Source organism: Candidatus Deferrimicrobiaceae bacterium (assembly GCA_036504035.1).
Classification (GTDB): domain Bacteria; phylum Desulfobacterota; class Deferrimicrobia; order Deferrimicrobiales; family Deferrimicrobiaceae; genus JANXPS01.
This window is the reverse complement of the sequence record DASXVV010000009.1, coordinates 1-115,343: the sequence shown is the minus strand read 5'-3', so window position 1 is coordinate 115,343 and position 115,343 is coordinate 1. Positions and strand designations below refer to the sequence as shown.

Annotated in this window: 91 protein-coding genes, 2 tRNA genes, 2 rRNA genes and 1 other RNA gene (1 of these 96 running past the window's edge); 85 read left to right on the top strand and 11 right to left on the bottom strand. The window is 61.2% G+C overall.

From position 1 onward, the window contains the following. The 30 genes from selA to VGK27_06165 all read left to right on the top strand — a co-directional run. A protein-coding gene (selA, locus tag VGK27_06310; protein ID HEY3489717.1) for an L-seryl-tRNA(Sec) selenium transferase crosses the window boundary here: on the top strand, positions 1 to 176 show its 3' end. Its footprint begins 1,258 nt before the window's first position; 176 of the gene's 1,434 nt are visible here — the last part of the coding sequence; its start codon lies beyond the left edge, outside the window; the stop codon is at positions 174 to 176. A gap of 7 nt (positions 177 to 183) precedes the next feature. After that, the gene (locus tag VGK27_06305) at positions 184 to 1,056 is read left to right on the top strand and encodes a shikimate dehydrogenase (GenBank protein ID HEY3489716.1); all 873 of its coding nucleotides are present in this window, start codon (positions 184 to 186) and stop codon (positions 1,054 to 1,056) included. Positions 1,057 to 1,092: 36 nt separating this feature from the next. After that, positions 1,093 to 2,790 carry a type IV-A pilus assembly ATPase PilB gene (pilB, locus tag VGK27_06300; GenBank protein ID HEY3489715.1) on the top strand — a complete coding sequence of 566 codons (1,698 nt, stop codon included), beginning with the start codon at positions 1,093 to 1,095 and terminating at the stop codon, positions 2,788 to 2,790. 25 nt (positions 2,791 to 2,815) lie between these two features. Then, positions 2,816 to 3,913 (top strand): type IV pilus twitching motility protein PilT, encoded by a 1,098-nt coding sequence (locus VGK27_06295; protein ID HEY3489714.1) that lies wholly within the window; start codon positions 2,816 to 2,818, stop codon positions 3,911 to 3,913. A gap of 23 nt (positions 3,914 to 3,936) precedes the next feature. Continuing rightward, positions 3,937 to 5,148: a type II secretion system F family protein gene (locus VGK27_06290; protein ID HEY3489713.1), complete on the top strand. Its 1,212-nt coding sequence runs from the start codon at positions 3,937 to 3,939 to the stop codon at positions 5,146 to 5,148. Positions 5,149 to 5,169: 21 nt separating this feature from the next. Then, on the top strand, positions 5,170 to 6,825 hold the full coding sequence (locus VGK27_06285; protein ID HEY3489712.1) for an ATP-binding protein: 1,656 nt from the start codon (positions 5,170 to 5,172) through the stop codon (positions 6,823 to 6,825). Beyond that, positions 6,818 to 8,152: a methylenetetrahydrofolate--tRNA-(uracil(54)-C(5))-methyltransferase (FADH(2)-oxidizing) TrmFO gene (gene trmFO / locus VGK27_06280; protein ID HEY3489711.1), complete on the top strand. Its 1,335-nt coding sequence runs from the start codon at positions 6,818 to 6,820 to the stop codon at positions 8,150 to 8,152. The genes VGK27_06285 and trmFO overlap by 8 nt, the downstream gene beginning before the upstream one ends. 31 nt (positions 8,153 to 8,183) lie before the next feature. Further along, on the top strand, positions 8,184 to 9,092 hold the full coding sequence (locus VGK27_06275) for a tyrosine recombinase XerC (protein HEY3489710.1): 909 nt from the start codon (positions 8,184 to 8,186) through the stop codon (positions 9,090 to 9,092). After that, positions 9,085 to 9,627 carry an ATP-dependent protease subunit HslV gene (hslV, locus tag VGK27_06270; protein HEY3489709.1) on the top strand — a complete coding sequence of 181 codons (543 nt, stop codon included), beginning with the start codon at positions 9,085 to 9,087 and terminating at the stop codon, positions 9,625 to 9,627. The genes VGK27_06275 and hslV overlap by 8 nt, the downstream gene beginning before the upstream one ends. A 14-nt stretch (positions 9,628 to 9,641) precedes the next feature. Beyond that, a complete protein-coding gene (gene hslU / locus VGK27_06265) occupies positions 9,642 to 11,006 on the top strand; it encodes an ATP-dependent protease ATPase subunit HslU (protein ID HEY3489708.1) in 1,365 nt (454 codons plus the stop codon). Between the two features lie 24 nt (positions 11,007 to 11,030). Continuing rightward, positions 11,031 to 11,900 carry an acetylglutamate kinase gene (gene argB / locus VGK27_06260; protein HEY3489707.1) on the top strand — a complete coding sequence of 290 codons (870 nt, stop codon included), beginning with the start codon at positions 11,031 to 11,033 and terminating at the stop codon, positions 11,898 to 11,900. Between the two features lie 20 nt (positions 11,901 to 11,920). Next, positions 11,921 to 13,117, top strand: coding sequence for an aspartate aminotransferase family protein (locus tag VGK27_06255; GenBank protein HEY3489706.1), 1,197 nt, complete (start codon positions 11,921 to 11,923; stop codon positions 13,115 to 13,117). Then, on the top strand, positions 13,114 to 14,028 hold the full coding sequence (gene argF, locus VGK27_06250; GenBank protein HEY3489705.1) for an ornithine carbamoyltransferase: 915 nt from the start codon (positions 13,114 to 13,116) through the stop codon (positions 14,026 to 14,028). The genes VGK27_06255 and argF overlap by 4 nt, the downstream gene beginning before the upstream one ends. Before the next feature lie 20 nt (positions 14,029 to 14,048). Further along, positions 14,049 to 15,257, top strand: coding sequence for an argininosuccinate synthase (locus tag VGK27_06245; GenBank protein HEY3489704.1), 1,209 nt, complete (start codon positions 14,049 to 14,051; stop codon positions 15,255 to 15,257). A 1-nt stretch (position 15,258) separates the two neighbouring features. Further along, positions 15,259 to 16,632 carry an argininosuccinate lyase gene (gene argH / locus VGK27_06240; GenBank protein HEY3489703.1) on the top strand — a complete coding sequence of 458 codons (1,374 nt, stop codon included), beginning with the start codon at positions 15,259 to 15,261 and terminating at the stop codon, positions 16,630 to 16,632. A 159-nt stretch (positions 16,633 to 16,791) separates the two neighbouring features. After that, positions 16,792 to 18,084: a diaminopimelate decarboxylase gene (lysA, locus tag VGK27_06235; protein ID HEY3489702.1), complete on the top strand. Its 1,293-nt coding sequence runs from the start codon at positions 16,792 to 16,794 to the stop codon at positions 18,082 to 18,084. A gap of 55 nt (positions 18,085 to 18,139) precedes the next feature. Beyond that, on the top strand, positions 18,140 to 18,967 hold the full coding sequence (gene dapF / locus VGK27_06230; protein HEY3489701.1) for a diaminopimelate epimerase: 828 nt from the start codon (positions 18,140 to 18,142) through the stop codon (positions 18,965 to 18,967). A gap of 16 nt (positions 18,968 to 18,983) precedes the next feature. Then, the gene (dapA, locus tag VGK27_06225) at positions 18,984 to 19,859 is read left to right on the top strand and encodes a 4-hydroxy-tetrahydrodipicolinate synthase (GenBank protein ID HEY3489700.1); all 876 of its coding nucleotides are present in this window, start codon (positions 18,984 to 18,986) and stop codon (positions 19,857 to 19,859) included. 4 nt (positions 19,860 to 19,863) lie between these two features. Further along, complete coding sequence (dapB, locus tag VGK27_06220) at positions 19,864 to 20,667, top strand: 4-hydroxy-tetrahydrodipicolinate reductase (GenBank protein HEY3489699.1); 804 nt, start codon at positions 19,864 to 19,866, stop codon at positions 20,665 to 20,667. 4 nt (positions 20,668 to 20,671) lie between these two features. After that, positions 20,672 to 21,436 carry a fumarylacetoacetate hydrolase family protein gene (locus VGK27_06215; GenBank protein ID HEY3489698.1) on the top strand — a complete coding sequence of 255 codons (765 nt, stop codon included), beginning with the start codon at positions 20,672 to 20,674 and terminating at the stop codon, positions 21,434 to 21,436. A 5-nt stretch (positions 21,437 to 21,441) separates the two neighbouring features. Continuing rightward, a complete protein-coding gene (gene folK, locus VGK27_06210) occupies positions 21,442 to 21,933 on the top strand; it encodes a 2-amino-4-hydroxy-6-hydroxymethyldihydropteridine diphosphokinase (protein HEY3489697.1) in 492 nt (163 codons plus the stop codon). After that, positions 21,930 to 22,505: a tetratricopeptide repeat protein gene (locus VGK27_06205; protein HEY3489696.1), complete on the top strand. Its 576-nt coding sequence runs from the start codon at positions 21,930 to 21,932 to the stop codon at positions 22,503 to 22,505. Before folK ends, VGK27_06205 begins: the two co-directional genes overlap by 4 nt. A gap of 210 nt (positions 22,506 to 22,715) precedes the next feature. Next, the gene (locus tag VGK27_06200) at positions 22,716 to 23,495 is read left to right on the top strand and encodes an IclR family transcriptional regulator (GenBank protein ID HEY3489695.1); all 780 of its coding nucleotides are present in this window, start codon (positions 22,716 to 22,718) and stop codon (positions 23,493 to 23,495) included. A gap of 237 nt (positions 23,496 to 23,732) precedes the next feature. Next, positions 23,733 to 25,232: a hypothetical protein gene (locus tag VGK27_06195; protein HEY3489694.1), complete on the top strand. Its 1,500-nt coding sequence runs from the start codon at positions 23,733 to 23,735 to the stop codon at positions 25,230 to 25,232. Continuing rightward, entirely contained in the window at positions 25,190 to 31,639 is a 6,450-nt protein-coding gene (locus VGK27_06190) for a PASTA domain-containing protein (GenBank protein ID HEY3489693.1), read from the top strand. Before VGK27_06195 ends, VGK27_06190 begins: the two co-directional genes overlap by 43 nt. A 7-nt stretch (positions 31,640 to 31,646) precedes the next feature. After that, entirely contained in the window at positions 31,647 to 32,099 is a 453-nt protein-coding gene (locus VGK27_06185; protein ID HEY3489692.1) for a DUF2007 domain-containing protein, read from the top strand. 77 nt (positions 32,100 to 32,176) lie between these two features. Further along, a complete protein-coding gene (locus VGK27_06180; protein ID HEY3489691.1) occupies positions 32,177 to 32,563 on the top strand; it encodes a hypothetical protein in 387 nt (128 codons plus the stop codon). 52 nt (positions 32,564 to 32,615) lie between these two features. Beyond that, positions 32,616 to 33,269 (top strand): type II CAAX endopeptidase family protein, encoded by a 654-nt coding sequence (locus VGK27_06175; GenBank protein ID HEY3489690.1) that lies wholly within the window; start codon positions 32,616 to 32,618, stop codon positions 33,267 to 33,269. 1,303 nt (positions 33,270 to 34,572) lie between these two features. After that, entirely contained in the window at positions 34,573 to 34,767 is a 195-nt protein-coding gene (locus VGK27_06170) for a hypothetical protein (GenBank protein HEY3489689.1), read from the top strand. 238 nt (positions 34,768 to 35,005) lie between these two features. Then, the gene (locus tag VGK27_06165) at positions 35,006 to 35,146 is read left to right on the top strand and encodes a hypothetical protein (GenBank protein ID HEY3489688.1); all 141 of its coding nucleotides are present in this window, start codon (positions 35,006 to 35,008) and stop codon (positions 35,144 to 35,146) included. A 119-nt stretch (positions 35,147 to 35,265) separates the two neighbouring features. Here the strand turns inward: VGK27_06165 and VGK27_06160 are convergent, their stop codons facing one another. Together VGK27_06160 and VGK27_06155 are read right to left on the bottom strand one after the other, a co-directional pair. Beyond that, positions 35,266 to 36,396 (bottom strand): ADP-ribosylglycohydrolase family protein, encoded by a 1,131-nt coding sequence (locus tag VGK27_06160; GenBank protein ID HEY3489687.1) that lies wholly within the window; start codon positions 36,394 to 36,396, stop codon positions 35,266 to 35,268. A gap of 509 nt (positions 36,397 to 36,905) precedes the next feature. Next, complete coding sequence (locus VGK27_06155; protein ID HEY3489686.1) at positions 36,906 to 38,960, bottom strand: (Fe-S)-binding protein; 2,055 nt, start codon at positions 38,958 to 38,960, stop codon at positions 36,906 to 36,908. A gap of 81 nt (positions 38,961 to 39,041) precedes the next feature. Here VGK27_06155 and VGK27_06150 point away from each other — a divergent pair, with 81 nt between their 5' ends. The 4 genes from VGK27_06150 (at position 39,042) to VGK27_06135 (ending at position 46,528) form a co-directional block, all read left to right on the top strand. Beyond that, positions 39,042 to 40,433: an FAD-linked oxidase C-terminal domain-containing protein gene (locus VGK27_06150; GenBank protein HEY3489685.1), complete on the top strand. Its 1,392-nt coding sequence runs from the start codon at positions 39,042 to 39,044 to the stop codon at positions 40,431 to 40,433. Next, positions 40,430 to 41,728: a (Fe-S)-binding protein gene (locus VGK27_06145; protein ID HEY3489684.1), complete on the top strand. Its 1,299-nt coding sequence runs from the start codon at positions 40,430 to 40,432 to the stop codon at positions 41,726 to 41,728. Before VGK27_06150 ends, VGK27_06145 begins: the two co-directional genes overlap by 4 nt. Positions 41,729 to 41,873: 145 nt before the next feature. Then, positions 41,874 to 43,592 (top strand): carboxyl transferase domain-containing protein, encoded by a 1,719-nt coding sequence (locus VGK27_06140; protein HEY3489683.1) that lies wholly within the window; start codon positions 41,874 to 41,876, stop codon positions 43,590 to 43,592. 47 nt (positions 43,593 to 43,639) lie between these two features. After that, complete coding sequence (locus VGK27_06135) at positions 43,640 to 46,528, top strand: biotin carboxylase N-terminal domain-containing protein (GenBank protein ID HEY3489682.1); 2,889 nt, start codon at positions 43,640 to 43,642, stop codon at positions 46,526 to 46,528. 99 nt (positions 46,529 to 46,627) lie between these two features. Here VGK27_06135 and VGK27_06130 read toward each other — a convergent pair whose 3' ends face one another. Further along, positions 46,628 to 46,846 carry a hypothetical protein gene (locus VGK27_06130; protein HEY3489681.1) on the bottom strand — a complete coding sequence of 73 codons (219 nt, stop codon included), beginning with the start codon at positions 46,844 to 46,846 and terminating at the stop codon, positions 46,628 to 46,630. Positions 46,847 to 46,984: 138 nt separating this feature from the next. Here VGK27_06130 and VGK27_06125 point away from each other — a divergent pair, with 138 nt between their 5' ends. The 10 genes from VGK27_06125 to VGK27_06080 all read left to right on the top strand — a co-directional run bounded on the left by VGK27_06125 (position 46,985) and on the right by VGK27_06080 (position 57,766). Then, positions 46,985 to 48,691, top strand: a complete 1,707-nt coding sequence (locus VGK27_06125) for a methylmalonyl-CoA mutase family protein (protein HEY3489680.1) — start codon at positions 46,985 to 46,987, stop codon at positions 48,689 to 48,691. Between the two features lie 250 nt (positions 48,692 to 48,941). Beyond that, on the top strand, positions 48,942 to 49,718 hold the full coding sequence (locus VGK27_06120; protein HEY3489679.1) for a choice-of-anchor N protein: 777 nt from the start codon (positions 48,942 to 48,944) through the stop codon (positions 49,716 to 49,718). Between the two features lie 177 nt (positions 49,719 to 49,895). Then, on the top strand, positions 49,896 to 50,873 hold the full coding sequence (locus VGK27_06115; protein HEY3489678.1) for a biotin--[acetyl-CoA-carboxylase] ligase: 978 nt from the start codon (positions 49,896 to 49,898) through the stop codon (positions 50,871 to 50,873). Between the two features lie 10 nt (positions 50,874 to 50,883). Continuing rightward, positions 50,884 to 51,651, top strand: coding sequence for a type III pantothenate kinase (locus VGK27_06110; protein ID HEY3489677.1), 768 nt, complete (start codon positions 50,884 to 50,886; stop codon positions 51,649 to 51,651). A gap of 54 nt (positions 51,652 to 51,705) precedes the next feature. After that, positions 51,706 to 53,787 carry an elongation factor G gene (fusA, locus tag VGK27_06105; GenBank protein HEY3489676.1) on the top strand — a complete coding sequence of 694 codons (2,082 nt, stop codon included), beginning with the start codon at positions 51,706 to 51,708 and terminating at the stop codon, positions 53,785 to 53,787. A 10-nt stretch (positions 53,788 to 53,797) separates the two neighbouring features. After that, positions 53,798 to 54,250 carry a hypothetical protein gene (locus tag VGK27_06100; protein ID HEY3489675.1) on the top strand — a complete coding sequence of 151 codons (453 nt, stop codon included), beginning with the start codon at positions 53,798 to 53,800 and terminating at the stop codon, positions 54,248 to 54,250. A gap of 24 nt (positions 54,251 to 54,274) precedes the next feature. Next, entirely contained in the window at positions 54,275 to 55,363 is a 1,089-nt protein-coding gene (locus VGK27_06095) for a GTPase domain-containing protein (GenBank protein ID HEY3489674.1), read from the top strand. Between the two features lie 5 nt (positions 55,364 to 55,368). Beyond that, complete coding sequence (locus VGK27_06090; protein HEY3489673.1) at positions 55,369 to 56,808, top strand: diguanylate cyclase; 1,440 nt, start codon at positions 55,369 to 55,371, stop codon at positions 56,806 to 56,808. Positions 56,809 to 56,813: 5 nt separating this feature from the next. Then, positions 56,814 to 57,263: an MOSC domain-containing protein gene (locus VGK27_06085; protein ID HEY3489672.1), complete on the top strand. Its 450-nt coding sequence runs from the start codon at positions 56,814 to 56,816 to the stop codon at positions 57,261 to 57,263. Beyond that, positions 57,260 to 57,766 (top strand): MogA/MoaB family molybdenum cofactor biosynthesis protein, encoded by a 507-nt coding sequence (locus VGK27_06080; protein HEY3489671.1) that lies wholly within the window; start codon positions 57,260 to 57,262, stop codon positions 57,764 to 57,766. Before VGK27_06085 ends, VGK27_06080 begins: the two co-directional genes overlap by 4 nt. Positions 57,767 to 57,797: 31 nt before the next feature. Here the strand turns inward: VGK27_06080 and larE are convergent, their stop codons facing one another. Genes larE through VGK27_06065 form a run of 3 tightly spaced genes read right to left on the bottom strand, consistent with a single transcriptional unit; the run spans position 57,798 to position 60,509 of the window. Further along, on the bottom strand, positions 57,798 to 58,652 hold the full coding sequence (larE, locus tag VGK27_06075) for an ATP-dependent sacrificial sulfur transferase LarE (protein ID HEY3489670.1): 855 nt from the start codon (positions 58,650 to 58,652) through the stop codon (positions 57,798 to 57,800). Next, entirely contained in the window at positions 58,633 to 59,700 is a 1,068-nt protein-coding gene (locus tag VGK27_06070) for a hypothetical protein (GenBank protein ID HEY3489669.1), read from the bottom strand. The genes larE and VGK27_06070 overlap by 20 nt, the downstream gene beginning before the upstream one ends. Next, positions 59,697 to 60,509 (bottom strand): HesA/MoeB/ThiF family protein, encoded by an 813-nt coding sequence (locus tag VGK27_06065; protein ID HEY3489668.1) that lies wholly within the window; start codon positions 60,507 to 60,509, stop codon positions 59,697 to 59,699. Before VGK27_06065 ends, VGK27_06070 begins: the two co-directional genes overlap by 4 nt. Positions 60,510 to 60,591: 82 nt before the next feature. Between VGK27_06065 and VGK27_06060 the strand changes: the two genes are divergently transcribed. Both VGK27_06060 and VGK27_06055 read left to right on the top strand, forming a co-directional pair. Continuing rightward, complete coding sequence (locus tag VGK27_06060) at positions 60,592 to 61,737, top strand: aminotransferase class V-fold PLP-dependent enzyme (GenBank protein HEY3489667.1); 1,146 nt, start codon at positions 60,592 to 60,594, stop codon at positions 61,735 to 61,737. Positions 61,738 to 61,762: 25 nt separating this feature from the next. Continuing rightward, positions 61,763 to 62,827: an HD domain-containing phosphohydrolase gene (locus VGK27_06055; GenBank protein ID HEY3489666.1), complete on the top strand. Its 1,065-nt coding sequence runs from the start codon at positions 61,763 to 61,765 to the stop codon at positions 62,825 to 62,827. A 13-nt stretch (positions 62,828 to 62,840) separates the two neighbouring features. Here VGK27_06055 and VGK27_06050 read toward each other — a convergent pair whose 3' ends face one another. Then, positions 62,841 to 63,638: an acyl-CoA dehydratase activase gene (locus tag VGK27_06050; protein HEY3489665.1), complete on the bottom strand. Its 798-nt coding sequence runs from the start codon at positions 63,636 to 63,638 to the stop codon at positions 62,841 to 62,843. Then, positions 63,638 to 64,705, bottom strand: a complete 1,068-nt coding sequence (locus VGK27_06045; protein ID HEY3489664.1) for a DUF362 domain-containing protein — start codon at positions 64,703 to 64,705, stop codon at positions 63,638 to 63,640. Before VGK27_06045 ends, VGK27_06050 begins: the two co-directional genes overlap by 1 nt. 108 nt (positions 64,706 to 64,813) lie before the next feature. Between VGK27_06045 and VGK27_06040 the strand changes: the two genes are divergently transcribed. The 3 genes from VGK27_06040 (at position 64,814) to cysS (ending at position 68,040) form a co-directional block, all read left to right on the top strand. Continuing rightward, a complete protein-coding gene (locus VGK27_06040) occupies positions 64,814 to 65,302 on the top strand; it encodes a CarD family transcriptional regulator (GenBank protein ID HEY3489663.1) in 489 nt (162 codons plus the stop codon). A gap of 96 nt (positions 65,303 to 65,398) precedes the next feature. Next, complete coding sequence (ispD, locus tag VGK27_06035; protein HEY3489662.1) at positions 65,399 to 66,568, top strand: 2-C-methyl-D-erythritol 4-phosphate cytidylyltransferase; 1,170 nt, start codon at positions 65,399 to 65,401, stop codon at positions 66,566 to 66,568. Positions 66,569 to 66,582: 14 nt separating this feature from the next. Continuing rightward, positions 66,583 to 68,040 (top strand): cysteine--tRNA ligase, encoded by a 1,458-nt coding sequence (gene cysS / locus VGK27_06030; protein HEY3489661.1) that lies wholly within the window; start codon positions 66,583 to 66,585, stop codon positions 68,038 to 68,040. A gap of 6 nt (positions 68,041 to 68,046) precedes the next feature. On the opposite strand, the gene VGK27_06025 is transcribed toward cysS, so the two are convergent. Continuing rightward, entirely contained in the window at positions 68,047 to 70,320 is a 2,274-nt protein-coding gene (locus VGK27_06025) for a hypothetical protein (protein ID HEY3489660.1), read from the bottom strand. Positions 70,321 to 70,433: 113 nt separating this feature from the next. Between VGK27_06025 and uvrB the strand changes: the two genes are divergently transcribed. The 6 genes from uvrB to aspS are packed head-to-tail and all read left to right on the top strand — an operon-like array spanning position 70,434 to position 80,990. After that, positions 70,434 to 72,425 carry an excinuclease ABC subunit UvrB gene (gene uvrB / locus VGK27_06020; GenBank protein ID HEY3489659.1) on the top strand — a complete coding sequence of 664 codons (1,992 nt, stop codon included), beginning with the start codon at positions 70,434 to 70,436 and terminating at the stop codon, positions 72,423 to 72,425. Further along, positions 72,391 to 74,085: an excinuclease ABC subunit UvrC gene (gene uvrC, locus VGK27_06015; GenBank protein HEY3489658.1), complete on the top strand. Its 1,695-nt coding sequence runs from the start codon at positions 72,391 to 72,393 to the stop codon at positions 74,083 to 74,085. The genes uvrB and uvrC overlap by 35 nt, the downstream gene beginning before the upstream one ends. 36 nt (positions 74,086 to 74,121) lie before the next feature. After that, positions 74,122 to 76,500, top strand: coding sequence for a ComEC/Rec2 family competence protein (locus VGK27_06010; GenBank protein HEY3489657.1), 2,379 nt, complete (start codon positions 74,122 to 74,124; stop codon positions 76,498 to 76,500). 46 nt (positions 76,501 to 76,546) lie between these two features. Then, on the top strand, positions 76,547 to 77,941 hold the full coding sequence (locus VGK27_06005; protein HEY3489656.1) for a GGDEF domain-containing protein: 1,395 nt from the start codon (positions 76,547 to 76,549) through the stop codon (positions 77,939 to 77,941). Continuing rightward, positions 77,938 to 79,197 carry a histidine--tRNA ligase gene (gene hisS / locus VGK27_06000; protein ID HEY3489655.1) on the top strand — a complete coding sequence of 420 codons (1,260 nt, stop codon included), beginning with the start codon at positions 77,938 to 77,940 and terminating at the stop codon, positions 79,195 to 79,197. Before VGK27_06005 ends, hisS begins: the two co-directional genes overlap by 4 nt. A gap of 2 nt (positions 79,198 to 79,199) precedes the next feature. After that, on the top strand, positions 79,200 to 80,990 hold the full coding sequence (gene aspS, locus VGK27_05995) for an aspartate--tRNA ligase (GenBank protein ID HEY3489654.1): 1,791 nt from the start codon (positions 79,200 to 79,202) through the stop codon (positions 80,988 to 80,990). A 109-nt stretch (positions 80,991 to 81,099) separates the two neighbouring features. On the opposite strand, the gene pal is transcribed toward aspS, so the two are convergent. Both pal and VGK27_05985 read right to left on the bottom strand, forming a co-directional pair. Continuing rightward, positions 81,100 to 81,951 carry a peptidoglycan-associated lipoprotein Pal gene (gene pal, locus VGK27_05990; GenBank protein HEY3489653.1) on the bottom strand — a complete coding sequence of 284 codons (852 nt, stop codon included), beginning with the start codon at positions 81,949 to 81,951 and terminating at the stop codon, positions 81,100 to 81,102. Continuing rightward, on the bottom strand, positions 81,951 to 82,241 hold the full coding sequence (locus VGK27_05985; protein HEY3489652.1) for a DUF4398 domain-containing protein: 291 nt from the start codon (positions 82,239 to 82,241) through the stop codon (positions 81,951 to 81,953). The genes pal and VGK27_05985 overlap by 1 nt, the downstream gene beginning before the upstream one ends. A gap of 296 nt (positions 82,242 to 82,537) precedes the next feature. Between VGK27_05985 and mdh the strand changes: the two genes are divergently transcribed. The 30 genes from mdh to VGK27_05835 form a co-directional block, all read left to right on the top strand. Then, entirely contained in the window at positions 82,538 to 83,503 is a 966-nt protein-coding gene (gene mdh, locus VGK27_05980; GenBank protein ID HEY3489651.1) for a malate dehydrogenase, read from the top strand. A 136-nt stretch (positions 83,504 to 83,639) separates the two neighbouring features. Further along, positions 83,640 to 84,806 carry an ADP-forming succinate--CoA ligase subunit beta gene (sucC, locus tag VGK27_05975; protein HEY3489650.1) on the top strand — a complete coding sequence of 389 codons (1,167 nt, stop codon included), beginning with the start codon at positions 83,640 to 83,642 and terminating at the stop codon, positions 84,804 to 84,806. Between the two features lie 10 nt (positions 84,807 to 84,816). Beyond that, complete coding sequence (gene sucD / locus VGK27_05970; protein ID HEY3489649.1) at positions 84,817 to 85,695, top strand: succinate--CoA ligase subunit alpha; 879 nt, start codon at positions 84,817 to 84,819, stop codon at positions 85,693 to 85,695. Positions 85,696 to 85,720: 25 nt separating this feature from the next. After that, on the top strand, positions 85,721 to 85,954 hold the full coding sequence (locus tag VGK27_05965) for a 4Fe-4S binding protein (protein ID HEY3489648.1): 234 nt from the start codon (positions 85,721 to 85,723) through the stop codon (positions 85,952 to 85,954). 32 nt (positions 85,955 to 85,986) lie between these two features. Next, positions 85,987 to 87,117: a 2-oxoacid:acceptor oxidoreductase subunit alpha gene (locus VGK27_05960; protein ID HEY3489647.1), complete on the top strand. Its 1,131-nt coding sequence runs from the start codon at positions 85,987 to 85,989 to the stop codon at positions 87,115 to 87,117. Next, positions 87,117 to 87,950 carry a 2-oxoacid:ferredoxin oxidoreductase subunit beta gene (locus VGK27_05955; GenBank protein ID HEY3489646.1) on the top strand — a complete coding sequence of 278 codons (834 nt, stop codon included), beginning with the start codon at positions 87,117 to 87,119 and terminating at the stop codon, positions 87,948 to 87,950. Before VGK27_05960 ends, VGK27_05955 begins: the two co-directional genes overlap by 1 nt. Positions 87,951 to 87,954: 4 nt before the next feature. Further along, positions 87,955 to 88,497, top strand: a complete 543-nt coding sequence (locus tag VGK27_05950) for a 2-oxoacid:acceptor oxidoreductase family protein (GenBank protein ID HEY3489645.1) — start codon at positions 87,955 to 87,957, stop codon at positions 88,495 to 88,497. A 2-nt stretch (positions 88,498 to 88,499) separates the two neighbouring features. Further along, positions 88,500 to 88,919, top strand: coding sequence for a nucleoside-diphosphate kinase (ndk, locus tag VGK27_05945; GenBank protein HEY3489644.1), 420 nt, complete (start codon positions 88,500 to 88,502; stop codon positions 88,917 to 88,919). Positions 88,920 to 89,004: 85 nt separating this feature from the next. Further along, positions 89,005 to 90,036 (top strand): 23S rRNA (adenine(2503)-C(2))-methyltransferase RlmN, encoded by a 1,032-nt coding sequence (rlmN, locus tag VGK27_05940; protein HEY3489643.1) that lies wholly within the window; start codon positions 89,005 to 89,007, stop codon positions 90,034 to 90,036. A gap of 52 nt (positions 90,037 to 90,088) precedes the next feature. After that, a complete protein-coding gene (gene mtnP / locus VGK27_05935) occupies positions 90,089 to 90,946 on the top strand; it encodes an S-methyl-5'-thioadenosine phosphorylase (GenBank protein HEY3489642.1) in 858 nt (285 codons plus the stop codon). After that, positions 90,943 to 91,704, top strand: a complete 762-nt coding sequence (locus VGK27_05930; GenBank protein HEY3489641.1) for a tetratricopeptide repeat protein — start codon at positions 90,943 to 90,945, stop codon at positions 91,702 to 91,704. The genes mtnP and VGK27_05930 overlap by 4 nt, the downstream gene beginning before the upstream one ends. Positions 91,705 to 91,714: 10 nt before the next feature. Further along, positions 91,715 to 92,533, top strand: a complete 819-nt coding sequence (locus VGK27_05925) for a RodZ domain-containing protein (GenBank protein HEY3489640.1) — start codon at positions 91,715 to 91,717, stop codon at positions 92,531 to 92,533. A gap of 8 nt (positions 92,534 to 92,541) precedes the next feature. Then, positions 92,542 to 93,294: a DNA repair protein RecO gene (recO, locus tag VGK27_05920; protein HEY3489639.1), complete on the top strand. Its 753-nt coding sequence runs from the start codon at positions 92,542 to 92,544 to the stop codon at positions 93,292 to 93,294. A gap of 115 nt (positions 93,295 to 93,409) precedes the next feature. Continuing rightward, positions 93,410 to 94,270: a glycine--tRNA ligase subunit alpha gene (locus tag VGK27_05915; GenBank protein ID HEY3489638.1), complete on the top strand. Its 861-nt coding sequence runs from the start codon at positions 93,410 to 93,412 to the stop codon at positions 94,268 to 94,270. Positions 94,271 to 94,296: 26 nt separating this feature from the next. After that, positions 94,297 to 96,378 carry a glycine--tRNA ligase subunit beta gene (gene glyS, locus VGK27_05910; protein ID HEY3489637.1) on the top strand — a complete coding sequence of 694 codons (2,082 nt, stop codon included), beginning with the start codon at positions 94,297 to 94,299 and terminating at the stop codon, positions 96,376 to 96,378. A gap of 35 nt (positions 96,379 to 96,413) precedes the next feature. Beyond that, positions 96,414 to 99,260 (top strand): pyruvate, phosphate dikinase, encoded by a 2,847-nt coding sequence (gene ppdK, locus VGK27_05905; GenBank protein ID HEY3489636.1) that lies wholly within the window; start codon positions 96,414 to 96,416, stop codon positions 99,258 to 99,260. A gap of 157 nt (positions 99,261 to 99,417) precedes the next feature. Next, a complete protein-coding gene (smc, locus tag VGK27_05900) occupies positions 99,418 to 103,005 on the top strand; it encodes a chromosome segregation protein SMC (GenBank protein HEY3489635.1) in 3,588 nt (1,195 codons plus the stop codon). Then, a complete protein-coding gene (gene ftsY / locus VGK27_05895; GenBank protein ID HEY3489634.1) occupies positions 103,002 to 103,931 on the top strand; it encodes a signal recognition particle-docking protein FtsY in 930 nt (309 codons plus the stop codon). Before smc ends, ftsY begins: the two co-directional genes overlap by 4 nt. Then, positions 103,932 to 105,548, top strand: a complete 1,617-nt coding sequence (locus tag VGK27_05890; protein HEY3489633.1) for a Na/Pi cotransporter family protein — start codon at positions 103,932 to 103,934, stop codon at positions 105,546 to 105,548. It begins immediately after the preceding gene. 99 nt (positions 105,549 to 105,647) lie between these two features. Next, positions 105,648 to 105,872, top strand: a complete 225-nt coding sequence (gene zapB / locus VGK27_05885) for a cell division protein ZapB (GenBank protein HEY3489632.1) — start codon at positions 105,648 to 105,650, stop codon at positions 105,870 to 105,872. 31 nt (positions 105,873 to 105,903) lie between these two features. After that, positions 105,904 to 106,188: a cell division protein ZapA gene (locus tag VGK27_05880; protein ID HEY3489631.1), complete on the top strand. Its 285-nt coding sequence runs from the start codon at positions 105,904 to 105,906 to the stop codon at positions 106,186 to 106,188. A 14-nt stretch (positions 106,189 to 106,202) separates the two neighbouring features. Continuing rightward, positions 106,203 to 106,384: non-coding RNA, 6S RNA (gene ssrS / locus VGK27_05875), on the top strand. A gap of 216 nt (positions 106,385 to 106,600) precedes the next feature. Further along, on the top strand, positions 106,601 to 107,209 hold the full coding sequence (locus VGK27_05870; GenBank protein HEY3489630.1) for a 5-formyltetrahydrofolate cyclo-ligase: 609 nt from the start codon (positions 106,601 to 106,603) through the stop codon (positions 107,207 to 107,209). 23 nt (positions 107,210 to 107,232) lie between these two features. Next, a complete protein-coding gene (gene rny / locus VGK27_05865) occupies positions 107,233 to 108,810 on the top strand; it encodes a ribonuclease Y (protein ID HEY3489629.1) in 1,578 nt (525 codons plus the stop codon). Between the two features lie 15 nt (positions 108,811 to 108,825). Beyond that, entirely contained in the window at positions 108,826 to 109,650 is an 825-nt protein-coding gene (locus tag VGK27_05860) for a TIGR00282 family metallophosphoesterase (GenBank protein HEY3489628.1), read from the top strand. Then, the gene (gene tyrS / locus VGK27_05855; GenBank protein ID HEY3489627.1) at positions 109,626 to 110,831 is read left to right on the top strand and encodes a tyrosine--tRNA ligase; all 1,206 of its coding nucleotides are present in this window, start codon (positions 109,626 to 109,628) and stop codon (positions 110,829 to 110,831) included. The genes VGK27_05860 and tyrS overlap by 25 nt, the downstream gene beginning before the upstream one ends. A gap of 353 nt (positions 110,832 to 111,184) precedes the next feature. Further along, positions 111,185 to 112,749: ribosomal RNA gene (locus tag VGK27_05850) — 16S ribosomal RNA — on the top strand. Between the two features lie 96 nt (positions 112,750 to 112,845). Continuing rightward, positions 112,846 to 112,922: transfer RNA gene (locus VGK27_05845), tRNA-Ile, on the top strand. Between the two features lie 59 nt (positions 112,923 to 112,981). Next, positions 112,982 to 113,057, top strand: a tRNA-Ala gene (locus VGK27_05840). A gap of 125 nt (positions 113,058 to 113,182) precedes the next feature. Further along, positions 113,183 to 115,343: ribosomal RNA gene (locus VGK27_05835) — 23S ribosomal RNA — on the top strand; the annotation flags it as partial.

Here is a 115,343-nt window from a genome sequence, read left to right as displayed (position 1 = left end):
TCTCCCACCCCACGCTTGCCCCGGACGCACTCGAATCCCGCCTGCGCAAGGGAGACCCCCCGGTGGTTGCGCGCATCGGCCGGGGGAAGCTGCTGATCGACCTTCGCACGGTTGCCGATTCCGAGATCGGTTCTTTGTCGGAGGCGATTGCGCGCGCCGCGTCCGGAGTGGTATGACATCGGCATGACCCCGTCGTTTCTCGAATCGCTTCTGTTCGTGGTCGGTCACCCGCTCTCCCACTCGCTGAGTCCAGCGATGCACGGATCGGTGATTCGCAGGCGGGGCCTTCCGCTCCGATACGTCGGCATCGACGTGCCGCCGGAACGGTTCGATGATTTCATCCGCGTGGTCCGTTCGGCCAACTTCCTGGGCGGGAACGTGACGATCCCCTACAAACGACAGGCGGCCGAGGCCGCCGACGTCCGGAGCGAAGCCGTCCTCGTCTGCGGCGCGGCCAACGTGTTGTCCGTCCGGGACGGACGCCTGGCCGCCGACAACACCGACGGCGATGGATTCCTCGACGCGGCGTCCGGGGCCGGATGGGGGCGGAAATTTCCGCGTGTGGTGATCCTCGGCGCCGGGGGCGCGGCGCGCGGGATCGCGCACGCTCTGCTGAAGGAGGGGACGCGCGAGTTGCTCATCCTGAACCGGGATCCCGGAAAGGCGGACCGGATGGCGTCCGATCTGGCCGGAGGTGCGGGGGAGGCCCGGATCAAGAACGGTGAGCTTGGCACGGCCTCGATGTTGCAGGGTTTTCCGGGGGCGGATCTGGTCGTCCAATGCACTTCGCTCGGGCTCGTGGGGGAATGGGACGACTTCCCCGTAAAAGCAATAGAGAAAACGACACGATTTGCCGATATAGTGTATGTCCCGGGAGGGACCGCCCTGGTCCGTGACCTCAGGCGGCGCGGCGTCGACACGATCGACGGCCTTCCGATGCTGGCCAATCAGGCAGCGCGCAGCTTTGCCATCTGGACCGGCATCGCCGTCCCCGGGAACGAATATCTGGCTGCGGCCAGGCGAGCGCTTCGACAAAAGCGACAGTCCAATTACTGAAATGTAATCAGACGAAAGGAATCCGAAGACCCCTCCATGTCCGTCATGGCCACCAAGATCGGCGAGATGCTCCTCAAGGGGAACCTCATCACCCCCGATCAACTTCGCAGCGCGCTCGAAAGCCAGAAGAGCAGCAAGGAGCGAATCGGCACCGTTCTCGTCAAGGCCGGTTTCGTCAAGGAGCCCGAGCTCCTCGCATTCCTCGGCCGGCAGTTCAACCTGCCCGTCGTCGATCTGGCCCAGTACGAGATCAATCCCGACGTCGTCCGGCTGCTGCCCGAGGACATGGTCCAGAAAAACCTCGCGTTGCCTATAAACCGCGTCGGCACCAAGCTGATCGTCGCGGTCGCCGATCCGTCCAACATGGCCATCATCGACGGCATCGGCTTCAAGACCGGCTACTCGGTCGAGCTCGTGCTCGCCTCCGAGAAGGCGATCACCGACGCCATCAACAAGTTTTTCGACCAGTCGATGGGCATCCAGGAATTCAACTTCGACCAGGACGAAGACCTCGAGATCGTCCGCGAGGAGGAGCTCGACACCACCGACCTCGAACGCGGCGTCGACGACGCCCCCGTCGTCAAGCTGGCCAACTTCCTGCTGACCGACGCCATCAAGCGGCGTGCCTCCGATATTCACATCGAGCCGTACGAGAAGGAGTTCCGCGTCCGCTTCCGGGTTGACGGCGTGCTTTACGAGGTCATGCGCCCGCCGCTCAAGCTGCGCACGCCGCTCGCGTCGCGACTCAAGATCATGGCCAGCCTCGATATCGCCGAGCGGCGGCTTCCGCAGGACGGCCGGATCAAGCTGAAGATGGGCAAGGGCCAGGAGATGGACTATCGCGTCTCCGTCCTGCCCACGATCTACGGCGAAAAAATCGTCATGCGGCTTCTCGACAAGAGCAACCTGCAGCTCGACATGACCAAGCTGGGCTTCGAGCCCGACCAGCTCAAGGACTTCATGGAGGCGATCCACAGGCCCTTCGGCATGGTGCTGGTCACCGGTCCTACGGGGTCCGGCAAGACGACGACGCTCTACTCCGCGCTTTCCGATCTCAACAAGACGGCCGACAACATCTGCACCGCCGAAGACCCGGTCGAATTCAACTTCGCGGGCATCAACCAGGTCCAGATGAAGGAAGAGATCGGGCTGACGTTCGCCGCGGCGCTCCGCTCCTTCCTGCGGCAGGACCCCGACATCATCATGGTCGGCGAAATCCGGGACTACGAGACGGCCGAGATCGGCGTCAAGGCCGCGCTCACCGGGCACCTGGTCCTTTCGACGCTTCACACGAACGATGCCCCCAGCACCGTCACGAGGCTTCTCAACATGGGCATCGAGCCGTTCCTTGTGGCGTCCTCCCTCAACTTGATCGTCGCCCAGCGGTTAGCCAGGCGCGTCTGCAAGGAGTGCGGGGAGCCGGTGACCGTCGTTCCCAAGGCGTTGGTCGAAGCGGGGATGAAGCCCGAAAGGATCAAGTTCGCGCACCCGATGAAGGGCAAGGGGTGTGACAATTGCCTTGGCAGTGGCTATCGTGGTCGTGTCGCGCTCTACGAAGTCATGCCCTGCAAGGAAGAGTTGAAGGAGCTTATCCTGCGCGGCGGATCCGCCATGGAGATCAAGCGCGAAGCCGCCCGGCTCGGCATGAAGACGCTCCGGCAGGCAGGACTTTCCAAGCTCGAGGAAGGCATGACGACGCTCGAAGAAGTGCTGCGCGTTTCCGCGGCGGATTGACCGCCGCGGCCAGGGAGGATCGACGATGATCACGATGCAGGATCTGCTCACGCAGATGTACGAAAAAGGGGCATCGGATCTGCACATCACGACCGGTGTCTCCCCGACCATCCGGGTCGACGGCCGGCTTCTTCCCACGAGTACCGAGACGCTGGGACCCGCCGACACCAAGCGCCTTTGCTACAGCATCCTCACCGAGGTACAGAAGCAGAGGTTCGAGGAAGAGTGGGAACTCGACCTGTCGTTCGGCATCAAGGGGCTGTCGCGATTCCGCGCCAACGTCTACATGCAGCGGGGCGCAGTGGCCGGGGCCTTCCGGACCATCCCGTTCCGGGTGCGCCCGTTCGAAGAACTCGGGCTGCCCCCGGCTCTCAAGGAACTCTGCAAGAAGCCGCGCGGGCTCGTGCTCGTCACAGGCCCGACCGGATCGGGAAAGTCCACGACGCTCGCCGCCATGATCGACAAGATCAACAACGAACGGCAGGAGCACATCGTCACCATCGAGGATCCGATCGAGTATCTGCACCCGCACAAGCACTGCCTGGTCAACCAGCGCGAGGTCAACGCCGACACCCAGAGCTTCAAGAAGGCGCTGAAGTACATCCTCCGGCAGGACCCCGACATCGTCCTGGTCGGAGAGATGCGCGACCTCGAGACGATCGAGGCGGCGTTGACCGTCGCCGAGACCGGCCACCTCGTGTTCGCGACGCTCCACACCAATTCCTGCGTCCAGACCATCAACCGCATCCTTGACGTGTTTCCTCCCTACCAGCAGCCCCAGGTCCGGGCCCAGCTTTCGTTCGTGCTCGAGGGAGTCGTGTCCCAGATACTCATCCCGAAAGCCAGCGGCTCGGGTCGCGCGCTGGCGCTCGAGGTGATGATCCCCAATCCCGCGATCCGCAATCTCATCCGCGAGGAAAAGGTCCACCAGGTCTATTCGCAGATGCAGGTCGGACAGTCCAAATTCGGAATGCAGACGATGAACCAGTCGTTGATCGCGCTTCTCCTGCGTCGGGAGATCACGCTCGACGATGCCATGGGGCGAAGCTCCGACCCCGACGAATTCCGCAATCTGCTGAGCGCCGCCCAGAACCGGGCGCCCGGTCCACCCCGCGGCATGTAGCACGATAAGAACCGGAGGATTCGATGGCCAAGTTTTCCTGGGAAGGGAAAAACAAGAACGGCAGCGTCGTGACGGGCGAGATGGAAGCTCCGAACGAGGCGTTTGTCCTGTCACAGTTGCGAAGGCAGCAGGTCGCGCCCATCAAGGTCAGGGCGAAAAGCAGGGAATTCAAATTCAATTTCGATTTCGGCGGCGGTAAAGTCACGCCAAAGGAACTGGCCATCTTCACCCGCCAGTTCGCCACGATGATCGATGCCGGTCTTCCGCTCGTCCAGTGCCTCGAGATCCTGGGAAACCAGCAGGAAAACTTGCCATTCAAGAAGGTCGTCCTCAGGGTCAAGGAAGATGTCGAAGGCGGCTCCACCTTCGCCGACGCGCTGGGCAAGCACCCCAGGTTCTTCGACGAGCTGTTCGTCAACCTCGTCTCGGCCGGGGAGGTTGGGGGTATCCTCGACACCATCCTCTCGCGTCTCGCCGCCTACATAGAAAAGGCGAACAACCTCCAGAAGAAGATCAAGAGCGCGATGGTCTACCCGGCGACCATCCTGGCCATCGCCCTGATAGTCACCATGGTCCTTCTCCTCAAGGTCATCCCGGTCTTCGGCGCCATGTTCAAGGATTTCGGCGCCGATCTCCCCGCCCCGACCGCCTTCGTCATGGGCCTCTCCGGGGCGGCCCAAAAATATTTCTTTGTGTTCGTGGCTTTCGTCATTGCGGTCGTTTGGCTGATCAAGTGGTACTACCGGCAGGAATCCGGCCGCCGGAACATCGACGGGCTCCTGCTCAAGCTGCCGGTCGTCGGAAGCCTGATCCAGCGGATAGCCGTCGCACGATTCTCCCGCACGCTCGGCACCATGGTCAGCTCGGGCGTACCGATCCTCGAAGCCATGGACATCGTCGCCAAGTCGGCCGGCAACAAGGTCATCGAGGAGGCGATCGCCAAGGCACGCCTCAGCATCAGCGAAGGCAAGACCATTGCCGACCCGCTTAGCGAGTCCGGGGTGTTTCCCTCGATGGTGACGCAGATGGTCGGCGTCGGCGAGGCTACCGGCGCGCTCGACACCATGCTCAACAAGATCGCCGATTTTTACGACGAGGAGGTCGACACGGCCGTCGATGCGCTCACCTCGCTGCTCGAACCGATGTTGATGGTTTTTCTCGGCGTGGTCGTCGGCGGGCTGGTCATCTCGATGTACCTTCCGATCTTCAAGCTGGCAGGCGCCGTCGGTGGCTGAGCGCGGCCCACGCCGCAACCGTTGAACCGGCCGGTCCGGGGCGCCGAGGAATTCGGCGTACGAAACCTGCTCCTTGTACGGACGGGGATCACCTTCGCGCTCCTGGCGTCGGTGGTCTCCGTTCATTTTCAGGAGCCCGAGCTGCTGCTGACCCCGGCGTTCCGGTTCCTCTACGCCGCGGTCGTCCTGTCCTACGGATGGCTCCTGGTTCGGTACGCGTTCTGGAGCCGCTGCTCGCTGCCGATTCCGGCTGCAATTGTCCAGGCGCTTGTAGACGTTGGCTTCGTCTCGATCATCGTCCTCGCGACAGGTCTTTACGACAGCGTCTTCACCTTCATGTTCGTCGTCGTGATCCTGTTCGGCTGCCTCGAATTCTACATGCAGGGCGCCGTTGCCTGGGCTCTGCTCTCCTCCGCCGCCTGGGCAGGCCTGCTCTACCTCCAGAAGGAAGGAGTCCTCTCTCCGCCGGGATGGGATCCCGTATCGATCGACTGGGACGCTTACGTCCGCTCCGTTTCGACCAACACCATCGGATTCATGCTGATCGGCCTGCTCGCGGGATTGCTCGGCCGCGACATCCGCAAGACGCGGGAGCGGGTCCAGGACAGGGAAGAGGATCTCGAGAAGCTCGACCGCTTCAACACTTGCGTGGTCGAGAACATCCCTTCGGGGATCATCACCTCGGATACGGACGGAAAGATCAGCCAGATCAACGACGCCGCGTGCGGGATTCTCGGTGTCACCCGGAACGAGGTCGCCGGCATGCCGATCGAGACGCTTTTTACCGAAGACGCCACCCCGATGCGCCGGGAGGATCTTCGCGTGTCTCGGCCGGAGATTTCCTTCCACCGGAAGGACGGGACCGAGATCTTCCTCGGCTTTTCCTCTTCTTTGCTCAAGGATTCGGGAAATGCGGTCATCGGGCATGTCGTCATCTTCCAGGATTTGACGCCGATCAAGCGCATGGAGGAACGGGTGCGCATCGCCGACCGCCTGGCGGGGGTGGGGGAGTTGTCCGCCGGCCTTGCACACGAGATCAGGAATCCGCTGGCCTCCATCGCGGGCGCATCCCAGATGCTGCACGAGGCGGGAGACTTGCCGGCGGAGTCCCACACGCTGCTCGACATCATCGACAAGGAAAGCACGCGGCTGAATGCCCTGATCACCGAGTTCCTCGAGTTTGCCGGGCCCCGGCCGAGGGATGTCAAGCCGGTCGACCTCGGGAAGCTGGTCGATGCCGTCATCGCCGCTGTCTGCGCCGGAGAAGGGCGCAAGAAAGGCGTGACGGTCGAGCGGAAGGGGCAGGGCGCGTTGTCCGTCGAGGGCGACCGGGAGCAGTTAAGCCAGGTGTTATGGAACCTGATCTGCAACGCGATCCAGGCGACGCCCCGGGGAGGGGCCGTTTCCGTCGTCCTGTTCCCGCAGGTTCGCCATGGCGAGCGTTTTGCGGTGCTGACCGTCTCCGACACGGGAACGGGCATCGCCCCCGGCGTTCTCGAAAAGATCTACAACCCTTTTTTCACGACCAAGGAAGGAGGGACCGGCCTCGGCCTGGCGATTTCCCAACGAATCGTGATCATGCACCGTGGATTTCTCGAGGCGCGTTCCGCGCCCGGGGAAGGCACGTGCTTTTCCGTCCTGATCCCCGAAAGTCCGGAAGCAACCCGCGATGAATAAGCCCGTTCCGGTCAAGGTAATCGGGGCCGGGCTCGCCGGTTCCGAGGCCGCCCTCGTCCTCTCCGCCGCCGGCATCCCGGTGGAGCTGGTCGAGATGCGACCGCTCCGGTCCTCGCCCGCCCATACCGGGTCGTCGTTCGCCGAGCTCGTCTGCAGCAATTCGCTCGGGTCCGAAAAGGTCGAAACCGGGAAGGGGCTGCTCAAGGCCGAGCTGCGGCACATGGGCTGCAACCTGCTCGCGATCGCCGAGACCGTGCGGGTACCCGCAGGGATGGCGCTGGCCGTCGACCGGGAACGTTTCGGCTCGCAGGTGACCAAGGCGATCCGGGATCGGCGCGGGATCCATGTGACCGGAGCCGAGCAGCAGTCCATTCCGGGTGATCCCCTGGTCATTGTGGCCTGCGGACCGCTTCCTTCCGAGGCGCTCGGGAAGTCGATCGAAGCGCTTCTCGGGGGCAAGGGCTTCTATTTCTACGACGCGATCTCGCCGATCGTCGACGCGACGACGATCGATCCCGCATGCAGCTTCATCGGCGACCGGTACGGGGACGGCGTCGGGGATTACCTGAACCTCCCGATGTCCAAGGACGAATTCGATGCGTTCTATGCCGAGCTGATGTCTGCCCGCACGGTCCCCGCCCGCACCTTCGAGGAGGAACGCCACTTCGAGGGCTGCATGCCGATCGAGGCGCTCGGGGCGAGGGGGGCCGAAACGCTTCTGTTCGGGCCGTTCAAGCCGGTCGGGCTTCGCGACCCCCGGACCGGCTTGCGCCCGCATGCGGTGGTCCAGCTCCGCAAGGAGAACGTGCAAGGCACCATGTTCAACCTCGTCGGGTTCCAGACGAAGCTCGCCTGGCCCGAGCAGGCGCGCGTATTCCGGATGATCCCCGCCCTCCGTAACGTTGAGTTCCTGCGGTACGGGTCCATGCACCGGAACAGCTACATCGACTCCCGCCATCACCTCCTTCCCACGCTCGAGAGCCGGGAAAGGCCGGGCCTGTATTTCGCCGGGCAGGTGACCGGGGTCGAGGGATATGTCGAGTCGATCGCATCGGGATTCGCGGCCGGGCTTTCGGTCGCCCGGCGGCTGCGTGGCGAAGACGCGCCGCCGTTCCCGTCCGAATCCATGACCGGCGCCCTGCTCCGGTTCGTGACGACCCCTGCCGAGGGATCGTTCCAGCCGATGAATGCCAATTTCGGCCTGCTTCCCGAGCCGCCCGCCGGAAAGAAAAAGGAACGCAGGGGCCGCCAGACTGCGCGGGCGCTGGAATCGATCGTCCGTTACCGCAGCGAATCCTTTTCCTTTGACCCGTTGTGTGTTAAATAAAACCTTTTAAAGGTCGTCCGGGGGGATCAGGTTGGAGTCCGCCATCGCCCGTTTCGGGCAGTTTCTCCATTCGGAGCGCAACGCTTCGGGGGAAACCTCGCGGGCTTACCTGCGTGAAGTCGAAGATTTCCGGTTGTTTCTTTGCGGCGGCGACGGCGTGCCGCTCGCGGGGGGCTGGGCGGGGGTCGGCGTCAACGACCTGCGCCGGTATATCGCCTCGCGTCACCCGGGACGTCAGGGGGCGACGCTGGCCCGCACCGTTTCGGCGCTTCGCACCTTTTTTGCGTTCCTGGCGGGCCAGGGAGACGTGGAAGCAAACCCGGCCACGGGGCTGCTCTCGCCGAAGCGGCGGATGTCCCTTCCCGAATTCCTGCCGGTCGACGAGATGCTGGCGCTGCTCCGTTCTCTCCCGACGTCGACCTCGATCGACAAGCGGAATGCGGCGATCCTCGAGCTGCTCTACGGTTCGGGAATCCGCGTGGGCGAGCTCGCATCGCTCCGCTGCGGCGACCTGTCGCTCGAGGCGTCTACCGTGCGCGTGCTGGGGAAAGGGCGAAAGGTTCGGGTGGTGCCGTTGGGATCCGTTGCGGCCGGCGCCATCCGGGATTATCTGGCGGCTCGGGACGCGCTTGAGGCCTCCGTCGATGCGCCCCTTTTCCTCAATGCGCGCGGCGGCAGGCTGACGACACGCAGCGTCGCCCGGATTCTCGACGCCGCCGTTTTCAGGGCGGGCCTCGGCAGGCACCTGTCTCCGCACGGGATGCGCCACTCGTTCGCGACCCATCTGCTCGAATCGGGGGCCGATCTTCGTGCCATCCAGGAAATGCTGGGGCACGCATCGCTTTCCACGACGCAGCGATATGCCCGGGTCAACGTGGGGCATCTGCTCAAGTCCTACGAGGCCGCGCATCCGATGGCAAAGGGGGAGGGGAATGGCTGACATCCGCGGTACCACCATCCTTGCCGTCGCGCGCGAGGGCGTCGTCGCCATTGCCGGCGACGGGCAGGTGACGCTCGGCAACACGGTGCTCAAGCATACCGCGCGCAAAATTCGCCGGCTGCACCAGGACAAGGTGCTCGCCGGATTCGCCGGGTCGACGGCCGACGCGTTCACGCTGTTCGAGAAGTTCGAGGCCAAGCTCGACGAGTTCCGGGGCAACCTCCGCCGGGCGGCGGTCGAGCTGGCGAAGGATTGGCGGACCGACCGGGTTCTCCGAAGGCTTGAGGCATTCCTCCTGGTCACGGACGGAACCGACATCATGCTGATCTCCGGCAGCGGCGACGTCGTCGAGCCGGACGACGGAGTGGCCGCGGTCGGCTCCGGCGGGCCGTATGCGCTTTCGGCCGCACGGGCGATGCTGGCGCACAGTTCGCTGGGGGCATCCGAGATCGCCCGCGAGGGGCTCCGGATCGCGTCCGAAATCTGCATCTACACCAACGGCCACATCGTGTGCGAAGAGATCGCGTCGAAGTGACAACCGAGCCGAAAATGCCTGTGCCGGCTCCGCTGTCCCCTCGCGAGATCGTGACCGAGCTCGACCGCTACATCGTCGGCCAGCGCAACGCCAAGCGCGCCGTGGCCATCGCCCTTCGGAACCGATGGCGGCGTCAGCAGGTACCCGAGCCGTTGCGCGACGAGATCGCGCCGAAGAACATCATCATGGTGGGGCCGACCGGCGTCGGGAAGACCGAGATCGCCCGCAGGCTCGCGCGGCTTGCCCAGGCGCCCTTCCTCAAGGTCGAGGCCTCCAAGTTCACCGAGGTCGGCTACGTCGGGCGCGACGTCGAGTCGATCATCCGCGACCTGGTCGAGATCGCTGTCCACATGGTCCGGGCCGAAGCGATGGAGGCCGTATCCGGCAAGGCGCACGAGCACGCCGAAGATCGATTGCTCGACCTGCTGCTGCCTCCGGGCCCGGCTGTCGTCACGCCCGGGGAAGCCGGGACGCCTCCCGTTCCTGCCCCTTCCGATTCCCGCGAACGCATGCGGGAAATGCTTCGAGCGGGGAAACTGTCCGAACGGATGGTCGAGGTCGATGTGCGCGAGGGCGCCGCGTCGACGATCGACATCATCGGCGTCACGGGCGGCGGGAGCGTCGAGGGGCTCGAAGGCAACATCCAGGAGATGCTGGGCAACCTCTTCCCCCGGAAGACGCACCGACGGAAGGTTCGTGTTCCGGAGGCTCTCTCGCTGCTCGAAGCCGAAGAGGCCGCTCGCATGGTCGACATGGACCAGGTCCGGAAGCGGGCGATCGAGCGTACCGAGCAGAGCGGCATCGTGTTCCTCGACGAGATCGACAAGATCGCCGGGCGCGAATCGGGGCAAGGTCCCGACGTTTCGCGCCAGGGGGTCCAGAGGGACCTGCTCCCGATCGTCGAGGGCAGCAACGTCAACACGAAGCACGGCATGGTCCGCACCGATCACATCCTCTTCGTGGCGGCCGGCGCATTCCACATGAGCAAACCGTCCGACCTGATCCCCGAGCTCCAGGGGCGTTTCCCGATCCGGGTCGAGCTCGACACGCTCGTTAAAGAAGATTTCATCCGCATCCTGACCGAGCCCGACGGAGCGCTGACGCGCCAGTACGAGGCGATGCTCGCGACCGAAGGGGTACGTCTGACCTTCACGCCCGAATCGATCGAGCGGATCGCCGACATGGCATGCGAGGTCAACGACCGGACCGAGAACATCGGCGCCCGGCGGCTCCACACGATCATGGAAAAGCTGCTCGAGGAACTGCTGTTCAGCGCGTCCGAAATCAAGGGGCAGGAGATCGTCATCCAGCGGCCCTATGTCGACGAGAAGCTTTCCGACATCGTCCGGGATGTCGACCTCAGCCGGTATATCCTTTAACCGGTGGGGGAGACTGGAGGAGAGTTGCGGGGATATATCCAGAAGGCCGAAACGCTGATCGAGGCGCTTCCGTACATTCGCGAGTTCGCGGGCAAGACCGTGGTGGTCAAGTACGGCGGGGCGGCGATGAAGGACGAGGCGCGCATCGCCTCGTTCGCCGAAGATATCGTGCTGCTTCAGTTCGTCGGAATCCGGCCCGTCATCGTCCACGGCGGCGGCCCCCAGATCGACCGGCTGCTCGAGCGCCTGTCAATCCCGACCGAACGCCGCGCGGGACTGCGCGTCACGACCCCCGAAGCCATGGAAGTGGTCGAGATGGTGCTCGGGGGCATCGTCAACAAGCAGATCACCGCGCTGATCAACCGGTTCGGCGGGCGCGCCGTCGGTCTTTCGGGGAAGGATGCCTCCCTGATCCGGGCATGCCGGTACGACCTGCCTGACGCCGAGGGAAAGCCGCTCGACCTGGGCGAAGTCGGGCTCGTCGAATCGGTCGACGTCTCGGTGATCTCCACGCTCGAGGGGGGCGGCTTCATGCCCGTCATCGCGCCCATCGGCGTGGGGCCGGAAGGGCAGGCCTACAACATCAACGGCGACACGGCGGCGGCCGGTATCGCCGGAGCACTCAAGGCCGAGAAGTTCATCCTGTTGACCGACGTCCCGGGTGTCCTCGACGGGAATAAAGAGCTGGTTTCCACGATGACCGAAAGCGCGGCGCGTGCGATGATTGCCGAAGGGATCATCCACGGCGGCATGATCCCCAAGGTCGAGTGCGGGCTCGATGCGCTGGCCGACGGCGTCAACAAGGTCCACATCATCGACGGGCGCGTCCCCCACAGCGTCCTGCTCGAAATCTTCACCGATGCCGGCATCGGCACCGAGATCACCCGTTCGTGAAAGGCACAGGAGCACCAAAGATGAGCAACGCGTCGATCGTCGAACTGACCGCCAGATACCAGATGTCCAACTATTCCCGCTTTCCCATTGCGATCATGCGGGGAGACGGCGTCCGTCTTTTCGACGCCGACGGCCGGGAATACCTCGATTTCCTCGGAGGCATCGCGGTCACGGTGCTGGGCCATGCCAACCCGGAGGTGGCGCGGGCGATCTCCACGCAAGCCGCCTCCCTGGTGCACGTGTCCAATCTGTTTCACGTCCCGGCCCAATCCGAGGCCGCCGCGCTGCTATCCAGGGCGACGACCGGCGGGAAGGTCTTCTTCTGCAACAGCGGAAGCGAGGCGAACGAGGCCGCGATCAAACTGTCGCGCAAATGGTCCGTCGACCGCGGCCGGACCGACGCCTTCGAGATCGTCGCCATCGACGGCTCTTTCCACGGGCGCACCTACGGCAGCCTTTCCGCCACCGGCCAGCCCAAGTTCCACGAGGGGTTCACCCCGATGCTGCCCGGCTTCCGCGTCGTCCCGTTTGGCGACCTGGCCGCGCTCGAGGCCGCGCTCACAGACAAGACGTGTGCCCTCATGGTCGAGCCGATGCAAGGCGAGATCGGCGTCCGGATGCATCCGGCGGGTTGGTACGAAGCCGCCGCGCGCCTTTGCCGCGAGCGGGGCATCCTGCTCATCGCCGACGAGATCCAGACGGGGATCGGGCGCACGGGTGATTTTCTCGCATCGAAGCACTTCGGAGTGACGCCCGACATCGTCACGCTGGCCAAGGGAATCGCCAACGGCCTTCCGCTCGGCGCCGTCGTCGCCCGCGACGAGGTCGCCGCGTCCTTCGGCCCCGGCAGCCACGGAAGCACGTTCGGCGGGAACCCGGTCTGCTGCTCGGCCGCAAAAGTCGTCCTCGAGACGGTTTGCGCCCCCGAATTCCTCGACGAGGTCCGGCGAAAGGGCGTGCGGCTATCCGACGGCCTCCGGTCGCTTGCCTCCCGCCGGACCGACATCGTCGAAGTCCGCGGGATGGGGCTCATGATCGCCGCCGTCATGACCGGCGAGGCGAAGCCGATCTCGAATCGCTGCCTCGAGAACGGCTTCATCGTCAACGCCACGGGCAACGTGCTCCGTTTCCTGCCGGCGCTGACCGTGACCGACGCCGAGATCGACCGGGCGCTGGTTCTGCTCGAGCAGTCGCTGCCCGGGGAGGGACGCCGTTGAAAAAGGATTTTCTCCGGATACTCGACCTGACCGACCGGGAGCTGCTGGGTCTGCTCGACCTTGCCGACGCATGGAAAAAGCGGGGCAGCGGTCGACGCGTCCCGACACCGCTCAAGGGAAAGACGCTGGTCATGGTCTTCCAGAAATCGTCCACCCGGACCCGGGTTTCCTTCGAAGTCGGGATGGCGCGGCTGGGAGGGCACGCGGTCTTCCTGTCCCCGAACGACAGCCAGATCGGGCGAGGGGAGCCGGTGAAGGACACCGCCCGGGTGCTGGCGCGCTACGCCGACGCCATCATGGTCCGGACCTTCGCGCACGTCGTCATCGAGGAGATCGCGGCCCATTCGCGCGTTCCGGTGATCAACGGCCTGACCGACGACCACCACCCTTGCCAGATACTCGCCGACCTCCAGACGGCCCGCGAGCGCGGCAAGGACATCCGGAAAATGACGGTCGCCTTCATCGGCGACGGGAACAACGTCGCCAACTCCTGGGTCGAGGCGGCGCACCTGCTCGGATTCAGGCTTCGGGTCGCCTGCCCCAAGGGATTCGAGCCCAACGCCGAGGTGATCGCCGAAGCCGAGACGATCGGGCGCGGCGACGTGCGTATCGTGCGCGATCCGGCCGAGGCGGCCATCGGGGCCGACCTGCTCTACACCGACGTGTGGACCAGCATGGGGCAGGAATCGGAGCAGAAGCGTCGCATCAAGGCCTTCAAGGGCTATTGCATCGATGCCGGCCTGCTTTTCGCTGCGAAGAAGAACGCGATCGTCATGCATTGCCTTCCCGCCCATCGCGGGGAGGAAATCACCGATGAGGTGATCGAGGGGCCGCAGTCCGCCGTGTTCGACGAGGCCGAAAACCGCCTCCACGCGCAGATGGCCATTCTCGACACGCTCATCGCACATTGAATTCACGGGAGGAACGCGCAATGAAGAAACTCGACAAGGTCGTGCTCGCCTATTCCGGAGGGCTCGACACCTCCGTCATCCTGCGTTGGCTGATCGAGACCTATGGCTGCGAAGTCATCGCATTCGTGGCGGATCTCGGGCAGGGCGACGAGCTTGCCCCCGTCAAGGTCAAGGCAAAGAAGACCGGGGCCTCCAAGGTTTACGTCGAGAACGTCCAGGATGAATTCGTCCGCGACTTCATCTTCCCGTCGCTGCAGGCCAACGCGGTCTACGAAGGCGCCTACCTTCTGGGGACATCCATTGCGCGGCCGCTGATCGCCAAGAAGCAGATCGAGATCGCCCGCAAGGAAAACTGCAAGGCGGTTTCCCACGGGGCCACCGGCAAGGGGAACGACCAGGTCCGCTTCGAGCTGACCTATTTCTCCCTGATGCCCGACGTCACCATCGTCGCGCCCTGGCGCGAGTGGGACATGCGTTCCCGCACCGACCTCGTCAACTACGCCAAGAAGTGGGGCATTCCCACGCCCGTCACGGTCGAGAAGCCGTATTCGAGCGACCGCAACCTGATGCACATCAGCTACGAAGGCGGCATCCTCGAGGACGTCTGGGCAGAGCCCCCCGAAAGCATGTTCACGCTGACCGTTTCGCCCCAGAAGGCGCCCGACAAGCCGACCTACGTCGAGGTCTCCTTCGTCGACGGCATCCCCACCGCCGTCAACGGCAAGAAGATGGGGCCAGCGAAGCTGCTTTCCGCGCTCAACGCGCTGGGCGGCGCCAACGGCATCGGCCGCCTCGACCTGGTAGAAAACCGCTACGTAGGCATGAAGTCTCGCGGCGTGTACGAGACCCCCGGCGGCACGATCCTCCATGCGGCGCATCGCGGCATTGAGTCGATTACGCTCGACCGCGAGGTCATGCATTTCCGGGATTCGCTCATCCCCAAGTTCGCCGAGCTCGTCTACAACGGCTACTGGTACACGCCCGAGATGGATCTGCTCAAGACCATGATCGTCAAGAGCCAGGAAAACGTCACCGGCACGGTCCGCCTCAAGCTCTACAAGGGCAACTGCTCGGTCGCAGGGCGCAAGAGCCCGCTGTCGCTCTATCGCGCCGACTTCGCCACTTTCGAGAAGGAGTCGGTCTACAACCAGGCCGACGCCACCGGCTTCATCAAGATCAACGCGCTGCGTCTCCGCATCCGTTCGATGCTGGCGGCCAAGAAGGGCTGACATGGCTAAGAAAAAAGCGTGGGGCGGTCGGTTCGAAGGGGGAACCGACCGCTTCGTCGAATCGTTCACGGCATCCATCCAGTACGATCTCCAGCTCTATCGGCAGGATATCGCCGGCAGCATCGCCCATGTCCGGATGCTGGCGAAGCAGAAGATCATCCCGGCCGAAGAGGCCGTCGCGATCGAAAAAGGGCTGCTGGCCGTGCTCGAGGAGATCGCCAGGGGCAAGGTGACGTTCGACCTGGCCGACGAGGACATCCACATGGCGGTCGAGAGCCGGATGACCCAGAAGGTAGGGCCGGCCGGAGGCAAGCTGCACACGGGCCGCAGCCGGAACGACCAGGTGGCGCTCGACCTGCGGCTCTTCCTGCGCGACGCGATCGACGAAACGCTGACGCTGCTCGGGACGCTGCGCGGGAAGCTGGCCGAGGCGGCGGAAAAGTATTTCGGTATCGTGATGCCCGGGTACACCCACGTCCAGCGGGCGCAGCCGATCCTGTTTTCACATCACCTCCTGGCATATTACGAGATGTTCACGCGCGATTCGGACCGGTTCCGTGACGCGCGCCGCCGCACCAACGTGTCTCCGCTCGGCGCAGGCGCGCTGGCGGGCACCACGTTTCCCCTCGACCGCGACTTCACGGCCCGATCCCTCGGGATGGACGGGGTCTGCGAAAACAGCATCGACGCGGTGTCCGACCGCGACTTCGCGCTCGATTTCCTTCACGCCGCGGCCGTGACCATGATGCACCTGTCGCGCTTCGCCGAGGAGATGGTCTACTGGTCCTCGACCGAGTTCGGCTTCCTGTCGCTCCCCGATGCGCTCTGCACCGGGAGCAGCATCATGCCCCAGAAGAAGAATCCAGATGTGGCCGAACTGATCCGGGGAAAGGCCGGCCGCGCCTACGGGAACCTGTTCAACCTGATGACCACCATGAAGGGACTCCCGCTCGCCTACAACCGCGACATGCAGGAAGACAAGGAACCGGTCTTCGATTCCGCAAAAACGGTCAAGGATTGCCTGATCGGCGCGACGATGCTGGTCGAGGGAATGACGCCGAACGAGGAGCGCATGCGTTCGGCCTGCGACGACGGCTTCCTGACCGCGACCGACCTGGCCGATTACCTTGCGAAAAAGGGAATCCCTTTCCGGAAGGCGCACGAGATCACGGGGAAGGTCGTCCGCTACTGCGAAGCCGAGGGCAAGCGGCTCAAGGACCTGACGCTCGCCGAGCTGAAGAAGTTCTCCCCGAAGGTCGCGGAAGACGTCAGGGACGCGATCTCGCTGACCCATTCCATCAAGCAGCGAAACACCCGTGGGGGGACGGGCCCCGATGCCGTCCGGAAGCGTCTCGAGACGTTGAAACGCAAGTGACAAGGGAATCATCCAACTCCACCCGGCGGGGGCTTGCGGCGCTTTGCCTGGCGGTCGCCCTGCTGATGTCCTGCGCAGGATGCGGCCGGAAGGCGCCCCCCGAGCCCCGGTCCGGCGCGAACGGAATTGTCAATACCACAACCTGAACGAGGTGATCCGATGCACCATTTCAGCCAGCGTAAAGGCGAGCTCTATTGCGAGGGCGTTCCCCTGACGCGCATCGCCAAGGCCGTCGGCACGCCGGTCTACGTTTACAGCCACGAGACGCTTGCCCACCATTATCGCGTCTTCGACGATGCGTTCGCTGCCGTGCCCCACATCATCTGCTACTCGATGAAGGCCAACTCCAACGGTTCGGTCATCAAGACCTTCACCAACCTCGGAAGCGGTGTCGACATCGTCTCCGGGGGCGAGCTGATGCGGGCGCTGGCGGCAGGCGCCCCTCCCTCGAAGATCGTCTATTCCGGCGTCGGCAAGCAGCCATGGGAGATCGAAGAGGCGCTTCGGCGCAACATTCTCATGTTCAACATCGAGTCGCGGGAAGAGCTCGAGCTGATCGACGCCATCGCCGCCAAGATGAAAAAACGGGCGCCCATCTCCATCCGCATCAATCCCGACGTCGATCCCAAGACCCACCCGTATATCTCGACGGGACTCAAGAAAAACAAGTTCGGGATCCGGATCGAGCAGGCGCTCAAGGATTACGAATGGGCAGCGAAGCGCAAGCACATCGAGGTCGTGGGCGTCGATTGCCACATCGGGTCCCAGCTGACCGAGGTCTCGCCCTTCGTCGATGCCGCCGCGCGCGTCCGTGTGCTCGTCGAGAAGCTGCTCAAGAAGGGGATGGACATCCGCTACGTCGACGTCGGCGGCGGGCTGGGGATCACCTACAACGACGAGCTCCCCCCCGAGCCGAAGATCTACGCCGACGCGATCGTCCGGGCGTTTTCAGGACTCGACGTCACGCTGGTGCTCGAGCCCGGGCGCGTCATGGTAGGCAATGCCGGCGTCCTCGTCACCCAGGTGCGCTACACCAAGGAGATTCCGTCGCCCAAGGGGAAGGGGAGCAAGAAGTTCTTCATCGTCGATGCGGGAATGAACGACCTGGCCCGGCCTTCGCTCTACGGCTCCTACCACGCCATCGTGCCGGTCGGGAAAGCGCCGCGCGGGAAGGTCGAGGCCGACGTCGTCGGTCCCATCTGCGAGTCGGGCGATTTCCTCGCGAAGGACCGGACGATGCCCGCGTTCAAGTCGGGCGATTACATCGCCGCGATGAGCGCCGGCGCCTACGGATACTCGATGTCGTCGAACTACAATTCCAGGCCGCGCGCATCCGAGGTCATGGTCTCCGGAGCCCGCTACGAGATCGTACGCGAGCGGGAGACGCTGAAGGACCTGGTCCGCGGCGAAAAAACGGCGTCGTTCCTTCGCAAATCCGGGGGCCGGAAGTAAACACGGTCCCGATTATTTGTTACGATGTAGAGATAATTTAAGGCTGAGGTTCCGGATGAAAAAGGCGATCCCGTTCTCCAAGCTCAACGGCAGCGGCAACGATTTCCTGCTGATCGACAATCGCCAGGACGCGCTCGGAGAGGTCGACCGGCCCGCCTTCGTGAGCAAGGTCTGCGACCGCGCGCGCTCGATCGGCGCCGATGGTGTGATCCTCATCGAGCCGTCGAAGAAGGTCGATTTCAAGTGGGATTTCTATAATGCCGACGGCTCCCGGGCCGAGATGTGCGGCAACGGGGGGCGTTGCGCCGCGCGATTCGTCGCCGAGCGGAAGATCGCCGGGAAGTCGCTCGCCTTCGAGACGGCGGCCGGGGTCATACGGGCCGAGGTCGACAAGCGGCGCGTCAAGCTCCAGATGACCAAGCCGCACGGGCTCATCGAAAACGCCACGCTGACGTTGGGCGGCAAGAAGATTCCCTACTCGTTCCTCAACACCGGCGTTCCGCACGCGGTGCTGTTCGTCCGCGACCTCGACGGCGTCGACATCCAGGCGATGGGCAGCGGCATCCGCTTCCACAAGGCGTTCGCACCAAAGGGGACCAACGTCAACTTCGCCAAGCCGGACGGGGACGTGATCAGGTTGCGCACTTACGAGCGCGGCGTCGAAGGCGAGACGCTCGCCTGTGGCACGGGCGCCGTCGCCACCGGCATCCTGGCGTCGCTGCAAGGGATGGTCAAGCCGCCCGTGTCGGTCGTCACGACGGGCGGTGAGACGCTTACGATCCATTTCGATCCGTCCAAGAAAGACTTCGGCCGCGTCTATCTCGAGGGTGACACCTCGTGGGTGTGCGACGGCAAGATCTATCCCGAAGCGTACCGCTATTAACAGGGGGGAAACACCGATGTTCGAGGGGACTATCGTCGCGCTCGTCACGCCGTTCAAGAACGGAAAGCTCGACAAGAAAGCGCTCAAGAAACTGGTCGAATTCCAGATCGGGAACGGCACGAAAGCGATCGTCCCGTGCGGGACGACCGGCGAGGCGTCCACGCTTTCCTACGAAGAGCACGAGGCGGTCATCGACATTGTCATCGAGACGGCCAAGGGGCGCATTCCCGTCATCGCCGGCACCGGTTCCAACAACACGAGCGAGGCGATCGAGCTCACGAAATATGCGAAGAAGGCAGGCGCCGACGCCGCGCTGGTCGTCACGCCCTACTACAACAAGCCCACCCAGGACGGGCTGTTTCGCCATTACAAGGCCTTGACCGATGCGGTCGACCTTCCGTTGATCCTTTACAACGTACCCGGCCGGACCGGCGTCAACCTGCTTCCCGGCACGGTCGCCCGGCTTGCGGCTATCAAGAATATCGTTGCCGTCAAGGAAGCTTCCGGCAACCTGGGGCAGGTTTGCGAGATCATCCGCTCCGTCCCCCGGGATTTTACCGTGCTTTCCGGGGATGACGGGCTCTTCTTCCCGATGATGGCGCTCGGCGCCAAGGGGGTCATCTCCGTCGCTTCGAACGTTGCCCCTCGCCTGATGAGCGACCTGTACGATGCATGGGTCGCCGGCGACGTCGAGAAGGCACGCGCGATCCATTACAAACTGTGGCCCCTTTTCGACGTCCTGTTCGTCGAAACCAATCCGATCCCGGTGAAGACCGCCGTGGCCCTCATGGGGATGGTGGCCGAAGAGTTCCGGCTGCCGCTTTCCCCGATGGGCGCCGACAACCGGAAGAAACTTGCCAAGGTCCTCGCCGGACTCAAGCTGGTCAAGTAGCGTCATGGCAAAAGTCGTTGTCTGCGGGGCGATGGGGCGGATGGGCCGTGCCATCCTGACCATCCTCAAGGAACAGCCATACGGACTCGTGCTGTCGGGCGCCGTCGAGACGCCGGGCAATCCCCTGATCGGGATCGATGCGTTCGAGGCGGCCGGAATCGGAAGGGCAGGAGTGCCCGTGACATCCGATTTCGCTTCGGCTATTTCCTTTGCCGATGTCGCGATCGATTTCACCGCTGCTGCGTCGTCCGTCGTCCATGCCCGGATCGCGGGGGCTGCCGGGAAGTCGATCGTCATCGGCAGCACCGGCTTCTCCGACGAGCAAAAGGCCGCCGTTGGCGAGGTCGCCCGGCAGATTCCGGTCGTCCTTTCGCCCAACATGAGCGTTGGCGTCAACCTGATGTTCAAGGTGGCGGCCGATGTGGCTCGCGTCCTCGGCGACGATTACGACGTCGAGATCGTCGAGGTGCACCACCGCTTCAAGAAAGACGCGCCTTCGGGCACCGCAGTCCGGCTTGCGGAGGCGGTGGCATCCGCGCTGGGACGCGACATGAAGGAAGTCGGCGTCTACGGCCGGGAAGGCATCGTCGGCGAGCGCCCGCGGAAAGAGATCGGCGTCTTCGCGGTGCGGGCCGGCGACGTCGTCGGCGAGCACACGCTGACGTTCGGCGGCATCGGCGAGCGCCTCGAGATCACCCATCGGGCCCACAGCCGCGACACCTTTGCCCGTGGAGCTGTCCGGGCCGCCGGGTGGCTGGTTACGAAACCGGCCGGGCTATACGATATGCAAGCCGTCCTGGGGGTTTGAAAACTTGAAAATCTGTCGTTACGAATATGCAGGGAACATCCGATATGGGGTGGCCGACCCGGTCCACGGCGTCGTCCGGGAGATCGAGGGGAATCCCTTCGACGGCGTCATCCTGACCGGACGGGAATTCACGCGCACCGGGGTGACCATCTTGCCTCCCGTCTCGCCGAGCAAGATCGTCGCCATCGGGCTCAACTACAAGGACCACGCTTTCGAAATGGGGAAGAAGATTCCCGAAGAGCCGATGATGTTCATCAAGCCCTCGTCCGCGGTCCTCGCGCCGGACGGCGAGATCGTCTATCCCGAGGCATCGCGTCGGGTCGATCACGAGGCTGAGCTGGGCGTGGTCATCGGCCGCGAGACGTGCCGGGTAAAGGCCGCCGATGCGCGCTCTCATATTCTCGGATATACCTGCATCAACGATGTGACCGCACGCGATCTTCAGGCAAAGGATGTCCAGTACACCCGTGCGAAGGGGTTCGACACTTTCGCGCCGATCGGGCCGTGGGTCGAGACCGACCTCGACACCTCCTCGCTCTTCATCCGGTGCCGGGTAAACGGAGTCGTGAAACAGGACGGCAACACGCGCGAGATGGGAGCCAACCCGTTCACCCTCGTCGAGTTCATCTCGCACGTCATGACACTTTATCCGGGCGACGTCATCGCAACCGGCACGCCGCCCGGCGTCGGGCCGCTTCACCCCGGCGATACCGTCGAAGTCGAAATCGAGGGGATCGGAGTGCTGCGAAACCGCGTGGTGGCGCAGTAAACCGCTTGGTATCTCCCTCTGCCGGCATCGTCCTGCTGCTCGGCAGCAACCTGGGCGACCGGGAACGCCACCTCCGGAACGGCATCGAGTCGCTGTCCGCCCGGATTTCCGTGGAGTCCGTCTCCCGGATCTATGCAAGCGCGCCTCACGGGGTTACGGATCAGCCTTGGTTCCTTAACGTCGCCGTTCGTGGCGAGACGGGATTCGGTCCGGTCGAGCTCCTGCATTGCGTCAAGGCCATCGAGAAGTCCGAGGGACGCGATGATGCGGGCGTCCGCTGGGGACCCAGGCCGCTGGATATCGACATCATCCTGGTGGGCTCGCTGGTCATGCGAAGCGCCGAGCTGACGATCCCGCACGCATCGATGTCCCAACGGCGTTTTTGCCTGTTGCCGGTGTCCGAGATCGCACCGGATATGATCGTTCCACCCGATGGTTTGACCGTTTCCGAGCTGCTCGAACGATGCAAAGACAATCTCGAGGTGTTTCCGATATGAAAACGAACCGTGCCCGAAAGATCGTACCCGTTGCCGTGCTGCTGCTTTCCGTCTGTGCGACCTCTGCCTGTCGCAAAACCGAGCCTCCCATCTCGGCTCCGCAGGGCGGCGATGCCGTTCGCCTGAGCGACATGACCGAGATCAACAGCTACAAGGAGATCCTCAAGAAGGATCCGAACAACCTCCAGGCCCTCATCAATATCGGGAATCTCTACTTCGATTCCGGACAGGACCGCCTGGCCGTCGAGGCCTACAAACATGCGCTTTCCATCGATTCGGCCAACGCCAACGTCCGGGTCGACATGGCCGTGTCGCTGCGTCGCATGAACGACCCGGATGGCGCCATCGAAGAGCTCAAGAAGGCGATCTCCGTCAATCCTCGCCATGCCCAGGCACGCTATAACCTGGGGGTCATCCTGATCAACGACAAGAAGGACGTCGCGGGCGGCATCAAGGCGTGGGAGGGGCTGCTCGAAAACGTCCCCGACTTCCCCGACCGCGAACGCCTCAAAGCCGACATCGATCGGCTCAAGTCGTCCGGGGGGGCCTCAGGGCAGGGACAGCAGAAATAAACCTTGTTTATTATTTGATATAATCGTATCATTCTGTCGCGATACATCGTCGGGCCCAATACGCCGCCCGTGCGACCGTTATCGCTATCTTTAACAATAATCCTCTTGCTAATCATGGCGTTGCACGGTGTTGGGCGAAGAGGTCACAACTGATTTTGCTGGAACGTTGTTCTGTTATCATCAGGCCCCGAAGTCGGGACGGAGGAAAAGATGGTTCGGCGAGACAAGTCCAATTACATCATCCAGTCGGTGGCGCATGCCCTCGACGTGCTTGAAGAATTTCACGGCGAGGTCGACGAGCTCGGCGTCACCGAGCTCAGCAAGAAGCTGAAGCTTCACAAAAACAACGTGTTCCGGGTCCTTGCCACGTTACAGTCCCGCAACTACATCGAGCAGAACAAGTCCAACGACAACTATCGTCTCGGGATCAAGTGCCTCGAGCTCGGCCAGATATTCATCCGTCAGCGCGGATTGCTGCAGCAGGCAAACCCCGTTCTCCACGAGCTTGCCGAACAGACCGGCGAGACCAGCTATCTCTCCATCCTTCGAGGCAACGAGGTCGTCTACCTCGATGCCGTCGAGGCGTCCTCCACGGTCCGCGTCGTTTCCCGCGTCGGCCTCCACATGCCGCTGCATGCAACGGCGGCGGGCAAGGCTCTGGTGGCCCACGAGTCCGAAGAAGAGCTGCGCAGGCGCTTCGAAGGACCCTTGGCCAAGTTTACGAAGTACACCTTGACGACCGCAGACAAGTTCGTCGCCGACATGGCCGTCGTTCGTGAGCGGGGCTGGGCCGCCGACCTCGAGGAATTCGAGGAGGGGTTACGGTGCGTCGCCGCTCCCATCCGCGACTACACAAGGAAGGTGGTCGGGTCGCTCAGCGTCTCGGGCCCCGAGAACCGCCTGAGTGACGAAAAGATCGAGAATTTGATCGGGCCCGCAGTGGTCGCGGCTGCCCAAGGACTTTCGAACCGGCTCGGCTACCACGACTAGGACTGGCTGTCCTCGACCGGGTTTGATCTATTGTCCTGACGGGTCGCACTCAATAATCCCGCCCACCGGCACCGATTAGCTGAAAACAGGATCCATTCCTTGGTGGTCGAGTGCGATCGACAAGGAATGGTGACATTAATCTGCATCCCGTGTATAGTCCTCCGTTATTGGCGGCTATGATGCAACCATCGAGTCTCTTCCTTTCGCCGCTTACAGGTACCTTTCGAAAGGACGCCGATGCATCTCGCCTCCAGGGTCCTCAACCGTTTTTCCTGCACCCTCCTCCTGCTCTCGCTCCTTCTTCCTATTCCAGACGCATCCTATGCCGGGAGCACGATCACCGAGAAGCTTTACGGTCCCGAGCGTTTCAACTACTTGTCCAGTACCTACACTCGGACCTTTTCCTGCCCGTCCACGCAAGGCAGCTTCACGCTGACGGTCATTGATGGGGACGGCAACGGCAACAATACCGTCTCTTCGGCGGTCATCAAGATCAACACCACGCAGATCGTGGGAACCAACGATTTCAACACCCACACGACTCAAATCAACAAGACGGTTGGCAACCTTGTCCAGGGCAGCAACACGTTTACGGTCAAGATCAACACGAGTTCTCCGTCGAGCTGCCTCACCGTCAGCATCTCCGGCGTCTATACGCTTGACGTCCACATCTCGTCGCCTCTGGCCGGTGCCCAGATCCACACGCCCTCCACGAATGTTTCCGGGAACTACGTTTCTTATTCCGGCAACAACACGGTCAAAGTCAACAATACGGCCGCGACCGCATCCAGCGGAACCTTTACGGCAGCAAACGTCCCGCTGGTTTCCGGAAGCAACACGCTCCTGGCAACGATCACCACATCCGACAACCTGGTGGACCTGGACAACGTCACGATCAACGACAATCAGCCCCCGATCGCTCGGGCCGGTTCGCCCCAATCCGCCCGGACGGGCGATACGGTCGTGCTGGATGGGAGGGCAAGTTCCGACCCGGAAAATGTGCAGATGACATGGCGTTGGTCGCTTTCCACGCAGCCGGCCGAAAGCCTTTCCATTTTGCACGACAACACCACGGTTAGTCCGTGGTTCATCCCGGACATTCTCGGCAGCTACCTTGCCCAGTTGGTCGTCAACGACGGCGTCCAGGACAGCACGCCCGACAACGTGACGGTGACGGCATCTCATCCCAATTCTCCGCCAACAGCGATCGCCGGTAACGGCATAAGCGTGAATACCGGGGCGCGCGTTACGCTGGACGGGTCCACCAGTTACGATGCCGACGGCGATTCGATCACCTTCTCTTGGGTCTTTATTGCGATACCCCAGGGCAGCCTTGTGGTGCTGGACAACGCCACGACATCGCATCCGTCGTTTCTTCCCGACATCGACGGCGCCTACATAGCTTCCCTGACAGTCAACGACGGATTGGTCGATTCGACGCCGGATAAAGTCCAAGTCACGGCAATCACGCCGAACGCGCCGCCGACTGCGAATGCCGGTTCGGACCAGACAGTTCCGAGAAACACCCTCATCCATTTCTACGGACCGGTTCTTTCGACCCCGAGTATCATGCGCTTTGGTTTAGGTGGAGTTTCGTATCTCGACCAGCATCCAGCACGACCAATCTCGACAATGCGACATCTCCCACGCCTAGCCTTCTGGCCGACAAGCTCGGGGATTACGTCCTGCGTCTCGTGGTCAACGACGGCGTCCAGGACAGCCCGCCCGATACGGTGATCGCAACAGCGGTCAATACCATGCCGGTCGCTGTCGCGACTGCGGCCTCGATCGATGTGCCAAGATCCACGATTGTCTCCCTGGATGGCTCGGGCAGCTATGACATCAACGGGGATCCGCTGACCTATCAGTGGAGCGTCGTATCGGCACCCGCAGGAAGCGCCGCAACCGTGAGCAATGCCACTTCAACCCACGCGATGATCACGCTGGATGTCGCGGGAAGCTACACGGTCTCCTTGGTGGTCAATGACAACGCGCTCAATAGCGCTCCGTCGACGATCAACCTGATGGCCTACATCCCGGCGACGACGGTTCCGAGCGTGACCGGGATGTCTCAATCGGTAGCCCAGTCCGGGATTGCCGGTGCAGGCCTCGTTACCGGGACCATCACGCAGGCAAGCAGCGCTTCCGTACCCCCAGGGAACGTCATCGGCCAATTCCCGGTCGCAGGCACGGTCTTGCCGGAAGGGGCGGCGGTCGATCTGACCGTGTCGACAGGACCCGCGATGATCAGCGCACCCGTGATTCTCGGGATGACTCAGCCCGAGGCACAAAGCGCGCTCGTCGCCCTGCAGCTATCGTCGGGAACGGTAACGAACGCATATTCCGGGCGGGTGGCATCGGGCCGGATCATTACCCAGGATCCGACCCCGGGGACCCAACTGCTGCAAGGGGCTCAGATCTCGTATGTGCTGTCCCAAGGCCCGGAGTCAATAACGATCCCGCCGGATCCGGCGACGATAGCGCCACCACCGGAACCGACGATTGCCACCAACATCGCTTCCTCGACCCGATACATCTATTCGGGAGACAACCCGATTCAGACCGGGGTGAGCCCGGGAACGATCGAGACCCGGCGGGCTGCTGTGATTCGTGGAAAAGTTCTCACGCGCGACGGACTTCCACTTTCCGGAGTCACCATCACGGTCGATTCGCATCCAGAGCTTGGACAGACCGTCAGCCGTCTCGACGGGATCTTCGATATGATTGTCAACGGCGGGGGCCGGACTGTGCTGAGTTATTCCCGGACGGGTTATTTGCCGGCCAAGCGCCATGCGGACACGATGTGGCAGGAGTACGGGGTCGTTCCCGACGTCGCGATGATCCCGCTCGACAATGCAGTGACGACCGTCGACCTCATTGCGCCATCGCAACCGGTTCAAGTTGCTCGAGGTAACGTCGTGACCGATGATGCCGGGACCCGGCAAGCGACACTTATCGTCGTGGCCGGCACGACGGCGGAAATGGTTTTCCCGGATGGCAGTTCCCGGTCGCTGCCGTCCCTAAGCATTCGGGCAACCGAATACACGGTAGGTCCCAACGGCCCGAAAGCCATGCCCGCCCCGCTTCCGCCCACAACCGGGTACACCTACTGTGCCGAGTTGACCGCGGACGAGGCACTCGCAGCCGGGGCGGAGAGTGTGCGATTAGATCGTCCGCTCTTTCATTATGTGGAAAATTTCCTGGGATTTCCGGTCGGCACCCCGGTTCCCGTCGGGTTCTATAACAAGAAGGCGAAGCAGTGGGTTCCGGCGAAAAATGGCAGGGTCATCCGGATATTAAGCGTTAACGGAGGCATTGCCGTGATCGATTCGACCGGCAGCGGAACGCCGGACAACAATGCCCGGTTGGAATGGCTCGGTATCACGGACGACGAACGGCGGCAGTTGGCAACGCTATATTCCGCCGGCAGTTCCCTTTGGCGGGCTCCGATTCCCCATTTCTCGACCGTCGACATGAACTTCACCATAGGGCCTCCGACGGGGGCCGAACCATCGACGGGGGTTCCAACGACGCCCGACGGACCGGAACCACCCCCTTGCACATCCACAACCGACTCGGGGCGGTCTACCATCGAGTGCCAGCAACAGATCCTTGGGGAGAGCATTCCAATTATCGGCACGCCTTTTTCCCTGAACTACCGCAGCAATCGGGTCCCCGGCCGGAAGGATGCCAGCAAGCTGAGCATCCCGATCACAGGTGAATCCATCCATCCGGATTTGATCCGGGCTGTTGTGGATATTATCATCGCGGGGCGCCATATCCATCTGAACTATGACCCTCCGACTCCCAACCTGAAATATGAGTTCGATTGGGACGGCCTGCGATTCGACAACGTATTGATGAACACGCCCCAGAAGGCGCTGGTCCGGATCGGATACGTCTTTCCGGGGTATTACCAGATTCCCATGGAACAGGAACTTGCGTTTGCGAACTCCTCGACTGACAACGTCAATCTAGTTCTTGCCCCGGACAGGACCGTGATCCTGGAATCCAATTGGGAAACGACTGTCGGAACGTTCGATGCGCGAGCGGTAAATCTTGGGGGATGGACTCTAAGCCCCCACCATGTCTTCGACCCGTCCAACCGAGCTATGTATCTGGGCGATGGTGCCACGCTCGCCGCGATCGGAGGAATGGAAAACATCGTCACGACGATTGCCGGCGCGGGGACTAGCTACAATACGCCATGGCTGGAAGATGGGATGCCGGGTGCCAGCGGAAGAATCGGTGGGGCATCGGGGGTTGCCGCCGATAGTGACGGGAATGTCTATTTTTCGGAAGGGACGAAGGTCAGAAAAATCGACAAGGATGGCATCGCCTCCACCCTGATTCGCTACCAGCCACCGGGCGATTCCGAGGGAGACGGAGGCCCGGCAAGCCAGGGATCTGTTCGGTGGGTGAGAGACATCGCGATCGCAAGTGATGACAGCATCTATCTGGCCGACTATTCCGATTATCGAATTCGAAAAATCGATCCGAGCGGCATCATCTCGACGGTAGTGGGAACCGGAGCGCAGTTGTACGGTTCCTACCGGAACAACGTCAACGGGACTCAGTTCCCATTATTTGCACCGACCTATCTGGCGATCGGCCCCGATGACTCTCTCTATTTCATCGACGGGAATGTGGTCTTCAGGATGGGAGCCGACAACATCGTCCGGCGTTGGGCGGGCGGAGGAGGAACTTACGGGGAGAATATCCCGGCGATCAATGCTTATCTGTCGCCCCAAGGGTTGGCGGTCGGAATGTCCGGTGCGGTCTATTTTTACGATGTAATTAAGCGTACCGTACGATCCGTCGAGAATGGTTTGATCCGCACAATCGCCGGTGGCGCCCCGGGAAGTTATCCGGGAAACGGGGATGGTGGCCCAGCCCTGAATGCGTATATCGGAGCCGTGGAAGGTCTGGCGATGGGGAAGGGGAAAGGCGACACGATCTATCTCAGCGATGCTTGGTACGGCCGGGTTCGCGTCATCCGACCCGACGGGACCATCAACCTGTTTGTCGGAAATGGCTTGTTCGGATATGGAGGAGACGGGGGGCCCGCAACCGGCGCCACGTTCCAGGAGATATCGTCGATCGGATTCGGTCCGGATGGAAGCGGTTACATGGCCGATGGATCTGACCGGCGCATCCGGAAGGTGAGCGCCCGTTTCCCCGGATTGGGGGATGGTGAGGTTGCCATTGGTTCGGACGACGGAGATTTAGTCCACGTCTTCAGCGGGGCGGGTCGCCATTTGCAAACCCGGAATGCCCTGACAGGTGATCTCTTGATCGAATTTGATTACGATCAGGATGGATACCTTGCTTCGATTCGGGACTCCGACAACAACTCGGTTCAGATCGAGCGCCCATCGGGTGGAATCCCGCGGGTGATCAGCGGCACAGGCGGGCAGAGGACGGTCTTTGGTCCCTTGATGAATGGATACCTCCAATCCCTGGTTCGACCTGGCGGCGACAATGTCTCGATGACCTATGAGCCGAATGGGTTGCTTCGAAAGTATTGGGACTTCCGGGGCTTCCCGCACGAATTCATCTATGATGATCAAGGCCGCATAAAGCGGGATACTGATCCGGCCGGCGGGTTTCTGAATCTGGAACGAACCTTGACGACCACTGACAACAGTTCATTCCTGGACATCACCAAGTCGACCGCCCGGGGGCGTGTCACCCATCACACAGTGGAACAACTTTCGACGCGAAATTCGATCGTCGTGGGCAAATACCCCTCGGGTTCGGTCCGCCGTCAGGAAGTCTTTCCTTACGGAACACGAAATGCGTCGCTGCCGGATGGTACCTTTACCACGGTGAAAGAATTGCCCGATCCGCGGTTCGGTATGCAGTCCCCCTTTATCGGCAAGACGACGATCGGGACGCCTGAAGGGTTGAGCTACGTCTCGAGCACCAACAAATCCGTCTCGCTTGATCTCCTGGGAGACCCTTGGAGCGTGCGGAGCACTCTGCAAACGACCAAGATCAACAATCGCACGTATTCAAAATCATACGACAAAGCGACGCACCAGATTCTCACGGTTTCCCCTGCGCAGCGCCAGTCCGCAACCTGGCTGGACGCGAGAGGAAGAGTCTCCTCCTACAAGGGGGACCTGACATTTCCGGAACTTCTTTCGACCTGGCTCGCCTACGACAATCACGGGCGTCTTTGGAAAACCGGCTACGATAATGAATTTATCAACGCATGGGTTTACGCCTACGACAACCTGAACCGGCTTTGGACCGTAACCGATCCGTATCAGCGTGTGATCGAATACGGGTACGACGATGTCGATCGGGTGAAATCGGTGAAATTGCCATCGACGCGAATTTACGGATTCGAGTACGACGGCGAGGGCAACAGGAAGAAGATCGTCATGCCGAAATTAATGTCGCACATCAGCGACTATTCCCCGGTCAATATGGATAACAGTTATTCCCCGCCTGGCAATCCGTACTACACGCACGGATATTCGCTCGACAGGGAATGGGAGTCCACGCGCCTGCCGGGCGGCCGGACGATCACGGCGGAGTACGAACCGACGAAGGGCAGATTGTCTTCCGTTTCCTACCCTGAGGCGTCGATTTCCTTTGGGTATCTGGACAACGACGACCGGGTCGACTCGGTTTCCAGAAGCGATATGGGCGGCACCCAATCAAATGCTTTTGCATACGATGCCTTCCTCGTCAGGCGGGCCTCGGCCTCCGGTGCATCGGTTGGGGAATACCGCTACGCATATGACAACAACTTCTTCGTCACGAGAATCGCCCTGGACAACGTCTGGAATCTGCTTTCTATGGACCCCGACGGATTGCTGACCGGAACCGGGCCGTTCACGATTTCACGCGGGGGACCAGGTGGGGCACCCGACAATGTGTCCGACCTTGCAACCCGGGAATGCGGATTGGATCAAACGGAACAGCCAATCAATTGCCTTCCTGGATGGCTGATTGTTTCGTACGGATATGACAACGTCGGCCGAATGAACCGGAAAACCGTTTCGGATAACCATGCTACGATTTTCTACGAAGAAACCATGGAGCGGGACCTTCCTGGAAGAATCAGCAGGAAAACCGAGCGGAAACTCGGGGTTGCTCCAATTATTTTCAAGTATTCCTACGATCTCGATGGTCAATTGGACAACGTCATCCGGGATGGTTCGACGCTCTATGAAAAATACGTTTACGACCTGAATGGGAATCGGACCCATGCGAACAGTCCAATCGGGGTTCGCGGGCCGGTTGCCTACGATGACCAGGACCGCGAGACGGGGTCGGCCGTGTTCGATGTTGATGGTTTCCTGGGCCGGAGAGGTATGCGGAATTATCGATACAGTAGCCGCGGGGAACTGCTTGAAGTCATCGACAATACGACCGGCTTGACGTTGATCCGTTACGCGTATGACGGGATGAATCGGCGCGTCGCAAGTACGGTTGGCAATGAGACCACCCAGTACTTGTACGGGAATCCGAGTCAACCGTTCCAGGTAACAGCTTCCCGGGCGACGGACAATACGTTTTCAACCTACTATTACGATGTATTTGGGGCGTTGTTTGCCATTGAACGAGGAGGCGAAAGGTTCTATGTCGCATCCGACTGTTTGGGATCGCCGAGGATGGTTATAGATACTTCTGGAGCCATACGAAAGTCGATGGAGTACGACGCCTGGGGGATCAAGATAAATGAGATGGGTTCAGGATTTAATTTACCTATTGGATTTGCCGGCGGGCTGGTTGATAACGTCTCAACCATGGTCCGATTCGGATTTAGGGACTACGAACCAGAGTCAGGAAGATGGGCCGCAAAGGACCCGATATTCCACGAGGGAGGGTTGAACCTGTATAGTTACGTTTGGAATGATCCCGTGAACTATACAGATATTTCTGGTGAATGTCCGATTTGGGTAATTTGGGTTGCAAGAATTCTTATCCCAATAATTACTGCCCAAGAGATTGCCCCATTCTGGTTACACGATCCTCAAGTTCCGAGATTGCCCCCAGGTTCTCCTCCAGGAACTACACGACCAGGTTCCCCCGGTCCACTGTCACCTCCAAAATTTCCTCCAGGGGGGGATAGGCCTCCCATAAGCAGGCCTCCTCCAGGTGTTCCTCCCGGGATGCCGGGGAGGTGAATGCTAAATGAAAGATAAATCAATAGTTCTATCCGTTGCTATCGTAGTTGCTAGTTTTTATCTAACAATTAGATTGTATTTCGAAGCAAAATATCACTCATCTGTCGGGTGGGCTATTATTACTTCGTGCTTGATATTCTTTTTATTGTGGGAAATTTTATCAAAAGGAAACCATAAAAAAGAATTAGTATATAAATATACGGATGCCGTGATATTCCATGAACGTATAAAGCACGGTGCAAACAAAAATGAATATGTAACGGTTCTATCGCTAAAGGACAGTATTAAAGTCAAAGCGATAGTAGATGCACTTAAGCAGAATAATGTGGATAGTGTTGTTCTAGACCGAAATTCTGCGCAAATGTTACAATTTCTTCCAGGTGTTGAGATGAGAATAATGACCCCTGCAAAGGATTATGATGAAAGTGTAAGGATTATCAAGGGCTTACTCGGCCAATAAATGCGATGTACAGGTACGACCATGGCCAATGTTTTGTGGTTTGAGCCGCAAAGGACCCGATTTTTCACAGGGGAGGGTTGAATCTTTACCAGTACGTTGGGAATGATCCGGTTAACCTTATCGATCATTATGGCTTAGCAGTAATTCAGATACCGAATAGTTCTCCTGTTACTCCACAACAAAGAGTCGCAGCACAAATAAGCGTGGGCACAATCGGTGCGGGATCGGCTGTTGCCGCGGCGGCTGAAATAATTACGCCCTATGTTTATGCATATGCTCCAGAACTTGCTGTGGGTGCAAAATATGTTTATGACGTCGTTCAAGGGCTTATCACTGGGCCTCCGGATCCTACGAATAACGTTCAGGTTGGAGTTAATCTGTTTGGCGCAACAATGGATGCCCTGAGTGATCTTGAAGACACACTGATCCAGGCCTGTAAGGTAAACAGAAAAAGGAAAAAATAGAATAACTGATTATACACAGATGTTTCGAATGTCATTTTATTGAGGGCTAATTGTGAGTGGCGATAGACTTGGTTTACGCGAATTAATAATATCATTTTTCGTACTGGTGTTCTCGTTTGCTATATTTCACTTTCTGTATAGGCTTGGATTGGAAATCCTTAATTTATATGTGCCAAAAGTATTGAAAGAATATTATTTGCTGGCAGGCTCACTCGCGCTTTCGATAGTATATCTTTCCAGTAATAAAATAATTAAACCTGAAGAATATGGATTTACTAAGGAAAAGAAATTAAAAATGCTTCTGTACGGATTGGCGGGTGGGCTATTGTTATCCTTTTTGAATTTGCCTTTAGGCGCCATTATTCGTGGGGGGGAATGGGGAAAACCTACTGGGTTTATTGGTTTAGATAACAAACAAATATTTTACATTCCATACATATTGCTTATCTGTATTATTTTCCCAATTATTGAAGAAGTGTTTTATCGGGGATATGCGTTTAATATTATAAAGAATAGATACGGTTTTCTTGTTTCTATTGCTGTTGTTTCTTTATGTTACGGGCTTATTCATTTGAGTCCAGCCGCCATTATATATTCTGTTGCCTTGACTATTATTTATGAACACTCAGGATGTCTCGGGGCAAGTATAGTTTCTCATGCGGTTATGAATATTACGTTCTATATAACCAATTCGGTGTTTGGGTGATGGGCCGCAAAGGACCCCATCTTCCACCGGGGTGGGTTGAATCTTTACCAGTACGTCGCTAACGACCCAATAAACTACAAAGACCCTACGGGTGAATGTACCATACAGGTTATAATAGCGGCTGCTGTAATAGCGGCATTAATATACGAGGCATGGGAATCAGCTAGGCATGGAGAAGAACAGCAGCCTCATATTGAAGGAGAACCAATCGAACCATTTAATCCTAGAAACGCCCCCCCTGTTGGGAGGTTTCCACCCCCACCCAGGACGCTTCCAGGCCGTATGCCACCCGTAAGGTAGTGAGAATAGCTTATGACATTCCATGATATATACTTCGATAATATAAATAGCATCGTTGTGGCACGGGAATTATTGGTAGCGATACTGGTTGTGTATAATTATAAAAACAGACACAGGCCATACTATGCCTATTTCTGGAAAGGCTTTTTGTTGATTCTGGTTGGAACAACTTTTATATCGTTGCAGGTTTTATTTTCCCTTTTTAGAATTAACAAATTATGCGTTTATTTGTTGGGAATACCAATTGCTATAGTGGGTTTTTTAGTAATAATTTGGGCTGAGATGCTTAAAATCATCAATAAAAGAAACTTGAGGAAGAATTTGGATAATAAACGCTGATACTTGCCGCAAAGGACCCGATTTTTCACAAGGGCGGGCTGAATCTCTACGTTTACGTTGGGAACGACCCTATAAACTATATAGATCAAAATGGCCTATATTCATTTCGTGATTTTGGTCGTGACGTTGGAAAAGGACTTACGTCTGTTGGCAATTTCGTTAAAAGCGTGGGGGAAAACCTGATAGGCACTACATTTAAAAGTGGATTTGCGGGATCGTTTGCCGGTACTGTTGTTGGAACAGCCTACTCATTAGCAAGTCCAGACATTGCTAAAGGGGAATATGATGTATTTATTAAGAGTTATAATTTGAAACAACTTGCTAACGACAATGTCGATAACATGATAGATGCACAATGGGCGCATGATCATCCAGGAGAGGCCTACCGACTTTTAATAAAGAGGAGATTTCCGTGTAAATAGTAATTTGCGGTGCGGATTGTTGTTGGTGAATTGTTTTGTTGTTAAGAGGAGTTTTTCGCGAGGCGAGGTGCATAACTTTGAACAAAATATATGTAAGATTATGTTGTGTGGCTATTATTGCGGTTTCGGTAGGTGTCGGTTATAGGTGGGGGGGCAGGACCCTTTATATTCATAGTGACTCATCTCAAATTGAATTAGTAGGATTGTCATCAAGTCTACTCGCAGTACATACGAAGGCTTTAATGGAATTGCGCGCTGACAATACTGCCAAAGGTATTGAGTTAATTGAAAATTTAGGAGATTTGGAGCTGTCCGACATGGGGGTGCATAGGGATATATTTATGCTGGGCAATGATGCAGAAGTGTATTCAAATATTAGGTCAGCAAAGGAGTACAGGAATAAGTTTGTGGCGCACAAAGTTAATAAGTCATTGTAAAATTCTGTTGCTTTGGGTGTGGGGCTTGTAAGATAGGTTTATGTAATGCTCGACGGCATTATGAGTTGAGCGGGACCTTGCCTTCTAATAACCGCAATTTGTCTATCTCATCTGTTCCTGCCTGTACTGATTGACGAACGCTGACACGAGCTCGGCGATCTTCTCCTGCTGCCTGCGGGGGAGGGTCGCCGTTTCTTCGAAAATCTTCTGAAGCTTCCCTTTCGGCCCGCCACTTCCCTTGAGCGGCTACGACAGCCTGTATCTTGCCGTGGCCATGGTCGAGAAGGCGTGCATGGTAACGGACGACCGGAAGTCCTTCGATGCTCTGGCCGGGACACCGGCGGCAGGGCACCTCCTCTGGATCGAGAATGTGACCTAACGCCGCTTCGCTCCGACCTGAAACCCTCCGCCTCTCGTTCCCCGAATATCCTTGCGCTTGTTCAGTTCCACTGTGCTTTATATGTTCCGCTTAACTGCGGTTGTTTAAGTGGAGTGGCACTAATTTCGGGCCTGGCGTGCCAGGCGCAGCAGGCCTTCCGCGGCGGATTCGAGCCTCTGGCGGGCAGGAAGACGTGAAATCCAACCCTCGGGGATCGACGACGCCCCAAGCAGCGCTCCGGCGAGCGCGCCCGCCATCGCACCGGTCCTGATCGCATCCTGGCCGGCGTTGACCGCCGCCAAAACCCCCTCACGAAAATCGGTCGGATACGACAAGACGCAGCCGAGCGCGAACGGGATCCCTTCGGTCGGGAGTTCTCCGTTACCGACCGATTTCGCGATCTCGTCGATCGGCGCCCGTCTCAATAAAAGGGCCGGAAGTTCCGTACCGACCCGACGAACGAAGGTGGAAAGGGTACGGTTGCGACCACCGGACCTATCGGTCTCGATCCCGCCGATGAACGGCGCGGCCGTGCGTAAAAACGGGATGGCGTCCAGGGAACCGGGAACGGTGTGGAGAAGGCGGGCAATCGATCCGGCCAGCAGGATTGCGCCGGCGATGGCAGCTGGGTGGGGATGCGTGGTTGCGGCACCCAGGCCGCATTCGAGCTTCAACCGACGGAAATCGCCTCCGTGTCGCAAGGCCAGCGGGATGCAACGCGCGGCGGCCGCACTTTCCGGGAACGGCTCTCCCGATTCGAACCACGGATAGCGACGGTCCAACAGGTTTTCGGAATACGCGGCCTCCCACTCGCTCGCTTCCTGCAGGCGGATTTCTGTGGCCACGACCGTGGCGTACGCTTCCTGGGACGATTGCTTCTCCTCCACGAGATATTCGGCGATCGCGAGATTATAGGGGGGGGCATTCCCGGTGGGGATGGGGGGCATGAGCACGCGGCCGTAAAGCCCCTCGATGTCCTTGGCGGATAATCCTTGGGTAATGCGTCCCATTGCGGCGCCGATCGCCTGTCCGAGCAACACCCCTCGATAGCGATCTTCATAATCGATTTCCCGACAGAATTCCAGGTGGCAATCCTCACCCCTGGACATGAAGGGAACGGCCTTCCCGCATCGAACCAGGAACTGGTAGATCGATTCAGGCTCTTCCCCGAAAAGAGAGGGCTGGTCGATGCGACCCCTTGCCCGATCCCGAACCTTGCGCTCGGCGATCTCGGCCAGGCGAGTCGTCATCTCCCAAAGATCTTCGTTTCCCCGCACGGGAATCCGGCGCAACGCATCGAACAGCCTGCGAGGGAGGTCGGATTCCGGGGATTCGGCAGTTTCAGGCAAGAGGGAACCGGAAAATTCCGTTAAATCCGTAGACGCTGCCGAAAGGGAGGATCGTGTGCCGCGATAATGCGGGTAGAGTCGGGAGAGCAGGGAATCCGTGGCGACCTGGGACAGGTTGACGGCCCGGAGGATGGGAACGAGCGATTCGATTCGTGGGATCCGGCCCGACCGCATGATTTGCCGGAGCAACTCGTAACTGACCCCGATGGATTCCTTGTGTGCAAGATGGAATTTCCGAAGCGAGTCGAACCCGAGTTCTCGAATCTTTTTATCGAGGATATTCGAAAGGATAGACTCTATATGCTCAGACAATGGGTCCCCCGATCGGTGTTCCTGGATCCATTGTTGCGTGAGTAGTTGTAATAATGCAAGCATTATCGCAATTATTACAACTATGCCATGCGGTAATGCTACGGCATTTGTAATATGGCTCCGAGTCCGTTTCTTTCCGATGCCGGGATCATGGATTCCGCCAGGTATTCCGAAATGTCCCGAACATCGAACGTTTTCTCCAGGGCGTGAAAACTGACCGCATCCTCCAGCATGGTCAGGCAGTAGGGGCAGGCCGTGGCGAATGCCCGGGCCCCGGTCGCCCGAAGCTGGTCGAATCTCAGGTGATTGATTCGCCGTCCCGGAAGGTCGAGCCACATCGCCCCGCCGCCGGCCCCGCAGCAAAAGGAACGTTCCCGCCGTTTTTCGGTTTCGGCGACCGAAAGTCCTGGAATGGAGGCCAGCGACGTCCGCGGTTCATCGAACAGGCCGTTGCAGCGTCCGAGGTAGCAGCTGTCGTGGAACGCGACCGTGCCCGGCTGCGGGAGCCGGGGGGCGAGTCTCCCCGATGCCAGGAGGGTCGCGAGAAGCTGCGAATGGTGGACGACCTCGACCTGGACGCCGAGCGCCGGGTATTCGTTACGAAACGTGTTGAAGCAATGGGGGCATCCGGTAACGATCTTGCGAACCCCGTACTTCGCGAAGACCTCCCGGACAGCCTCGACGGTCCCGAGTTGGAAGAGCCCCTCATCACCCAAGCGTCGCGCTGCCTCGCCGCAACAGGTTTCTTCGGTCCCGAGAACGGCAAAATCGACGCCTGCGCGTGCCAGCAGGGTGGCGATCGAGCGGGCAACCTTCCTGTTCCGCGGATCGTAGGCCGCCGCGCATCCGACCCAGTAAAGGAATTCGAACGGTTTTCCGTCGGAAGCCAGCCGCACGTCAAGCCCGTCGGCCCAGGCCATACGGTCGGCCTGGGGCAACCCCCAGGGGTTTCCGCTGTCCGTTGTCTTTCGCAGGGCGACACGGACGCTGTCGGGAATCTTCGATTCGGAGACGAATCCGCGGCGGACATCGACGATCATATCGACATGCTCGATCGAGACCGGGCAGGCGCGGACGCAGGCACGGCAGGTGGTGCAGGACCAGATCGTCGGGGGAGTAAGCACGTCATGGGCGAAAGCGTTGCCCCCGGACACGGGGACACCCGATTCGGGAAGCGGGGATGCGAACCGGCCGCCGTGCAGGGAGGCGGCGGTCTTCAGCACGACATCGCGCGGGGACAGGGGCATGTCTGCGGCGAATGCCGGACATTCGTCCTGGCAACGCCCGCAGCGCGTGCAGGCATCGGCGGAAAGCAGCTGCTTCCAGGAGAAATCCCGGACTGCCAGCACGCCGGGCCTTTCTTCCTCCTCGATCTTCGGAACGGACTGGAGTGCGCCGGCCGGACGCGCGGTGCGCAGGAAGATCGAAAAGGGGCCCGTGGCCACGTGCGTCATTTTCGAAAACGGGAGAGAGGCCAGGAAGGCGAATGCCAGCAGGAGATGCGCCCACCAGGCGGCATTGTGCGCGGCAGTCTGCATTTCGAAGTCGCCGAGAAAGGACAGGAGAGGGGAGACCCGGCAGGCAACGAAGGATGCGCCGGCATACGCCGGCTGCGTCGCGGAAAGACGGAGTCCCTCGACCAGAAACCCTGTGGCGCCGACCGCGATCAGGAAGACCAGTGGAGCATACTCGCCGACTCCGTGAAGCTGTCCGGGAGATGGTGCGAAAATGCGCCTGGAAAGCGCCGCGCCGCAGCCGAGCAGCATCAGAAGGCCGAAGCCGTCCGCGAAGATCTTGAACCCGACATAGAACGGCCCGTCCAGGATCCGATAGCCCAGGTCGTGCTGGACCGCAACCAGGAGCGTAGCGATCGTCAACACCAGGAAGCCGGCGTAGATCAGGAAATGAAACAGGCCGCCGGGAAATCGCTCGAGCGTCCTCGCCTGGCAGAAGGCGTCCCGGAAAAGCGAAAGCAGCCTTCCGGGAATGTCGTCGAAGCGGTTCTCCCGTTCGGGGCGCCCGGAGCGCCAGGCACGGCCGCGCCGCGTCATCCCCCATCCGGACAGAAGCAGGACGATCCCGAACAGGGCATACATGACGCCTGGCGCCCAAGCGGATACGCCCCAGAAAATCTCGCGTCCGATTCCCGTCATGTCCGCACCGCCTCTCGAGGAATCCGGCGTACCGATCGCCATTATATCCGGACCCGCACGGCATGCTAAAATCGTAGGACGATGGAAGCAACGTCACGTACCTGCCTGAAAGACATTTTCGGCGATCGTTTCAAGGATTCCCCCGAAGACCGGTTGTGCTACGCCTATGACGCCACGGGGAAAGAGTTCCTTCCCGACGCCGTCGCATATCCCGTCGATGCGGAAGAGGTCCGGCAGGCGATCCTCCTGGCCAACGAGCGCCGTTTTCCCGTGATCCCGCGGGGCGCCGGGTCCGGCTTCTCCGGCGGCTGCCTCCCGGTCCGGGGCGGGCTGGTGCTCTCGACCGAACGGATGAACCGCGTCCTGTCGATCGATCCCGCAAACCTGCTCGCGGTCGTGGAACCGGGCGTCGTGACAGAAACGCTCAAGGAAGAAGCACGCCGGTTCTCCCTGTTCTACCCACCCGACCCCGCTTCCATGAAATTCGGCACGATCGGCGGCAACATCGCCGAGTGCGCGGGCGGGATGTCTGCCGTCAAATACGGGGTGACGCGCGATTACGTTCTCGGGCTCGAAGCCGTCCTCGGCAGCGGCGAGATGATCCGCACGGGCGTGTCCACCGCCAAGGGCGTCGTCGGGTACGACCTGACCCGCATGCTCGTGGGCTCCGAAGGGACGCTCGGCTTCGTCACGCGGGCAACGCTCCGGCTTTTGCCGCTTCCGGAATCGACCGGCACGCTGCTTGCCCTGTTCCGGGACAACGGCGAGGCCTCCCGCGCGGTCGCCGGCATCGTCGAAGCACGCATCACCCCAAGCGCCATGGAGCTGATGGACCGCTCGGCGATCGACTGCGTCCGCCGCGTCGTTGCACTCGATCTTCCCGAGGAAACCGGGTGCGCGCTGCTCGTCGAAGTCGACGGCGCCCCCCCATCGGTCGCATCGGAGCTCGAGGGAGTCGAAATGGCGCTTCGCGCCTACGGCGCCATAGAAGTGCGTCGCGCAACCGACGGGCCGGGTCGGGAACGTCTCTGGAAGCTGCGGCGGTCGATCTCGCCGGCCCTCCGGAAGATCGCACCGGTCAAGCTCAACGAGGACATCGTCGTCCCGCGCAGCGCCCTTCCCGAGATGATGGCGTTTCTGTCGGAGCTGGCCGCCCGCGAGCGACTCACGATCGTCAACTTCGGCCACGCGGGCGACGGCAACATCCACGTCAACGTGATGATCTCCGGGACCGATTCCGACGAGCGCCGCCGGGCCGATGCGGCGGTCGAGACGATCTTCCGCAAGACGGTTGACCTGGGGGGGACCATTTCAGGCGAGCATGGCGTCGGGATCTCGAAAGCGCCATTTTTCGAGATGGAAGTCGGCCCACTGGGGGTTTCCGTCATGAAGCGGCTGAAGGCGGCGTTCGACCCCAACGGCATCCTGAATCCGGGGAAGATCTGGCTGGAAGAAAGCGCGGTTACCCGATGATCGACCGGGAGCTTGCCGAGAAGATCGCGGCGTGCGTGAAGTGCGGCAGCTGTCGCGCGGTCTGCACCCTCTATCCCGAGCGCCGGACCGAGGTCAACGTGGCGCGCGGCAAGATCGCGCTGCTAGAATCCGCGATGGCGGGGGAGGTTGGATTGCCGGCATGCGGCGCCATCCCGCTGGGCGAAGAACGGGATGCCGCGGTGCGGGAAGCGCTCGCCGACTGCCTGCTTTGCGGCCGGTGCGAGCGGAACTGCCCGAACCAGGTCGCGGTCGAGGAGATCCTCGTCGCCGGCCGCACCCGATTCGCCGACAAGCTCGGGCTGCCGGTCTGGAAGCGCATCCTGTTCGACGAGGTACTTCCTTCGGCGAGGGCACTGAACGCTGTCCGCGCCGCCGGAAACGCCGCCCAGCACCTGTTGCGGAAGATGCCTACCGAGAGCGGCCTGCACTACCGCTTTCCCGACGTCGCCGGTCTTCACGGCCGGACGTTGCCGGCGCTTCCGCCCATTGGTTTCGTCGCTTCGCTCGGCAAGGACGAGGCCCGGGCCGGCGAGGTCATGTTGTTCCCCGGGTGCGTCTTCGACCTCGTCATGCCCGAAATCGGCCGGGATTCCTACGAGACGCTGAAAGCCGCATGGGGGGAGGTCACGGTATCGCGCGATGCCGCCTGCTGCGGCCTGCCGGCGCTCGCCTCCGGCGATCGCGCCGGGGCCATGAAGGCGATCTCGAAAAATCTCGTCGCGATGCGCGCAGCGGCTCCGCGGTCGATCGTCTTTCCGTGCGGCTCCTGCCTAAAGATGTTCCGGCGCGACCTCCTGAACGTGATCCCCACGGACCATCCCCTCCGGGATGCGGCCGAGTGGGTCGCCGAACGTTGCGTGGACTACGCGACCTCCATCCTCGATTCTCCGCTCGTGCGAATCCTCGTGCCTGCTCCCGCCGCATTCGGCGCGGGCAGCGTCGGCTGGCACGACCCCTGTCACCTGTCCGGGACGCTCGGCCGCGGGGAAGCCGGCCGCGAGCTGCTCGAACGCGCTGTAGGCAGGGGCTTCGGCGAAATGAAGGGAACCGACCGTTGCTGCGGCTACGGCGGAACCTTCAACGCCCGGGATTATCCGACTTCGGCACGCATCGGTGAAAACAAGATCTCCCTTGCCATCCAGGGCGGCACCTCGACTATCGTGACCGCATGCTCCGGCTGCATCCTCCAGTTGCGCGACATGGCCGCACGCGTCTCCCGTCAAACACGGGTTCGACACCTTGCGCAAGTCGTCCGCGGCTTGTTGCCTGCTTGATCGTTAAACCCCTCTTTCGGGGGGTGCTGCGCCCTCATGACAAATTATAGATTGCTGTTTGAAACACGGAACCGGGGTTCACTGTGCCCCGAAACTATGTTATACATTCGTGTTCCACCAACCCCGATGGATGACGGAGAGTTTCATGAAAGCCACCAAGCCCTTGCTGACCAATCCGTTCGACCCGATCGAGAAAGTCGAATTCAATATTCCCGGCGAGATCTCGCGCAAAACCGGCGGCTACGAAGAGGCGATGAAGGAAGGGCACGACCTGATCCGTCGCCCGGTCCGGTCGGTCAGCATCGACCAGGTCGAGAAGCAGCACTTCAAGAAGCGCATGACCGTCTGGGAGCGCCTCCGCGTCCTGACCGACAAGGAACCCAATGTCCTTTACCAGAACTGGGGGAAGAACCTCGACGGGGCTTCGCTCGTAACCGCCGTCGTCGACATCGGCGGACGCGACGTGGCGGTCTACGGCCACGACTTCACCGTCCGCGCCGGTTCCATCGACGCGACCAACGGGACCAAGCTGGCCAACATCTTCAAGCTGGCGGGCGAGAAGGGGATCCCCCTGATCGGGATGAACGACAGCGCGGGCGCTTTCGTCCCCGCGGGCGTCGGGGGCCTCGACGGCTATGCGGAGGCCTTCACGGCGCTTCGGAAGATCAGCGGCGTCGTCCCGACCATCATGTGCATGTTCGGATTCAATGCGGGCGGCGGAAGCTATCTTCCGCGCCAGGGCAGCTTCGTCATCCAGCCCAGCGACACCTTCTTCGGTCTCACCGGCCCCGGCGTCGTCAAGTCGGTCCTGGGCGAGGACATCACCCCCGAGGAGCTGGGCGGGCCCAAGGTGCACAGCCGCACCGGCGTCGCAGACCTGACCGTCGAGGACGAAGTCACGGCGCTCCGCACCGCGGTGCGGTTGCTGGGATATGTGCCCGACAACAACAGCGCCAGCCCCCCGTTCCAGACCACGAGCGACCCGATCACCCGCAAGACGTGGGAGATCAACACGCTCCTCAAGAAGGCCTTCAACTCGCCGACCGGGTTCAACACGCCCTTCGACGTTTCGATCATCATCCAGCAGGTCTGCGACCACGGCGACTACTTCGAGATCCAGCCCAAGCGCGCCAGGGAAGTCGTCACGGCGTTCGGCCGGCTCGGTGGGCACGTCGTCGGCTTCGTCGCGAACAACAGCGCGGTGTCCTCGGGACAAATCGATTGCGATTCCGCCGTCAAGATCGCCCGCTTCGTCCGCTTCTGCAACATCTATAACATCCCGATCATCTTCATGGAGGACACGACCGGTTTCCTTCCCGGCCGCGAGCAGGAATCGCGCGGCATCGTCCAGGCGGGCCGGTCGATGCTCGACTCGATCGTCGACGTTCGCACCCCCCGGATCCTTCTGATCCTCCGCAACGCCTACGGCGGCGCCTATGCCTCCTACAACAACTATCCCACCGGCGCCGATCTCGTCCTGGCGCTTCCCACGACGCGGCTCGCGGTCATGGGGCCCGCCGGCAAGGAGTTCGTCTACAAGGACGAGCTCCGCAAGATCCGCGGGGCTGTGACCGAACTCATCACGCAAGGGATCAAGACCAAGACCGACGCCGGAGTCAACGTCGGCGACGCGAAGATCGAAGCCGAGCGGGAAGCCGCCGAGTGGCTGAAGGCGCAGGAGGGGGCACTCAACCTCCGCTACGAAAAGGAGCTGATGAACCCCAAGGAAGGGCTTGCGCTCGGCTCCATCTCCTCGATCGTCATGCCGACCAACCTCCGGAGGGTGCTTGGCGAGAACATGGCCTTCCTGCTCCGGCACTACAAGCCTTCCCCGATGGGCGGCGTCCAGCGCGAATTCCATTGAGCGCCCCGACCCGGAAAAACCAAGGACGAGATTGGAGACGATGACCGATGACCCAGACCGTCGATTTATATAAGAACAATCCGCTGGTCCACCGGGGCCGGCGGCTTGGCCAGTCCCCATCCGAGTGGGTCCGCTCCTTCTCCTGCGAAGATCTTAACCCGCTCATCGTTTGCCGGGGGCCGATCCGGAAGGAGGCGATGGACGTCTTCGAGGAGATGGGAATATCCCATTACGGCATCCTCCTGTCCGAGAAAGACTCGATCGTCTATCCCAACGCGCTGGCGCCCGAGTTGCGGCAGCTGACCGACTCGCGCCGTGTCCACAGAGTCCCCGACTACACCGGGGCGACCAAGGAAGAGCGTCTCGAGCGGATGCACCAGATCGTCTCGATCGCGAAGGACAACGGCTACGCATCCATCTTCGCGGGCTACGGCTTCATGGCCGAGGACGAGGAGTTCGTCGCCACGGTCGAGCAGGCGGGGCTGCGCTTTATCGGTCCCTGCGCGTCGACCCAGGCGCGCGCGGGCAAGAAGGACGAGGCCAAGCGCACCGCGGTCGCAGTCAACGTCAGCGTCACGCCCGGCATCGACAACGTCACGGCACGCACGCTGGTCCGGAAGCATCCCATTCGGAAGACATTGCTCATGCTGGTCGAGGCCGAGGGACTCAACGTCGATCCGAAGGTGCTTTCCGACGCCAAACTTCCGATCGAGACGCTGGCCGATCACATTCTCATGGCGTCCTACGCCAAGGGGATCGACCTGTTTTCCATCGAGGAGCTGTGCGCGCAGGTGCGGGCCGAGGTCGCGGAGCTCTTCCGGAAGCATCCGCAGAGCCGCTTCCGCCTGAAGGCGATCGGCGGCGGCGGCGGGAAAGGGCAGCGCATTCTGGGAGGATCGCTGCTCGATCTCAAGAAGCCGACCGAGAAAGACATCGAAAAGGCGGCCGCCGAGGCGCCTGCGATGGTCCGCGAAGTGCTCAACGAGGTCAAGGCGAACGGGATCGGCGACAACAAGAATCTCCTCATCGAGCTCAATATCGAGCAGACGCGCCATAACGAGATCCAGCTCGTCGGGAATGGGGAATGGTGCATCGCGCTGGGCGCCCGTGACTGCTCCCTCCAGATGCACGAGCAGAAACTGCTAGAGGTCTCCGTCTCCCAGGATGGCCTGGTCACGGCCATCGAGCGCGCGAAGGCCGAAGGCCGGAAGGGGGAGGCAAAGGCGCTCGAAAGCGATCTCAAGGTGCTCGCGGGCATGGAGGTCGAAGCCGAGCGGTTCGGACAGGCGGTCGGCCTCGATTCCGCGTCGACGTTCGAATGCATCGTCGACCGCGACCGCTACTATTTCATGGAAGTGAACACCCGGATCCAGGTCGAGCACCGGGTCACCGAGCTGTGCTACTCGCTCAAGTTCACGAACCCGAAGGACAAGAACGATTCCTTCATCGTCGAGTCGCTTGTCGAAGCGATGGCGCTCCTTGCCCGCCACAAGGAGCGTCTCCCCCGTCCCGTGCGCGTTCCCCGCTTCAACGCGGCGGTCGAGGCGCGCCTCAACGCGACCGACAGCTCCCTCTCCCCGCACGCCGGTGGCATGATCCGCTTCTGGTCCGACCCGATCGAAGGCGAGATTCGGGACGATCAGGGCATTTGCCTGCCCAATCCCGACTCGAACATGTTCATGCGCTACAAGGTTGCGGGCGCCTACGACTCCAACATCGCGCTGCTGCTGACCAAGGGCGAAAACCGGCTCGACTGCTATCAGCACATGAGCCGCGTCCTGTGCGCCACGAACATCACCGGCACCGACCTTGCGACCAACCTCACGTTCCACTACGGGCTGGTCAACTGGTTCATCGGCCAGAACGTGATGGCCAAGCCGACGACGCGCTTCGTCGTGCCCTACCTGACGCTGGTCGGGATGATCAAGGACGAGGCCAACAAGATCGACCCCGTCTATGCATTCCTCCAGATGAAGAAACATTATGCCAAGCGGATGTCCGAGCACTATCCCGACGACCCGTCGATCGGAAAGGCGATGTCGCAGGCGCTCGACCGGAAGGGCACGCTGATCACCCGCCCGATCGAACGGTTGCTCGAGGATCCCCACATGCTATCCGGCTGGCTGAGCGTCAACCGCGGAAATTTCCGGATCGAGGACGCGAAGGTCGTCTGGCTCCGCAACCCGCTGCTGGTGCTCGACGAGACCTACGCCTATCTCAACATGTCCTGGAAGCCCGATGTCCCTGCGGCCGAGATCATCTGGGGGCACGACAACGATCTGCTCCAGAATGCGCTCCGGTTCTACACGGACCTGTGCGGGAAGCTCGGGCTCGGAACCGAGGACTACTTCAAGCTGAACGAGATGCTTCAGAAGGACAAGCCGCAGGGCGGCCTCGATGCGGCGATGTGGGAGCAGGTCCGCTCGGCTCACTTCGGGTTCGAGTCCGGTATAGAGCTGCTCGGGATGCTTTTCCTTCTCGCCAACAAGACGAACTTCTGGGACTTCCGCGTCGAGGACAACCTCGAGGTCACGATCCCGAACTACCTGTCCGATCCCGAGCTTCAGCTGCGGATGAAGAAGATCCTGGTTCCTCCGCCGCAGACGAAAGCCGACGAGATCGTAGCCGTCTGCGGCGGGATGTACTACGGGCAGGAGGCGCCCGGCATGGCGTCCTTCGTGACCGAAAACATGCACTTCGACAAGGGGCAGCCGCTCTATATCGTCGAGGTCATGAAGATGTTCAACACGATCCGCGCGCCGTTCTCGGGGACGATCGACAAGATCCTGATGCAGGGCGCTGACGGGACCATCGTGCAGAAGGGCCAGCCGTTGTTCAAGATCACGCCCGACGAGATGTTCGTCGAAGTCGACCCCGAAGAGGTCGAGCGCGGAAGAAGGAAGCGGACGGCCGAGTACCTGAAGGCGGTCCTCTAGACGGTCGGCGGCATCCGTTCGGGAAACGAAAAAGGGCTCCGTCCGATGCCGGGCGGAGCCCTCGCGATTATGGGGCCGGCCGTGCCGGCCGGCGGGAGATCACTTCTTGATCGTGCTGCTGTAGTCCTCGCCGTCGACGCATTCGGACTCCGCTTCGAGGAACGACTTTTCCTGGGGATCGTCGACGATCTTGGTCAGGCCGTGGTTGATCGACCAGGTCGTGCCGCAAACCTTGCACCGGATGATCTCTTCGCTGAACCCTTCGACATGCAGGCCGATGTCGATCGAATCGCGGCTCGAGCAGACGGGGCATTTCATGGAAGCGCTCCTTGTCTCGAAGGTAATGGGAACATCCTGGCAACAGTCTAAGAGATGCGAAAGAACGCTGCAATCGGAATCCTAAGAAGGGGAACCCGGGTTCCCCGACATGAACAGGAAACGGAGGAATCGACGCGCATGGCGAAAACGACGGTAACGGGAAAAGCGGTCAAGGCGGGGAAGATGACGGGCGCCGTGGCTTCCCGCGAGCGGTGGCAGAAGGAGGTGCTCGAACCGGCGATCGCCAGGTCGCCCGAACGTCGCAAGCGGTTCGAAAACAGCTCCGGGACCGAGTTGCCCACGCTGTTCAACCCTGAACACCTGGCGGCGGACGTCTACGCGGAAAAGGTCGGCTTCCCGGGAGAATATCCCTTTACGCGCGGCGTCCAGCCCACGATGTACCGGGGGCGTTTCTGGACCATGCGGCAGTACGCCGGGTTTGGCACGGCCAAGGAGTCCAACGAGCGTTATCGCTACCTGCTGGGGCAGGGAACGACCGGGCTTTCGGTGGCGTTCGACCTGCCCACCCAGATGGGCTACGACTCCGACTGCGCGATGGCGGCGGGCGAGGTCGGCAAGGTGGGCGTCGCGATCGACTCGCTGGCCGACATGGAAGTGCTCTTCGACAAGATTCCGCTCGACAAGGTTTCCACGTCGATGACCATCAACTCGACGGCCTCGATCCTGCTCGCGATGTACATCGCGGTAGGAGAAAAGCAGGGCGTCCCGGCGGGCAAGCTCAACGGCACGATCCAGAACGACATCCTCAAGGAGTACATCGCCCGCGGCACCTACATCTTCCCGCCCAAGCCGTCGATGCGCGTCATCACCGACATCTTTGCGTACTGCAAGAACGGCGTGCCCAAGTGGAACACCATCAGCATCTCGGGCTATCACATCAGGGAAGCGGGATCCACCGCGGTCCAGGAAGTCGCCTTCACGCTGGCCGACGGCATCGCGTACGTCCAGGCGGCGATCGACGCGGGGATGGACGTCGACTCGTTCGCGTCGCGGCTCGCCTTCTTCTTCAACGCCCACAACAATCTGCTCGAGGAAGTCGCAAAGTTCCGCGCCGCGCGCCGCCTTTGGGCGAAGATCATGAAGGAGCGCTTCAAGGCGAAGGACCCGCGCTCGTGGATGCTCCGCTTCCATACGCAGACCGCCGGTTGCACGCTCACGGCGCAGCAACCAGACAACAACATCGTTCGCGTCACGCTCCAGGCGCTCTCGGCGGTTCTCGGCGGGACGCAGTCGCTCCACACTAATTCGCGCGACGAGGCGCTGTCGCTCCCGACCGAGGCCTCGGTCCGGATCGCCCTGCGCACCCAACAGGTCATCGCGCACGAAAGCGGCGTGGCCGACACGGTCGATCCGCTCGCCGGCTCCTACTGCATCGAGGCGCTGACCGACGCGATCGAGCGGGAAGCCGAAGCGTACATCGCCAAGATCGACGAGCGGGGCGGCGTCATTCGCGCCATCGACGGCGGCTACATCCAGCGGGAGATCCAGGACGCCTCATATCGGTACCAGCTCCAGGTCGAGCAGAAGGAGCAGGTCATCGTCGGCGTCAACGATTTCGCGGTCAAGGAAAACCCGCCCACGGGGCTGCTCAAGGTCGATCCCAAGATCGAGAAGGACCAGCGCAAGCGGCTGGCCGATCTCCGGAAGAAACGCGACAACGGTGCGGTCAAGGCCGCACTGGGCGATCTCGAAAAGGCATGCCGGGGAAAGGCGAACGTGATGCCGCCGATCCTGGAAGCGGTTCGCGCCTACGGAACGCTCGGCGAGATCTCCGATGTGATGCGAGGGGTGTTCGGGACGTATCACGGGAAAGCCAACGTCTAGATGCAGGTCCGGGGTGCTACGCGATAGAGCGGAATGACTCCTCGGATTATTCCACTATTAGGAATGGAATTGCCTATAGTGTGCACTCTGTGATTTATATCGCTGCCCTTCCGTCGGCAACTCTGGGGGACGTCATGCCAAATTGGCGAATAATAATGCATATCCGAGTGCTACCGATTGCCATGCACCTTTGGCTCGCATATTGCTGATTACTTTATTCGCGTTCTATTAAATCAGGCGAGGAGACAACATGCGCGACTTCGGAAAGGGTTTTTGGGTCACAGCCGCTGCATCGATCATGCTTCTCGTTGCCGCCTCAGGGGCGATGGGCTGTCCAAAGTTGCAACTCGACATCGGAGGCGGGCACTATGTCAAGGACACCACGGCCGCCAACCCGGATGGGGAGAGCATCGTTGCGGGCGCGTCCAAGTTCAACCTCTATGCTTACATGTACGGCCTCAATATCAACTCGAACTATTACATCTCTGCGGCAATCCTTCCTAATCCGGGCATGGCATCGGACGACCTTGGCTTCTTCACCATCAACGGGAAGACGATCAACGTGACGAAGGACATGTTCTATGGCGTACCCCCTCTCGAGTCGAACCTGGCGTTCGACTCCCACGATCTCGGGCCGCACGGGGTGTTCCCGACCTGGTTCAGCGAGACCCCGTTCAAGTTCGATACGACCGACCTATCCAAGCTCTACAATACCCAAGATGCGACCGGCTCCGGTCCCCAGATCTACAACCCAAAAGATAGCAAGATGTACTATGTCCCGTTTGATGTCGATCTTACCGGGCTTAATCCCGACCTCGTCGTCCATTTCGATCTCTATGACGAAATAATAGTTAAATGCAGAGGAGTCGTCACCGACATCGATCGCGACAATTTCGCCCCGTTCTCCCATGATGCAAACGGTTCGTCGCCTCCGAGGACTCTCGTTCCCGAACCCGCCAGCATGATGCTGCTCACCACGGGCCTTGTCGGTCTGGCCGTGATGAGGCGTCGACAGCGACGGAAATAATCCGAATTTTCTCGCTGCCCAAAGGGGCAACCGCTTCCCGGCGGTTGCCCCTTTCTTTTGCCCGGAATCCGGTTGACGAGGTCAGGTATCGCTTGCATTTCAACTATTTGACTGGCTAAATGATAGGACCGTCTGTTTTGCGTTTACCGGAAAAAGATCTTATATCGCAGGAGCGGAATGGCCAGCAGGCTCTCTCAGATTCTCGAGGAATGTCCAGGGGCCTCGATCTCGGGCGAAGAGATCAGTCGCCGGTTGGGCACGACTCGGGCGGCCGTCTGGAAACAGGTGCAGTCATTGCGCGCCAAGGGTTACGAAATCGTAGGCACGCGAGGGGAAGGGTACCGCCTCCTGCGTCGTCCGGACCTGATCAATGCGGAGGCGCTGGAAGCGCGGTTCGGCCGCAAGCCGATCTGGACCGCATTCGAATATTTTCCGGTGACCGACAGCACCAATGCCCGCGCGATGGAGCTGGCCGAAAAGGGCGCTCCGCACGCCACGATCGTTTGCGCCGACGCGCAGACCAGCGGGCGCGGTCGTCTCGGGCGCAAGTGGGAATCGCCCCCCGGAATCAATCTCTATCTCACGGTGATCTTACGGCCCCCGATCGAGCCTTACCGCGCGCCGCAGCTGACTCTGATGACCGCAATCGCCCTGGCGCAAGCCGTCGAGGAGACGACCGGCCTTGCCTGCGCCCTCAAGTGGCCGAACGACCTCTACATCGGCGGCAGGAAAGCCGCCGGCATCCTGGCCGAGATGGCGGCCGATCCCGACCGGCTCCGGCATGTGGCCGTCGGGATCGGGCTCAACGTCAACGGGCTGGAAAAGGACTTCCCGGAAGAGATTCGCGGGAAGGCGACTTCGCTCCGCATCCAGGCCGGCAGGTCGTTTGCCCGGGTCGACATTTTGGCTGAATTCCTAACCCGTCTTTCCGAGGCCTACCACACCTTCTTGGCAGGCGGTTTCGCGGCGCTTCGCCCCGAGTGGACCCGGCGGGCGCTGATCGACGGGAAGCGGGTGCTCCTGAGACAGCGGGGCGATGCCGAATGGGGCACGGCGCTCGGGGTCGACGAGGAAGGCGTGCTGATGTTCCGAAAGGATGGAGACGCGTCGATCGGTAAAATATACAGCGGCGAAATCATCGAATTCGAGGGGTAACCGAACGCGCATGCTGCTCGTCATCGATATCGGGAATACCAATACCGTCCTCGGCGTCTTCGACGGCGAGTCGCTGATCCACCATTGGCGAATCTTCACGAACCGCGAGAAGACGAGCGACGAGTACGGAATCCTTATCCGCAACCTCTACGCGGCCAGTCATTTTTCCTCTCGCGAGATCACCGCGATCATCATTTCGTCCGTTGTTCCGCCCATCACGCCGATCTTCGTGGAGCTGTGCTCCAGCTACTTCGGCATCACACCGGTCGTCGTAGGACCGGGGATCAAGACGGGCGTCTCGATCAAGATGGACAATCCCAAGGAAGTGGGCGCGGACCGCATCGTCAACGCCGCGGCCGCACACGTCAAATACAAGACCCACTGCATCATCGTCGATTTCGGCACCGCGACCACGTTCGATTACGTGTCCGCGGCAGGCGACTACATGGGGGGCGTGATCGCCCCGGGCGTGAACATCTCCGCCGAGGCGCTATTCCGCCAGGCTTCGAAGCTGCCCCGGATCGAAGTGGTCAAGCCGGCCGCGGTCGTCGGGAAGAACACCGTGACCGCGATGCAATCGGGGCTTTTCTTCGGGTACGTCTCGCTCGTAGAGGGGATCGTCGACCGCATGAAGAAAGAGCTGAAAGTCGATCCGATCGTCGTCGCCACCGGGGGACTGGCCCGCGTATTTTCGGGCGAAACGACGCGAATCCAGATCATCGATGAGAATTTGACTCTTGAAGGACTGCGTATAATATACGAAAAGAACGCGGTCTGAAGCGCCCTGCTGCCTTATGCAACGCATCCCCAATTCCAGGAGGGAGAAACGGACGTGGACATCAAGCAGCTAAGAAATGTCGGGATCATCGCTCATGGCGGCGCGGGCAAGACGACGCTGGCCGAGGCGCTTCTTTTCGGCGCGAAGGCGACAGACCGGATGGGCAAGGTCGACGACGGAAGCTCCAACTTCGATTACGACGCCGAGGAGATCCGGCGAAATATCACCATCAGCACGACATTTCATCACTATAACTGGAACAAGGTCGAGGTCGTCCTGGCGGACACGCCCGGCTACATCAATTTCGAAGCAGACACGCGCGCCTGCCTCACCATGCTCGACGGCGCCATCCTGGTGGTCAACGCGGTGGCGGGCGTCGAGGTCCAGACCGAAAAAATGTGGACGTTCGCACGCGCGTCCGACGTCCCGGTGATCGCCTACGTCTCCAAGATGGATCGCGAACGCGCCGACTTCGAGAAGGCGGTCGAAGAGATCGGCAGTATCCTCAAGGTCAACGCCGTTCCCGTTGCGCTTCCCATCGGGAAGGAGGCCGGCTTTACCGGTGTTATCGACCTGCTCCGGATGAAGGCCATGGTCTACAAGGGCGAAAGCGGCGAATTCACGATCACCGACATCCCGCCCGAAATGTCGTCCGAGGCCGCCCGAGGTCGCGAAAAGCTGGTCGAGGCTTCCGCCGAGTCCGATGACGAGCTGATCGAGAAATACCTCGAAGGCAACGAGCTGAGCGAGGAGGAGATCCGGAAGGGGTTCCAGGCCGGGGTTCGCGCCATGAAGTTCCTCCCGGTCCTGTGCGGCGCCTCCCCCCGGTGCGCCGGCATTCACCTGCTGCTCGACATCGTGAACTTCGCGCTGCCCGATCCCTCCTATCGCGGCGAGGTCTATGGCAAGAATCCGAAAACCGGTGCCGACGAGGCCAGGCCCATCTCTGATTCCGCTCCGTTTTCCGCACAGGTCTTCAAGACGCTGGCGGACCCCTACGCGGGAAAGCTGTCGATCTTCAAAATCTACTCCGGGACGTTGACGCCCGAACTGTCGCCGCTCAACCCCGGCAAGGGGGTGCAGGAGCGCATCGGGCAGATCCTTCGGCTCGAAGGCAAGAAGCAGAAGGCGATCGGGTCGGCTTCCGCGGGGGAGATCGTCGCCGTAGCAAAGTTCAAGGACACGGCCACCGGCGACACCCTGTGCGATCCGAAGGCGCCGATCCTTTTCGAGCCACCCGCCCGTATCGACCCGGTCATCTCGTTCGCCGTCCGGCCCAAGACACGCAACGACGAGGACAAGCTGGGCTCCTCCCTGACGCGCATGATCGAGGAAGACCCCACGCTCAATTTCCGCAAGGATGCCCAGACCAACGAGTTCATCCTGGCCGGTATGGGCGAGACCCACCTCGAGGTCGCCGTCGAGAAGCTCAAGCGCCAGTACGGCGTCGAGGTCGAGCTGCGCACCCCGAAGATCCCGTATTTCGAGACGATCAAGGGAAAGGCCGAGTCGCAAGGCAAGCACAAGAAGCAGTCGGGCGGGCGCGGACAGTATGGCGACTGCTGGATCCGGATCGAACCGAACCGGGGCAAGGGATTCGAATACGTCGACGCGATCGTCGGCGGGTCCATTCCACGCAACTTCATCCCCGCCGTCGAGAAGGGGATCGTCGAACGGATGAGCCGGGGCGTTTTGGCCGGCTTCCCCATGATCGACGTCAAGGCAACCGTGTTCGACGGGTCGTACCACACGGTCGACTCATCCGAAATGGCGTTCAAAATTGCCGGGTCGCTCGCCTTCAAGAAAGCGGCGCTCGAGGCCAAGCCGGTGCTTCTCGAGCCCATCGTCGAGATGGAGGTCGTCGTGCCCGAGGAAAGCATCGGGGACATCATCGGAGACCTCAACGGCCGCCGCGGGCGCGTTCTCGGCGTCGACGCCATCGGCAAGAGCCAGATCCTCAAGTGCCAGGTGGCACTGGCCGAGGTGCTCCGTTATTCGTCCGACCTACGGTCGATCACGTCGGGTCGCGGGCAGTTCACGATGCGGGTCACCCATTACGAAGAGGTCCCCGCGGCTATCGCCGAGAAGGTGATCGCCGAGTCCCGCAAGGACATCGCCGAAGAGTCCGAGGAATGAGGGCCGATTCTTGAAGGTCAGCCTGGTTGAGGACCAGCCGCTCGACGAAGCGGCCAAGGGCTCGCTCCAGAGTTACTTGTCGGGGCTGAACATCCCCCAGAAGGTCGAGCTGGCGGGAAAGGGAAACGCCGAGGTCCGGACGATCCTGTCCCGTGATCCGAACCGGATGGTGGCGCGTGCGGTCATCCATAGCCCCAAGCTTTCCGATGCCGACGTGGCCAGCTACGCCGGATCGACCCAGACCAACGACGACGTTCTCAGGGCGATCGCCGAAAATCGAAACTGGATGTCGAACCGGAAGCTGGTCACGGCCATCGTTTCAAATCCGCGTACGCCTCCCCAGGTGTCGATCCGGTTCCTTGGGGGGTTCGCGACCAGCGAACTGGGCATTCTCTTCCGGAATCGCAACATTTCCCTCATGGTCCGACGCGAAGCCAAGCGCATCATCATGGCCCGCGGATAGCGCCAGATACACAACGGAGAACGAATGGCCTTATTCAATTATGCGACCCGGGAGCTGAGCGCCAAGATCGTCTATTACGGCCCGGGCCTTTCCGGAAAGACCACCAACATCGAGATGGTCCACAAGCTGCTGAAGCCCGACCAGAAGGGCAAGCTCATCTCGCTCCCGACCGAAACCGACCGGACGCTGTTCTTCGATTTCCTTCCGATCGAGCTCGGACAGATCAAGGGTTTCAAGGTCCGCTTCCACCTATACACCGTCCCAGGGCAGGTGTTCTACAACGCCACGCGCCGGCTGGTGCTCCAGGGGGTCGACGGCGTTGTCTTCGTCGCCGATTCGCAGCGCGGCATGGAGGGCAGCAACGAAGAAAGCCTGGGCAACCTGACCGAAAACCTCTTGACGTACGGCAAGAAGATCGAGGAATTGCCGTTCGTGATCCAGTACAACAAGCGCGATCTGAAGAACGTGGCCACCGTCGCCGAATTGGATGCGTACCTGAACCCGCGGGGTGTTCCGATTCATGAAGCCGTGGCGATCAAGGGGCCGGGTGTCACCGAGACGCTTGTCACCATATCCCGTCTCGTCTTCAACAGCCTTCGCAAGACGCTGCTCATGCCGGGAGACGACGCGGGCCACGAAGAATTGGGGCAGGCCGGGAACGACAAGATCGATCAGACCTTCGGCGGGCTCGGCGCCCAGCCTAAGGCGCCGAGCCCGCCGGCTTTCGAGCCGATCGAGGAAATCTCCGACCTCGAAGAGATCACCGAGGAATTGCGGTCCGACGACGCGCTTCCGATGCCCGATTACGAATCCCTTCCGGACGAGATCGAAATCGGGGATGAGCCAGCCGCCGGGGATCTGCCTGCAGCCTCGCCCACGCCCATCCTATTCGATGAACTCGACGAGATCGAGGTCGAGAATCCCAAGCCCTACCAGCCGCTGACCGGCGCCAACCTTTCTATCGATTCCGACGGGGGCGGGCTGACGTTCCTTCGATTCGAAGAACCCGCCCTGACCAGGAACGGCGACGCCGTGATCCCGGCGCTCTTTCTCGACACGGCAGGGAATCCGGTGCGCATCCGGATCAAGCTTCGGATCGACGAGGGGGCCTGACCGGAATGTCTTCCGAATTTCTCCGCAAGAGCGGCGAGATGCTTCGCTCCGGCCGGGCCATCGAAGAACGGCTGTGTGATTTCACGGGACTTGTCGGGAGCCATGTCCCCGGTGCCCACGCCACTGTCCTTCTCTTCGAACGGGAATCCGACGATTTTCTCCTTCGCGCGACAAGCCTTCGCCTTCCCGCCAACCGGCAGGATCTTCAATTCGGTGCCCGCGGCACCGTCGCGGGCCTTGCGCTCCGCGAACGCCGTCCGCTCCTCCTCTCCGAGATCAACCGCGCAGCAGGAGCCCACGGCCGCGGCGAGATGATCTTCCTGCCGCTCCTGTTCGCGGGCGATACGATCGGGGTGCTTGCGGTGGAATCCGTCGCCGACAACGGTGCCCTGAAGGAGTGCGCCGATACGCTCGCCGAGGCTGCCGCCATCCTGTCCGAAGCGCTGGGCGCCTCGCTCCGGGAGGAATCGGCCTCGTTGCGGATGACCAAGATTGCCGCCATCAACGAGGCGGGCGTCAACATCATTTCAACGCTCGATCTGGAGCGGTTGCTGAAGCTTGTGGCGACATCGGCCAACCTCATCATGGAGGCGGAATCTTGCGTGATCCGCCTGCTCGACCCCCAGACGGGGAAATACGCCATCCGCGAATATCACGGAACGAAACGCGACGCCGAACAGAAAGAACTATTCCGGATGGACACAAAGGCCGTGACGCTCCTGCTGAAGGGGGCGCCTGCCGTCCTCGTGCGGGACGCCTCCGAAGAGGCGGGGTGGAGGGAATTCGCCGGGGTTGCCCGGACAATGGTCGGCCTTCCGCTGCGGCAAGGCACCGAGATCATCGGGACGATGTCGGTCTTCGACAAGTTTCCGGCGAAGACGTTCTATCCCGGCACGTTCGGCGTCGACGACCAGGCGACCTTCGAAAAATTCGCGCGCTACTGCGAAAAGGCGGTCGCGAATGCCATGGCCTTCGAACGCAACGAGCGTCTACGGAGCCTCGACGAGCTGACCGGCCTCCCGACGCTTCGCTATTTCCAGGATCGCCTGCTCCACGAGATCAGTCGCGCCAAGCGGTTCCAGCGGCGCCTCGTGCTCATGATCTGCGAAGTCGCCCCGAAAATGGAGGGGGGAGAGGCTGTTTCCCGATCAAGGGCCGATACCGTGGTCAAGCGGATCGGGTCGGTCATCCGGCTGGCGTTGCGCGAATACGATATCCTGGCACGCATCGGCGAACGGAAGTTCGCGATGCTGCTCCCCGAGGCCGAGGACGGCAAGAGCAGCGCCATCCCCCGCATCAAGAAGGCGATCCTGGCCGATGTCGACGAGCTGCGGAAGGGCACCCGGGGGATCACGGTCGATGTCCGCTTCGGGCACGCCGCCTTCCCGGAAGACGGCGACGACCACGAAAAGCTGATCTTCAAGTCGAACCTGATGAAGGTGTGATGGACATGCATTCCGGAAAAGTGGTCGCCGTGTCGATATCCGACCGGAAGGGTCAAAAGAAAAGGCCCGTCCCGTCGGCGATGCTCATCGTCGAGCATGGCTTGGAGGGGGATGCCCACGCGGGGACCTCGGGGCATCGGCAGGTCAGCCTCCTCGCCGTCGAAAGCGCCGACAAGATGCGGGCCAAGGGAGTTTCCGTCGGGCACGGAGACTTTGCAGAGAACCTGACCGTTGCGGGGATCGACCTCTTGTCGCTCAAGATCGGCGATCGGCTTCAGGTCGGGGAGGCGCTGCTCGAAATCAGCCAGATCGGCAAGGAGTGCCACGACCGTTGCGCGATCTACCAGCAGGTGGGCGACTGCGTCATGCCGCGCGAGGGGCTGTTCGGCCGTGTCGTTCGAGGAGGACGCGTCAGGCCCGGCGACCCGGTGGTCTTCGAGCCGGCGTCGCCGTGATCCGCGCCGGAGTCGTCACCGTCTCCGATCGCTCGTTCCGGAAGGCGCGACCCGATTTGTCCGGACCGGCGGCTGCCGGGATCCTCTCTCGCCTTCCCGGGCTTGTCGTCACCCAGCAGGTGGTCGTCCCGGACGACAAGCGATTCATCCGAAGAACACTCCGCTATCTCTCCGACGCGCTTCGTCTCGACCTGGTCGTCACGACCGGCGGGACCGGCGTCGATCCCCGCGACGTCACGCCCGATGCCACCCTCGAGATGATCGACCGGGAGGTCCCAGGCATGGCCGAGGCGATGCGTGCGGCCAGTCTTGCTTCGGTCCCCACGGCGCCATTTTCGCGGGCGGTGGTCGGCGTCCGGGGAACGACGCTCGTCGTCAACCTTCCCGGCAGCCCCGACGGCGCCCGGGAAAATCTCCTGGCCCTGCTCGAGATCCTTCCCCACGCGATCGACAAGATTCGGGGCGGTGAAGGGGATTGCGCGAGCCTTCCCCGAAATCGCTGACCGCAACCGCTCCGGGACGGGTGCCGAAGCTTCATTCGTCCGGATCGGGGGGGAGCCCGGAGACGAGCCCGCCTTCCTCCATCGCCCCGGTTCGGTATCCCTTGAGGTCGACCGACACGAACAGGAAGCCGTGTCTTCTGAAGCCGTCGTGGATCGTGTCCGAGGTATCGGCGTCGAACAGCCGGGGGATCTCGTCGGGCGCCACCTCGATGCGGGCGACGTTGCCGTGAACGCGGACACGGTATTGCCGGAAGCCCAGCCGTTTGAGGATCGCCTCGCATGCGCCGGTCCGCGCCAGCAAATCGGGAGTGATGGTCGTCCCGTGCGGGAAACGGGTGGCGAGGCAGGCGAAAGATCCCTTGTCGGCGGTGGGCAGTCCCGCGATCCGGCTCAGGGAACGGATGGCGTTCTTGGTCAGACCGGATTCTTCCAGCGGACTCCGGACGCCCAGCTCCAAGAGCGCCTTCTTGCCCGGGCGATGTTCCTTCAGGTCGTCAAGGTTCCCGCCGTCGCAGACGGCAAGCATCCCCTCCTCGCGGGCGATCTCGACGAAGCGGGAAAAGATCGCGCGTTTGCAGTGGTAGCAGCGATCTTCCGGATTGGATGCGAACCCGGGGACCGAGAAGGGATCGAAATCGAGGACGCGATGACGGACGCCTAGCCCGGCGCAGAGAGAGGCCGCCTCGTCGAACTCGCCCTCGGCCTGGAGCGGAGAGCGGGCGGTGACGGCCATCACCCGGTCGGCGCCAACCGCCTCGCGCGCCGCGTAGAGCAGGAACGAACTGTCGACCCCGCCGCTGAAGGCGACCAGGACGGACCCGGCTTCGCGCAGACGGGCTTTCAGATTTTCGAATTTATCCCCGGCCTCATTTGCAGAGCAAGGCATCGTAGACCTCGGTGAAATCGTCGTCGCGCGGCACGAGGATTTCGCGCGGTTCGCCCGGGGAGACGACCTGAACGCGGAAGGGGCTCTCGGCATCGGCCTTTGTGTAGCGACCGTAGATCTTCCCGAGCAGCGGCAACGGGTCCGGCTCGCCGGCCTCGACGAAGACGGCGACCGACGGGCCCGCGCATCCGTGAGAGCGATATACCGTCGGGAAGCGCTTTCTTCCGGTCTGCAAGGTGGGGCAGAGCGACTCGAGCCGGAGGTTTGCTTCCTCGCTTTGGGACACGACGACCTTGCGGCCGTCCTTCATCCGGAAATGCCGGCCGACCTTGAGCAGGTTGAGGTCCGCCATCGTCACTTCCGACTCGTGGGCGAACAGGTCGCGCACCTTGATCGCGAAGGTCTTGTCCGTCAGCAGGCAGCCCCCGGCAGGGCAGGCATAGTCGACGACGCCCAGCCGGTCGGCGAGGGCGATCTGCTCCTTGCGCGAGCGCCCGGAAATCCCGAGCATGGCGTCGCGGTCTACCCAGCCTTCCCGCTCGGGGAGCGTGGGTTCGAAGTGCTGCGCGGACAGCGGCCGAAGGACGATGTCATTGCAGCCGGCGTGCTTCTCTATGAAGTGAATCGCGTCTTCCCGCTGGGACATGGGACGTTGTCCAAGCACCTCGCCGGTCACGAGGAACGTGGCGCCGATCGACAACATGTATTCCTTCGCCTTCCGAAGGGTGAAGATCCGGCAGTCGATGCAAGGGTTCATCGCGGATCCGCGGCCGTGGGAGGGATTCCGGATGAGATCGACGTAGTCCTGTCCCTTGACGATCGTCTTGATCGGTATCCCCAGCTCGACAGCGACAACGTGTGCCTGGGACTGGCACCCGGCGCCGTGACCGTTTCCTCCACGTGAACAGGTACAGAACGGGGACGTGAAATGCAGCGCATGTAGCGCGACGCCCTGGTCGACGAGCATTTTGGCGGCAAGCGTGCTGTCCAAACCTCCGGAAAGCAGGATGACGGCGCGAGGCGGGTTCTTTTCGACGGTCTGGGTCATGCGGTGGTGCTTCCTTCCTGGAGATAGTTCCCGGGTGAGAGTGGTGCGGCGATGCGAGGCGCATCGCCGCATGCAGGGCAGTGATGGTCCCGTTGGACGGGGAGAATGGCGGCGGACCCGTCCAGCGTATCGAGCGTCAGCAAACGGCCGCAAAGCGGCTTGCCCGCTCCGGTCAGCAATTTCACGACCTCCATCGCCTGCCAGGCGCCGAAGATGCCGGCCGTGGGTCCGAGAATCCCCACCTGCGCCGATCCTTGCGTGTCGGACAGCGACGGCATTTCGGGCAGAAGGCAGCGCAGGCAAGGCCCCTGCCGGGGGATGACGGTCATCAGCTGCCCCCCGAATCGCAGGACGCCGGCGTGAACCAGCGGCGTGCCGGTGACGACGGCCGCGTCGTTACAGAGATATTTGGCGGGGAAATTGTCGGTCCCGTCGATCACCGCGTCGTACCGCTCGAACAGGCCGCATGCATTCGCAGCCGTGAGCATCTCGGGATACGGATCGATCGCGAGATCGGGTCGGAACGCCTTGAGCGTGCCGGTGGCCGACGCCGTTTTCCAGAGGCCGATGTTTTCCGCCGGATGCAGGATCTGGCGGTTCAGGTTTGTCGTGTCGACCCGGTCTCCGTCGATGATCCCGAGGCGGCCGACGCCCGCTGCCGCGAGGTAGAAAAGGGCGGGAGATCCGAGGCCGCCGGCGCCGACGACAAGGACCGAGGCGGCCGCAAGCTTTCCTTGCCCGGCGATCCCGATCTCTTCGACGAGCATGTTCCGGCTGTAGCGCAGCGGGTTTTCCGGAGGCACGTTCACGCTTTCATTATACGATAGAATTTCGTCCCGCTCCTGATAGCATAAGAGCTGGCACGGTATCCGATAAAGAGGGAGGGATCATTTGCCGATAGACGTCGGGCCTTACCGGGAGAAGGAATTCCCGGTCACGGCGAAATACGTTTACCTGAACCATGCCGGGGTTTCGCCGATTCCGGCCTCCTCTGCCGAGGCGGGGATCCAGGTGCTCACGCGGGCGCGAGACGAAGGCGCAGTGCGGCTCCGCAAGTGGGCCGAGACCGGCAACGAGGCGCGCAGGCGCTTTGCGCAGCTGGTTGGCGGGGACACCGAGGAGATCGCCTTCATCAAGAACACCTCGGAAGGGCTCTCGATCATCGCCGCCGGCTTTCCATGGAAAGAGGGCGACAACCTCGTCACCTCCAACGTCGAATTCCCCTCCAACATCTACCCATGGATGCGCCTCCAGTCGCGCGGTGTCGAGGTGCGGATGGTCGCATCTCGGGAAGGTCGCGTCCGGAAGGAAGACCTGTTCAAGGCTTGCGACGGCAAGACGCGGATGATCGCACTCTCGTCGGTCGAGTTTTCGAACGGATATCGAAACGACCTGTCCGGCATCGGCGAATATTGCCGGCGCCACGGGATCTTTTTCTGCGTCGACGGCATCCAGAGCCTCGGCGTCCTCCCGATGGATGTCAAGGCATACGGCATCGACGCCCTGGCGGCCGACGGCCACAAGTGGCTGCTTGCCCCCGAAGGCATCGGGGGGCTCTATGTCTCCCGCGACGTGCTGGAAATGATCGAACCCGTCATCCTGGGCTGGCATTCCGTGGCCAACCGCTTCGACTTCGAAACGTACGAATTCCGCCTGTCGCCGGATGCCCGCCGATACGAGCCCGGCAGTTTCAACACGGTCGGGATCGCCTCCTTGAACGCGTCGCTGGAGCTGCTGCTCTCGATCGGCATCGACCGGATTCGCGAGCGGGTCAGGCGCCTCACCGAGGCGGTCATCGAGGGCGCTCTCAAGGCGGGGTACGAGGTCCTCTCTCCCAGAAACCCCGAAGAGCGATCGGGCATCGTAACATTCAGGATACCCGGGGCAGATGCGGTCGCCCTGAGCAACGAGTTGCTCGCCCGCGGCTTTGTCTGCGCGCCACGCTCGGGAGGTTTGCGGGTGTCCCCGCATTTCTACAACACGGCCGAGGAGGTCGGGCGACTGTTCGAAGCCATCACCGAATCGCACACCATCTGAAGAACCAGTAGAGGGTATCCGGCGTATGGATGAAACGGCTCAGGTCGGCAGCATTCTTCTGGTGGATGACGACGTGGTCATCCAGTCGGTCTTCGGCGAATTCCTCAAGTCCAAAGGGCACGACTTCCTCTCGGCCTGCGACGGCGAGAATGGGTTGCGGATGGCCCGCCGCTTCCTGCCCGACCTGATCTTTCTCGACATCTCGATGCCGGTCATGGACGGTCTTGAGGCGTGCCGGCTGCTCAAGGCCGACCCGGCGACCCGGCGAATTCCCGTGGTGATGTTCACCGCATCGACCGATCGCGCCTCCCGGATCGAGGCGCTGAAGGCCGGCGCCGACGACTTCGTCAACAAGCCGATCGACGGCACCGAGCTGCTCGTCCGGGTGGCGAACCTTCTCAAGGTCAAGCGATACCAGGATTTTCTCGAGGAGCACAGCCGGATTCTCGAGGCGACAGTGGCGGAACGCACCCGCCAGCTTCGGGAAGCCCTCCTCGATACGGTCCAGCGGCTGACGCTGGCCGCCGAGTTTCGAGATGAAGACACCTACGTCCACGTCAAGCGGATCAGTTATTTCACCGAGGTCCTGGTCAAGGCGTTCGGGATCTCGCCCGAAGAAGCCGACATCATGTTTTACGCGAGCCCGATGCACGACATCGGCAAAGTGGGCATTCCCGACGCCATCCTGCTGAAACCGGGCGAGCTGACGGGGGGGGAGCGGGAGATCATCAAGGCGCACACCACGATCGGGGCGCGCATCCTCAGCGGCTCCGACAGCCCCTACCTGAAGTCCGCCGCGAAGTTCGCGCTATATCACCACGAGAGATGGGACGGCACCGGGTATCCCAGCGGGCTCAGGGGAGAGCAGATCCCGATCGAGGGACGCATCCTCAACATCATCGACCAATACGATGCCTTGCGGAGCCGCCGGCCGTACAAGCCGCCGCTGGATCACGAGACGACCCTTCGCATCATCGAGTTCGGAGACGGCCGGACCATGCCCGGCCACTTCGACCCGAAGGTGCTCGGCACCTTCATGGCCAACGAGGCCACCATCCATCGTATCTACGAAGAGCACCTGGAAAACTGAAAAAGGGCGGGTGTCAGTGCGGAGCCCGGCGTCTTTCGCGGGCGAACAGCGCCGCGCCGAGGGCGCCGGCGACCTGCGGTTCGTCGGGCACCAGCAACCTTACGCGAAGCCGTTCCTCGATGGCCTTCCGGGCCGCGCGGTTTTTCGCCACCCCGCCGGTCATGACAACGGGTTGGGCGACCCCGACACGGTCGGCCAGTGCGGCGATCCGCTCGGCGATCGCGGTATGGATCCCCCACGCGATATCTCCAGGGCTGGCGCCCGATGCGATCAGCGACACGACTTCCGATTCCGCAAACACGGTACACATCGAGCTGACGGCCAGCGGACGCGTCGCCTGGAGCGCCCGCTCCCCCATCTGCTCGAGGTCGACTTCGAGCGTTCTCGCCATCACTTCGAGGAAACGGCCCGTTCCCGCGGCACACTTGTCGTTCATCGCGAAGTCGCTGACCTTCCCGTTGGGGCCGATCCGGATGACCTTGCTGTCCTGACCGCCGATGTCGAGCACGGTGACGGCTTCGGGGAAAAGGTGACGCGCGCCCCGGGCGTGGCATCCGATTTCGGTCAGGGAAAGGTCGCTCCCGGGGACGCGTTCCCGGCCGTAACCGGTCGAGACGGTGAAGGCGATCTCGGCGGCGATCGCCCCGGCCGAAGCGAGCGCGGCCTTCATGGCTTCGGCATAGGCGCGGGCGATCGATGCGCCCGTGGCGACGACCGCCTGGCCGGCGATCTCGCCTTCTTCGGAAACGAGCACGATGTCGGTCGAAAGGGAGCCGACGTCGACGCCGGCGAACAACAACCCGCCCGGCATCAGATCGTCTCGAGCTTGTAGGCGCGCTTGCCCAGCCCCAGTTCTTCGCCGTAGGCGAGCTGGATCGTCCAGTCGATCGCAGGGTGGGTTTCGCGGAACGGATCTCGTCCGGCCGCCTTGATCACGAGATCGGCGCAGGCCTGATCGAGCGCGACCGGGTCATCGGATGCGAGGATTCCCACGTCGGGCGCCATCGGGCGGTCATTGTGACCGTAGCAATCGCAGTAAGGCGAGACCTGGTTGACGAAGGCGATGTAGAGAACGCGCTCTTTTTTGCCTTTCACCGCGCCCAGCGCGTGCTCGACCATCTTCTTCTGCACCGTGGCGGAGGCCTCGTTCCAGTTGACGCTGATGGTCTTTTCGGGGCAAAGGACGATGCAGTCCGCGCAGCCGATGCAGATCTTCGGGTCGATGAAGGCCGCCTCCGACACGATTTCGATGGCCCCGGCGGGGCAGTGGGCGATGCAGGTGCCGCAGGAGGTGCAATTTTCGGGCTTGACCACGGGAGCGACCGAGGAGTGCTGTGCGAGCTTCCCCTGCCTGGCTGCGCAGCCCATGCCCAGGTTCTTGATGGTGCCGCCGAACCCCGAAAGTTCATGCCCCTTGAAGTGGGTGACCACAACCATCGAATCGGCGTGGACGATCTCGCCGCCGACGGCGACTTCCCGGAAGATCTTTCCGTCGATCGGCACCTTGACCGCGTATTCGCCCCGCAACCCGTCCGCAATGACGAGAGGCGCATCGACGACCGAGTAGGCGAAGCCGTTCGTGATGGCGCAACGGAGGTGGTCGACGCTGTTGGCGCGGGAGCCGAGGTACAGCGTATTGGTGTCGGTCAGGAACGGCTTGCCGCCGAGCGCCGCTATCCGCTCGACGATCGCACGGACGAAGATCGGGCGGACGAACGACGTGTTCCCCTTTTCGCCAAAATGCAGTTTGACTGCGGTCAGCCCCTTCTTGCCGAGCTTGCTTTCAAGCCCGGATTTGTCTAGCAACTCCGCGATCTTGTCGAGCAGGCCGCGTCCCGGTTTCGCGGAAAAATCAGTACACCAAACAGTCGCACTCATGCAGGATTCCCCCTCGTTCCATTGACAGGATTCAAGTTGTCGATTATACTACGCTTCGAGTTGCAGCGTTGGTTTGCGCCCCCCCATCATCCTCGGAGGTTTGGACCCATGAGCTTCAAAGTAGGGGATATGGCCGTCTACCCCGCACAGGGTGTCGGAATCATCCAGGCCATCGAAACCAAGACGTTTTCCGAAGGCATGAAGGCCTCGTTCTACGTCCTGCGGATCCTCGACACGGGAGTCACCATCCGCATCCCGCGCGACAATGCCGACCAGGTCGGCCTCCGCTGCATCATGGACACCGGCGCGGTCACCTCCGTCTACAAGATTCTCAAGAAAAGGGAAATCGACGACGAACCCAAACCTTGGAACCGCCGTTATCGCGCGTATATGGACAAGCTCAAGTCCGGTTCGCCGTTCGAGATCGCCGAGGTGCTTCGCAACCTGTTGCTGCTCAAGGGCGAAAAAGTGCTCTCCTTCGGCGAACGCAAGATGCTCGATACCGCGCGCACCCTGCTGGTCAAGGAAATCTCCATCGCGAAAGAAGTTTCCGAGGAAGCCGTCGAAGCCGATCTGCGCCGCTTCCTGAACCTTTAGCACCAAAGATCTTCGGGCATTTCCCGAACGCATCACGAATAGCAGGCGCCGGCGGGTTTCCACCGGCGCCTTCATTTTATCCGAAGGGTGACTTGAATGGCCGGCACATGCGCCATCGTCGTCGCGGGCGGTTCCGGCCTCCGGATGGGAGCCGCACTACCCAAGCAGTTCCTCCCGCTCGGAGGGCGTCCGATTCTCGACCGAACGCTGTCCGCGCTCGCCGCTTCCCCCTCCATCGATTCGATCGTCGTGGCACTCCCGGCCGACATGCCCGAGCCGTGGCGCGACGCGATCCGGCAATATCCCAAGGTGGCCGCGGTCGTCGACGGCGGGGCCGAGCGGCAGGATTCGGTCCGGAACGCCCTCAGGGAGCTGCCGCCCGGGGTCGGCGTCATCCTGGTACATGACGGGGTGCGACCCTTCGTTTCGCAGGAACTTATCGAGAAGGTCGTGACCGAAGCCCACGTCTTCGGTGCGGTCGTTCCGGTGGTGCCGGTCACCGAAACGCTTAAGGTGTGGGACCCCTCACGGAAGTCCCTCATAACGGCAGACCGGACGACGCTCATGCGGGCCCAGACTCCGCAGGGATTCCAGGCCGACATCCTGCGCGAAGCCTACTCGAAGGCGCTCGAATCCGGATTTTGCGGCACCGATGATGCTTCCCTGGTCGAGGCGGCGGGTTATCCCGTCATGTCCGTTCCGGGGGACGACGCCAACCTCAAGATCACGACGCCCGACGAGTTGCGGATGGCCGAAGGGCTGGTCAGGGGCATTCCCGATCTCAGAGTCGGATTGGGGGGCGATGCGCACCGGCTCGCCGAGGGGCGGCCGCTCTGGCTCGGGGGCATACTGGTGCCGCATGATCGGGGATTGCTCGGGCATTCCGATGCCGACGTGTTGCTTCACGCTGTGGCCGACGCCATCTACGGGGCCATCGGGGACCGCGATATCGGCTTCCATTTCCCCCCAGGCGCCGAAGAAACGAAAGACATCTCCAGCCGCCAGATCGTGGCGCACGCCCGGGGCCGCATGGCGTCGCTCGGTTTTGGCCTGCTGGGGCTCGATGCAGTCGTGGTCTGCGAAGAGCCCCGAATCCTGCCCCTCGCCGAGAAGCTTCGTGCCTCCATCGCCGAGTTGCTCGGGGTGCCGGTCGACCGGGTGAGTCTCAAGGGCAAGACGACCGAGGGGATGGGCTTCGAAGGACGCAAGGAAGGGATTTCCGCCTGGGCCGTCGCGCTGGTTCGCGGCGAGGCCGGTCCGGCATAAACGGGGAGAATCGCATGGCGCTGACCATCTTCAATACGCTCGGCAACCGGAAGGAGCCGTTCGTCCCGATCGAGCCCGGCATGGTGAAGCTCTACCTATGCGGGGTCACGGTCTACGACCTTTGCCACATCGGGCATGCCCGCGCCAACGTCGCCTTCGACATCATCGTCCGATACTTACGATATTCCGGGAACCAGGTCATCTATGTCCGCAACTTCACCGACATCGACGACAAGATCATCAACCGGGCCAAAGTGCAGGGCACCGATTACCTGACCATCTCGAACCGGTACATCGAGGCCTTCTACGCCGATTTCGACCGGATGGGGCTGCTGCGACCGGACGTCGAACCCCGGGCCACCGAACACATCCCCGAGATCATCGCGCTCTGCGAGCGGCTCGTATCCGAGGGCAAGGCCTACCCGGTCGGCGGCGACGTCTATTACGCGGTCAAGGGATTCGAAGGCTACGGCAAGCTTTCTGGAAAGAACGTCGACGACCTGCTTTCGGGCGCGCGCGTCGACGTCGACGATCGCAAAAAGGACCCGCTCGACTTCGCCCTCTGGAAAAGCTCCAAGCCCGGCGAACCGTCCTGGGACAGCCCCTGGGGCCCCGGCCGGCCCGGGTGGCACATCGAGTGCTCGGCCATGGCCATGAAGCATTTGGGCGAGACGATCGACATCCATGGCGGGGGAAAGGATCTCGTCTTCCCCCATCACGAAAACGAGATCGCGCAGTCCGAGGCCGCCACGGGCAAGCCCTTTGCGCACTACTGGGTTCACAACGGATTCGTCAATGTAGACAACGAGAAGATGAGCAAGTCGCTCGGCAACTTCTTCACGCTTCGCGACGTGCTCAAGATCGTCAAGCCCGAGGTGCTGCGCTTCTTCTTCGCCTCCAGCCACTACCGCAGCCCGATCGACTATTGCGACCGGAACCTGTCCGAGGCCAAGGCGGGGCTCGACCGCCTCTATCGGGTCAAGGAAAAGGCCGAAGGGTACTTGGCGGCTGGCGCCTTCCCGTGCGCGATTCCCCCGGGAGAGGATTTCGCCCCGATTCGTGACGCGCAGATTCGTTTCCGGGACGCGATGGACGACGACTTCAACACTGCCGCGGCCATGGGGCACCTGTTTGATGCAGTCCGAGCCCTCAACAAGCTGGCGACCGGCGATCCCGCCGCTGAGCCGTCGAAGGCGGGCGCCTTCCTCTCGGGGTTCATGCAGATGAACCCGCTGTTCGACGTGCTCGGCTTGCTCCGGATGCCCTCGGCCGACTACTTCCGCAACGAGACGGCCGAAGGGGCGGACGGGCGAATGCCCGAATCCGAGATCATCGCGCAGATCGAGGCGCGCAAGGATGCACGCGTGCGAAAGGACTACGCCGAGGGCGACCGCATCCGGAAGGCGCTCGACGAGGCCGGCGTGCTGCTCGAGGACGGCAAGGCCGGCACCACCTGGAAATACAGGGACTGACCGCGGTCAGCGGAACAGCCCGAGCAATTTCCCCCAGAAGTCGCTACCCCCGGCCTCGATCGCACCGACGGCGCCCTGGTTTCCGCTTGTCCGGGTGTGGCCGACCTGGTCGATCGCGACCAGCCGGATCGGATCCAGCCACCAGTTCGTGGAGGTGGATGTGAAGATCCAGACGTTATCGCTCGCCTGTTCGCTCTCGGGGAGCGAGCCCCAGAATTCGTCTCCCAGCCGGACGCTGCCGAGACGGCCGCCGATCTCGTTGTCCAGACCGCGCCAGTAGTTGATCCACGGAGCATTTCGCTGGTCCGAGGGCCAGGTGCTGGCACCATAGTACCAGTCAATCCCCGAGTCCGGCCCCGGGGCGGTCCCGAACCCGCTGCCCAGGATCCCCCCCTTGTATGCCCGCATCCTCGAGAGCATGTCGTTCAGGAATTCCACTCCCCGGTAGATCGCGTCGGCATTGTCGAAAGTGATGGGGACGGACGCGCTCGCGTTGACGAAACTGACGGAGTAGTCGCCGGCCGGGATCGCGTTCGTCGAGCCGGCTCCCGGGGCGTACCAGAGGACCGCGAGCTGCCCGTTGTCGGTCCCGGCGGAGCGGATGGAGGCGTGCCGGCCGATCGACGACAGATCGAGCACCGAGGAGATAACGACATCCTCTCTATCGCCCGCCTTGGGGTAATGTCTCCGGCTGAGGCTGGTCCATTCGGGGATCGGGACGAGCATCTGGCTGAAATCGATCTTCCCTAATCGGTTGTAGCCGTAGCTGTAGAAGTGGAGCAGCGAGCCCGTGTAAAGGTCGTCGGCCGCGCCGTTGAGCGTGTTGCCGGCGACGATCGAATGCCAGATCTCGATGTATTCGACGGTGTGGGCGTCGCCGATGGTCGCCCCGATCCCGCCTCCGCCCATGTTCGGCTTCCCTCGAAAGCTGCGGGGCGTGCCGGTGACGCGGTTCTCGGCGATCGTGCAACTGCAGATCTGCAGGTAGCCGTTCGACATGTAGACGCCGCCGCCCCGGTAATAGAACTGGGCCATGGGGTTGTCGGCAATCGCGGGATTGTCCTCGACCACGTTCCGGGCGATGGTGCAGTTGGTCAGCGTCATGTTGTTCGTGTAGGAGATTCCTCCGCCGCCGCTGAAGACGCCGCCCCCGTAGGCATGCTGGCCCGTGATCCGATTTCCGGTGATCGCGCATTGCGAGAGCGACGAGTTTTCCCAGGTGTCGCGGCCGCCGACCGAGTAAGCGCCGCCGCCCGCGGCCCCGTACCCGTCGACGGTGTTGCCGGAGAGGATGCAGTTGCGCAACTCGAGCGTATCGGCATAGATCCCGCCGCCGTAGGCGCCGCGGTCCCGGCTGCCGTTCATGTCGCCCGAGGCCCGGTTCCCGCTCAGGGTGCAGTAGTCCAGCGTCGCTTTTCCCCAGACCGCGATCCCACCGCCGCGCGCCACCGTGTACGAAGCCACGTTGTCCACCACGATCGGGTCCGCGCTCGAAAAGCCGCCGGTGACCGCCACGTTCGTCATGGCGAGGTTGCCGTAGACGGCGAGCACGCGGGCACGGGCCGCGTTGTCGCCCCCCCACCGCAGGGTGACTCCCGCCGGCAGCCCGGAGGCGTCGATGGTCAGGTTCTTGACGGCGTATAAGGCGGATTTTCCATAGTCGCGATCGAGGAAATCGACGAAGACGCTGTTGTTGTCGTACGTTTCGCCCTTGAGCACCGAATGGTTTTCACCGACGATCCGGAGCGTGATCGCCTTCCCGGAGAGGTCGGGAGAAAATGTGATCACGCCATCGGGATCGAGAAGGCCGACGGCCGCCCTGAGCGTCATCTTTCCCAAGGGCGCTTCCGCGGGATCCTCGAGGCTGTTCACGACGAGTTGCGAGTAGCCGGCCGGGGAGGGTTCGAACCCGTCGATGTCCCCTCTCGTGATCGCGGATCCGTTCGAGGCGACGGCGCGATAGTAGTAAGGCCTCCCGGGGGCCAGGCCGGCGAGGGTGGCGGTGACGGTTATCGGCGATGTCCCGTTGTCGAGGGAGATATGGGGCGTCTCGACAGGAGAAGGGAACGAGGGATCCGTATCCCACTCGATCCAGCCGGTCGAGGAAGCGCTACCCGGGGAAAAAGCGACACGAAGCGTTGCGCTCGTCGTCGTGACGTTGTCGATGCCTTGCGAGACGAGGATCGTCCCGGCTGCAGCCGGGTTATCGTTCCCGCCCCCGCATCCCGCGATCGGCGACAAGACCAGACAACCCAGGGCCAACAGGACGAAACGCCTCAAGATCGACTCCTCCGAACCGGATTTCTGCGTGCGGTATACCCACGCATGATTGCAATATAACAACGACGACGCGAGGTGTCGCGTTCAATCCTGCGGGCGATATACTGATCACGATGGCTAACCAATTTGCGCTGAAATTCCCGTTCCCGCCTTCGGGCGACCAGCCGGCCGCCATTCGCGAGCTGGCCGACGGGTTGATCAAAGGACTGCCGCGTCAGGTGCTCCTCGGCGTGACGGGCTCCGGGAAGACCTACACGATGGCCAACATCATCGCGGAGACGAACCGCCCGGCGCTGATCCTCGCTCCCAACAAGACGCTGGCCGCCCAGCTCTACGCCGAGTTCCGGGAGCTCTTCCCCGACAATGCCGTCGAGTACTTCGTCTCCTATTACGATTATTACCAACCCGAGGCATACGTCCCGACGACCGACACGTACATCGAGAAGGATTCCTCGATCAACGAGCAGATCGACCGGATGCGGCACAGCGCCACGCGGTCGGTGCTGACGCGCACGGACGTCATCGTCGTCGCCTCGGTCTCCTGCATCTACGGACTGGGTTCTCCGGAGTTCTACCGGACGATGACGGCAAGGGTCGCGGTGGGGGATAGCATCCCGCGCAACGACCTGCTCCGACGCCTCATCGAGCTTCAGTACGAGCGCAACGACGTGGACTTCCATCGGGGAACCTTCCGGGTCCGGGGCGAGGCCGTCGAACTGTTTCCTGCCTACGAGGACGACCAGGTGCTCCGGATCGAGTTCGACGAGGACACCATCGAGCGGCTCCGCTACGTCGACCCGCTTCGCGGCGTGAAATTGCGCGACGTCAGCGACACGATCATCTTTCCCGCCAGCCATTATGTGACGCCTCCCGAGCATCTCGAGCGCGCCATGGTCGCCATCGGGGAAGAGCTTGAATCCAGGCTCGGCATCCTGACCGCCGGGGGGAATCTCCTGGAGGCGGAGCGCTTGAAGCAGCGCACGATGTACGATCTCGAGATGATCGCCCAGACCGGCTTCTGCAGCGGGATCGAAAACTACTCCCGGCACCTCGACGGCCGCGCGCAAGGCGAGCCGCCCCACACGCTGCTCGACTATTTCCCGAAGGACTTCATCGCCTTCCTGGACGAATCGCATATCACCGTCCCCCAACTCAACGGGATGTACAACGGCGACCGGGCGCGCAAGCAGACGTTGGTCGACTTCGGATTCCGGCTGCCCTCGGCGCTCGACAACCGCCCGTTGCGCTTCGAGGAGTTCAACGCGCGCGTCGGCCAGGTCATCTTTGTGTCGGCCACTCCCGCCGACTACGAACTGGAGCAAAGCGGGGGGGCGGTCGTCGAGCAGATCATCCGTCCGACCGGCCTCGTCGATCCGATGGTCGAGGTTCGTCCCGCGCGATCGCAGGTCGACGACCTGCTCCATGAGATACGGGATGTGGTGGCCCGGGAGGGACGCGTCCTCGTGACGACGCTGACCAAGCGGATGGCGGAGGATCTGACCGAATACTACGAAGGGCAGGGGATCCGGGTCCAGTACCTCCATTCCGACATCGTCACGATGGAGCGCCTCGACATCATCCGGAACCTGCGGCTGGGCAAGTTCGACGTCCTGGTCGGGATCAACCTGCTGCGTGAGGGTCTGGACATTCCGGAGGTATCGCTGGTCGCGATCCTCGATGCGGACAAGGAGGGCTTCCTGCGCTCCGCCCGCTCGCTGATCCAGACTTTCGGCCGCGCCGCGCGGAACGTCGGGGGGAGGGTGCTGCTTTATGGGGACGTCATGACGGGTTCGATGCGCGAAGCGATCGCCGAGACGGACAGGCGGCGGTCGAAGCAGTCGGCCTACAATGCGGAACACGGCATCACGCCCGAATCGGTGCGCAAGAACATATCGGAGCCCATGGGGAGGGTCGCCGAGTCCGATTACGTCACGGTTCCGGTCGACGACCGGTGGGAGTTCGCCACGCCGAAAGAACTGGCCCGAATGATGAAAAAGCTCAGGAAGGACATGGAGCAGGCTGCGAAAACGCTCGATTTCGAGCGGGCGGCCGAGATTCGCGATCGGTTGCTTGCGCTCGAGAAAGTCGAGCTGGCGGCCCGCTGATCCGATGGACGCGCTGGCCGACTGGAAATCGTTTCCGCGAGACCCCGGTGTCTACCTGATGCACGACGCGAAGGGCCGGGTGCTCTATGTGGGCAAGGCCAAGGATCTTCGCGCGCGGCTCTACAACTACACCCAGCCGGGCGGCGACGGCCGCCCCCAGATCCCGATGCTGCTTCGAAAGGTGGCGACGGTCCGCTGCATCGTCACTTCGTCCGAAAAGGAAGCGCTCCTCCTCGAAAACACGCTGATCAAGAAGCACCGCCCTCCCTTCAACATCGAGCTTCGCGACGACAAGGAATACCTGTTGCTGCGCGTCGACCTGGCCGAGACATATCCGCGTTTCGAGCTGGTCCGCCGGGTTTCGAAAGGGGATGGCGCGATCTACTTCGGCCCCTTCTCTTCCGCGCGCGACATCCGCGAGACGCTGCGGACGGTCCACCGCATGTTCCAGCTTTGCTCCTGCTCTCGGAGCCGGTTCGGAACCCGGAAGCGGCCTTGCCTCAACTACCAGATGGGGCGCTGCCAAGGGGCCTGCGCGGGCCTGGTCGTGCCGGAAGATTATCTGATCGTGGTCAGGAACGCGATCCGTTTCATGCGCGGCGACTACAAGGATCTGTTGAAAAACTGGAAATCGCAGATGACCGCCCTGGCCACCGAGATGCGGTTCGAGGAGGCGGCGGTCCTCCGGGACAGGATCGAACTCATCGCGCGGACGATGGTGCGGCAACGGGTCGTGCGGACCGTCCCGGGAGACGTCGACGCCGTCGGGTGGCATCGGGAGGGCGAGGTGGTCACCACCGCCATCCTGCACCTCCGCGATGGCCGGCTTTCCGACGCGCACACGTTCCACTTCGACGCCGAAGTCGCCGACGCGGAGGCGCTCTCGTCCTTCTTGTTGCAGCATTACGCCGAGGACGCCTTCTTGCCCGGCGAGTTGCTCCTTCCGTTCGACTCCGGCGACTGCGATCCGCTCGGATCCGTCCTTTCCGATCGGGCCGGGCATGGCGTGACCGTCCACGTTCCGAAGAAGGGGGAACGCGCCCGCCTGATCGACCTCGCAAACAGGAACGCCGGGGAGTCCCACCGGATGCGTAAAGAGAAAGAGGCCTCCTACGACCGGATCGCATCGAAATTGTCCGACATGTGCGGGCTGCCGCACCCCCCCATGCGAATCGAGGGGTTCGACATCTCCAACATCTCGGGGACCGAGGCGGTCGGGTCGATGGTGACTTTCGTCGGGGGGAAGGCGATCAAGAAGTATTACCGGAAATTCACCGTCCGCGGAATCGAGGGCCAAAACGATTTCGCCATGATGCAACAGGTGGTCCGGCGGCGATTCGCCCACGACGAGGACTTCGGCGGGATGCCCGACCTGCTCCTGATCGACGGCGGCAAGGGGCAGCTGGGCGCAGCGCTCCAGGCGATGAAGGAGGCCGGATTCGGGTCCGTCGCGGCGATCTCGTTGGCCAAGGAGCGGACGCGGGAAGGCGAGACCGTCTTCAGCGAACGCATCTTCCTCCCCGGGAGGAAAAACCCGGTCATCCCCCAGAAAAACGACCCCGTCCTCCTGTTGCTGATGCGCATCCGGGACGAGGCCCATCGCTTCGCCGTCTCGTTCCACCGGGCCCGTCGATCGAAGCAGGCCTTCGCGGGCCGGTAACTCTCCGACGGTACGGGCGTTGCACCTTGGGCGTCCATGCAGACGCGCCCGTTTCAGGGAACCGCCCCGTTTTTCCTCCTGTCCGCAGCGTTCCTCCTGGGGCACGTCGTCGGCCTCGCGGCCTGTGACGCCTGGGGGGGCGTCGCCGCCGGGTTCGGGTTGCTCGCGCTGCTTTCCGCTGCCTTTCATCTCCCCGCACCCACCACGGCCGGCCTCGTCATGGCGCTATGCGGCGCCCTGGCATCGGGACGCGCAGGGTTCGTCGATCCGGTTCACGCCCGCCCGTTCTTCGACAACGAAACGGTCATTCGCGGGATCGTACCGAGCGTCCGTCACACCGATTCCGGGTGGAGCGGCATCGCCGACGACGTCACATTGTCGACGCTGGACGGATCGAAAAAGCTCCGCCTCGGGCATGTGGCGATCAGCATCCGGAATCCCGATGCTTCCGCCGTCTTCCCAGCCCAATTACGTGCGACCGGCCGGCTGCATACGATCCGCAGCATGGGAAACGGGATCGAAATTCCCCGGGAATGGGAAGTGCTCGCCAACGGGACGCAATTCATCTTTTCGGCAGAGGCGGGGAAGACGGTCCTGTTGCCATGCACGGAGGGCGATTCGCTGTTCCCTTCTGCGCGGGAAAGGACGGGGCGATGGATAGAACGCGTCACAGGAAAATCGGAAGGGGGTCTCTATCTTCTTTCGCTCGCCAACGGGCAAGTTCCGCCGTCGCGTCATCCGCTGGTCGTCCTTTTCCGGCAGACCGGGCTTGCCCACCTGTTTGCCATCTCGGGCATCAACGTCGCCATCTTCTATGCGATGCACGCTTTTTGCGTTCGGGCATTGGTCTGGGGCTTCCTGCGGCGAAGGGGCGGTCCGGATCTCAATCGCATCTCATGTCTGGCCTCGCTCCCGATTTGTTGGGCCTACGTCCTGATGGCCGGTCTCCCGATCCCCGCGATTCGATCGGCCGGAATGATCACGATCGCCGTCCTTCTCTGGCATGCCTTCGGCGTCCGGGGCGCCGGATTCTGTTTTTCGCTCGTATTCTTGTTCGCGGTCCTGGGGGCGCCGTTTGCGTTCCTGACGCCTTCTTTTCAGCTTTCTTTCGTTGCTGTCTTTTTTCTGATTGCCGCGACGGGCGGAAACGATGGGCAACCAGAACTCGGCCACGGTATTAACGGTTACGGATCGAGAACGCTTCATTGGATCATCGGCGCGATAGAGGCTTCCGGCGTCGCCTTTTTCGGGACCCTTCCGGTCGCGGCCGCTTTTTTCCAGGGCGTTCCCGCCGGTGCCATCCTGTGGAACGTGTTGTTCGGACCGTTGCTAGGGACTGCGGGCGTGGCCGGCGCCTTTCTCGCGGTGATCGGGGGAGTATTCCAGGTTCGATTCCTGGAAACGCCGGTCCGCTGGACGGCCGACCTTCTGGGATGGGAGATCGGCTGGCTCCGCAGGCTGTCGGGAGACGGCGCCGGCTATTGCCGCCTACCGCCCGTCGGGGCGGGGGCGATGACGGCGGCCGTCCTCTTCGCTGCAGCGGGAGCATTGTGGCTTCGATCCCGGGGACGAAAGGCGTGGCCCGCTCCGCTGGCAGGAGCGCTCCTCCTCCTCGCCTGGATCCACCTGCCATACTTGGCGATGCCCGACGCACGGCTGACCCTGACTGCGCTCAATGTCGGGAACGGGGCTTCGCATGTCATCGGCTTTCCGGGTGGAGGGACCATGGTGCTCGATTGCGGGAGCGCACTTCGCGGCGATTCCGGCGCCCGGATCCTGGTCCCGTTTCTCAGGTCACAGGGGGTTCGAAAAGTCGATCTTCTCATCCTGTCCCATCCTCACGAGGATCATTACGGCGGTGCCTGCGCCTTGCTGGAGGCGATGCCTGTTTCCGAGGTCTGGATCCCGGAGGATGTTCCGAAGGAGGGATTCGGCCCAGCCCTCGCGAATTATAGAGGGGTGTTGCGGGCAGTCGGCAGGGGCGTCGAAAGGATCTGCGGGGGGGCGGTAGTCTCGGTTCGGTCGGCCGGCGAAGGTGACAAGAATAGTGCCAACGCATCCAGTCTCGTAATCGAAGCCAGGTATGGCCGTTTCTGCGCCTGGCTTCCGGGCGACATCGAGGGAGGGCCTTCGGCCTGGGGACCGATCCGCGACCATAAACAGGAATGGCGGGCGTTATTCTTGCCGCATCACGGGTCTCCCGGAGCCGATCCCGAAGGTTGGGTGACGGCGGGGAATCCGGATATCGCCGTAATCCAAAATAGAAATTGTTTGGCCGGGAAAAATCTGATAACTTCGGAAAGGGTTTTGGCCCTTGAAAACGGGGCTTTGACCTTCATGACCGATGGCCGTTCCGTGCGCGCCATCCAGGAAAACGGCTATCGTTTCTGGCAGTTGCTTTGTCGCCAGTACTGACTGGCGGAAAGAGAAGGAGTTCTCAAATTATCGCCCGGGTTCCCAGATGTCCAAGAATCGCGTCCTGATTCTCGCCCCCGATGGGGAGGCGATCGCGTCATCCATCCGGAGCGCCCCGTTAAAAGACGTCCACTTCTTCGTCATGTCCGATTGGGAAAAGGGCGTTGCTGCGCTTGCCCAGGAATACTTCTCGTTGATTATCATTCGCATCTTCCCGGAGGCGACCGATCCGCGCTCTTCCGGAGAGGTCCTTTCCAAGCTCGCACCCAAGACGCCGATCGTCCTGATCGCCTCCCCGACCGACGGCCTGTCCGTTCGCAACGCGCTGCAATGCGGCGTGTCCGACGTCGTGTTCGAAGACCGGCTGGCCGACGAGCTTGTCCCCCTGATCGAGCGATATCTATTCATGGGATACGGGGCCGTTCGCAAGATGTCGCTCGACGAGCTTTTCGAATATTCCATTCCGGTCCTCACGACCACCGATATGAACCTGCTGGCGCTGACGGTTCTCGAAAAAATGAGCGAACTGGTCGGAGCGACTTACGGCGTGCTTTTCCGCGAACAAGAAGAATCCGGGACCGGCGGGTTTTCGGTTGTCGCCTCCAGCGGATTTGCCGACGAGTCGCTCGTAGCCGAATTCCTGCTTCGTTTCGGCGGCGGGGCGCTCCATGCAGCGACGCCGCTCCCGACCGTCGTCCCGGCCGAAGAGATCTCGACGATCCATCCCGAGGACAGCCTCATTCTGGGTGAAAGCCGCAATTTCTTCCTGCTCCGTTTCGATCTCATGCCCGGCGTCTCCATCCATCTTGTGCTCGGACTCCGGAACCTCCTGGCGCCGGACGTCGTCAACAGCGTTCTGCTCGATTTCCTTATCCGCCAGGCACGCTTCGCCTTCCTCAATTCCGAAAGATCGGTGCAGACCCAGAACCTCATCTACATCGATGACCTGACCAAGCTCTACAACAGTCGATATCTCAATGTCGTTCTCGACCGCGAGCTGAAACGGTCCGAACGTTATCGCAATTTCTTCTCCGTTCTTTTCATGGACCTCGATTTCTTCAAGCGCATCAACGACACGCACGGCCACCTCGTCGGCAGCCGCGTCCTCATCGAGGTCGGGGCGGTGCTTCGTTCCTGCGTCCGCGAGACCGATACGGTTGTCCGATACGGCGGCGACGAATTCGTCGTAGTGCTGGTCGAGACCAACGCCGACGAAGCGTTTCTCGTCGCCGAGCGCATGCGAAAGCTGATCGAAGCCAAGTGGTTCGGCCAGGAAAACGGCCTCAGTCTCCATCTGACGATCTCGATCGGGATCGCGGCGTTCCCCGAGCATGCCTCGACCAAACAGCATCTTCTCAACCTGGCCGACCAGGCGATGTACCGGGGCAAGGAATCGACGAGGAACGTGGTTTATCTCGCCGATACGCAGGCCGTGCCATGAGCCTTCAACCCGTGCGGGGGATGAAAGACCTTCTTCCCCCCGAATCCCTCCGCTGGGCCGCCCTCGAGGCGGCTTTTCGTTCCTGCGCCGCAGACCACGGCTTTTCCGAGATCCGGACGCCGGTCCTCGAGAAGACCGAGCTGTTTTCGAGGGGCGTCGGCGAGTCTACAGACATCGTCGAAAAAGAGATGTACACCTTTCCCGACCGCTCCGGCGACAGCTTGACGTTGCGGCCCGAAGGCACCGCGGCGGTCGTGCGAGCCGTCCTGTCGGGCCGGGCCGAGATCGGGGAATGGCCTGCGCGTCTTTTTTACATCGGGCCGATGTTCCGGCACGAGCGTCCGCAGAAGGGGAGGCTCCGACAATTCCACCAGCTCGGCGCCGAGCTGTTCGGCACCGATGCCCCCCTTGCCGACGCCGAGGTGATCGCATTCCTCTACCGGTTCCTGAAGGGTGTCGGTCTCGATGATGTTTCGCTCCAGATCAATACGCTCGGCGATCCGGCCTGCCGACCCGCCTACAATCGCGCCCTCACCGACTTCCTGGCCGAGCGCGACGAGGCGCTTTGCGACGATTGCCGCCGCCGCCGGCTGACCAACCCGCTTCGCGTGCTCGACTGCAAATCAGAGCGGTGCATCGCCGCCACGATCGATGCGCCCTCCATCCTCGACATGCTCTGTGCCGATTGCCTTTCCCATTTCGAGACGGTCGAGGCCGCCCTTCGTTCGCTCGACGTACCCTTCGCACGCAATCCGCGCATGGTCCGCGGGCTCGATTACTATCGCCGGACCACCTTCGAATTCGTGATCCCGGGGATGGGCGCCCAGAACACCGTGGCGGCCGGGGGCCGTTACGACGGGCTGGCCGAGATGCTGGGATCGAAAGAGCGCATTCCGGCGATCGGCTTCGCCATTGGCATCGAGCGGCTGATGATGCTCGTCCCGGACGAGGCCGTACCCGTGCGGGCCGACGCGTTCTTCGTGACCTCTTCGCCACGGCACCTTCCCGAGGCCTTTGCCTGGCGGATGCGGCTGGCCGAGATCGGGGTGCGGGCCGAGATGGACTACGAATCCCGCAGCATGAAAAGCCAGTTCCGGCGTGCCGATCGATCCGGGGCTTCCGTGGTCGTCGTCTTCGGAGATGCCGAATGGGAGCGCGGGACCGTCGGCTATCGTGACATGGGGGCCGGGCAGCAGGAAGAGCTTCCCGTCGACGAGGCCCGTCGACGGCTCGAACGACTATCCAAAGGAGGATGACGGTGGAACCTTTTCTGCCTGAACATAAACGGACACTGTATTGCGGAGATCTCCGCAGCTCGGACATCGGCCAGGAAGTCGTCCTGTGCGGTTGGGTGCACCGGCGCCGAGACCACGGCGGGCTGGTCTTCGTCGACCTGCGCGACCGGGCCGGACTCGCACAGATCGTGATCGATCCCGAGACGTCCGCGGACGCCCACGCCAAGGCCGACGCCATCCGGTCCGAATACGTGCTCTCGGTCCGGGGCATTGTCCGCCCCCGTCCTGAGGGAACCGTCAATCCCAACATGGTGACCGGCGAAGTCGAGGTCCAGGCGACTTCCATCGCGATCCTGAACGAGTCCAAGCCGATCCCGTTTTCGCTCGACGACGACAGCGACGTCGCCGAGAATGTCCGCCTGAAATACCGCTACCTCGACTTGCGCCGCCCCTCGATCCAGCGCGTCTTCCTTAAGCGTGCGCAGATCGCGAGGTCGGTGCGCGACTACCTGGCCGAGAACCGGTTTATCGAGATCGAGACGCCCGTGCTCACGAAGAGCACCCCCGAGGGCGCCCGCGACTATCTCGTTCCGTCGCGCGTCAACCCCGGGATGTTCTATGCACTCCCCCAGTCGCCCCAGCTCTTCAAGCAGATCCTGATGATCGCGGGATACGACCGCTACGCCCAGATCGTCAAGTGCTTCCGCGACGAGGACCTGCGGGCCGACCGGCAGCCCGAGTTCACGCAGATCGACGTCGAGATGTCCTTCGTCGACCGCGATGACGTTCTCTCCATGATGGAGGGACTCATGGCGCGCGTGTTCAAGGACGTCGCGGGCCACGAGGTCCCGTTGCCCCTGAAGCGGATGCCCTACCGGGAGGCGATGGACCGGTTCGGCGTCGACAAGCCCGACACCCGGTTCGGCGTCGAGATCGTCGACTTCACCGAACTGCTCGGCAAGAGCGAATTCCGCGTGTTCAACGAGGTGGTGGCCAAAGGCGGCGTCATCCGGGGCATCGTCGCCCCCGGGATGGGCGAGTCGAGCCGCTCCGAGGTCGCGGCGTTCGAGGAGGTCGCGAAGATCGGTGGGGCGAAGGGGCTCGCGCCCTGGAAAGTCACAGCCGAGGGGCTTTCCTCCCCGATCGCGAAGTTCTTCTCCCCCGAGCAGGTCGCCGCCGTCCTCTCGAAGAGCGGGGCGAAGCCGGGAGACCTCATCCTCATGGTCGCCGACGCGTTCCTCACCGCCTGCGATTCGCTCGGTCGCCTCCGGCTCCACGTGGGGGAGAAGTGCGGGCTCATCGACGAGTCCCGCTTCGAATTCCTCTGGGTTGTCGATTTCCCGCTGCTCGAGTGGGACAAGGAAGAGAAGCGCTGGAATGCGATGCACCACCCGTTCACCGCGCCGATCGACGAAGACCTGCAATATCTCGACAGCGATCCGGGCAAGGTGCACGCCAAGGCGTACGACATGGTTCTCAACGGTTCCGAAATCGGCGGCGGCAGCATCCGAATCCACCGGCAGGACATCCAGTCGCGTATGTTCGGGTTGCTCAACATCACCCCCGAGGACGCCAAGGTCAAGTTCGGCTTCCTGCTCGACGCCCTAGAGTTCGGCGCACCGCCGCACGGCGGGCTGGCCTTCGGGCTCGACCGGCTGGCGATGATCCTGTCCGGCGCCAAGTCGTTGCGCGACGTCATCGCGTTCCCCAAGACCCAGAAGGGAACCTGCCTCATGACCGACGCGCCCAACGTCGTCGATCCGAAGCAACTGCGCGACCTCTACATTCGCTCGGTGGTCCCGGAAAAAAAGTAGCACGCACGTCCCCTCCCGTCGGGAGGGGGACGGACGGAAAAGGAAAGGGCCGGAGATCGCATTGATCTCCGGCCCTTTCTTGTAGCAGGGCTTGATCCGAAAAGAAGGGTCAGGGCGTGAGTACGAACACCGCGCGGCGGTTGAGCGCCCAGGCCGTGTCGTCGTGCCCCTGGACCAGCGGTCGTTCCTTGCCGAAGGAGACGGTGGTCAGCCTCCCGGGGGCGAGACCGAGGTTGACCAGGTAGTCGCGCGTGGCGTTCGCACGTCGTTGACCAAGCGCAAGGTTGTATTCGCTGGTGCCTCGTTCGTCGCAATGGCCTTCGACGAGCAACTTGGCATTCGGATGGTTCTTCATGTACGACGCGATGACGAGCAGGATCGGCTTGGCGTCCTCGCGGATGACCGATTCGTCGAAATCGAAGTGGATGTTCTCGAAGGAGCCTTCCTCCTTCTGGATGGCGGGCACGGGAGCCGGCCGGAACGGCGCCGGCTGTGACGCGTTGCCGGGCGGGACGGGCGGCGTCGACGGAGGCGCGGTCTCGGGAGTGCCAGGGGCGCCCGGCGTGGTGGCTGCCGGAGTGGAAGTGGGCGATTCGTTCTTTCCCTGGTCGCCTGTGCCCGAGGGTGGCGCCATCGTCTGCGAAGAGGCGGGCTTGCACCCCTTCATCTTCTCCATCAGCGCCTCGACGGCCTTCTCAGTTTCGAGAAGCGATTCATTGAACACTTCGAACCGCTCGCCGGACTCGTGCTGCGCGTGCTCGAGAGCAACCTTGGCGACGGCCAGTTCCTTGGGAGCGCATTCCTTGGCGCCGGCGCTTTCTGCTTGGGCGATCCGGTTGGCGAGCGTTTCGAGGCGGTCGGACTCGCCACGGGTTAATTGGCGCTTGGCGCATCCCGAGATCGCGAGGCCCGCAATCAGCAGAACGGCGAAAAGCAGGTGGATGCGGTTGTGGACCCTCATCAGCGGCTTCCTCCCTTGGCCTTCTCGAGCGCTTCAACCGAGAATTTATCGGACTTGGCCGCATACTCGCGTGCTTCGTCTCCGTCGCCTTCGGACGCCTCGTGCTCGGCACGATTCAGGTACGATTCGGCCAAGTAATACTCGTAAGGCGCCTTTGCTTCAGCGCCGGCGGCCTTCGTTCGCCCGAACGATTCACGCGCGTTGCGGAGCGCACTGTTCGTGGCGCAGCCGGTGAGCAGAAAACATACAAGCAGGATAGACAGGGACCATGGTAGCAGGGTCCGTCTCATCGCTACCTCCTTTGGGATGGGTTGATAAAGATAATGTTTACACCTTTTTTGTCGGCAAGGGGTATCAAAAAAGGTCGAGCGGCATATCCGGTCGCACAGTCGTCGTTTGAGGCGTTTGTCGTTTAGTGGAAGGTCCGGAAGTCATCCCCCCCCGAACGGGGGTGAAAACCCTGTTTCTCCTTGACACGATAAGCTCTTTCTGTATATTTTATCCGTGGTTCGCGTATCATGCCCTAATCCAAAACGCCAGTTTACCAGTTAGCCCGGCGCTTCCCAACATTTCGAGGAGGACGCGGATGCCCCGCAGGAAAGTCACCGTCATCGGAGCCGGCAACGTCGGCGCAACGACGGCCCAGCGGCTGGCGGAGAAGAATTTCTGCGATGTCGTTCTCGTCGATATTGTCGAGGGAATGCCGCAGGGCAAGGCGCTCGACATCATGCAATCGGGACCCATCCTCGGGTACGACAGCAAGGTGACCGGAACCAACAACTACGAAGACACCTCCGGATCCGAAATCGTCGTCATCACCTCCGGGCTTCCCCGGAAGCCCGGCATGAGTCGAGACGACCTGCTGAAGGTCAATGCCGGGATCGTCCAGGAAGTCACCCGCAAAGCGCTTTCCAAATCACCGGGTGCGATCCTGATCGTCGTGTCGAATCCGCTCGATGCGATGACCTACGTCGCATCAAAAGTCGCCTCGCACGATTTCGGCTATTCCGATTCCGACGTCCAGCGGAAAGTCATGGGGATGGCGGGAGTCCTCGATTCCGCGCGCTTTCGCACCTGCATCGCGACGGAGCTCGGGGTTCCCGTGACCGAAGTCGAAGCCATGACGCTGGGCGGGCACGGCGACAGCATGGTGCCGCTGGTACGCTCCGCGACGGTGAAGGGCGTTCCGGTATCCGATCTGCTGTCAGCCGAGCGGATGGCGGCCATCGTCGACCGTACGGCCAAGGGCGGAGCCGAGATCGTCGCCCTTCTCAAGACCGGATCCGCCTATTATGCCCCATCGGCATCGGCGGCCCTGATGGTCGAATCCATCTTCTTCGACAAGAAGATGGTTCTCCCCTGCGCTGTCAGGTCTTACGGTCATTATGCCGGCTGCGATGGTCTTTTCGTCGGTCTTCCGGCCCGGCTCGGTTCATCCGGCGTCGAGGAGGTCCTCAAGTTCGACCTGTCGGAATCCGAATCGTCCATGCTCCGAAAATCGGCCGAAGAAGTTAGAGAACTTTGCGATGCCGTAGACCGTCTCGGGTTTTAGAAGACGTTTCTTTGACTTGTTCTTGTCATGCAGGGAAGGGGGGCATTGTCCCCCCTTTCCGTTAACCGGCGACAGGCAGGGGACCGGCTCCGGTTCGGGAGCCGGATGTGAAACCAAGAGGGAGGAGATTCAGGGGATGAATATCCACGAGTATCAGGCCAAGGAGCTGCTGGCAAGGTATGGGGTCGCCGTGCCCAGGGGCGCAGTCGCCGATATGGCCATCGAGGCCGAGGCGGTTGCGAAGGAGATCGGCGGGCCGGTCGTCGTCAAGGCCCAGATCCACGCTGGGGGGCGTGGGAAGGGAGGCGGCGTCAAGCTTGCGAATACGCCGACCGAAGCGCGCGACTTTGCCGCACAGATGTTCGGGATGCAGCTTGTGACCTACCAGACCGGTCCCGAAGGCCAGCGGGTCAAGCGGGTCCTCGTCGAGCAGGCGAGCAAGATCAAGAAGGAACTCTACCTCGGCCTCGTCATCGACCGGACGCTCGGACGGGTCACGATCATGGCTTCCACCGAGGGCGGCGTCGACATTGAAAAGGTCGCGCACGATTCCCCCGACAAGATCCTGAAGGAATCGATCGATCCCGTCATCGGGCTCATGCCTTACCAGGCGCGCAATCTGGCCTTCGGCATCGGCATCCCGACGCTGCTCATCAGCAAGGCGGTCAAGCTGATGGCCGGTCTCTACAAGGCGTTCATCGAGACCGATTGCTCACTCCTCGAGATCAATCCGCTCGTGATCACCGAGGACGGCGATCTGTTCGCCCTCGACGCCAAGATGAACTTCGACGGGAACGCCATGTTTCGCCAGAAGGCAATCCAGGAGCTTCGCGATTTCGACGAAGAAGACCCGGCCGAGGTCGAGGCGTCCAAGTACGGCATTTCCTACATCGCGCTCGACGGCAACATCGGCTGCATGGTCAACGGCGCCGGGCTCGCGATGGCCACGCTCGACATGATCAAGATCGCCGGCGGGTCGCCGGCCAACTTTCTCGACGTCGGCGGCAGCGCGACCACCGAGACGGTCACGAACGCCTTCCGTCTTATCCTTTCCGATCCCAAGATCAAGGCGATCCTCGTCAACATCTTCGGCGGCATCATGAAGTGCGACGTGATCGCCAACGGCGTCGTCGAGGCTGTTAGAACGTTGGGCCTCACGGTGCCGCTCGTCGTCCGGATGGAGGGCACCAACGTTGATCTCGGCAAGGAGATCCTCAACAAGTCGGGGCTCAACATCATCACAGCGCCAGACATCCGGGAGGCGGCCGAGCAGGTTGTCGCCGCCGCCGGCGCGTCGAACTAAGGGGGGAATCATGGGCGTCTGGGTTGATAAATCGACTCGTCTTCTGATCCAGGGAATCACCGGCAAGGTCGGCGCTTTCCACGCGCAGCAAATGCTGGAATACGGCACCACGGTCGTCGGAGGCGTCACGCCCGGAAAATGGGGCGAAAAGGTTCACGGCATTCCCGTCTTCGATACGGTCAAGGATGCCGTCAAGGTCACTGGCGCCAATGCCACGGTGATCTACGTGCCGCCCCCGTTTGCCGCGGATGCCATCTGCGAGGCGGTCGAAGCGGAAATCCCGCTCGTCGTCTGCATCACCGAAGGTGTACCGATCCTCGATATGGTCAAGGTCCGACGCGCCCTCGAATGCAAGAAATCGCGGCTGATCGGTCCCAACTGTCCCGGCATCATTACCCCGGGGCAGTGCAAAATTGGTATAATGCCTGGATATATTCACAAGCCGGGCTCGGTCGGTATCGTGTCCCGATCCGGAACGCTCACATACGGAGCGGTCTGGCAGACGACCAAGCTGGGCATGGGGCAGTCCAGCTGCATCGGAATCGGCGGCGATCCGGTCAACGGAACCAACTTCATCGATTGTCTCGCTGCATTCGAAGCGGATCCGGAAACGGAGTCGATCATCATGATCGGCGAGATCGGCGGGACCGCCGAGGAAGAGGCCGCAATCTTCGTGAAAGAGCACATCACGAAGCCGGTCTGCGGATTCATCGCAGGGCAGGCGGCTCCCGCAGGGAAGCGTATGGGGCACGCGGGGGCGATTATCTCCGGCGGAAAAGGGACTGCCGCGGAAAAGTTCGAGGCGTTCCGGGCCGCGGGCATCACGGTCATCGAGACGCCGGCCGACATCGGATCCACTTTGGCAAAGCGTTTGGGCAAGACTGTTTAATAATCCTTCAGGAAGGAAAGGGTCAATGGCACAACAAGCTGCAGTCGAAAAGGTCGAGATTTCCGAAAACCAGAAAGTCAGGATCACCATCATCCCGCGGTTCTGCAAGGGGTGCGAAATCTGTCCGAAGCTTTGCCCCACCCAAGTGCTGGGCATGGAGATGTTCAAGGTGAAGGTGCTCGACGTTGACAAGTGCATCATCTGCAACGCATGCGAGCTCCGCTGCCCCGACTTCGCGATTTCCATCGAAAAGAAATAACGAATCCAAAGACCAGCAAAAGGAGAGATACGGTGAGCAAGACCAAACTGCTCCAGGGTAACGATGCATGCGCGGAGGGGGCGCTCTACGCGGGCTGCCGATTCTTCGCCGGTTATCCGATCACCCCGTCGACCGAGGTGGCGGAGTTCATGTCCAAGGAACTGCCGAAAGTCGGCGGCCACTTCATCCAGATGGAAGACGAGATCGCGGCCATGGGCGCCGTCATCGGCGGGTCCCTCGCGGGCGCCAAGTCGCTGACGGCCACATCCGGTCCCGGCTTTTCGCTCAAGCAGGAGAGCCTGGGCTACGCGATGTTGACCGAGGTCCCCTGCGTGGTTCTCAACGTCATGCGGGGCGGCCCCTCGACGGGCGTGCCGACCGGCCCCGGCCAGAGCGACATCATGCAGTGCAAGTGGGGAACCCACGGCGACCACCCTGTCATCTGCCTGACTCCCGGGTATGTGCAGGAAATCTTCGACGAGACCATTCGTGCGTTCAACCTGTCCGAGAAATACCGCACGCCCGTCATCATCGCCTACGACGAGATCGTCGGCCACATGCGCGAGCGCGTCGAGATTCCCGATGCCGGCGTCATCCCGGTCATCGACCGGACCAAGCCGCCCAAGGGACTCGACAAGTACCTGCCCTATGACGACACAAAGGGCGACGTGCCTCCGATGGCCAACTTCTTCGAAGGGTACCGCTACCACGTAACCGGTCTCAACCATGCGCCCGACGGATTTCCCGTCAACGCCTCCCCGCGGATCCAGACCGACGAAGAACGGTTGATTCGCAAGGTCGACGGCAACCGGAAGGATATCTGCAAGAACGAAACCTACAAACTCGAAGATGCCGAGATCGCGATCTTCGCCTACGGTTCGACCGCACGCGGCGCGAAGGATGCGATCGACGCGGCCCGCGCCGAAGGCATCAAGGTCGGCCTTTTCCGTCCTTTGACCATTTGGCCGTTCCCCGATGAAGCGGTCGCCGAAGTGGCGAAGAAGGTCAAGACGATCATCGTTCCCGAGCTGTCGCTCGGCCAGATCATTCTCGAAGTCCAGCGCGTGTCCGCGGGGCAGTGCAAGATCGAGGGCATCTTCCGGGTCGACGGAGACCCGATCTACCCGGCCCAGATCCTTGCGAAGATCAAGGAGGTCAAGTAATGGCTTTCGATTACAACCAGTTCATTCGCGCCGGGAAGCTTCCGCACATCTGGTGCCCCGGCTGCACCTACGGCATCGTGTTCAAGTCGATCATCCGTTCGCTCGATGCGATCAAGCAGAACAAGGACGACCTGGCGGTGGTTTCCGGCATCGGCTGCGCCTCCCGCCTCCCGGGCTACCTTGATGCCAACACGCTGCATACGGCGCACGGCCGTGCCCTGACGTTCGCCACCGGCATCAAGATGGTGCGTCCCGAGAAGCGGGTCATCGCGCTCAGCGGCGACGGCGACGCCACCGCGATCGGCGGGAACCACTTCATCCACGCCTGCCGGCGCAACATCGACATCACCGTGCTTGTCCTCAACAACTTCATCTACGGCATGACCGGCGGCCAGCATTCCCCGACGACTCCGAAGGGGCACATCGCCACGACCATGCCTTACGGCAACATCGATCCCAACTTCGACATCCCGAAGCTGGCGATCGGCGCTGGCGCCTCCTTCGTTGCGCGCGGCACTGCATACCATGTGCCGGCCCTCGACAAGCTTCTCATCGAGGCAATCAACCACAAGGGCCTTTCCGTGGTCGAGATCGTCAACGCGTGCCCGACGACGCACGGTCGGCGCAACAAGTTCAAGAATCCGACCGACCAGCTGCTCTGGATGAAGGACACCTTCCTGCCGGCGGCGGCGTTCGAAAAGCTTCCGCCCGAAAAGACCGAAGGGAAGCTTCCGATGGGCGTGCTCTACAAGAAAGAAGACGCAACCGAATACTGCGAGAACTACGACGCCATGGCACAAGGCGTTCGCCAGAAGATTGAGGGGAGGGCCTGATCCGATGAGCCAGTATGAAATCCGTTTTTCCGGTTCGGGCGGGCAGGGACTGATCCTCGCCGGCGTCATATTTGCCGATGCAGCCGCGATTTACGACAAGATCAGCGCGGTCCAGAGCCAGTCCTATGGCCCTGAAGCCCGAGGCGGCGCCTCCAAGAGCGAAGTCATCATCTCCGATCACCAGATCCAGTTCCCGAAGGCCACGGCGATCGACATCTGCCTCGCTTTGACCCAGGAAGCCGCGAACAAGTACTACAAGGACATCAAGAAGGGCGGCACGCTGCTGATCGACGAGGATTTCGTCCGCGAGGCGCCCACGGGCGACTTCAAGGTCGTCAAGCTTCCGATTATCCGGACGGCGGCGAAAGACATCGGCAAGGCGTTCGTAGCGAACATCGTCGCGGTCGGCGCCATTACCGCACTCGCAAAAAAAGTCACCCTGGAATCGGTCGAAAAGGCCGTTCTCTCCCGCGTCCCGAAAGGCACGGAAGAAATGAACAAGAATGCACTCAAGGCCGGTTACGAACTTGGCAAGGCGGTGATGTAAACGTGATCCAGCGAACGCTTTCCATCGTCAAGCCCGACGGCGTCCGAAAGGGCGTCATCGGTGAGGTCATCAGCCGTTTCGAGAAGGCAGGTATTCGCATCGTCGCCATGCAGATGCGTCAGCTCTCCCGCAAGGACGCCGAAGGGTTCTATGCGGTCCACCGCGAGCGGCCGTTCTTCGGCGAGCTCTGCGAGTTCATGACCTCCGGCCCCGTGGTGGTCATGGTCCTCGAGGGGGATAACGTCATCGCCCGTAACCGGGAGCTGATGGGGGCCACCGACCCGAAGAAGGCCGCCCCGGGTACCATCCGGGCCGTTTTTGCCGATAGCATCAGCGAGAACATCGCCCATGGGTCCGATGCCCCCGAAACGGCGGCATTCGAGATCTCCTGGTTCTTCCGGGGGCTCGATATCGTTTCCTGAGGCGTTTGCAAATTCCGCAATGCGAAATCCCCGGTTCGCCCATCGCGGCGAGCCGGGGATTCGTTTTTTGCGATAGAATAATTGGATGTCTACCGAACTGAAAGGGATGACGATTTCCGAGCTCGAGGCCTTCTTCTTCGCCGAGGGGAAGGAGCGGTTCCGGGCCCGCCAGCTATCCCGCTGGCTCTATCAGCGTTACGTCGACGGCTTCGAGGCGATGACCGATCTTTCGAAGCCGTTCCGGGAGCAACTCGCGCAGGGATGCACGCTGACCGCTCCGGTAGTCGATACAATCGAGAGTTCCGGGGACGGAACCGAGAAATATCTTTTCCGGCTCCAGGATGGCCATTCGGTCGAAAGCGTGATGATCCCCGAGGAAGGGCGGACGACGCTCTGCGTCTCCTCGCAGGTCGGGTGCGCGATGCGCTGCGGATTCTGCGCGACCGGGGCCGTCGGCTTCAAGCGCAACATGACTGCCTCCGAAATCGTGAACCAGGCGATTTTCGCTGCGAAGCGCCTCGCATCAAGAGGTGAAAAGCTGACCAACATCGTATTCATGGGCATGGGCGAGCCGCTCGAGAATTTCGAGGAGGTCTGCCGTGTCGTCGACATCCTCCTCTCCGTCTACGGGTTCCATCTGTCAGGGAAAAGAGTCACCGTTTCCACTTCCGGGATCATTCCCGAGATGCTATCCCTTTCCGAACGATACCCCGTGAGCATCGCCGTCTCGCTCAATGCGGCAAGGGACGACCTGCGTTCGGCGCTCATGCCGATCAACCGGAAATACCCCCTTCGGGATCTTGTTCAGGCCATGCGAAAAATCCCGCTTCACCGGGGGCGCAAGGTCACCGTCGAATACGTCCTGTTGAAGGGGGTCAACGATTCCCCGTCGGACGCACGCGAGGTCGCGAGGTTGCTCAAGGGGATTCCCGTGAAAATGAACCTCATCCCGTTCAACGCGCATGAATTCGGAGAATTCGTTTCCCCGCCGCAGTCCGTAGCCGATGCCTTCCGGGATATCCTCGTCGATGCGGGGATGCTTGCGATCACGCGCGGGAGGCGGGGCGACGATATCCGGGCCGCGTGTGGCCAGCTCAGTGCGGGGAATACCCGCTGAGATCTGTTATTGTACGGGTGATCCAATTATGTTGTCGGGAGAATGGCGGAAGATGATGCAGAGACTTGGAATCATCGGCGGTTCGGGGCTCTACGAGATGGAGGCATTGAAAGACGTTCGCGAGGTGAGCGTCAAGACCCCTTTCGGCGATCCTTCGGATGCCCTGATCGTGGGCGACCTCGCAGGGACCCCCGTTGCATTTCTCCCGCGTCATGGCCGAGGGCATCGGATCCCCCCCTCCGAAATCAATTACCGGGCCAACATCTATGCGATGAAAAAGGTGGGCGTCTCGGCCGTCCTCTCGATTTCGGCGGTCGGGAGCATGAAGGAAAAGATTCGTCCCGGAGACATCGTCGTGGTCGACCAGTTCTACGACAACACGAAGTTCCGCCCGAACACCTTCTTTACCGACGGCATCGTCGGGCACATCCAGTTTGCCGACCCGGTTTGCCATTCCCTGGCGGGCGTTGCCCTCAAGGCGTCGAAGTCCGTCGTCAAGCGTGTCCACAAAGGAGGCACTTACCTCTGCATGGAAGGGCCGGCTTTTTCGACGCGGGCCGAATCGGGCATCTATCGGAAGTGGGGGGTCGACGTCATCGGCATGACCAATATGCCCGAGGCGAAGCTGGCGCGCGAAGCCGGGCTCTGCTATGCGACGCTGGCGCTCGCGACCGATTATGATTGCTGGCGGGAGGGGCATGAGGACGTCTCGGTCGACGCCATCGTCGCCGTCCTCCGGAAAAACGTCGAGAACTCCAAGCGAATCATTCTCGAGGTCGCGAAGCGATTAGCGGAACGCCCCGAATGCGGATGCTCCGATTCCCTCAAGTACGCCATCCTGACCGATCCCGAAAAAATAACCGCAAGCGCCAAAAAGCGGCTTGCGCTCATTCTCGGGAATCGCGCGTGAAGGCCAACCGGGCCTGCCTGCTCCTCGTCGCGTTGATGGCCGCATCCGGTTGCGCCACTTCATCGACGATCGATCCCAAGGCAGGAGCGTCGGCGCACATGCAGATGGGGATCTCCTACTTGCGGCAGAACAATATTCCCATGGCCATGCGCGAGCTGTCCGAGGCTTCCACCCTGGATCCCGAAAATCCCGAAGTCGATCTCGGATTCGGCTTCGCGTACCAGGCACGCGGCGAGCACGAAGAGGCCGCGCGCCGGTTCCGGCAAGCGATCGCGAAAAGGCCGGGTTATTCCGAGGCGCACAACGGGCTGGGCTCCTCCCTCAGCTTCCTCGGTAAAAGCGACGAGGCGTTAAAGGAATTCGAGATCGCGGCACGCGACGTCTACTACACGACGCCCGAGCTCGCCTGGTTCAATATGGGCGAAGAGTACCGCCATCTTCGACGTTTCGACAAGGCCGACGAGATGTATCGAAAGGCGGTTTCCCTGAACGACAAGTTTCTCGATGGGCATCTTCGCCTGGCTGCGGTTCGCGTCGAGGAAAAGCGCTTTGCCGATGCGGCTGCGGGGCTCGAACAGGCGATCGATCGCAATCCCGGATTCGTCCAGGGGTGGCTCGAGCTCGGACGAATCTACATGAGTCTTGGCCGGAAAGACGCTGCCCGGAAGGCATTCCTGAATGTGTCCGCAGGATCCGGCGACGCATCGACGCGGAAGTTGGCAGCCGAATATATCAATCTGCTTGATGCGAAAAGGTGAAGGCGATTTCATGAACGCAGGGGAACGCTGGAAATCCAAAAGGGAATCTCTCGGGAAAACCATGGCCGAGGTGGCCGCCGAGCTCCGAATCAGCCAGAAATATATCCGGGGGATCGAAGAGGGGCGCTTCGATGGATTTCCCGCCCGCGTCTTCACGATCGGGTTCATCAAGACGCTCGGGTCGTTCCTGGAGGAAGATCCCGAGCCGTTGATCCAGGAATATGTTTCCCAGGTCGGAGACCAGGGCGCGAACGACACGCAACAAACCGTGGCCGTCAGGCCGCAGTGGGTCGAAAAGGCTCAGGAGCGCGGAAGCCGGATGGTCTATTACCTTCTGGCCGCGCTGGCGGTGCTTTTCATCGGGACCGCCCTGTCCTGGTATTCTTCCAGGCAGATCCGCCAAGTTTCGCTCCTCCCCGTCCTCGGGCCCAAACCTGTGCCGGGCCCGGCCGGCCCGCAACACCCCACGGCGGATAACGCCTCTTCGGCTACAGCAAGCCCCGGAGGCGACAATCTCGCCCGGACCGCCCCGTCTGTCGCTCAGGAGGGGATTTCCGATAATGGGGTCGCTGTTACAGCCGGAGAGGTTTCGCCCCCGTTCCAGCTTTATCTCGAGGCGAACGACCAAACGTGGCTGATGTACAGCATGGACGATGCCGATCCCCTCGATACCATGCTCTACCCCGGTGACAAGATCAGCATCCAGGCGCAACGGAAAATTTTCCTGAAGCTCGGAAACGCGGGGGGGATCGTCGGAACGCTCAATGGCAGCCGCATGGCACCATTTGGTAAAAAAGGGCAGGTCCGGGTCATCACCCTGGGGAAGTAATTCCGCCGATGCCGTCTTCCGGCCCCCGCACCCTGCATGCCTCCCGCGCTTTTCTCGTCCGCACCTCCGACATGGGCGAGGCGGACCGACGAATCACCCTTTTTTCCGAAGCCGAGGGCACCGTCTCCCTGATCGGTAAATCGGCCAGAAAAAGCCGCAAGCGATTCGGCGGCCTCCTTCAAAGATACCTTCTGCTCGATATCCATTGGTCCGCCATGTCCGACCGGATGCCCGTTCTTGAACAAGCCGTCCTGGTGGCCTCCTTCTGGGAAATCGTGGAAGACTGGGAGAAGGTCCGGCACGCCGACTACTTGCTTGAACTGACGGTCAACCTGTTCCCGCAACCCGGCCCCAAGCCCAAGGCGTTCGAGGCGCTTTTTGCCGGGATGCGCGCACTTGCGCTCGGAGACAACCCGGCCACGATCGTCCTGAGAACCGAAGCGGCGATGCTGTCGATTGCGGGGTGGGGCCCCAATCTGTCAGGATGCAAGGCTTGCGGAACGTCCCAAGCGGCGTCTTTTCGATTCGCGGTTTCGGAAGGGGTGATGGCCTGCGCGTCCTGTCCGGGAGGTTCGGGAACGCCGGTTTCACTCGGAGCGGTCAAGACTTGGCGAGCGCTCCAGTCATCTTCCCCCTCGATCCTGGGGCGGATCCGGATTGCAGAGCCGATTCTCTCGGAATTGCAGGCAGTTGTTCCGAAATATGTCGAGTATTGCATCGGGAAATCGCTTCGGAGCCTCGGGGGTGGGCAACACGGGTGAGGTGGTTGAAACCCCTTGTAATTCTGTAATATTTCTTGACGCGAACGCATTGCAGATGTTATGAAAGCCTATTCTTTTTCCAAACTCGGAGGACGCGTTGTTTTTCCAGGATCTAGTGCTTGCACTGCAACGGTTCTGGGCTGATAAGGGCTGCGCAATCCAACAACCATACGATATCGAGGTCGGTGCGGGAACGTTCAACCCGGCGACTTTTTTGCGGGCCTTGGGGCCGGAACCCTGGAACGCCGCCTACGTCGAGCCTTCGCGTCGTCCGACAGACGGCCGATATGGCGAGAACCCGAACCGGCTCCAGCACTATTATCAGTTCCAGGTCATCATGAAGCCGTGTCCCACGAATTTCGTCGACCTCTATATCGAGTCGCTGAGGGCCGTCGGCATCGACCCGGCTCGCCACGACATCCGGTTCGTCGAGGACGACTGGGAGTCCCCCACGCTTGGCGCCTGGGGGCTCGGCTGGGAAGTCTGGCTCGACGGCATGGAGATCACCCAGTTCACCTATTTCCAGCAATGCGGCGGGATCGATCTGAAGCCGGTTTCCGGCGAGATCACCTACGGGCTCGAGCGCATCGCGATGTATCTGCAAAACGTCGATAACGTCTTCGACCTCAAGTGGGTCGGCAACCTTACCTACGGCGACGTGCACCATCGCGACGAGGTCGAGTTCTCCCGGTACAATTTCGAGTCGGCCGATGTCGAGATGCTGTTCACCCTGTTCCAGATGTACGAGCACGAGTGCAAGCGGCAGATCGAGGCCGGTCTGGTGCTTCCCGCATACGATTACTGCCTCAAATGTTCCCATGCTTTCAACCTGCTCGATGCGCGCGGCGCCATTTCCGTCACCGAGCGAACTTCCTACATCGGGCGGGTCCGGAACCTGGCGCGCCTGTGCGCCGAACATTACCTGAAGTCGCGCGAATCGCTCGGGTTCCCCCTGGTCGGAAAATTCTCCGGCTGATCGACGAACAAACAAAAAGAGGGTTCATGGAACGCGATTATCTGCTCGAGATCGGTTGTGAAGAAATTCCGGCGGGATTCGTCGGTCCGGCGCTCCGGAACGGGTCCCAGCTGCTGGCGGAAGCCTTGCGGAAGGCTCGTCTTTCCTTCGACAAAATCGAAATCTACGGCACACCGCGTCGACTGGCCTTCCTCGTGCGCAGCCTCAAGGAATCGCAGGATTCCTCCGAGGAAACCGTTCTCGGCCCACCCAAGAGCGTTGCATTCGATGCCGACGGGAAACCAAGCAAGGCCGCAGCCGGATTCGCCCGTTCGCAGGGGGTCGATATCGAAACGCTTCGGCTCTTCCCGACGGAGCGTGGCGAATACCTGGGCATCGTCAAGAGCGAGGCGGCGCATCCAACCGTCGAGATCCTCCCGAAAGTCGTGGCCGAGTTCATCCCGTCGATCCCATTCCGGAAATCGATGCGGTGGGCCGACCTCGATGTCCGTTTCGTTCGCCCGGTCCAGTGGATCGTTTCCCTTTACGGAGAAGAGACGATTCCCTTCGGTTTCGGGAACGTCGTTGCCGGGAACGCCAGCTTTGGCCATCGCTTCCTTTCAAGCGGCCCGATACTTCTCCATTCACCGGCCGATTATGTCTCGTCGCTCGAGGCCGCGTCGGTCCTGGTCGAGCTCGAGGACCGCAAGCGTCTGATCCGGGAGGGATTGCTCGAAATCGAAAAGCAGGTCGGAATCCGGTGGGTCGTTGACGAACCGCTTCTTGAGACCGTCGGCAACATTGTCGAGTTCCCGGTTGTGATGATGGGGCGGTTCGAACAGAAATACCTCTCGCTGCCCCGTGAGATTCTCGTGACCACGATGCGCAACAACCAGAAATATTTCGTTTTCGAAGATGCCTCCGGGAAGCTGTTCCCCGGATTTGCATTCGTATCCAATACCAAGGTCATTGATCCGGATGTCGTCGTGGCCGGCAACGCCCGGGTCCTGCGGGCTCGCCTATCCGACGCCGAGTTCTACTACTCCGACGACCTCAAGATCCCGCTCTTCGATCGGGCGCAGGCGCTCAAGTCGGTCCTCTTCCAGAAAGACATGGGGACCTATTGGGAAAAGGTCGAGCGTATGGCCGACGTCGCCGGTTACGTCGCATCCTGGGCGTGTCCGGGCAAGGATGCCGATTGCCGACGTGCCGCCATCCTTTCGAAAGCCGACCTGACCACCGGCGTGGTGAAGGAGTTTCCCGAGCTCCAGGGGATCATGGGAAGCCATTACGCCTCCCGCTCCGGCGAGACCGTCGAGATTGCGCTCTCCATCCAGGAACATTATCTTCCCAAAGGGCAGGCCGACGAGCTGCCCTCGACCGAGATCGGTGCTGTCGTGGCGCTTTCCGACAAGATTGACATGATCTGCGGCTGTTTCGGGGTCGGTCTTATCCCGACCGGCACAGCCGATCCTTACGCACTTCGGAGGCAGACGCTCGGCGCGCTTGCGATTCTCGAATCGCGGGATCTGCGCATCCCGCTGGCGGGCCTTGTCGACCGGTCGCTCGAAGCCCTCTCTGGAAAGCTCAAGAGTCCCGCTTCCGAAGTCCGTCAGAAAGTTCTCGAGTTCTTCTCGGGCCGTCTCTTCAACCTGTGGACTGCCAAAGGCGTTCCCGCCGACCTGGCCGAGGCGGTCCTGGCCGCCGGACTGACCGACGTCGTCGACTTGAAGGCCAAGCTCGACGCGCTGGTCGTTTTCCGGGCAGACCCGGCATTCGAACCGCTCGCCGAAGTGTTCAAGCGGGCGATAAACATCACAAAGAATTTCGAAGGGTCCACCCCCGTGTCGCCGGATCTGTTCGAGCATGAGGAAGAGCGCGTTCTTTTTTCCGCCGTCGAATCGGTGTCCTCCCGTGTTCGGGAAGCTGCCGCCGAAGGCCGCTACGGTGACGCGCTCGGGCAGATGGCCTCGCTTCAATCGGTCGTGGCTGCCTTTTTCGAGAAAGTGCTCGTGATGGCGAAAGAAGACCAGGTCAAGAACAACCGGTTGGCATTGCTAAAGAATATGTCCGGCCTTTTTTCCTCGGTGGCCGATTTCTCGAAAGTCGCATCGAACAAGGCAGGTTAATCGCGAACACCACTTCCTAATCGGAGGAAAAACGGATGGCGAACAAACGCGTCTATTTCTTCGGCGGCGGCAAGGCCGAAGGAAACGGCGGAATGAAGGACCTACTCGGCGGCAAGGGAGCCGGTCTTGCCGAGATGACCAACCTTGACATTCCCGTTCCGCCCGGATTCACGATCGGCACAGAAGCATGTACCCTTTTCTACAAAAACCGCGGAAAGCTTCCGCCGGACCTGAAGAAGGAAGTCGCCACCCACCTGGCCCGTCTCGAGAAACAGATCGGCAAGAAGCTTGGCGATCCCAAGAATCCGCTTCTCGTCAGCGTCCGTTCGGGAGCCAAGTTCTCCATGCCCGGCATGATGGACACGATCCTCAACCTCGGCCTTAACGACAAGAGCGTGGTCGGGTTGGCCGACAAGACAAAGAACGAACGATTTGCCTACGACGCTTATCGCCGGTTCATCACGATGTTCTCGAACGTCGTGCTCGAGATCCCCAAGGAAGCCTTCGACGAGATTTTCGACGAAAAGAAGCGTGAGAGCGCTGCCGCTTTCGACGTCGACCTGTCTGCGGACGACCTCAAGGATATCTGCAAGTCGTTCAAGGCGCTCGTCAAGACCCGGCTCAAGAAAGAGTTCCCGCAGGATCCCGAGGTTCAGCTCGAGCTTGCCCGCGACGCGGTGTTCCGCTCCTGGAACAACGATCGCGCCAAGTATTATCGCAAGGCCAACAGCATCCCCGACGATATCGGCACCGCCGTCAACGTCCAGGCGATGGTTTTCGGCAACATGGGCAACGACTGCGCAACCGGCGTCGGCTTCACCCGGAACCCTTCCACAGGCGTCAAGGAATTCTACGGGGAATACCTTGTCAATGCCCAGGGCGAGGATGTCGTCGCGGGCATCCGCACGCCCAAGGTCATCGGCGATATGAAAAAGGACCTGCCGAAGGTTTTCGAGCAGCTCGTGAGGATCACCACGCGGCTCGAGAAGCATTACAAGGACGTGCAGGACTTCGAGTTCACCGTCGAGGGCAACAAGCTCTACATGCTCCAGACGCGCAACGGCAAGCGCACCGCCACGGCCGCCGTCAAGATCGCGACCGACATGGTCAATGAAAAGCTGATCACCAAGGAGGAGGCGCTCATGCGCCTCGAGCCGCAGCAGATCGACCAGCTGCTGCACCCGGTCATCGACCCGGCGGCCAAAGTCGCCGTGATCGCCAAGGGGCTTCCCGCGTCTCCCGGCGCCGCCACCGGTGCAGCCGTGTTCACCGCCGATCGGGCCGTCGAACTCGCGGCCGAAGGCAAGGCCGTTATCCTGGTCCGGAAGGAAACCTGCCCCGACGACATCCACGGGATGGACGTCTCGAGGGGGATATTGACCGCCCGCGGCGGGATGACCTCCCACGCGGCCGTCGTTGCGCGACAGATGGGCAAGACCTGCGTCGCCGGCTGCGAGACCATCGAAGTCGACGAAGCCGGGTGCCGGTTCACCGTCAACGGGAAGATCGTCCAGGAAGGCGATTTCATCACGCTCAACGGAAGCACGGGTGAAGTCATCATGGGGCAGGTGCCGTTGATCTCCCCCAAGATGACGGGAGCCTTCGGGACACTCATGTCCTGGGCCGACGGGATCCGCCGACTCAAGATCCGCGCCAATGCCGATACGCCCCGCGATGCCAAGGTCGCCCGCGAATTCGGCGCCGAGGGCATCGGATTGTGCCGGACCGAGCACATGTTCTTCGCCGAGGATCGCATCTCGATCATGCAGGAGATGATCCTCGCCCGCACCAAGGATGCGCGGGAGGCCGCACTGGCCAAGCTCCTGCCCATGCAACGGGAGGATTTCAAGGGGCTTTACCGGGTCATGAAGGGATACCCCGTGACCATCCGCCTGCTCGACCCGCCTCTGCACGAGTTCCTGCCCAAGCGCGAGGAGCTCATGCTGGAGGTCAACACGCTCAAGCTGACCCACGGCGACCGGTCGCTCATCAACGAGCGGAAACGTCTTCTCGAGCGGGTCGAAGAGCTCCACGAATTCAACCCGATGCTCGGCCTTCGCGGCTGCCGGCTCGGCATTTATTATCCCGAGATAACCCGGATGCAGGCGCGAGCGATCTTCGAGGCGGCGTGCGAGGTGGCCAAAGAAAAGATCACGGTCCACCCCGAGGTGATGATTCCGCTGGTCAGCATGGCTGCCGAGATGAAAGCCCAGAAGGAGATCGTCGTTCAGGTCGCCGAAGAGACAATGAAGCGGTACAAGCGATCCTTCCCGTTCACCGTGGGCACGATGATCGAGCTTCCCCGGGCAGCTGTAACCGCCGACGAGATCGCCAAGGAGGCCGAGTTTTTCTCTTTCGGCACCAACGACCTGACGCAGACGACCTTCGGCTTCTCGCGGGACGATTCCGGCAAGTTCATCCAGAACTACATGTTCCGCTCCGAAATGTGCCCCCAGTGCGGGAACAAGCTCGAAAAAGACCTTTCTTGCGCGACCTGCAAGATCATTTATGACCGTCGTCCAGAGAACATCCTCGAGAACGACGTCTTCGCGACGCTCGACCAGACCGGTGTCGGGGCGCTCATCAAGATGGGCGTCGAAAAGGGACGTGCAACACGGCCCAAGATGAAGATCGGCATCTGCGGTGAGCACGGCGGCGATCCCAAGTCCGTCGAGTTCTGCCACCGGGAGGGACTCGATTACGTTTCGTGCTCTCCGTACCGGGTCCCCATCGCGCGTCTTGCTGCCGCCCAAGCCGTTTTGCACGAAAGGGAAGCGGCCAAGGCAAAACCGCCTGCGGCCAAAGCCAAAGCGCCCGCTGCCAAGACAAAGGCGCCTGCGGCCAAAGCCAAGGCCAAGCCTGCCAAGGGCAGCAAAAAGTAACCGGGTTCCCTCTTGCAATGAAAGGGCGGCCCCGATTCGGGGCCGCCCTTTTTTGTCTTTACTTGCCCATCCCGGCACCATATATTGGGATGTTGCGAAAAACACCTACACTATGTTGATGTGCCCATAATTCCTTTGGAGTCTCCGTCCTTCTGCGATGAAACTACGAAAATTAGAAGTTCTCGGGTTCAAGTCTTTCTACGAAAAGACCGCTTTCACGTTTTCCGACGGCATCACGGCCATCGTCGGGCCCAACGGGTGCGGCAAATCGAACATCGTCGACGCCATCCGGTGGGTCCTTGGCGAGCACGCCGCCTCGCACCTGCGCAGCAAGGTCCTCCAGGACGTCATCTTCAAGGGCTCGGAAGCAGCGGGCCCCCTGGGCATGGCCGAGGTGACGCTGACCTTCGCCAACGACGACGGTCTCGCGCCCCCCGGGTACGAGTCCTATTCCGAGATCGAGGTCACCCGCCGGACCTTCCGTGATGGTGACAGCGAATTTTTCATCAACAAGGTCCCATGCCGCCTCAAGGACATCACCGAACTGTTCCTCGATACGGGTTCGGGAGCGCGCGGCTATGCGATCATCGAGCAAGGGAAGATCACCTCCATCGTCGAGGGCCGGCCCGAAGAGAAGCGGATGATCATCGAAGAGGCGGCCGGCGTCGCCAAATTCCGGATTCGCAAGCGGGAAGCCGAGCGGAAGATGGAAAGCACGCGCCAGAATCTTTCCCGGGTTCGCGACGTGACCGACGAAGTGCGCCGACAATTGGGAAGCCTCGAACGGCAGGTCAAGAAGGCCGAAAAGTTCAAGGTTCTCAAGGACGAGTTGCGCGTACTCGACGCCGAGATAGCCTCACGCCGCCGACATGGCTTTGTGGTCGATCTCGATCGAATCTCGAACGAACTCGCCAAGGCCGAGCAGTCGCTCGACATGATGCGATCCGGCTTGGCCTCGCATGAGACCGAGCGCGAAACCGAGCGGATTCGCCAATCCGAAGCCGAAACCGTCATGCGGACCCTCCAGGAATCTTATGCCGGGCTCAAGGAAGACATCGCCCGGAAGGAAGCAGAGTGGACGGGAAAAGGCCGGGAAGCGGCACTTCTGAAGCAGCAGATCGCCGATACAGCCGAAGAGATCCGTATCCTCGAGTCCGAAATCGCCGAGATGCAGGTCAGGCTTTCCGAAGCCGAAGCCGATGCCCGGCGACTGGGCGCCGGATTGCTCGAATGCCGCGAGCGTCGCGACGAGCTTTCGGGGGCGGCCGAGGATGCCCGGTCCGCCTACCAATCGACTAGCGGGCAATACGAACGTTCCCGATCCGATCTCGTGGTCCGGATCTCCAACTTCTCCAGCGCCCAATCCGGGGCCGAATCGCTCGGTGATCGAATCGCGCAAAATGACGACGCCCTTCGACGGATCGAGGACCGTGCCCGGGAAGCGGCACTCATCTCCGAGGCTGCCACACAGGATCACCTGGCGGCAACCGAGGCCGCTTCGCGTTCCCGCGAGGCGCTCGAGGTGGCCGAGGACTCATGGGAGGATGCCGGAAGGCGCCTGTCCGAAGAGATCTCTGTGCTTGAAGGCGTTGTGGTTTCCAGGCGCGAGGCCGATCGCCGCCTGCAGGCCTCTTCTTCGCGGCTGGAGGCGCTGGAAGAGCTGCATGGGCGTCGCGACTGGGCATCATCCGGAGTGCGCGCCGTGCTGGGCCATTTCTCGTCGTCGACCGATTCCGGGGCGACGGAAGGCGGCATCCAGGGCGTCATCGGAGAGCTGATCGACACGGAGCCCGTCTATGAAAAAGCCGTCGAGGCATTCCTTGGCGGCCGGATGCAATCCATCGTGGTCGACGGACACGAGGCGGCGCTTTCGGCTCTCGACTACCTGAAATCTTCCGCCGAAGGGCGCAGCGCTTTCGTTCCTGTCGGGCTTCGAACACGGAATTCAGGCAAATTCGAAGGGGCAGGCGACGGAATCGTCGCCGCCATGTCCGATGTCGTACGGGCGCCCGAGCATTGCAGCGGACTTGTTCGCGCGCTGGTAGGCGACACCCTGATCGTTCGTGACCTCGATCGCGCCTTGTCCCTCTGGAAGCAGTCCGGAGGATGGCACTCGTTCGTTACGCTCGACGGCGACGTGGTCGAAGCCGACGGCACGGTTGTGGGGGGCTCGACCGGATCGGTCGAAACGGGGGTTCTGGCACGGAAGCGCGAGATCCGCGACCTCGAGACGGAGATTGCTGCGCTTTCGGCCGATGTCACCCGATTGGCTGCCGACGAGGAAGCTTCCAGGAAGCGTCGCGCCGATCTCGAGATACTCCAGGAGGAATGCTTTCGCAACCGTGAATCCCGAAAGGCCGAAGTCTCAGCGGCCGAGCAGAAGCTGGCGGTCCTGGCCGAAGCGCTAAAGGCCGCGGTCGGAAAGGCCGAATCTCTCGGGCAGGAATCGGCTTACCTGCAAGGCGAACTGTCGCGCATGCGCGAGGATCTTGAGCAGCTTTACCAGGCGGCCCGCGAGTCGGAACAGGCCAAGGGAGAAGAGGAATCACGTGTCGCGGAGCTTGCGAAAGAGCTCGAGATGCGCCGGATGACGATGGACGAGACGCAGGTCGCCTTCCATTCGGCCGATAAGGAATGGGCCGCTCTCGAGCAGCAGGAGCGCGCTATCCGCGGCATTCTTTCGACACTCCGTGATTCCCTGGCTTCGAAGCAGACAACCATTGCCGATCGTCGACGTCGCGAATCCACGCATGCCGATCGGGTTGCCCTTCTCATTTCCGAGGCCGAATCCGATCGGATGACGATCGATAACGCAATGGTCGAACTTGATGAACGCCAAAACGCGATCGAACGGCACCAGACTGTGCTGGCCGAAATCACCGGCCGCGTCGAACTGCTCGAGCAGTCAAACAGGGAAACCCGCAGGCGTGAGGCCGATTGTCAGTCCGCGATCACCGATCTGCGCATCGCGGCGCAAAAAATCGAGAGCGATCTGTCCACGCTAGACGAGCTGTTTTATCAGCGTTACGAAGTCCATCCTGCCGATTTGCCCCCGCCCGCTACCGCAACCGACCCGGAGGCCGAAGAGACGATCTTCGGCGAGAAGGAAGGGCGTGCCGCCGACCTTCGCGCCCGAATGGCGGCGATCGGCGACGTGAACCTCGGCTCTCTCGAAGAGCACAAGGAACTCAGCGAGCGCTACACGTTCCTCCAGTCGCAAAAGGAAGACCTCGAGAAATCGCTCGACGACCTCGCCAAGGCTATCCAGCGGATCAATCGCACGACCCGGGAGCGTTTTCTCGAAACTTTCGAAAAGATCAACGAGACGCTCAAGACCGTCTTCCCCAAACTGTTCCTCGGGAACGGGCGGGCATTCCTCAAGCTGCTCGACGAGGAAAACTTGCTCGAATCCGGAGTCGAGCTTGTCGCGCAGCTTCCGGGCAAGACGCTTCTTCCGCTGGGCTCGCTTTCCGGTGGTGAGAAGAGCCTCGCCGGAGCGGCGCTCATCTTCGCGATCTTCCTCGTGAAGCCTTCGCCTTTCTGCCTGCTCGACGAGGCGGATGCCGCGCTCGATCCGGCCAATGTCGATCGGTTCAACGCGCTGATTCGGGAGATGTCGGCCAGCTACCAGTTCCTCATGATCACCCACGACAAGCGCACGATGGAGCTTGCCGATTTCCTCTACGGGATCACGATGGAGAAGCCCGGCATCTCGAAGGTCGTTTCCGTCAAGTTCGAGTCATGAGTAACGGCTCGTTCTTCTCACGCCTGAAGGCGGGGCTCTCCCGGACACGAGAGCTGCTTTCGATGAACGTCGGGGCGATCGCGCGGGGCATCGGCCCGATCGACGAAAAAGTCCTTTCCGAGCTCGAGGAGGCGCTGATCCTGTCCGATGCGGGGGCGTCTATCGCCGCCGAATACACCGAGGCGCTGCGGGCCCAATGGCGAAAGGGGTTGTTGCCTGACGTCCGGGCGCTTCGGGAAGCCCTCCGCAAGATGGTCGAGGATACGCTGGCGCCTTGTGCCGTCCCGATCCGGATAGAAAAGCCGGGTCCGTACGTTATCCTGGTTGTCGGCGTCAACGGCGCGGGGAAGACCACCACCATCGGAAAAGTGGCGGCCTTTTTCAAGGGGGAGGGGCATTCGGTTCTGGTGGCCGCCGGCGACACTTTCCGGGCTGCGGCCATCGAGCAGCTCAAGATCTGGGCCGATCGTGCGAAAGTCGATTTCGTCCAGCACAAGGAAGGGGCCGATTCTTCCGCCGTCGCATTCGACGCCGTGCGTGCCGGGCGTGCCCGGGGCATCGATGTCGTCATTATCGATACCGCCGGTCGGCTGCATACGAAGTCGAACCTTATGGACGAGATGAAGAAGGTCGTTCGGGTGATCGGCAAGGAAATCTCCGGCGCGCCGCAAGAAGTGCTTCTCGTTCTCGATGCGACGAGCGGGCAGAACGCGATCGCCCAGGCGAAGATCTTCGGCGAAGCAACCGGCGTGACCGGCATCGCCTTGACCAAGCTCGACGGAACCGCCAAGGGCGGCGTCGTACTGGCCGTGACCCGCGAGATCGGCATCCCGATCCGGTTCATCGGCGTCGGCGAAGCGATCGAGGATCTGCGTCCCTTCGATGCAGGAAAGTTTGCCGAAGCGCTCTGCCAACCCGGAGACTGAATGATCGATACCCTGTTTCTTCAGGTCCTCGGGGCGATCTGCATCCTTCTCTACGGCGTTCGGCTAACCGGCCAGGGATTCGAATTCGCCCTGGGGTCACACCTTCGGACCGCGCTTTCCGATCCGGCAAGCGGTCGGATCGGGTCATTCGCTGCAGGAGCGGCCGGAACCGTCCTGCTCCAGAGTTCGGGCGCGGTCGTTACCCTCCTGGTGTCGTTTTCCGAGATTGCAACCCTTCCGCTCGTTCAATCACTCGCAGTCATCCTGGGCGCCGACCTCGGGTCGACGCTCACAATCCAACTCTTGTCGTTCCGGATCTACCAGTTCGCCTTGCCCGTCATCTCGCTCGGAGTCCTGATTATCCTGACCGCCAGCAAGGCGCAGTTGAAGGCAGTTGGGCAGGGTGTACTCGGATTCGGGTTCATCCTGCTCGCGCTCCGGTTTCTCTCCGAGGCGGCATCGGGGATGGGGCAGATCGAAAGCCTCAGGTTCCTGATGTCGGACCTGGCGGAGGCGCCGCTGCTTGCGTTTGCCTGGGGAATCGGGTTGAGCGTCGTCTTCCAGAGCGGAACCGCCGTCATGATCCTGCTCATCGCTTTTGTCCAGAAGGGGATGCTAGGCCTCCCGGCTGTCCTCCCGCTGGTGCTCGGCGCTAACGTCGGCGCCGCTTCGATCGCATTCGTGGCGGCATCCGGGCTGGCGTCCGGAGGCAGGCGGATCGCCTGGGGGCATATGCTGATGAAGACGAGCGGCGCCCTGTTGTTCCTCCCGTTTTTTCCCGTCGCCAAGTTTATCCTGGTATCGGTCTCCTCCGATCCATCCCGCGTTGTCGCGAATGCCCACACCCTGTTCAACCTGATGCTCGCACTGGTTTATTTCCCGCTAGGGCCGATGCTTTCAAGATGGCTGACCCGATGGTTTCCCGACGAGAGCGCAACGGCTCCCCGGGGGCAGGCCGTCTATCTCGACACGGAACACCTTCCGGTCACGGGAGCGGCGCTGGGGCAAGCCGCGCGGGAGATCTTGCGGATGGCCGACATGGTTCAGGAGATGCTAGACCTGTCGGTCAAAGCGATTCATGGGCAGAGCGAGGAATTTTCCGAAAAAATCCGGCACATCGGGAACGACATCGAACTCCTGTCGCGAGAGATCAAGAAATTCCTCTCCCAACTCGGCGAGGGGGCTCTGGATCCCGACCAGACACGTCAGGCGGTCGCCTACATATCGATCGTCTCCGACCTCGAGACCATCGCCGATTCCATCGACAAGACGCTCGCCGAACATGTCAGTCGCATGGAAAAGAACAAGCAACGATTTTCGCCCGACGGCGAGAAAGAGCTCAGTGACTTTCTGCGCGATGTCGGCGCCATGTTCCGGGAGGCGATCTCGGCTTTCGTGACGCGCGATCGCAAGGCTGCCCAAAACGTCATCGAGCAGAAAAAACGGATCAGCAACAAGGAGCGCGAGCTTCGGCTTGCGCACATATTCCGGCTTCAAAAAGGCACCCCGGAATCGCTGGAAACCAGCGCCGCGCATCTTGACATCCTGGCGTCATGGAAGGTCATCGCGTCCCATGCGAAGTCGATCGCATACAATGTCCTCCAGATGCTGGATTAGCAGTGTGGGGCGCGTTGAGGCTGTTCGGCAGTCCCAAAAAGAGTTATCCTCATCTATCCATACCAGATGAAAACGTCCTGCAAGGAGAAGAAAATGATCGTGAGCGATGAAGCATTCGAACTGATCGAAAAACGGATCGGAGACCTCGCGACGCTCGTCAAGTCGCTTAAAACCGAAAAAGAGGCATTGTCGGCCCAGCTCGAAGCGAAGAACAGCGAGATCCAGGAGCTGGCTAGGAAGATCGCCGAGCTGAACCAGGAGAAGACCGACGTAAAGGGGCGGGTCGACAAGTTGCTCTCACGACTCGAAACCATTGAGATATAAAGCATACGCTGTATAATGGAAACAGCGTGATATGTCGAACCGGGTCGATTTGTGCATTGCCGGCTACACGCTGACCATCATGTCCGACCGTTCCCAGGACCATCTGGAGCGGTTGGGAGCGATGGTCAACGAAAGGGTCCAAGAAATCCAGAAGGGCGGCTCCACGACCAACTATCTCAACGTGATCCTTCTTGCGGCGATCACCATGGCCGATGAAGTTCTCGAGTTGAAGAAATTGGTCGAAAGCCGGAAGGGCCGGGATGAGGCGGCCGAAAAAAACCTTCTCGATGTATTGCAACAAGCGCTCGATCCATGATTTGATCAGGCAGGGAGCCCCTGCTGTGCCGGAGATCGGCGGGAGAGTTTGAGCCAACTCTCAAAGAACGGGATCTCTTCCGTGCGCCCTTGTGCATGCCCCCTCGAAGGGGAAGCCTGAAAGCGCCCGCAGAGAGCCCACCTGGTCAACACCAGGTTCAACTCAAACGCCGAAACCGCACTGGAGCAGGGGCTGCTCCGACCGGCCGGTTTTCACGGCTTCCAGGCCGTTAGATATAGATTCGGGCAACGGAACCGTCTTTAACGACGATCAGGCGAATAGTATTTTCTGAATTCGAATAGCTCTTTTTCCGCGATGGTTCGGCCTTGCGCCGGGTCCTGCGGTTCGCCGTTGTTCAGATGGCTTCGCTTCCCGTTGTATCCCCCGACGATGGTCAACAAGAAAGGTTCCGATGCCCGAAAATGGGCGTAAGGCGCTGCTTCGCAAGAAGATTGCCGCGAGCTGGCCGAAGTCGATCTCCGATCTCGATCTGGCCGAGCGGAGCCTCCGTGCACAGGCGCGATTGCTTGCCGTCTATCCGCCGAGGGCGGGAATGGCCGTGGCCCTTTACGCGGGGATGCCCGGCGAGGTCGGGACCCGCGTGATCGCGGAATCCGTCCGGGCCGAGGGCGGCTTGGTCTATTACCCCCGGATACTTCCCGACGGAGAGATGTCTTTCTTTCTTGTCGAAGGGGAGGGGGCGTTGGTCCGGGACAGGTTCGGTATACCCGCCCCCGATGGCAAACCGGAAAGGCGTTGCAAGGACGAGGGTTTCGACCTGGTCGTGGTTCCCGGTCTGGCGTTCGACGCTAGCGGGAATCGTCTTGGGCGAGGGGCCGGTTATTACGACAGGTTCCTTGCAAGGCCCGTCTCGAAAGAAGTTGTCGGGTTGGCTTTTTCCTGGCAGATCGTTCCCGAAGTTCCCCATGATCCGTGGGATGTTCTGATGGATGGCGTGGTGACCGAAGAACTCGTGATCAGAACGTCTTTTTCGGCCAATTCTCCACGCACTTGCAAATAGATGCTCCACCCAGGAGGTCTCAATTGAATATCGATATCAGTATTATTGCCATCGTTTTGCTGGCCGTGGTCGCCATTATCCTGGGTGTCATGGTCGTGTCGCTCAGAGCCAGGAACCGGATCAACGAGAATAACGCGGTAGTCGAATCCTCCAAGGCAGAGGAGCTGCTGCAGAACGCCCGTAAGGAAGCCGAGAACATCGTCAAGGAAGCGGCGCTTCAGGCCAAGGATCACCAGCTCCAGATGAAGCTCGACTTCGAGCGTGAGACCCGCGACCGGAAAAACGAGATCGGGCAACTCGAGAAACGGCTCCTCCAAAAGGAAGACCAGCTCGACCGCAAGACGGAAGCGCTCGAAACCCGGTCCGCCGATTACACGCGCAAGGAGCAGGAGCTCTCCGAAAAGACCCGCGACCTCGAAAAGGGGCAGGCCGATGTCAAGGAAGCCATGGGTCGGGCCAACGAAAATCTCGAGCGGATCGCAGGTATCAGCGCAGAGCAGGCGAAGGCCGAGCTCGTCGAGCAGGTTTCCAGCGAGGCGCGCCTTGAGGCTGGACGGAAGATTCGTGTGATGGACGACGAGTTCAAGGAAGAAGCCCTCCAGAAGGCCCGAAAGATAATCGCCATGTCGGTCCAGCGGTATGCGGCCGATTACGTGGCCGAGCATGTCGTAACGGCGGTTCCTCTCCCCTCCGAAGAAATGAAGGGGCGCATCATCGGCCGGGAAGGGAGAAATATCCGGGCATTCGAGGCGGCCACGGGCATCGATATCATCATCGACGATACGCCCGAAGCGGTCATTCTCTCCGGGTTCAATCCCGTACGGCGCGAAGTCGCCCGGATTGCGCTGTCGCGCCTCGTCCAGGACGGACGGATTCATCCGGCCCGCATCGAGGAGACGGTCGAGAAAGTCACCAAGGAAGTCGAGGAGACGGTTCGGGAGTCCGGCGAGCAGGCACTCTTCGATCTCGGCCTTCACGGGATCCACCCGGAGCTTGTCAAGCTGATCGGGAAGCTGAAATACCGCACTTCCTACGGGCAGAACATCTACACCCACTCGATGGAAGTGGCGTTCCTGTGCGGGATGATCGCTTCAGAGCTCGGGCTCAACCCAAAGATCGCCAAGCGCGCCGGCCTTCTCCACGATATCGGCAAAGCGGTCGACCACGAGGTCGAGGGGCCGCATGCGCTGATCGGTGCCGACCTGGCAAAGAAGTACGGCGAGGCGCCCCGGATCGTTCACGCGATCGCCGCCCACCACGAGGACGAGTCTCCCAACGACATCATGCCGATTCTGGTCCAGGCAGCCGACGCACTTTCCGGCGCCCGGCCCGGCGCCAGGCGCGAAATGCTGGCGAACTACCTCAAGCGTCTCGAGGACCTCGAACGGATCGCCAAGTCATTCCCCGGCGTCGAAAAGTCCTACGCGATCCAGGCAGGCCGCGAGGTTCGAATTATCGTCGACTATCAGAAGATCACCGACGACGCGGCCACGATGCTGGCACGCGACATCGCGCGCAAAGTCGAGTCCGAGCTGTCATATCCCGGCCAGATCCGCGTGACCGTCATTCGCGAGACGCGTGCCGTCGATTACGCGAAGTAGCCGGGGATAACGGAGGTGTGGGTTCTATTTCTGGGAGATGTAGTCGGGGAGCCGGGTCGCAAGGGCGTCCGTGAGTTTCTGGCCAGGCTTCCAGCCCGTCGCGATGTCGACCTCGTCATTGCCAATGGCGAGAACGCGGCCTCCGGAAATGGCGTGACGGCTTCCGTTCTGCGGGAGCTGTTTTCTGCGGGGATCGATGTCCTGACCGGGGGCAACCACATATGGGACAAGAAGGAAGGCGTCCCGTTCGTCCGCGATGATGAGCGGATCCTGCGCCCGGCCAACTATCCTCCGGGGGTTGATGGGCGCGGATGGGCGGTTTACAGAGGCCGCAGCGGGAGGGAGTACGCGGTCGTCTCCCTCATCGGACGCGTTTTCATGGGAACTTACGACTGTCCCTTCCGCTGGATCGAAGAATCGCTTCCGGCCATCGGCAAGGTCGGGCGTCCCATCATTGTCGATTTCCACGCCGAGGCGACATCCGAAAAACGGGCGATGGGATTCCATCTCGATGGAAGGGTGTCGGCGGTCCTGGGGACGCATACGCACGTCCGAACGGCCGATGCTCAGCTCCTTCCTCGGGGAACGGCATATATCACTGATGCGGGCATGTGCGGGCCCGGCCAATCGGTCATCGGCGTATCCCCCGATATCGTGCTCCGGCGTTTCCTGACCCAGTTGCCCACCCGGTTCGAAACCGCGGCAGGGGAGCCCGAAGTCTCGGGTGTATTCCTTGAAATCGACGCCGTCGACGGAAGATGTCTCGGGATCGAATCGTTTACGATGAGCGAAACGCAGATGAGGAGCGCGGACGCATGGAAGATCTTCTCAAGGCCCTGAAGCGCGGCACGGTCGAAGTCATCGACGACGCCGAGCTGGCGCGCAAGCTCGAAAAATCCTCCCGCACGGGGAAACCGCTACGGATCAAGGCGGGTTTCGATCCCACTGCCCCCGACCTTCACCTTGGGCATACCGTCCTGATACAGAAGCTGAAGCATTTCCAGGACGCAGGACATCAGGTGATCTTCCTGATCGGCGATTTCACGGGAATGATCGGCGACCCCACCGGCAAGTCCGAAACGCGTAAGGCGCTGACGCGCGAGGACGTCCTTCGCAACGCCGAGACCTATAAGGAACAGATCTTCAAGATCCTGGATCCCCGAAAGACCGAGGTCCGGTTCAACTCCGAATGGCTCTCGCCGATGAAGATCGACGACGTCGTGCGGCTCACGGCGCAAATGACTGTTGCCCGTATGCTCGAACGCGACGATTTCCGGAAAAGGTTCGAGGGTGGGAAGCCGATCTCCATCCACGAATTCCTGTATCCCCTCCTTCAGGGATACGATTCGGTCGCGCTTGAGGCCGACGTCGAATTCGGCGGGACCGACCAGAAATTCAACCTGCTGGTCGGCAGGGATCTCCAGCGAGCGCATGGCCTCGAACCCCAGGTCGTCATGATGACGCCTCTTTTGGAGGGGCTGGACGGCGTCAACAAGATGAGCAAGAGCCTCGGCAACTATATAGGGATCACCGAGCCGCCCGACCAGATCTTCGGCAAGGTCATGTCCATCTCCGATGCGCTGATGGTCCGCTATTACGAGCTGCTGTCGGACATTGGGATCGACGAGTTCGAGTCACTCAAGAACGGACTGGCCGACGGGTCCCTCCACCCAATGGAGAAGAAGGTCGCTCTGGCGCGTGAGATCGTCTGCAGGTTCCACGGCCCGGCGGCGGCCGATGCCGCGATCGAAGGATTCCGGGGGCGGTTCACCAGGAAAGAGTTCCCCGATGACGCAAGACGGGTCGATGGGGCTTCCTTTCCCCGGCTGATCGACATGGCAACCGCGGTTTCGCTGGTGTCTTCCACGTTCACTACGAAGTCGGCTGCGAGACGCCTGATCGTGGGCGGAGGACTCGAAGTCAACGGGGAAAAGATCGTCGACCCGGGTCAAGTCCTCGACAACAAAGGAGATATTCGCATGAAGATCGGGAAGAAGGAGTTCGCGATCGTTACGTTTTGAATAAAATTTGGGTTCGAGTAATTTTATGCTTGCAATAGAGACAGGTTTCAAATAAGATAGTCGGTCTTTGGTCGATAGCACTTCTGCTCTCTAAAAAATGTTTCCCGAATGCGATTTTTAGGCTTGCAAATGGTTTCCGGGTTTGGTAACATTCCCTTTCTTCGCGAAACGGCGAACCCCGAAACAAGCAAAAATAAAAATCGGGAAACGAAGTTTTTGGTTGACAACGGATTCGGTCTTTCGTATATTAGATAGCCCGCCCGCAAGAGGGGCGAACAGTTGGATCTTTGAAAACTGAACAGGGAATGCGAATCGCGTAACAAGGAATCTCTTCATTATTGTTTTATCGTTATCAAGTGGAGAGTTTGATCCTGGCTCAGAACGAACGCTGGCGGCGTGCTTAACACATGCAAGTCGAACGCGAAAGGGGGGCTTGCTCCCTGAGTAGAGTGGCGCACGGGTGAGTAACGCGTGGGTAACCTACCCTAATGTGGGGGATAACTATCCGAAAGGGTGGCTAATACCGCATGAGACCACGGAGTCTTCGGGCTCTGAGGCCAAAGATTGCATCGGCTTGCCGATGCCGTCGCAATAGGATGGGCCCGCGTACGATTAGCTAGTTGGTGAGGTAATGGCTCACCAAGGCTACGATCGTTAGCTGGTCTGAGAGGATGACCAGCCACACTGGAACTGGAACACGGTCCAGACTCCTACGGGAGGCAGCAGTGAGGAATATTGCGCAATGGGGGAAACCCTGACGCAGCAACGCCGCGTGGGTGAAGAAGGCCTTCGGGTCGTAAAGCCCTTTCGGACGGGACGAACGTCTTGCGGGGAAACTCGTGAGGCTTGACGGTACCGTAAGAAGAAGCACCGGCTAACCCCGTGCCAGCAGCCGCGGTAATACGGGGGGTGCAAGCGTTGTTCGGAATTACTGGGCGTAAAGCGCGTGTAGGCGGCCCTGCAAGTCAGATGTGAAAGCCCTCGGCTTAACCGGGGAAGTGCATCTGATACTGCTTGGCTTGAGTACTGGAGAGGAAGGCGGAATTCCCAGTGTAGAGGTGAAATTCGTAGATATTGGGAGGAACACCGGTGGCGAAAGCGGCCTTCTGGACAGATACTGACGCTGAGACGCGAAAGCGTGGGGAGCAAACAGGATTAGATACCCTGGTAGTCCACGCTGTAAACGATGGGCACTAGGTGTGGGGGGTATCCACTCCTCCCGTGCCGCAGCTAACGCATTAAGTGCCCCGCCTGGGGAGTACGGCCGCAAGGTTAAAACTCAAAGGAATTGACGGGGGCCCGCACAAGCGGTGGAGCATGTGGTTTAATTCGACGCAACGCGAAGAACCTTACCTGGGCTTGACATCCCTGGAACCTCCTGGAAACAGGAGGGTGCTGCCTTCGGGTAGAGCCAGGAGACAGGTGCTGCATGGCTGTCGTCAGCTCGTGTCGTGAGATGTTGGGTTAAGTCCCGCAACGAGCGCAACCCTTGTCTTTAGTTGCCAGCATTCAGTTGGGCACTCTAAAGAGACTGCCGGTGTTAAACCGGAGGAAGGTGGGGATGACGTCAAGTCCTCATGGCCTTTATGTCCAGGGCTACACACGTGCTACAATGGCCGGTACAAAGGGCTGCAATCCCGCGAGGGGGAGCGAATCCCAAAAAGCCGGCCCCAGTTCGGATTGGAGTCTGCAACTCGACTCCATGAAGTCGGAATCGCTAGTAATCGCAGATCAGCAGGCTGCGGTGAATACGTTCCCGGGCCTTGTACACACCGCCCGTCACACCACGAAAGCTGGCTGTACCAGAAGCCGCCGGGCTAACCCGCAAGGGATGTAGGCGTCTAAGGTATGGTCAGTGATTGGGGTGAAGTCGTAACAAGGTAGCCGTAGGGGAACCTGCGGCTGGATCACCTCCTTTCTAAGGAGTACATATTCAGGTTGGTCTCGACCGCCTGCGTATGCACGGAGATTTCTTAACGCGATTCCTTCCCTGTTCAGTTTTGAAAGATTCAGCGGGCCTATAGCTCAGCTGGCTAGAGCGCACGCCTGATAAGCGTGAGGTCGGTAGTTCAAGCCTACCTAGGCCCACCACGCAAACAACGGCGGTCTGGCAAGTAAGATTGGATCGCATCGTTCTATGATAGTGTACCGGGGGTGTAGCTCAGTTGGGAGAGCGCCTGGTTTGCAACCAGGAGGTCATCGGTTCAATCCCGTTCACCTCCACCATCCTTCGCGACTTTGCGAAGCCGAAAATGATTGTCTGATTTCCTGATATAGCCCTGAAATATTGGGGCGGTTCTTTGAAAACCGATTCTGAATGCGTTCGTTTTTTCTTTCATGCGCTGAGTAGTGGTCAAGCGAATAAGGGCGCACGGTGGATGCCCTGGCTTCAGGAGGCGATGAAGGACGTGGCAGGCTGCGATAAGCCTCGGTGAGCCGCCTAACAGGCTTTGACCCGAGGATTTCCGAATGGGGAAACCCACTGCGGTAAACCCGCAGTATCCAATACTGAATACATAGGTGTTGGAGGCGAACGAGGGGAACTGAAACATCTAAGTACCCTCAGGAAGAGACATCAATTGAGATTCCCCTAGTAGTGGCGAGCGAACGGGGATCAGCCCAAACCCGGTTTATGTCAAGCCCACAAGCGTTGTAGGCCGGGGGTTGTGGGGCCGTTATAGGTGGATTTGTGGATCCGCCGGGAAGTTACAAATCGTATCCGTAGTCGAAGCGGCTGGAAAGCCGCCCAATACAGGGTGATAGGCCCGTAGACGAAACGGATTGCGACTTCCTTTAATGGTTCCCAAGTACCGCGGGGCACGAGAAACCCCGCGGGAATCCGGGAGGACCATCTTCCAAGGCTAAATACTACCTGAAGACCGATAGTGCACTAGTACCGTGAGGGAAAGGTGAAAAGAACCCCAGCGAGGGGAGTGAAATAGAACCTGAAACCGTGTGCCTACAAACAGTGGTAGCCCTATGCTGGCGGCTTGCCGTCAGCAGGGTGACCGCGTGCCTTTTGCATAATGAGTCAGCGAGTTACCTTACGTGGCAAGGTTAAGCCGATAGGTGGAGCCGTAGCGAAAGCGAGTCCGAAATGGGCGAAATAGTCGCGTGGGGTAGACCCGAAACCAGGTGATCTACCCATGGCCAGGATGAAGCAGGTGTAAAAACCTGTGGAGGTCCGAACCGGTGTTGGTTGAAAACAGCTCGGATGAGCTGTGGGTAGGGGTGAAAGGCTAATCAAACCTGGAAATAGCTGGTTCTCCCCGAAATATATTTAGGTATAGCCTCGGGGCATTCAGTAACGGGGGTAGAGCACTGAATGGGCTAGGGGACCTACCAGTCTACCAAACCCAATCAAACTCCGAATACCGTTAACTGCTATCCCGGGAGTCAGTCTACGGGCGATAAGGTCCGTGGTCGAGAGGGAAACAACCCAGATCGCCAGCTAAGGTCCCAAAATATGTGCTAAGTGGTAAAGGATGTGGGAACGCTAAGACAGCCAGGAGGTTGGCTTAGAAGCAGCCACCCTTTAAAGAAAGCGTAACAGCTCACTGGTCGAGTGGGCCCGCGCCGAAAATTCAACGGGGCTCAAGCACATTACCGAAGCTGCGGGTGGATCGCGCAAGCGATTCGCGGTAGGGGAGCGTTCCATCGTAGGTCGAAGGCAGACCGTAAGGACTGCTGGACGAAATGGAAGTGCTTATGCTGACACGAGTAGCGATAAAGCGGGTGAAAAACCTGCTCGCCGTAAGCGTAAGGTTTCCTGGGGAAGGTTAATCCGCCCAGGGTTAGTCGGATCCTAAGGCGAGGCCTAAAGGCGTAGCCGATGGCAAACAGGTTAATATTCCTGTACCACCATACCCGCGTTACCACCGAAGGGGGGACGCAGAAGGGTAGACGAGCCAGCTGACGGATGTGCTGGTCTAAGCCTGTAGGGGGATATCCTAGGCAAATCCGGGATATCGTTAACTCCGAGAGGTGATGGGGATGGGCTTCAAGCCCAATAAACTCGTTAATCCCACGCTGCCGAGAAAAGCCTCGTAGGGAGTTGGTGTGGTGTCCGTACCGTAAACCGACACAGGTACGCAAGGAGAATATCCTAAGGCGCTCGAGTGATTCCTCGTTAAGGAACTCGGCCAATTTGCCCCGTAACTTCGGGATAAGGGGCGCCTTTTGTGGTGATGGGGTTTACCCCCGCAGCCACGGAAGGCCGCAGAGAAATGGCCGCGGCGACTGTTTACTAAAAACACAGGGCTCTGCAAAGTCGTTAAGACGACGTATAGGGCCTGACGCCTGCCCGGTGCCGGAAGGTTAAGGGGCGATGTCAGGGGGGGCAACCCTCCGAAGCTTCAAACCGAAGCCCCGGTAAACGGCGGCCGTAACTATAACGGTCCTAAGGTAGCGAAATTCCTTGTCGGGTAAGTTCCGACCTGCACGAATGGCGTAACGATTTCCGCGCTGTCTCAACCAGTGGCTCAGCGAAATTGAATTCTCGGTGAAGATGCC

Coding starts and splice junctions, on each gene's coding strand:
- VGK27_06305 (HEY3489716.1), top strand. CDS start 184: ATGACCCCGTCGTTTCTCGAATCGCTTCTGTTCGTGGTCGGTCACCCG.
- pilB (HEY3489715.1), top strand. CDS start 1,093: ATGTCCGTCATGGCCACCAAGATCGGCGAGATGCTCCTCAAGGGGAAC.
- VGK27_06295 (HEY3489714.1), top strand. CDS start 2,816: ATGATCACGATGCAGGATCTGCTCACGCAGATGTACGAAAAAGGGGCA.
- VGK27_06290 (HEY3489713.1), top strand. CDS start 3,937: ATGGCCAAGTTTTCCTGGGAAGGGAAAAACAAGAACGGCAGCGTCGTG.
- trmFO (HEY3489711.1), top strand. CDS start 6,818: ATGAATAAGCCCGTTCCGGTCAAGGTAATCGGGGCCGGGCTCGCCGGT.
- hslV (HEY3489709.1), top strand. CDS start 9,085: ATGGCTGACATCCGCGGTACCACCATCCTTGCCGTCGCGCGCGAGGGC.
- hslU (HEY3489708.1), top strand. CDS start 9,642: ATGCCTGTGCCGGCTCCGCTGTCCCCTCGCGAGATCGTGACCGAGCTC.
- VGK27_06255 (HEY3489706.1), top strand. CDS start 11,921: ATGAGCAACGCGTCGATCGTCGAACTGACCGCCAGATACCAGATGTCC.
- VGK27_06245 (HEY3489704.1), top strand. CDS start 14,049: ATGAAGAAACTCGACAAGGTCGTGCTCGCCTATTCCGGAGGGCTCGAC.
- argH (HEY3489703.1), top strand. CDS start 15,259: ATGGCTAAGAAAAAAGCGTGGGGCGGTCGGTTCGAAGGGGGAACCGAC.
- lysA (HEY3489702.1), top strand. CDS start 16,792: ATGCACCATTTCAGCCAGCGTAAAGGCGAGCTCTATTGCGAGGGCGTT.
- dapF (HEY3489701.1), top strand. CDS start 18,140: ATGAAAAAGGCGATCCCGTTCTCCAAGCTCAACGGCAGCGGCAACGAT.
- dapA (HEY3489700.1), top strand. CDS start 18,984: ATGTTCGAGGGGACTATCGTCGCGCTCGTCACGCCGTTCAAGAACGGA.
- dapB (HEY3489699.1), top strand. CDS start 19,864: ATGGCAAAAGTCGTTGTCTGCGGGGCGATGGGGCGGATGGGCCGTGCC.
- VGK27_06205 (HEY3489696.1), top strand. CDS start 21,930: ATGAAAACGAACCGTGCCCGAAAGATCGTACCCGTTGCCGTGCTGCTG.
- VGK27_06200 (HEY3489695.1), top strand. CDS start 22,716: ATGGTTCGGCGAGACAAGTCCAATTACATCATCCAGTCGGTGGCGCAT.
- VGK27_06195 (HEY3489694.1), top strand. CDS start 23,733: ATGCATCTCGCCTCCAGGGTCCTCAACCGTTTTTCCTGCACCCTCCTC.
- VGK27_06185 (HEY3489692.1), top strand. CDS start 31,647: ATGAAAGATAAATCAATAGTTCTATCCGTTGCTATCGTAGTTGCTAGT.
- VGK27_06170 (HEY3489689.1), top strand. CDS start 34,573: ATGGAATTGCGCGCTGACAATACTGCCAAAGGTATTGAGTTAATTGAA.
- VGK27_06160 (HEY3489687.1), bottom strand. CDS start 36,396: ATGACGACTCGCCTGGCCGAGATCGCCGAGCGCAAGGTTCGGGATCGG.
- VGK27_06155 (HEY3489686.1), bottom strand. CDS start 38,960: ATGACGGGAATCGGACGCGAGATTTTCTGGGGCGTATCCGCTTGGGCG.
- VGK27_06150 (HEY3489685.1), top strand. CDS start 39,042: ATGGAAGCAACGTCACGTACCTGCCTGAAAGACATTTTCGGCGATCGT.
- VGK27_06145 (HEY3489684.1), top strand. CDS start 40,430: ATGATCGACCGGGAGCTTGCCGAGAAGATCGCGGCGTGCGTGAAGTGC.
- VGK27_06140 (HEY3489683.1), top strand. CDS start 41,874: ATGAAAGCCACCAAGCCCTTGCTGACCAATCCGTTCGACCCGATCGAG.
- VGK27_06135 (HEY3489682.1), top strand. CDS start 43,640: ATGACCCAGACCGTCGATTTATATAAGAACAATCCGCTGGTCCACCGG.
- VGK27_06130 (HEY3489681.1), bottom strand. CDS start 46,846: ATGAAATGCCCCGTCTGCTCGAGCCGCGATTCGATCGACATCGGCCTG.
- VGK27_06125 (HEY3489680.1), top strand. CDS start 46,985: ATGGCGAAAACGACGGTAACGGGAAAAGCGGTCAAGGCGGGGAAGATG.
- VGK27_06120 (HEY3489679.1), top strand. CDS start 48,942: ATGCGCGACTTCGGAAAGGGTTTTTGGGTCACAGCCGCTGCATCGATC.
- VGK27_06115 (HEY3489678.1), top strand. CDS start 49,896: ATGGCCAGCAGGCTCTCTCAGATTCTCGAGGAATGTCCAGGGGCCTCG.
- VGK27_06110 (HEY3489677.1), top strand. CDS start 50,884: ATGCTGCTCGTCATCGATATCGGGAATACCAATACCGTCCTCGGCGTC.
- VGK27_06095 (HEY3489674.1), top strand. CDS start 54,275: ATGGCCTTATTCAATTATGCGACCCGGGAGCTGAGCGCCAAGATCGTC.
- VGK27_06090 (HEY3489673.1), top strand. CDS start 55,369: ATGTCTTCCGAATTTCTCCGCAAGAGCGGCGAGATGCTTCGCTCCGGC.
- VGK27_06085 (HEY3489672.1), top strand. CDS start 56,814: ATGCATTCCGGAAAAGTGGTCGCCGTGTCGATATCCGACCGGAAGGGT.
- larE (HEY3489670.1), bottom strand. CDS start 58,652: ATGCCTTGCTCTGCAAATGAGGCCGGGGATAAATTCGAAAATCTGAAA.
- VGK27_06070 (HEY3489669.1), bottom strand. CDS start 59,700: ATGACCCAGACCGTCGAAAAGAACCCGCCTCGCGCCGTCATCCTGCTT.
- VGK27_06055 (HEY3489666.1), top strand. CDS start 61,763: ATGGATGAAACGGCTCAGGTCGGCAGCATTCTTCTGGTGGATGACGAC.
- VGK27_06050 (HEY3489665.1), bottom strand. CDS start 63,638: ATGCCGGGCGGGTTGTTGTTCGCCGGCGTCGACGTCGGCTCCCTTTCG.
- VGK27_06045 (HEY3489664.1), bottom strand. CDS start 64,705: ATGAGTGCGACTGTTTGGTGTACTGATTTTTCCGCGAAACCGGGACGC.
- VGK27_06040 (HEY3489663.1), top strand. CDS start 64,814: ATGAGCTTCAAAGTAGGGGATATGGCCGTCTACCCCGCACAGGGTGTC.
- ispD (HEY3489662.1), top strand. CDS start 65,399: ATGGCCGGCACATGCGCCATCGTCGTCGCGGGCGGTTCCGGCCTCCGG.
- cysS (HEY3489661.1), top strand. CDS start 66,583: ATGGCGCTGACCATCTTCAATACGCTCGGCAACCGGAAGGAGCCGTTC.
- uvrB (HEY3489659.1), top strand. CDS start 70,434: ATGGCTAACCAATTTGCGCTGAAATTCCCGTTCCCGCCTTCGGGCGAC.
- VGK27_06010 (HEY3489657.1), top strand. CDS start 74,122: ATGCAGACGCGCCCGTTTCAGGGAACCGCCCCGTTTTTCCTCCTGTCC.
- VGK27_06005 (HEY3489656.1), top strand. CDS start 76,547: ATGTCCAAGAATCGCGTCCTGATTCTCGCCCCCGATGGGGAGGCGATC.
- hisS (HEY3489655.1), top strand. CDS start 77,938: ATGAGCCTTCAACCCGTGCGGGGGATGAAAGACCTTCTTCCCCCCGAA.
- pal (HEY3489653.1), bottom strand. CDS start 81,951: ATGAGGGTCCACAACCGCATCCACCTGCTTTTCGCCGTTCTGCTGATT.
- VGK27_05985 (HEY3489652.1), bottom strand. CDS start 82,241: ATGAGACGGACCCTGCTACCATGGTCCCTGTCTATCCTGCTTGTATGT.
- mdh (HEY3489651.1), top strand. CDS start 82,538: ATGCCCCGCAGGAAAGTCACCGTCATCGGAGCCGGCAACGTCGGCGCA.
- sucC (HEY3489650.1), top strand. CDS start 83,640: ATGAATATCCACGAGTATCAGGCCAAGGAGCTGCTGGCAAGGTATGGG.
- sucD (HEY3489649.1), top strand. CDS start 84,817: ATGGGCGTCTGGGTTGATAAATCGACTCGTCTTCTGATCCAGGGAATC.
- VGK27_05965 (HEY3489648.1), top strand. CDS start 85,721: ATGGCACAACAAGCTGCAGTCGAAAAGGTCGAGATTTCCGAAAACCAG.
- VGK27_05955 (HEY3489646.1), top strand. CDS start 87,117: ATGGCTTTCGATTACAACCAGTTCATTCGCGCCGGGAAGCTTCCGCAC.
- VGK27_05950 (HEY3489645.1), top strand. CDS start 87,955: ATGAGCCAGTATGAAATCCGTTTTTCCGGTTCGGGCGGGCAGGGACTG.
- rlmN (HEY3489643.1), top strand. CDS start 89,005: ATGTCTACCGAACTGAAAGGGATGACGATTTCCGAGCTCGAGGCCTTC.
- mtnP (HEY3489642.1), top strand. CDS start 90,089: ATGATGCAGAGACTTGGAATCATCGGCGGTTCGGGGCTCTACGAGATG.
- VGK27_05925 (HEY3489640.1), top strand. CDS start 91,715: ATGAACGCAGGGGAACGCTGGAAATCCAAAAGGGAATCTCTCGGGAAA.
- recO (HEY3489639.1), top strand. CDS start 92,542: ATGCCGTCTTCCGGCCCCCGCACCCTGCATGCCTCCCGCGCTTTTCTC.
- glyS (HEY3489637.1), top strand. CDS start 94,297: ATGGAACGCGATTATCTGCTCGAGATCGGTTGTGAAGAAATTCCGGCG.
- ppdK (HEY3489636.1), top strand. CDS start 96,414: ATGGCGAACAAACGCGTCTATTTCTTCGGCGGCGGCAAGGCCGAAGGA.
- smc (HEY3489635.1), top strand. CDS start 99,418: ATGAAACTACGAAAATTAGAAGTTCTCGGGTTCAAGTCTTTCTACGAA.
- ftsY (HEY3489634.1), top strand. CDS start 103,002: ATGAGTAACGGCTCGTTCTTCTCACGCCTGAAGGCGGGGCTCTCCCGG.
- VGK27_05890 (HEY3489633.1), top strand. CDS start 103,932: ATGATCGATACCCTGTTTCTTCAGGTCCTCGGGGCGATCTGCATCCTT.
- VGK27_05880 (HEY3489631.1), top strand. CDS start 105,904: ATGTCGAACCGGGTCGATTTGTGCATTGCCGGCTACACGCTGACCATC.
- VGK27_05870 (HEY3489630.1), top strand. CDS start 106,601: ATGCCCGAAAATGGGCGTAAGGCGCTGCTTCGCAAGAAGATTGCCGCG.
- tyrS (HEY3489627.1), top strand. CDS start 109,626: ATGGAAGATCTTCTCAAGGCCCTGAAGCGCGGCACGGTCGAAGTCATC.